Below are 106870 nucleotides of genomic sequence, written 5' to 3' on the forward strand. Positions count from 1 at the left end.
ATCTGTTGTTGGTGCTTGCTGCCACGCGGACAGCGGAGCATGAGGGCATTTCCGCCGCTGGCTCCACAGCGGCCTCCAGGCGCTACACGGCCCTGGCTGATGCGGAGCTTCTGATCCACGGGCCGTCTGGACAGCGCCGTTGGCCCCTACCGCCGCTGCCCGCTGGTGTTTCCCCCGCCCTGCTCAGCCATGTTGCGGCGCGCCGCTTGAAGCTGGCCCCGCACGTGGCGGCCCTCGGCTTAGCTCAGGAACCCGATTTCCCCCACCTGGAGATTGAAGCCATGGATCAGGGGCCGTCGGCGTGTCTGTCCAGCGGTGCTGCGATGCCATTGCCCCGGGTGCAGCACTTGTGGCGACAGGGGGAGCTCCTGGGGCGGCGTTTGCAACGCCCCTTGGTGCTCGCGGAATGTGTGCCGGGAGGGACCACAACCGCTCAAGCGGTGCTGACGGCCCTCGGCGTGGAGGTCGCCCATCTGATCAGCGGCAGTGCCCGTCAACCTCCCCAGCAGCTCAAGCAAGAGCTCGTCTCCCGAGGGCTGCAGCGGGCGTCCTTGGGGGCACATCCTGCGGCCAAGCAGATCCTGGCCGCTGTCGGCGACCCCTTTCAGGCCTTCACCGCAGGGGTGTTGCTGGGAGCGGTGTCGTCGGGACAACCGCTGTTGCTGGGTGGGGGGTGCCAGATGCTGGCTGTTCTGGCACTGGCGATGCAGGCCCTGCCCGTCAGTCAGCGGGAGCGCCTGGCGGACCAGGTGCTGATCGGCACCACCGGTTGGCTCGCTGATGAGGGTGTGGCCGCTGCGAGCCAGTCCCCCTTGGGACGCCTTGTGGATGCCACGGCAGCCCGTGTGGATACATCGCTGTCTGTCCTGGCCTGTGGCGTGCGCTTTCAGAGCAGCGCCCATCAACCGTTGCGGGACTACGAACGGGGCTATGTCAAAGAAGGGGTGGGGGCCGGTGCTCTGCTGCTGCTCGCTCAGCTGCGGGGATGCTCCTGTGCCGACCTGGTGCTGGATTGTGAGCATGCCTTGGAGCAGCTGCTCAGCCGCCCCGTAACGTCAATCCCATGAATGTCGGGAGTGAGCGGTTGGGTTCCCTGAGCCGGCGCCATGTGCTCCAGATGATCGGGGCGACGGGATCCGTGCTGCTGGCCGGCTGTCGTCAGGCGACCGCATCGCCAACGCTGATGGCCCCGGCTGGTGTGCTGCCGAAACCATGGGCTGATGCTTTGCCCAAGCCCTGGCGGCTGATGCTGGCTTCATCCCAGCAGGAGTGGAGGCCGGAGGACCGAGCGCGCGTCGATCTGCTGGTGATGGCTGATGGGTGGCTGGACGCCTATTCAGCAGACGCTCTGCAGCCCATTGCCTCTGAACCGCTCCGCAGGCAGTTGGACCGTCAGGCCCAGTCCCTGTTGGGAGAGCTCGGTGCCCTGCAGGATCGGGTGTTGCCGCTGGCCGTCAGTCCCTGGGTGATGCTGCTGCGGGATGACCCCGCCATGGCAAAGGAGGGGTGGCCCCTGTTGCTGGATTCCGCCGTGGCAGGGCGTGTGGTTCTGCCCGCCAGCCCCCGCCTGGTGATGAGCCTGGCGGACCATCTGGGCGGAAGTCAGAGCCTGAGCACCCTGCGTCGCCAGGCCCTCACCTTTGATGATCGTCAAGCCAGCAACTGGCTGCTCAAAGGTGATGCCCGGGTGGTTGTTCTCCCGCTCAACCGCTGCATCGCTCTGCTGCGGCGGGATCCGCGTCTTCGGGCTGTTTTGCCGGCATCCGGCGCGCCTTTGCACTGGACTGTTCTGCTCCGACCGGAAGCCAGTCGCGAGCCGGTGCCCCAGAGCTGGGTCGAGCAGGGCTGGCGGGATCCCCTGCGCCGCCGCCTCGTGCAGCTGGGTTGGCGGGCTCCCATCACGTCGTCAGATCCGGTGTCAGGGTCGATGGCGGATCAGAACGCCTTGTCTGTTCGTTTGCGGCCCCTGCTGTTTCCCCCCGCTGAGACCTGGTCACGCTGTTGGTCGCTGCCGCCCCTGCCGCCCCAAGGCCAGAAGGACTTGGAACGCCTCTGGCGTGATTCAGCTCCATAGCCGCCGTCGCGGTGAAGCCACCAATCGTTGGTGGGTGTCCGCCAGCAGATCAGGGATGGGCAGTTGATGCGGGCATCGGGGCAGGCATTCCCCACAGCGTTCACAGGCGGAAGCATCCTGCTCTTCCCACCAGTGGCCGGCACGGCCGATCAGGTTGTATCGCTCCTGCGCAAATGCGGTGAGCCCATGGCCAATGGCCAGATTGCGCAGCCGCAACAGCTCGGGAATCGGAACCTGTTGCGGACAGGGGAGGCACGCCTGACATTGTTTGCACTGCTCTTGCCCGAGCCGTTTCTCCTGGCGCAGCTGTGCCGTAAGCAAGGCCTGCTGCTCAGCATCGCTGAGGGGGCCATCCTCCTGCGCCAGCCTTGCAGCAAGTTGGAGGTCATCGGCAACGGCAGCACCAACAGTCAGGGTGCTGATGCCCTGCGCCAGCAGGAATCTGTAAGCCAGCTGCAGGGGGGCGAAGGGGGTGCAGTCCTCCACCAGGGTTGGGCTCGGTGCCTGCAGGCGCCCTCCTTTGTCTGCGGGAGAGATCGCCATAACTCCAATCCCATGGCTCAATGCCCAATGGGCCAAGGGCAATCGCTGAGGGTCAAGCCAATGCAAGTGCAGGCTGCAGAAGGTGAATCGCTGGCTGCGCAGCGCCCGATCGATCAGCGGATTGCTGCCATGGCTGCTGAAGCCCACCTGGGTCACGCGGCCGCTGTTGCGTGCCCAGTCGAGAAGTTTCGAACCATCTCCGACCAGGGCCCAGTCAAGGTGCTCCTCCCGGTTGATGCCATGGATGGCCAGGTTGTCGAGGTGTGAGCAGCCCAGCCGCTCAATGGTCTGGTCAAGCCGACGTTGTCCCTCCTCGAAGCTCAGCCCCGGCAGTAGTTTGCTGGTGATCACCCAGTGGTCTGAAGCTTTACGGGTGGTCTGGCGAAGAGCTTCTCCCAGAAAACGCTCGGCAGGTCCGTAGGCAGGGGCGGTTTCAAGGTGGTTGATCCCTGCTGCTGCTGCCGCGTTGAGCACCGCTGCCATCTGGGACGCCGAGTCGAGTGCTCGCATCGTTCCCAGACTGAACAGGCTGACGGGGCGGCCGCTGCCAAAGGCGCGGGTTTTCACTCCTCTGGGGGTGCTTCGTTGTCCTGGTTGCGCAGATGGCGCACCAGTGCCGCAGGGCTGAGGTCGTCGACAAAACGGCTGAAGGCACTTTGATCTTCAGCATCGGCTTCTGCATCCACCGGAATCGAGGCTTCCGCTACCACCTCCTCCAGCATCCAGATGCCGCTCCCAGTTCTGATCGCCAGCGCGATGGCGTCGCTGGGTCGGGCATCCACTTCGATCAGTTCCAGCACTTCGTCTTCGGCCAACTCCTCTTCGTCCAGATCAGGTCGCAGCTTCAAGACCGCGTGAAAGGTGCTGTCTTCGATCGCATGGACAATCACGCGTTCCAGCTCGAGCCCCCCAGCCACCAGCAGCGCGGCCATTAGGTCATGGCTGAGGGGCCGTGCTGGTGCTCCGCCCTGCAAGCCGGCCATGATGTTGTGGGCTTGCGCTTGGTCGATCCAGATCGGGACCTGACGTCGGCCGCTCGGATCTCGCAGCAGCACCATGGGGGTACGGCTGGCGGCATCGAGTGCGATTCCGGCGACGCTCATTTCGACCATGTCGGCGGCGCGGCTCTATCCGATTATGGCCAGAGAGCCGCTGCAAGCGATGTTCACGGGGCTAGTGCAGTCAGTGGGAAGGATCGAGCGTCGTGCGGGGGCGGTCGTGGTCTGGGGCTGTGCTCCCTTCACCCCCTTGGCGCTTGGTGACAGCGTGGCCGTGGATGGCGTCTGCCTTACAGCGGCTGAGCTGATTGCGGATGGTTTCCGCGCGGATGTGAGTGAGGAAACCCTGCGCCGCACCACGCTGGGACGAAAAGCGGACCGTGGTGGAGCTGTGAACCTCGAGCCGGCGCTGCGGCTGAGCGACCGGCTTGGTGGTCATCTGGTGAGTGGTCATGTGGATGCCACAGGGGAGGTCACCAGCGTGGAGACCCTCCCCCACTCCTGGTCTCTCTCGATCCGCTGGTCTGAAGCCCGATTTGGCCGTTACATCTGTGAGAAGGCCAGCATTGCTGTGGACGGCATCAGCCTCACGGTGGCGGACTGTTCAGCGGATGGAACGACGTTCTCCCTCGCGGTTATCCCCCACACCTGGGAGGCAACAACCCTGAAGAACCTTGCCGTCGGTGACACCGTGAACCTGGAAGCCGATCAACTAGCCCGTTACGCCGAGCGTCTTCTGCAGCCCGATGGTGCTGATGGCCGCAGCACCGAAGAGGGGCTGACACCCCATTGGCTTGCCACTCATGGCTGGTCCTGATCCATTTGCTGCAGAACGATCATTCCGGAGTCCCGTTGGAGCTCGATCTTGAACTCCTGGCCGGGCTCCAGGCCGAGCCGACGGGTGTAGGCGTGGCCGATCAGCAGGTTGCCGTTGCCATGAACACGGGTTCGGAATTCGGCCTGGCGACCCCGGCTGCCGCCTGAGGAACTGCTGCTGCTTTTCGGCAATTGCCATCCCTGGGCCGCCGCTTTGGCCTCCACCAGTGCGCGATAAAAACTCTTTTTCAGCAGACGTCCACTCGGGCCGACGTAACCGCAGCCGCGGGCGATGTCATCTTCAGGCCGATTGCTGAGCGATCTGGCCTTGTCGAGCAGTTCCTTGCCGACCAGCATTTCAGGAGTTGATTCAACTGAATTCTGGCCATGCTCGCCAATCAAGGCAAGGGATCAGAGCAGATAAAGGATCACGAAGAGAATCACCCAGATTCCATCAACAAAGTGCCAGTACAACTCAGCTGCTTCCAGGGGGAAGTGGTCGGCTGCAGTCACACGGCCCTGCGGCTGCCTCGCTTGCCACCAGACGATCAGAATCATCAGTGCGCCGAGGGTCACATGGAGCCCATGAAATCCCGTGGCGGCGAAAAAGGTGCTGGCGAAGAGGTTGTCGGTCAGGCCGAAGGGAAGGGTGAAATATTCGACCATCTGACTCACCAGAAAGGCCAGTCCGAGGCCTGCCGTGATCAGGAGCCAGCGTCGACAGCGCCCGTGGTCGTCCTGTCGGATCGCCTGGCCGGCACGGTGGAAGGTGGCACTGCTCACCAGCAGTAAAATGGTGTTCAGGATCGGCAGGGGCAGCTCAAGTTCATAAATCGCCCCTTCCGGTAGAGGGTTCACGGCTTTGAAGGTGAGGTAAGCGGCAAAGAAGCCGGCAAAGGTCATGGCATCCGCCACAAGGAATGTGGCGAGGCCAAACATGCGGTGATCTGGATGCTCGGCATGCTCTGCATGGCCTTGGTCCTGATCCTTGATGGGAACTGTGGTGGTCATTTGCCGCTGCTCCAGAGATCACGACCGCTTGCTGCGGTGAGGTCAAGCTCGTCCGGTGGGACGCCATAGCCGTAGGGCTCTTCCACCAGAGGTGCTTCGCCGATCCAGTTTTCAACCGGTGGCGGAGAACTGGTCAGCCATTCAGGAGTCAGCGCTCTCCAGGGGTTGTCTCCTGCCACAGGGCCGTTGAGGGCGCTGTGAATCACATTCCAAAGGAAGGGCAGGGTGCTGATGGCCATCAGCAGGGCTCCGACGGAGCTGATCTGATTGATCAGGGTGAATTGAGGGTCGTATTCAGCCACTCGTCGCGGCATTCCGTTAAGACCCAACCAGTGCTGCGGCCCAAAGCACAGATTGAAACCAATGAAGGTCAGGGCGCAATGCAGCCGACCAAGATCTTCGTTGAGCATCCTGCCGGTGAACTTGGGATACCAGTGGTAAATCGACGCGAAGATCACGAACACCGAACCTCCGAAGACGATGTAATGGAAGTGAGCGACAACGAAGTAGGTGTCGTGGACATGGATGTCGAAAGGCACTTGTGCCAAGGCAACGCCTGTGATGCCGCCAAGCACGAAGTTCACAATGAAGCCGCATGAAAACAGCATGGCGCTGTTAAGGCTGATGCGTCCGCCCCAGAGTGTTGCTAACCAATTGAAGAATTTGATGCCGGTTGGAACGGCGATGAATGCGGTGGCAATCGTGAAGAAGAGGCGCATCCAGGGAGGGGTTCCGCTGGTGAACATGTGGTGGGCCCACACGACCAGGCCCAACACAACGATGGCCATGATCGAGTACACCATGGTCACGTAGCCGAACAGAGGTTTCCGGGCATGAACCGGCAGGATCTCGCTCACCAAGCCAAAGGCCGGCAAGACCATGATGTAAACGGCTGGGTGGGAATAGAACCAGAACAGATGCTGGTAGACGACCACATTGCCCCCCAGGGTGGGATTGAAGAACCCTGTGTGCGCAACAATGTCGAAACTCAATAACACCAATGTTCCCGCGAGAACGGGTGTTGATAGAACTACAAGAATGCTTGTTCCGAGCATCGCCCAGCAATACATGGGAAGTTGCATCAACTTCAGCCCGGGTCGACGCAGCTTGAGAATCGTGGCGATGAAATTGATTCCTCCGAAGATTGAGCTTCCGCCAAGGAGAAGCACACTCAGGATCCAGATCACTTGACCAGTTGCTGGTGTGGTGATGCTGAGTGGTGGATAAGCTGTCCAGCCAGATTGAGCAGCCCCTGTTAGGAAATAGCTGGTGATCAGCATCAATCCAGCTGGAGGGATTAACCAAAAAGCAACTGCATTGAGGCGTGGGAAAGCCATATCCCGTGCCCCCACATAAAAGGGGATCAGATAGTTTCCAAAGGCACCATTTACGACTGGGACGATCCAGAGAAAGATCATCACCGTGCCGTGGAGTGTCAGCACTTGGTTGTAGACATCCCGTGCCATGAAGTCGGCAACGGGGCTGCTGAGTTCCGTGCGAATGGCGCCGGCCAGGGCGCCTCCAACGAGATAAAACACAAAGCCGCAGACGAGGTACTGCAGCCCGATCACCTTGTGATCAACGCTGAAGCTGAAATACCGCAACCAGCCGCTGGGTTGAAGTCGCGGTGGGCTGGATGTTTCCGGGGGCAAGCTGATCGTCATGTCAAGCGTTTGCGATGGTGATGGGCTCGTCTTCCGGTGCTGCTTTGGCGTTTGCCTTGTACCAGTTATCCCAGTCCTCCGGGCTTTCGACCACAACGGTGGAGCGCATTCCGCCGTGGTACGGCCCACAAAGTTCGGCGCAAACGATCGGATAGCGTCCGGTTCGGGTTGGTGTGAAGCTCAGCTGTGTGGGTTGGCCTGGAATGACATCCTGTTTCAGGCGGAATTCAGGAACCCAAAAGGCATGAATCACATCTTTGGCTTCCATGCGCAGGGTGATCGGTCGATCGGATGGAACATGAAGCTCGCCTGATGTGATGTCACCGTCTGGGTAATGAAAGAGAAAGGCGAATTGCATCGCCGTCACTTCAACAGGTAAGACATTCGTTGCGGCTGCCGATTCAATCGATCCGGAACTGATTCCTCCCCAGATCTGCTCCTCGTGGGCACCGCTCATATGGTCATGGGCCAGAGGCACCATGCCACCCATTCGGTCGTAGATGTCGTAGCTATACAGGCCTACAAACAGCACGACAACTGCTGGAACTGCTGTCCAGAAAATTTCAAGAGGAAGGTTGCCTTCAATGGCCAAGCCATCGCCGAGCTGACCACTTCGCCGTCTGAATCGAATCAAGCTGAAGACGAGAAGTCCAACAATTCCGACAAAGAGAATGCTGCCGATCGTGAACAGAACCTTAAAGAGTTCGTCGTAAATCGGTGCATTGGCACTCGCGTCGATGGGAAGGAGGTTGATGTTCTGGCCGATCCAAAGACCGCCTAGAGCAAGGACCATCCCGATCACTAACGTGAGAATGGCGGATGGGATCTGCACCCGATGAATCCCAGGTTTTCATCAGCGTATGGGGCTGGCTGCGTATCTCCATGAAGTGATTGTTAAGGCCTTGTTTCTGTCAGGAAAAGAGGATGATCTTTTCCTCTTTTGTGTTGCAGACGTCCATACAGCGTGCCGCAATGTTCTGCATCGCTACGGTCCGAGCAATCCCTTCTGGTTTGCATCGGATGGAGCTTTTTTGATGATGCTTTCCTCAATGTCGACACTCCGTCGACGTCTCGGGTTGTTGTCGGCGCATCTTGTGGTTGCCGTCATTGCTTTGGTTGTGATCGGTGGCGCGACACGGGTGATGGAGGCCGGCTTGGCCTGTCCCGACTGGCCGCTGTGCTTCGGGTCGTTTCTCCCGGGTCGGCAGATGAATGTTCAGGTTTTCCTGGAGTGGTTTCATCGTCTTGATGCTTTCGTCGTTGGCATCGCCCTGGTGGTGATGGCTGTGACGACGACGATTTGTCGGCGTCAGCTTCCTCAATGGCTGCCCTGGCTGGCAGCTGGCCTGATGGTCCTTGTGGCCATGCAGGGAGGTCTCGGTGCTTTGACGGTGACCCGGCTGCTCCCCTCAGGTGTTGTTACCGCCCATTTGGCGCTGGCCCTCACGCTGGTGGCACTCCTGAGTGGGTTGACGCAACGCCTGCTTCATCCCGCTGCGGTCACCGCTCCCCTCTGGTGGCGCATCTCGGCACTGCTTGGTCTGGTGTCGGTCTTTGTGCAATGTCTGCTGGGTGGTCGTATGGCCACCGCTTGGGCGGGGCAGCGTTGCCTCGCAGGGGGTGAGGCCTGTCACCTGGTTCTCTCCCATCGCGTCACGGCGATGCCAGTGGCCGTTGTTGTGCTGGCCTTTGCCGGGGCGGCACTTCTGACTGGTGGTTGGGCCCGCCGCCAGTGGCCCTGGCTTGGTGGGGCGGTCCTCCTGGTCCTGGTTCAGGTGGCGCTTGGTGTTCTCACCCTTCGCCTTGGTCTGTCGCAACCCGCGGTCACCATCGCGCACCAGCTCGTTGCTGCCCTGTTGATCGCCTTGATGGCGGCGCTTCTGGTCCGATCTCCGGATCGCCCTTCACCACCCCGTTCTGTCGTTCTCGACGACACCTCATTGGAGGCCTGTCATGGCTGAACTCACTGCAACCGTTCGTCCGACCCGTGAGGAGGTTGTTCCCTCCCGCAAGCGGGTCAAACTTCCCGCATGGCTGGAAGTGGCCAAACCGCGCCTCATCCCGCTTCTGCTTGCCACCACTCTGGGGGGAATGGCTCTTAGTGAGGGCTGGCCTCTGTCCTCTCCGCGGCTGGTGTGCACCCTGGGAGGAGGGGCACTGGCTTCAGCCGCCGCAGGGGTTCTGAATTGTCTGTGGGAGCAGGATCTCGATGGCCGCATGGCTCGCACCAGCGGTCGTGCGCTTCCCTCTGGTCGGCTGTCGCCCACCAGTGCGTTTATCGGTGCTATCGCCTGCACCCTTGCTGCGGCGATGTTGCTGGTGAGCGGCGTGAACTGTCTCGCTGCTGGCCTCTCCTTGCTCGGCCTTTGCAGTTATGTCCTGCTCTACACAGCCCTGCTCAAGCCGCGGACATCCCAGAACATCGTTATCGGTGGGGTCGCCGGGGCCATTCCGCCCCTTGTGGGGGCTGCTGCCGCCACTGGCCATGTCGGCCTTGGGGGCTGGTGGCTGTTTGCGCTGGTGATGGTCTGGACACCAGCCCACTTCTGGGCTTTGGCCTTGTTGTTGCGCGAGGACTACCGCGCTGTTGGGATTCCGATGCTGCCGGTGGTCAAGGGGCCTGTGGTGACGGCGCGTGCGATCAAGACCTATGGCTGGATCACCGTCCTTCTGAGTGGTTTAGGGGTCTTCGCCCTGCCCTCCGGTGGCGTCTTCTACGGAGTGATGCTGCTTCCTTACAACGGTCGATTGCTGCAGCTGGTCGATCGACTTTCTCTTGATCCCGACAGCCTTGTGAACGCCAAGGCTCTGTTTCGCTGGTCGATTCTCTACCTGTTTGGCCTGTGCCTGCTGCTCATTCTCAGTCGAACGGACCTTGCATCAAGCTTTGCCTACCAGGTGATGCAGCTTCTCTCCCTGCTCACGGGGCTTCAATGAGCACTCATTAGATTCCCTGGATTGCCCGAGCATGTCCCTGACGGTGCCTGATGGCGTTGATTGAACTGAGGAAGATTTCCAAGGCCTATGGCTCGGTAAAGGCTCTTCGCGAGCTTGATCTCACCGTTCCTGAAGGGTGTCTGTACGGGCTGCTTGGTCCGAATGGTGCCGGCAAAACAACGGCCATGCGCATCCTGGCCACTCTGCTTGCCCCGGATAGCGGTTCGGTTCGTGTCGGCGGCGTGGACGGACTGGCGCAGCCCAGAGCCCTTCGCCAGCTCATGGGATATGTGGCCCAGGAGGTGGCCATCGACAAAATCCTGAGTGGTCGAGAACTGCTGCAGCTGCAAGGAGATCTGTACCACTTGCCGCGTCAAGATCGCGACGTCCGAATCGCTGATCTGATTGAACGACTCGCCATGGGCGAGTGGATTGATCGCCGCTGCGGGACCTATTCCGGTGGCATGCGTCGGCGTCTCGACCTGGCTGCCGGCCTGTTGCACCGTCCCCGGTTACTGGTGCTCGACGAACCCACCGTCGGCTTGGACATCGAAAGTCGGAGTGCTATCTGGCAATTGCTGCGTCAGCTGGTTCAGGAGGGCACCACTGTTCTTCTGAGCAGTCACTACCTGGAAGAGGTGGAAGCCCTCGCTGACCAGATGGCAATCATCGATAACGGACGGGTGATCGCTGAAGGCGCTCCAGATCAGCTCAAACAACGACTTGGGGGGGATCGCGTCACCCTCCGGGTCCGAGAGTTCAGCACTGCAGAAGAGGCGACCCAGGTGCGCGCTCTGCTTGAACCACTGGATGGGGTGCTTGAGGTGGTGGTCAACCGATCTCAGGGTTTTTCCCTGAACCTGGTGATTGAGGGAGGGCCCGTGATTGATCAGCTTCGTCAAACCCTTGAGGGTGCAGGTCTTCCTGTTTTTGCCCTGGCCCAGAGCCGTCCAAGCCTCGATGATGTCTACCTTCAAGCAACAGGACGCACCCTGATGGACGCTGAACTAGCCATTGCAGGCCAGCGCGACGTCAAAAAGGAAAAGCGTCAATCCATGCGTTGAGTGCCGATGATGACCTCCCCAACAGCATCCCTCGCTGTCCAGCAGCAGCCATCCGGAGCCTTCGCTGAACTCAGTCAGGAGACGTGGGCCCTCACCCGGCGTTTGTTCCTCCAGTTGATGCGACGTCCCTCGACCTTGATCGCCGGGGTCCTTCAACCCCTGATCTGGTTGATTCTGTTTGGTGCGCTCTTCGCTAACGCTCCTGAGGGTCTCCTGCCAGGCGGCATGAGCTATGGCCGTTTCCTGGGTGCCGGAGTCATTGTCTTCACGGCGTTCAGTGCTGCTCTGAACGCTGGCCTCCCAGTGATGTTCGATCGCGAATTCGGCTTCCTCAATCGTTTGCTCGTGGCACCCCTGAGAAGCCGCAGTTCCATCGTGCTGGCGTCGGTGATCTACATCACCGCTCTGAGCCTGCTGCAGAGTCTGGCGATCATGGGGACGGCAGCCCTGCTGGGTTATGGATGGCCTGGTGTCAGCGGCCTGGCCTTGGTGCTCGTGACGCTGCTGCTCTTGGTCTTCGCTGTGACCGCTCTCAGCCTTGGCCTGGCATTCGCTTTGCCGGGACACATTGAGTTGATCGCCGTGATTTTTGTGGCCAACTTGCCCTTGCTCTTTGCCAGCACGGCCCTGGCTCCTCTGTCCTTCATGCCGACCTGGTTGGGGTGGCTTGCGGCCTTGAATCCTCTTACCTTCGCGATTGAACCCATTCGAGCGGCCTATCAAGGTCCCCTGGACCTGTCGGCAGTGCTGTTGGAGGCCCCCTATGGGGATGTCACCGGCACCACCTGTCTGCTGATTCTTCTGCTCCTCACCATCGGGCTGTTCCTTGCGATTCGCCCGCTGCTCAACCGCAAACTCTCCTGAATCCGTGCTTTCTTCTCCGTTTCAGCAGCCGTCGCGTCGACAGAACGGTCTGGCCCTTCAGATCCAGGAGGCCAGGGCCACAGGCGATGAGGCCTTGCTGTCACGTTTGATTAGCCAATGGGTTCATCGCTATGGCTTTGATGCGGCCGACGAGCTTGATCTGAACTTGCCTGAGCCGATGGTCTTGGATCGGGAGTTCAGCCCTCCGGCGGTTGATGTCGGCAATCCCTCCGCTGTTGACCCGGTGCTGATGTCAGTTGCTCAGGAGCCTTCATTCGCTCCTGAGATCGTGGCCGAAGAGGTGGTGTTGGTTGAGGAGGAGGCCGAGGAGGAGCAAGAAATCGTGGCCGAAGAGGAGGTTTTGGCTGAGGAAGAGGCTGAGAAGGTGGAAGAAATCGTGGCCCAGGACGAGGTGTCGGCCGAAGAAACAGTGCTGAAACAGAGCATTGCTGCTCCCCCTGTACCGGCTCCCCCCATCAGCACACCGCGTTCGCTTCGGCGCTGGCTTCCGCGACGTGACGATGACGCTTTCCCCAAGGCTTCCTGAAACGCCATGATTCCGAACCCTGAATCCCTAGATCAGGGGCTGATCGTTTCGGTGCAGGCACCTCAAGGCTCGCCGATGCGCCATCCCGATGTGATCGCCGCCATGGCTGACGCCGCTCTGCGAAATGGAGCGGTCGGCGTGCGCTTGGAAAGCCCTGAACACATTGGTGCAGTGCGTCGTCGCTGCCCGCAAGCATTGATCATTGGCTTGTGGAAGTGCACGTTTCCAGACAGCTCGGTGTACATCACCCCGGGATGGAAAGAGATCCAGGCCGTTTGGTCTGCAGGTGCCGATGTGATCGCGATCGATGCGACAGCTCGTCATCGTCCTGCTGGGCAGGACCTGGCAGCGTTGGTGCAGCGCACGCGCGATGAGCTGCGTGCTCCCCTTATGGCTGATGTGGATTCTCTTGAGAACGGGCTGCGTGCAGCCCAATTGGGCTGTGAGTGGGTGGGAACCACGCTCTACGGCTACACGGACGAAACCGCCCAGCAGCGCCCTCCTGCGTTCGCTCTTCTTCCCCAACTTCGCGCTGAACTTCCCCGCTCGGTTCGATTGATCTGTGAGGGAGGAATTGCGTCACCAGCTGAGGCACGATCGGCATTGCAGGCCGGTGCAGACACTGTGGTGGTCGGGACGGCGATCACAGGAGTGGATCTCCAGGTGATCGCCTATTGCCAGGGAATGATCAGCTGATCACATCATTCCGGGCATGCCCATGCCGCCCATACCACCCATTCCGGGCATGCCCATTCCACCCATGCCGCCCATTCCACCCATTCCACCCATGGGATCACCGTCCCCGGCGGGAGCAGGCGCTGGTGGTTCCGGCTTGTCAGCGATGACGACTTCGGTCGTGATCAGGAGAGAGGCAATCGAAATCGAATCCTGCACAGCCAGGCGCACCACCTTCGCGGCATCAACGATGCCTGCAGCCATCAGATCTTCATAAGCACCACTGAGGGCGTTGAATCCCTGGCCGCTGCTGCGCATGTTCGCGATCACAACATCACCGTTCTTCCCGGCATTGGTCGCGATCTGATGAACCGGTGCGGTCAGCGCCCGCTGCACAATTTCAACACCGGTGCGTTGGTCGCCGTTCAGGGATGCTGCCAGCGTGTCCAGGCTGTCGGCGAGTTGAAGCAAAGTGCTGCCGCCTCCAGCAACAATGCCCTCCTCGACGGCCGCACGGGTTGCATTCAGGGCATCTTCGATCCGCAGTTTGCGGTTTTTGAGTTCCGTTTCCGTCGGGGCTCCGACCTTAATTACGGCAACACCACCGGCCAGCTTGGCGATTCGCTCGCTGAGCTTCTCGCGGTCGTAATCGGATTCGGTGGCCTCCAGCTCACGTCGGATTGCACCGACCCGCTCGCTCACGGCCTGGCGATGGTCGTCGGTGGCGACGATCGTGGTGCTCTCTTTGCTGATGGTGACGCGGCGCGCTTTGCCGAGATCCTCAAGGGTCACCTTGTCGAGGGTCATCGCCTTGTCTTCGCTGATCAGCGTTCCGCCGGTGAGGATGGCGATATCGGCGAGGGCTGCCTTGCGGCGTTCCCCGAAGGAGGGTGCCCGGACAGCAGCCACCTGCAGAACCCCACGGCTCTTGTTCATTACCAGGGTGGCGAGAGCTTCGCCTTCCACTTCCTCAGAAAGGATGAGTAGGGGTGATCCACTTTTCTGAACGGTTTCCAGCACGGGAACCAGATCCGTGATTGTGCTGATTTTGCGATCCGTCAGCAGGATCAGCGGGTTTTCAAATTCACAGACCTGACGATCGGCATCGGTGACGAAGTAAGGGGAGCTGTAGCCCCGGTCGAAGGCCATTCCTTCGGTGATTTCAAGCTCCGTCGCCAGGGATTTCGATTCCTCAACCGTGATCACCCCATCGGTGCTCACCTTGTCCATCGCCTCCGCAATCATCTGACCGACTTCGTCGTCACCCCCGGAGCTCACCGTGGCCACCTGACGAATGGCATCGCCGGCGACGGCCTGACTCCGCTCGTTCAGTCCCGCAACAATCTGTGCCGCGGCTTTCTCCATGCCTCGGCGGAGTTCCACGGGGCTCGCGCCAGCAGCTGTGTTGCGGAGACCTTCCCGCACCATGGCCTGAGCCAGAACGGTTGCCGTCGTAGTGCCGTCACCGGCCTTGTCCTTGGTCTTTGAAGACACCTGCTGCATCAGCTTGGCGCCCAGGTTTTCGAACGGGTCGTCCAGTTCGATTTCGCGCGCGATCGAATCGCCGTCATTGACGATGTCAGGCGCGCCGAATTTTTTTTCGAGCACAACGTTGCGACCGCGGGGGCCGATCGTGACGCGCACTGCATCGGCAAGTGCATCAACACCGCGCTCAAGGGCGCTGCGTGATTCGTCAGAGAAAGAAAGGAGCTTGGCCATAGTCGCGGGGACGCCGTTGGTCACTGTCCCACAGCGATGTGGCCCTCGTGGAGAGGCCTTGTGGTGGGGAAAGCCGAATGGTTGGATCTCCCTGGGTGCCGCCCTTAAACGAACTGATTAGGGTCCGGTCATGGCTGAGTCAGGAGCGCTGTTTTTTGTTCTGATGGCGGTCCTGGCCGGTTCCATGGCCTTGGTTTACGTGCCCCTTCGCATTTTCCTGACAGCGACCGCACGCAGCCGCCGCCTTCGCCTGCTCCAGCGCATCCGCCGCTTGCGGGATGAGTTGGCCCAACCCCTTGATTCCTAATGCCCTGATTCAGGCCATCACCATGCCGCCATCCACCTGCAACACCTGGCCTGTGATGTAGGCGGCGGCTGGGTCGGCTGCAAGGAAGCGAACGGTGCCGGCCACCTGCTCCTGGGTGCCAAAGGTCCCCAGGGGGATGTCCTTGAGGATGGCCTCAGCATCGAGGTCCTTGGTCATGTCGGTGGCAATGAAACCTGGGGCTACCGCATTCACGGTGATGCCACGGCTGGCGAGCTCCTTAGCGGTGCTGCGGGTGAGACCGATGACACCGGCTTTGGCCGCGGCGTAGTTGGCCTGGCCAGCGTTGCCCATCAGCCCCACAACGGAAGTGATGTTGATGATCCGGCCACTTTTTTGCTTCAGCATCGGGCGAGCTACCGCTCGCGTGCATAGGAACACACCACTGAGATTGAGGTCGATGACCGCTTGCCAATCGTCGGTTTTCATCCGCATCAGCAGTCCGTCCCGGGTGATGCCGGCGTTGTTCACCAACACATCCAAACGGCCGCTTCGCTCCAGCACCTCTTTGATCAGGCCATCCACCTCGGCTTCGATGGAGACATTGGCCTGCAGGGCATAGGCCTGGCCCCCTGCTGCCGTGATCGTGGCGACCACGTCGTCTGCTGCAGTGGCGGAATTGGAGTAGTTCACAACAACTTCTGCACCCGCTTCGCCAAGAGCTAGGGCGATGGCACGGCCAATGCCGCGACCTCCTCCCGTCACCAGGGCGGTCTGACCGGCAAGAGAAGCGCTGGGAGACATGGAGGCACCTTTGATCGCAGGATCGTACGGAGCCGCCGTCGTCAACCTCAACCCGGCATCGTTTGAATCGTGTCGACAGCTTCACCCAGCAAGGCCTGAAAGGTAGCGAGTTGGGTCTTGCTTCCCAGAACGATGAGGAGTTGCCCCGGTGCCATCTGGGTGTCGCCACCTGGATTGGCGATCAACTTCCCCTTCTCCCGAATCGCTAGCACCATGGCTCCACTGCGACGGCCCAGCTCTAGTTCAGACAGGCTGCGCCCACGGATCTCCATCAGGTGGAGAGGGTCGTGACTCAGCTGGAATTCCTCGATCTCATAATCGGAGCCAGCCAGTAGTTCCATGAAGTTGAGGGCCAGGGGCCGCAGAGCCGAAGCTGCCATCACGCGACCCCCGGCCACATAGGGGCTGACCACCACAGTGGCTCCGGCCAGACGCAGCTTCGAAGCCGCTTCATCGCTGTTGGCGCGGGCAATCAAGCGGCAATCCGGCCGTAGATCCTTGGCGCTGAGGATCACATACAGATTGGAGGCATCGCTTGGCAGGGCTGCAACAAGGCTGCAGCAGCGTTCGAGTCCTGCATCCAGCAATGTTTCGTCCAAGGTTGCATCCGCCTGGAGAACCCGAATTCCCTTCATTTCAGCGACAGCCCGTCGGTTGAGATCCGTTTCGATCACCACAAGCGAGACACCATCACTCTGGAGCTGGGCCGCGATTTCCTGCCCGATCCGGCCGTAGCCGCAAAGAATGACGTGGTCGTGCAGGTTCTCCAGCATCCGATGAAAGCGGAATTCACGCAGTCTGAGGAAATATCCCGAGTCCTTCAGCCCGAGAACGCGTTGTATGGCCAGTTGAACAACCACCAATCCACCGACCACGATCAGCACGGTGACCAGTCGACCCTGGGGTGACAGGGTTTCCACCTCGCCGTAGCCGATGGTGCTGATCGTGATCAGCACCATCCAGAGGCAATCGCCCCAGTCCCAGCCCTCCGTGATCCGATAGCCCAGGGAACCGGCGAAGATCACGGCACTAAGAGCACTGATGGGGCCCCGCCATGGCGCGGTGATCAGCTTGAGGTGTCCTCTGGCTCGGCGGCGTCTCATAGGACGTCCGTCAGAAACCGAGGGCCGTCAGAACGTCACTGCCCTGCAGCGTGGCGAGTTCTTCAGGGCGGCCGAGGCAGCGGATTTCGGCACGCTCGGGAAGGTCGGTTGCCTCGGCGCCGAGGGCAACCAGGGGGATGCCGCAATAGGTCGCCAGGCGTTGCGAAACCGGGCAGCTGCTGAGCACGACATCGGCACAGGCAATCAGTGCTGCACGCTTGGCCAGGCTGAGTTCAGTCCGAAGCACCATGCTGCGCAGCGACGCCAGGCGGCCTTTGATGGTGTCAGGAAGCCTGTGCCATTCGGATGCAGGCCAATCACCATCCTGGCCTGTTGGGGACAGCAGCAGCAAGGGGCCGTCACCGCGGGGCAATGCTTCTCGGGCTTCATCGAGAGCCCCTGTTGCGAGGGGCAGTCGGAACTGATCGGCCACCAGTTCAAAACCCAGGGCTTGGACAAAAGGGCCAAGACGCTGCGCCGTCCAGCCTTGGCCGACGTTGACCTGGTCGGTGCAGGCAAACCCATCCGCTCCAAGCCGTTTGGGGATATGGCTCATCGACAACATCAGGTTGACCTGCTGACCTTCAGCAAAGTTGATGCACACCTGAAAGTCAGGTTCCCGAACACATCCGAGCAGGTTGGCCCAGTCCGCAAGGGTGGGCTTGGCCTCAAAGCTGAACGGCAACAGCTTCTCCATGCAAGGCAATAGCTTCCAAGGGGCTGCCTGTTTGGGATCACAGGCCACCTGCAATGTGGCGTTGAGCTGCTGACAAATCTCGGCCAGTGCCGGTAGACGGTCCAGCTGGTCTTCAAGCGAACCCGGGCTTAGGGCAAGAACTCGCATGCAGCGCCGCCATCCATGGTGCGAGCTGATTGTATGGAGGTTGTTTACGCCTGCCCGGGGCAGGAGTCGCTTGTGCATCTGTTGATTGCAGCCGCAGGAAGCGGTCGGCGCATGGGTGCGGATCGGAACAAGCTGCTTCTGCCATTGGCCGGACGCCCTGTCATTGCCTGGACACTTGAAGCGGCCTTGCTGGCTGAAAGGATTGAGTGGATCGGGATCGTCGGACAAGAGGTTGATCGCGAGGCCATCCTGGCTGTGCTGGAGGCACCCAGCAAGCCGGTGCAGTGGATTCAAGGTGGCAGCACGCGGCAGGAATCGGTCCTCTGTGGTCTGGCGGGGCTGCCGGAGCAGGCCCGTCATGTCCTGATTCATGACGGAGCCCGGTGTTTGGCTGAACCGGATTTGTTTGACCGTTGTGCTGCAGCCGTTGAGGCCGGCACGGCCCTGATTGCTGCAACACCGGTCAGCGACACGATCAAGCGTGTGGGATCCGATGGGTTCATTCGAGACACGCCTGACCGATCGGAGCTCTGGGCGGCGCAGACACCGCAGGGCTTTGCCGTGGATCAGCTGCGTCGCGGCCACACTGAGGCAATTGCCCAGGGCTGGTCGGTGACCGACGACGCGTCGTTATACGAGCGTCTTGGTTGGCCTGTGCAGGTCTTGGATGCTGGACCCGCCAACATCAAGGTCACAACGCCGTTTGACCTGACTGTGGCGGAAGCGGTGCTCGCCCTCAGGGCAGCAAGCTGAGCCGGCCTGTCTGGCCGTCGAGGCGTGCCATCGCTCCCATGGGAAGGGCCGCGTTGCCTGATCGGTGCCCAACGGGCAGCTCCATCACCCTGGGAATGCCGAGGTCGGCAGTGCGCTCTTCAAGAACCTGCTCGAGGTTGAAGCTTTCCGTGGCGTCTCTCGGTTCATCTCCGCACCCCTCGAACTTGCCAAAGCCAAGACCCGCCAAACCCTGCAAGCAGCCATTCAGCCTCCATTGGGTGAGCATCCGATCAATCCGGTAGGGCGCTTCCCCGACATCCTCCAGAACGAGAACGGCTCCCTCGAGAGGGGGGACGAAGCGGCTCCCCAGCAGGTGGGTGGCCACGGTCAGATTCGCGACGAGAAGAGGACCTGTCCCCACCCCTCCGCCACCACCACGGCCTTGTAGTTCGGGGACGATCTGACCAAAGAGCAGGTTGCGTAATCGGTCATGACTCCAGTCCGGCTCCTCTGCAAGCGTTGTCAGCAGAGGGCCATGGATGCCACCCGCGAAACCCGCTGCCTGGCGGGCCCAGAGCAGAGCTGTCACGTCTGAGAAGCCCAGCAGCCAGCCGCTCTGCCAGCGGATGGGCTGCTCCAGCAGCCGAGCAGCACCCCATCCACCGCGGGCACAGGCGAGCAGCGCTGCGGGTTCGGCAGGATGCAGATCGGCATGCCGCGCTTCATCGCGCCCTGCGAAGTAGCCCCAGCGTCGGGTGGCCAAGGCCTGGGGTTGAACATCGAGGCCCCAGCCCTGCAGAACCGCAATGCCCCGCTGCAGCTTGATGTCGTCCTGCAGTGCTGAACTGGCGGCCACGCAAGCCACACGGTCTCCTGCGCGAAGCGGCGGAGCTGGGGTGATGCCCGTCACGCTCCCCATCCTCTAGCCAGAACAAGTCCGAGCCAAAGCAACGTTCCCGCCTGGACCTGCCGTGAAAAGTGCCGCCCGAATGTGGCCATGGAGGCGTCCTGTTTGTTCAGGGGGTTGCAACTGATCTGCATGAAGATCCCAGCGAGCAACCAAAAGGGCCAGAACGGCGCAGGGATATGAGCAGACCACGCCGCAAAGGCAAGAGCCAGCGTTGTTACCAAATAGCAGCTCCGAACCACAGGAACGACAAGGGATCCAAGGCTCAGTGCGCTGCTGCGCAGGCCCAGTGATGCATCGTCACGACGGTCAGCCATGGCGTAAACCGTGTCGAAGCCGAAGGTCCAGACCACGGTTGCGAGCCAACTGCACACAAGGGCCGGGCTCCAGTTCAATGCTGCCGTTGCAGCGGCCCAGGGGATGAGCACCGCGAAGCCCCAGCACAGCGCAAGGATGGCCTGGGGGAAGGCGAACCAACGCTTTGCCGATGGATAGCCAAGGATCGGCAGCACGGCCAGGCAGGCCAAGGCGAGACAGAGCCTGAGGCTGGCGGCCGGAAGACTGAGCACGACAGCCAGGCTGAGGATGAGCAAGATCAGCAATAAAGCGATCGCTGGGCCTCGTTGAAGTGCGCCCCTGGCGAGAGGTCGGCCTTTCGTGCGTTCCACTTGGCCGTCGAATCGCTGGTCCCACAGGTCATTGGCGATGCAGCCCGCACCGCTCACGGCAAGGCCCCCCAGGAGGATTTGCAGGATCAGCACAACACCGGGCGGGGCCGTTGGATTCAGCCAGAGAGCCCAGCCTGCTGGGATCAGCAGGATCAGCCGTCCAGTGGGTTTGTTCCAGCGAAGCAGTTCGATCCAGGGCTGAAGTCGTGCAGAGCTGCTGATCACAATCAACGGGATTTGAAGAACCCTAGTCAGGGTCTGATGGTCCCGGCTGTCAGTGGCAGAGTGGTTTTCCTTCCCGCGCTGACGTTGATGCTGGATGCCGAGGCCCCAGCCAAGCCAACGGAACAGAACAACGGCTTGCCCCAGGCGGCGAATGCTGAACAGCGTCGAATCGCAGCCATTGATATCGGGACCAATTCCTTTCATCTTCTGGTGGCGGCGGTTGATCCGACGCTGCGCACCTTCCGCATCATTCAGGCGGAAAAGGTCACCACGCGTTTGGGGGAGCGTGATCCCGTGACCGGTGAACTGACTGCGGCGGCGATGCAACGGGGGTATGAAACCCTTCGCCAGTTCAGGGATCTTTCCGCTAGCCATCAGGTTGAGCAGATTGTTACGGCGGCGACGAGTGCCGTCCGTGAAGCGCCCAATGGTCGCGATTTTCTCCAAACCGTCCTCGATGATCTCGACATGGAGGTGGATCTGGTCAGTGGCCCTGAAGAGGCCCGTCTGATCTATCTGGGTGTGCTCTCAGGCATGCCGTTTGGAGATCGTCCCCATCTTCTGCTCGACATTGGAGGAGGCTCCACTGAACTGATCCTTGCGGATGGTCGCGATGCCCGCGCCCTGACCAGTACCCGTGTCGGGGCTGTGCGTCTCCAGCGGGACTTCGTCAAGGACGATCCGATGCCTCCCAAACGTCGAGCGTTTCTGCAGGCCTTCATTCAGGGATCGCTCGAACCCGCGGTCGACAAAGTGCGTCGCAGGATCAAACCCGGTGAACGACCTGTGTTGGTGGCCACCAGCGGTACAGCGATGGCGATTGGTTCTCTTGCGGCAAGTGAAGAGGAGCGGCCACCGCGCAAGCTGCATGGGTACCGGCTCACCAGGGAGCGCCTGGACCGGGTGGTTGATCGCCTGATCACGATGACTCCGGCTCAGCGGCGGGAGTTGGCTCCCATCAATGATCGTCGGGCCGAAATCATTGTTCCCGGTGCGCTGATCCTCCAAACCACCATGAAGATGCTTGGTGTTGAGGACTTGGTCCTCAGTGAGAGGGCTCTCAGGGAGGGCCTCATCGTCGATTGGATGCTTCGTCACGGTCTTCTGGAGGATCGTTTCAGCTTTCAGAGCAGCATTCGACAACGCACCGTGATTCACCAGGTGCAGCGGTTCGCGGTCAACCAGAGCAGGGCTGAACGGGTCGCGAACCATGCCCTCAGCTTGTTCGATGCCACGGGTGGGGTGATGCATGACGACAGTGGCGAAGGTCGCGAACTGCTTTGGGCTGCAGCAATGCTTCATTCATGTGGCCAGCACATCAACATCAGCGCGTACCACAAGCACTCCTGGTACCTGATTCGTCATGGAGAGCTGCTGGGTTATTCGGAGGCGGAGCATCTGATGGTGGCAGCCATTGCCCGTTATCACCGCCGGAGCTTGCCCAAGAAGCGCCATGAGTCATGGCAGGTCTTGGCGACCCGAGAGAACCGTCGATGCGTTCATCAGATGGCAATTTTGCTGCGCTTGGCTGCTGCTCTTGATCGCAGGCCTGAGCCGGTGATCTCTGCACTTCGCATTCACGCTGTGAAAGGAGCCCTGCATCTAGAGCTCGTTCCCGATCGGGTGAACCAGAACGTCAGCCTTGAACAGTGGAGTTTGGAGAGCTGCGCTGAGGTGGTTCGGGAGGCTGTCGGCGTGCAGCTGCGCGTCAGCGTTCAGGGTTGAGTCGGATCCAGCGGATTTCGTCCACGGTTCCAAGTGTTCTCATCCCATCGTCCGGTGATGTCAGTTGCACCAGATCAGGCCGGCCCGCGTAAATCTCAACCAGCTCTGGGTCTTCAATCCTGCGTTCACCGTTCAGAAGCCCTTCAAATTCCACAACTCCCTCACGCCGCAAGGCGATCCAGCTGGGTTCGCTGCTGCTGATCGTGAACACCGTCTTCTCTGGTGGCGGTACTGGAACGACGCTTCCTTCGATATCAACATCGTTTTCCTCTACAGGCGGCGAAGTCGGCGCGCTGTTCACAAGATTTTGACGCGCAGGTCTTAACCGTTGGGCGAAGCGCGACAGTTCGGAGGCGTTGCTCCATACAACCAATCCAAGCCCTGCCACCCCGGCGAGGGCGAGAAGAGGGAGCGGATTGAGTGTTGCCTGTTTCTGAGGGGAGATCCCCCGTGATGTTGGCCCGGGGGTCGATCGTGCGGGCTTGCCAGTGGTGAGGGGGCCGAGGGCTTGCACCATGGCGTCAGCATCCAATCCCAGATGGGAGCTGAGCCGACGCACCATGGCCTTGATGAACACGGGTTCAGGTAGTGCTTCTTGATCTCCCCGTTCCAGTGCGGCGAGTTGCTCAACTCCCATGTGCATTTGGGTGGCCAGCTGATCCTGGGTCAGGCCGGCTGCAGCCCTGGCCTCAGCCAACTGTTGCCCTGCTTGGACCAGGCTCGCGTCTTTGCCTTGGACTTCAGCAAGACTGCGCTCGTCCATGAATGAGTAAGTCGACCTAGTTCATCGAAGAACTTAATCCCAATCCACAGTTCAGTCAGCTTTTAGGGAACCCTGAGGGTTAAAGCGCATCAAAAACCATGGGCGATACTGGATTCGAACCAGTGACCCCTTCCGTGTGAAGGAAGTGCGCTACCACTGTGCTAATCGCCCGCACAGAACGATCCTAAACCACCGCCTAGTGGGCTTTCGGACGGAACAAGTGGTCGTGGTCAGGGGAGTAGAGGCGTGAGCGCTGAGGGCCACCGGCCAGAGCCGGACTCACCACGTAAAGCGTCGTTCGAATGAGATTGCGTTCCCGACTGACCTCAGCCATGTCCTTCAGAGGAACCACCGTGAGCATTTCATCGGGCCAGCTCACTCGATGTCCGATGGCCACGGGAGTATCGGCTGGGTAGTGCTCCAGAAGACTGGCTTGAACATCCTCAACATGTCTTGCACTGAGGTAGATGCAAAGGCTGGCGCGTAGTGCTGCCAACCTGCCGAGCTGTTCACGTTCCGGCACGCCTGTGCGTCCTCCGGCGCGACTGAGAACGATGGTTTGCACCACTCCTGGAAGCGTGAGTTCGCTGGCGAGTCCTGCGGCTGCAGCCTGGTAAGCACTGATCCCAGGCACCACCTCCACCGGGATCCCAGCATCACTTAAGCCACAGATTTGTTCATTGATGGCGCTGTAAAGCGCTGTATCTCCGTCATGGAGCCGCACCACGCGTTTGCCCTGGCGGTGCTGATCGATCAGCAGAGGGATGAGGTCTTCGAGTGTTGTTGTGCTGGTGCGGATCCGTTCGCAATCGGCTGGAGCCAGATCGGTAATCGCTGGACACACCAAGGAATCTGTCCAGACCAGGACGTCAGCCTTCTTGAGACGTTCAGCTGCACGAAGTGTGAGCAGGTCTGGTGCTCCTGGACCTGCGCCGACAAAACTGACAACTTGACTCAAATGCGTTGGCCTGATGGATCAGGCAGGGATCGCTTTCGTCCATATAGCCAATACAGCCCGATCATGCCGAGAGCAACCAGTGTGCAACTCATCAGTTGGGCAATGCGGATGCCTCCTTCGCAGGCTGGGGGAAGCGAGCCGATGCAGAGGGGATCGATGCGAAGGCCTTCAATCCAGACGCGCCCCAGGCTGTAACCGACCAAGTACACGCAGCTCATGGCGCCCGCTGGGAGGAGCCCGGGGGTCTTCAGACCGCGACGGAAGAGCAGCAGCAGAACTGCGAAGAGCAGCAGGTTCCACACCGATTCATAGAGAAATGTCGGGTGGAAAAATTCCGAACTGCTGTAGAGGACCGGGCGGCTTTGCATCGGAATGAACAGCTTCCAGGGCAGATCCGTTGGTACTCCAAACGCCTCTGAGTTGAAGAAGTTCCCCCAGCGCCCGATCGCTTGTCCCAAGGCCACGGATGGAACCAGGACGTCCAGCACATCCCAGAAGGGTTGACGGCGCCAGCGGCAGAACAGGATCAACGTGAGTGTTCCTGCCAGCAAAGCACCGTGGATGGCGATTCCCCCCTCCCAGATGGCCAGGGCCTTGAGCGGGTTGCCGGCATAGTTGTGCCACTCGAACGCCACGTAGTAGAGGCGTGCTCCGATCACGGAAAACAACACGAGCACGGGCAGCAGGTCGCTGATCAGGCCGTTCTCAAGATGCCTCAGTTTGGCCAGGCGACTGGAGAGGTTCAGCCCGATGAGAACTGCCGAGGCGATGAGCAGCCCGTACCAACGCAGGGGAAGGAACCAGTTTTCGGTATTTGGCAAAAATTCCCCTGGCGACTGGAAGGTCGCCAGGGGAAACAGGGCTTCAAAAGCCATAGCGATCAGACGCCCTCAGCTGCCTGAACTTTTTCGATCTGCCTCTTCTTCAGAACCAACATGATCTGAGCCAGAGCAACCGCTGCGAAGAAGGCGAGCAGTCCGTAGATCCGAACGGGGTTCTGGAGGACAATTTCAGCGTCAACCTGGCCGAAGCCACCCACGTTGGGGTCGCTGGTCAGGGCTGCACCGGCTTCGATGCTGTCACCAACACTGACCAGAACTTCGGGCCCGACCGGAATGGTTTCGCTCACGCTGTCGCCATCAGCAGTGGTGATGCTGACCACGCTGGCGCCGTTGTCACCGGGCTCGATGGAGTCGATGGTGCCGCTTGCTGGTGCCGTGAACACGGTGTTGTTGCTCTTTTCACCGGTGGGATACACCTGGCCGCGACCGCGGTTGCCACCAACGTGGATCTGGTACTTACCGAAGTGGATGTTGCTGTCGGTGGCGGGATCAGGAGAGAGAACAGGGAAGACAACTTCCTGGTGCTGGTCGCCAGGAATAGGGCCAACCAGAAGGATGTTCGGCTGGTCGTCGCTGTACTGAGTGAAGTAGACCCCTTCCGTTTCCTCCTTGATCTCATCGGTCCAGCGGTCCTGAGGGGCGAGGGTGAAGCCATCGGGGAGCATCACAACTGCACCGACCTGGAGGCCTACGTCGCTGCCGTCGGCTCCGATTTCCTGAAGACCCTGCTCATAGGGAATCTTGACGCTGGCGGTGAAGACGCTGTCAGGCAGAACCGATTGGGGAACTTCGGCCTGGGTCAGCTTTTTGGCCAGGTGGCAGTTGGCACAAACAATCTTGCCGGTGGCTTCCCGGGGGCTTTCATAGTTCTGTTGGGCCCAGAAGGGATAAGCCCAGCTGGCAGCGGGGGCAATCAGGAGAGCCAGTCCGATGACCAGCGATCCAAGGAAAAGTGAGAGGTGACGACGCATGGGACGGTGAGGGGAAGCAGGCGTAGGGGAGGGAAAGATCAGGCCCACCAGGGCTTGTCACCAGTTCGGAAGTCGGTCTCAGTCCACTGGCTCATAAACACGTTGTCGTTCTCAACGCTGACGTTGGCCAGGGCCAAGGAGAGAGGTGCAGGGCCGCGGACCACCTTCCCGGTGGCGTCGTACTGACTGCCATGGCAAGGACACATGAATTTGTTGGCACCGCTGTTCCAGGGAACGACACAGCCCAGGTGGGTGCAGATGGCATTGATGCCGTAGCTGCCGATGGCGTCTTCACCTTCAACAATCAGATATGTCGGATCTCCTTTGAGTCCCTGCACCAAGCTGCGATCACCTTCGGGGTGGCTGGAGAGCCATCCACTGGCTGTGATCGCATTGCCAAGCTCATCCTTGGCGCTGGTGCCACCACCGCTACCGGCGGCTTTGGGGGGGATGAAGTAGTTCGCCACCGGATAAAGGGCTCCAAGGGCCACACCGGTCACGGAGCCAAACGTCAGCAGATTCATGAACTGCCGACGACCCATTCCGGGCACATCGCTCGAGGAGAGTTGGGTCATGGCGGACGTTCATCCAGCTTGGATTGCCGACCATTATGGATGCTTAAGTGCCTGTCAAGCTTTGCAACGACTGGTGTCTTCCTGTCCCTGCCGCATCAGCTTCTGTGCTTGAAATCGCCAACGCCGTTCCCCAGCCGCCAATCAGCGTCGATGAGGTGATTGGCTGTCTACGCCAGCGCTGGCGGGCTACTTACGACCTTCAACTGGTGGTTCGACGCCGCCGTTTGTACCTCCAGGTGATGTGGGCCTATCTGGAGCAACAGTCGTTTCACATGGACCTCGAGGCCTATCGGCAGCATCTCGGCGAAGTGCTGGATGTTGTGAATCGTCTTGGTTTGGCAGGTGAGGTGCGGGATTGGCTCGCTTCCACCCGTGACAAACCGCGTCTGGGGAAGGCGCTGAGTCTTCCGCTGCAGGCGTCAGGACCAGAGGCGGAAACGCTGATCAAGGAGTTTCTGGTCTGAGCGATTCGGTCAGAGCCACTAGGCCAACTCCGATCAGAAACAGCGCCGTGATGGCTCCAGCGAGTAGCAACATCGTGATGGGATCTGTGGACGGCGTCAGCACGGCTCCAGCAAGGGCGGATCCCAGCACAACCCAGCGCCAGGCACCAAGCATCGGCCGCCAGCGCACCAGCCTCAGGGCACCCAGGAGCAGCTGCAGCACCGGCAGCTGAAAGGCCAGCCCGGTCGCCAGCATCAGCAGAAGAACAAAGTCCAAGTAGCGCTCGATCGACCAAAGCGGCTCAACCACATCCGCGCCATAGCTCACTAAAAAACGCAGTGCGGCCGGCACGAGGGCCCACCAGGCGAAAGCCAAGCCCGCCATGAATAGAACAGCTGACCCAGCAACGGCGGGGGCGATCAGGCGCCGTTCGCGGACTGTCAGGCCTGGCAGAACGAAAGCCAGGATTTGGAACAGCACATAGGGAAGGGCCAAGGTGAGTCCGGCATAACCGGCCACCTTGAGCGAGACGAACAGAAACTCGCCTGGAGCGAGCTGGAGGAAATGAATGCCGCTGGCTGGCGCCTCGAGCAGTCGCACCAGCGGCTTGACGCCCACGAGGCAGGCCAGCGCACCGATCACTACGGCCAACAGGCTGCGCAAGACGCGTTGACGCAGTTCTTCCAGGTGGTCCACCAGGGGCATCTCCACCTCATTCGGCAGATCAGCATCACCAGGAGCCCTCCCAATGCGAATGGGTGGTGGTGGCTGCAAGGCTGGGGGACCGTCGGGGCGCTCAGACACGGACGCGGGTCGGGCGGCGCAACAGGTCAGCCCGTTTGTGGGCTCAGGCTAGGGGCAAGGAGCCGTTGTTCCGCTCGTTGGGGATCCCCCCAACGGATTTCAGCTTGGCCATGGCGCACGGTGCCTGGGCCTGCACCGGGAATCCGCTGCAGTTGATCGGTTGGAACCATCACCACCGCCACCTGCTTGTTTCCACGTGCCCGACTGAAATAGGCGGCCAGATCCGTTGCCATGGCTAGGTCTGATTCCTCAGCAAGTCCGTTGGAGCTCTTGAGCACCACATGACTCCCTGGGCATTCCTGGGCGTGGAACCAGAGATCACCGCTACGCGCTTGGCGAAGCGAGATCCAATCGTTTTGCCGATGGTTCCGGCCCACCTGGATCGTGAGCCGACCTGGGCTGATCAGTTCCAATGGACTGGGCTGATCGCGTCGACGCTGATGACGTGCGTCGCGACGGGTCTCCTTGGGCTGCAACAACTCATCGAGTTCCTCCCGCAGATCATTCAGGGCGGAGAGTCGTGCTGGGCAGTCCTGCCAGGTTGCGCTCAGTTGATCCTCGATGAAGGTTTCGCTCTCGCTGATCAGCTCAAGACGTCGCTGATGGTGCGCCAGCCGCTGCTCGAGGATCGGGCGCGATCGCCGCAGTTTCTTGGCACGGCGATAGAGCGATTGGGCTTCATCGATCTGGTCGCGGCTTGGATTGCCAACACAGAGGAGAGCATCCGCCTGCTGTTGAAGCTCTCCATGCCCTTCGGTGGCGTCCAGACGATGGCGTTGGTCATCCTGGGCTGCCTGTTCTTTGCTGCGCCAACGCTCCAGGCGATGACGCAGGTCATGGCTGACCCGGGCCAGGGCCCGTTGCTCCAGGCACTGCTGGTGAAGCGCTCCCAACTGGAGAGCCAGGGATGGTTGGGGATGGCCCTCGTCTTTAGGAGATCCCCAGACCGTGTAACGCCCGTCGTTTTCAAGCACGAGGGCGAACTGTTCATTCTCGAGCTGATCCAACCAGAGAGACCAGCGGTCATAAAGCTTGCTCCACTGGCTGGCACCCAGGCTGTCCACGGGGGTGTTGAGGTTGTCTCCGGCGAGCTGTGCCGCCAACGCTGGACTGATGCCCTGGTAGGTCTGCTGAAAAGCCTTGCGCAGGGGGATCGGGACGAGAGAGAGCCGCTCCTGCCAGCGTTCAAAGCTCTCCGTTTGATCCGGTGCCAACCCCTGCAGCGTTGGGGGTGGGCTGTAGGAATCGCCGGTTGAGAGAGGGCGCACGCGGGACTGATGGTCCCGGACCTGACGACCCAGGGCAATGATGCGACGTTGCTCATCGAGGAGCAGCAGGTTGCTGTGCCGTCCCATCAGCTCCAGCACGAGCACCCGTTGGATCGGTTCGCCGGGGCGTTGGGCAAACTTGAATTCCACCACCCGTTCAAAGCCGCTCTGGTGAAGCTCCACAAGAGCCAGCTGGCGGAGGGTGTGTTGCAGCTGTTGCGCGAAGGTGCTGCCGCTGCCGCTGCGCGGGGGAGCGTTGACTTCCACCAACCGAGGGGCTTCGGCTTGCCAGCTCAGTTCCAGCCACACCATCCCGTTGAGGCTGCGGCAGCCAAGTTGAATTGTGGCTGGGTCGGGTTGTTGGGCTTTTTCGAAGCGGCTGGGCACCAGCCTTGGACGCAGATCCCAGAGCACCGCGCGAAGCGTGGTGAGATCCATTGGCTGCAGGCTTGTGGAGGCGATCACCTGGAGCACCGGGCGGGGCATTGGGGCTTCCTACTCTGCTGACCCACGCAGACGCCGCGATGTCCACCAGTGGAAAACTCACCTTGATCACTGGCCCGAGCGGTGTCGGCAAGGGAACGCTGGTGAACCAGCTGCTGGATCGCCATCCCAAGATCTGGCTGTCGGTGTCGGCCACCACCCGTTCTCCGCGCCAGGGGGAGCAGGACGGCATCAACTACTTCTTCCACAGCCGTGCGGGGTTTGAGTCCTTGGTGGAGCAGGAAGGTTTTCTGGAGTGGGCGGAATTCGCGGGGAATTTCTACGGCACCCCCCGACGTCCTGTTGAGGAACAGATGGCGGGGGGGCGCCCCGTGCTCTTGGAGATTGAGTTGGAAGGTGCGCGCCAGGTGCGTCGCAGTTTCCCGGACGGTTTTCAGATTTTTCTGGCTCCCCCCAGCTTTGAAGAATTGGAGCGTCGGATTCGCGGGCGCGGTACCGACTCTGAGGAAGCCATTGAGCGCCGCTTGATTCGCGCTCGAGAGGAACTCGAGGCTCAACAGGAATTCGACGCTGTCGTGATCAACGACGATCTCGAATCAGCGTTGAAACAGGTGGAGACTTTGATGGAGCTGGGGTAACGCGGAGCTGATCTTCGGAACGTGGTATGGGCACAAAAAAAAGGAACCCGAAGGTTCCTTTTGGATCTTGAAGATCATCCCCGATTCACATCGGGTGGAAGAGAAGATCAGGGAAGAAGCGGTTCCACTCGATCAGGATTCCTGCGGTGGCGGTGAACCAGATGGCTGCAACCACTGGAGCTGCGGTCAGAAACTTGTTCATTGTTGATGGAGCAATGGTTGAAGTCGTTTGAATCAGCGCGGTGAAACAGTCACCTTGCTGTCGTCTTCGAGCAGCTTGCCGCTGGTGAATTCACCGAAAGCAGCCAGAGGCCAAGTGGCTGCAGCGAGAAGGCTCTTTATGGCAATGCTGCGATCGATGAAAATTTCGTACTGGGCAGCATTCTTGCCGCGGGTTGCTTTCAGGTATTCACGACCGGCCCAGCCGATGCAACCGGTGATGTACAGGAACATGATCCCGGGATAGACAAAATCACCGGCATGGCTCCAGCGGCCGTCCACGATCAGGTGGGGAAGGCCATCCTCACCACAGGAGGCCTGGCTGTACATCTCGAAGCGAGCTTTGGCCTGAGGCGTTGTAGCTGCAGCGGCACGCTGCTGGAAGCGGGCGCTTTCAGAACAGGGTGTGAGGCCAGCCACATCCGCCTTGGCGACGGGGGCGAAGCCGAACACCAGGAGTGCTGAAAGCACGACGGCGAAGAGACGACGCATCGGAACGATTCCTCTGAACGGTGCCCCGAAAGGGCAAGATGTCACAAGTCGGAGAGTAGGAGAGGCGCATCGCTTCGATGCATGCAGTGCTTGCCCTCGAAACAAGTTGTGACGAGTCCGCTGCCGCGGTTCTTCGCCGTGACGCTGATGGCCGGATCGACGTTCTGGCCTCGCGGATTGCATCCCAGGTGGAGGAGCACGCTCGATGGGGTGGCGTTGTGCCTGAAATCGCCTCGCGTCGCCATGTGGAGGCCCTGCCGGGATTGATTGCGGCGGTTGTTGATGAGGCTGGTTTGGCTTTGGGCCAGTTGGATGCCATTGCGGCAACGATTACCCCAGGATTGGCTGGGGCCCTGATGGTGGCGTCGGTGACCGGACGAACCCTGGCGGCACTGCACCGTCGTCCGTTCCTTGGAATTCACCATTTGGAGGGCCATCTGGCCTCGGTGATGCTTGGAGAGAAGCCCCCCCAGGCGCCTTATTTGGTGTTGCTCGTCAGTGGAGGACACACCGAGCTGATCCTGGTGGCTGACGGTGGTGGGATGAAGCGTCTCGGCCGAAGCCATGACGACGCCGCTGGCGAAGCCTTCGACAAGGTGGCTCGCTTGTTGGGTCTGGGCTATCCCGGAGGTCCTGCCATTCAGGCCGTTGCCGAAACGGGTGATGCGACGCGCTTCCGCTTGCCCAAAGGGCGGATTTCGTTGCCAGGCGGTGGGTTTCATCCTTATGACTTTTCATTCAGCGGGCTGAAGACGGCCATGCTCCGGACGGTTGAGACGCTTCGGCAGACCGAGGAGCCCTTGCCTCTGGCTGATTTGGCCGCCAGTTTCGAACAGGTGGTGGCTGATGTCCTTGTGCAGCGCAGCCTCCGCTGTGCTGAAGATCACGGTGTTCGCCACGTCGTGATGGTGGGCGGTGTCGCTGCGAACCGTCGCCTGCGCCATTGCATGCTCGAACGCGGTCAGGAGCGGGGAATTGCGGTCTCTATCGCTCCCCTTGCCTTCTGCACCGACAATGCCGCGATGATCGGTGCTGCGGCCTTGTTGCGTCTGGGCCAGAACACGGCTTCGACGTCTCTTGAATCCGGAGTGGCTCCTCGTTGGCCCTTAGACCAGGCCGATGCTCTCTACAGAACAGACCCACCTTTCTAGGAAAGCCTTTTAATGTTGATTCCACTCTTCGGACTCTGAATCGTGGATCAACAGGAATTCAGATCAGATGCTCCCGAGCCAGTGGAGGGGGAAGAGCTGAATGCCTGGAAGCGCGGATTCACTCCTCAGGCAGAAATCTGGAATGGTCGCCTGGCCATGATCGGCCTGTCCGCGGGGATCGCTGTCGTTCTTTTGGTGCGTGTGTTCAGCGGAGGTTGATCAGCTCCGGCCCCTCAGGGCCTGAGCCAGTTCATTGGGTTTGAGGCTTACAGCCACCGCTTGTTCACCCTCGATGCGGTCCGCCTCCACCAGGGCCAGAAGCGATTGATTGGTGGTGATCATTCCATCGAATCCGCTGCGTTCCATGATCTCCTCCACCTCATCCAGGGCTCCCCGCTGGATGTAGTCCTTGCAGGCATCTGTGTTGATCAGAATGTCGTGATAGGCCGCCCGTTTGCCATCGGTTGTCTTGATCAGTCCCTGGGCGATCACCCCCAGAAGCGACTCGGACAACGATCGGCGCACGCTCTCCTGCTCTTCGGGCGGATACATGCCGAGGACCCGTTCAACGGTCTTCACCGCTGAATTGGTGTGAAGCGTTCCGAAGACCAAGTGACCGGTCTGTGCCGCTTCAAGTGCTGTTGAGAGCGTTTCCTGATCCCGGATTTCACCCACCAGGATCACGTCAGGGTCTTCTCGCAGTGCTGCCCTGAGGGCATTGTGGAATTTGAGAGTGTGCAACCCCACTTCCCGGTGTCGGATGAGGGACTTGCGACTTTCGTGCACGAATTCAACGGGATCCTCAATGGTGAGGATGTGACGTGCCTCGTTGCGGTTGATCCAATCGACCATGGCCGCCAAGGTTGTGCTTTTGCCGGACCCTGTCGGCCCCGTCACCAGGATCAGTCCTTTTGGGCGTGCAGCCAGACTCTGCAGCACACCGGGAAGGTTCAGCTGCTCCATGGTGAGGATCGTCTGCGGAATCAGGCGCAGCACCATCGCCGGCCCCCGCAGTGAATCCATCAGGTTGATGCGCACCCGCACGAACGGGAAGGCATGGGAGCCGTCGAATTCCTTATCTCTAAGAAAAGAATCGATCTTCTGAGGCGACAGGATTTCCTGGAGCCATCCCTGAAAGACGTCGGCTTGGGTTACAGGCCAGTCCGTGCCCTGCATGTCTCCGCGGGCGCGGTAGCGCGGGACTTCCCCAACCCCCAGGTGGACATCGGAATGGCCGGCATCATGCGCGATGCGCACAATCTCCTCGAGGCTTGGCGAACCATCTGCAGCTGGCCTGGGCGTTGGACTCTGGCCTTGGATGTCCTGTGAGCGTCCAGAGGTCCGGGCGGATGGCTCAGATGTTCGGACTGATGTTGGGCGCGGCGGGAAGCTGGGCGGGAAAACCGGCTGAGCCACGGTGATGGCGAGAGTTCAGTCTTCAGGATCGTCTCGATGCTGAAGCTGGCAACCTTTTCTCACTGTTCTCTCCGGGTTGACGCCCGTAAACTCCAGCGGACCGTCTGGATCGAATGGCTGAACAGCCCCGCGTCACGATCGTTCTGGGAACGCGTCCGGAGGCGATCAAGCTGGCTCCGGTGATCCGAATGTTCCAGGCTTGTGATGCGCTGCAGACCCGGGTCGTCTTGACCGGTCAGCATCGTGAAATGGTGGCCCAGGTGATGGATCTATTCCATCTCCAAGCGGATCAGGATCTCAACCTGATGGCGCCCCGCCAAACCCTGACGCATGTCACCTGTGCAGCGCTCCAAGGGTTGCGTGAAGACTTTCAGGCCTATCCCCCGCAGATGGTCCTGGTTCAAGGTGACACCACCACGGCGTTCGCCGCTGGTCTGGCCGCGTTCTATGAGCAGATCCCGGTGGGCCATGTGGAGGCCGGTCTGCGGACCGACAATCTTCTGGATCCCTTCCCGGAGGAAGCCAACCGTCGCCTCCTCTCCCAAATTGCGACACTGCACTTTGCACCGACGGCCCAGGCGGAAACCAACCTGAAGGCCTCCGGTGTGGTCGGGGAGATCTCCGTGACCGGAAACACCGTGATCGATGCGTTGTTGCTGATGGCGGAATCAGCGCCCGATATTCAGTTTGATGGCCTCGACTGGGCCCAGCAGAGGGTGATCCTGGCCACCGTGCATCGGCGCGAGAACTGGGGTGAGCGTCTGAACGACATCGCGGCAGGCATGCTTCAAGTGCTTGAGAAGTACCCCGATACGGCACTCCTGTTGCCCATGCATCGCAATCCCACGGTGCGTGAGCCGCTGCAGGCTCTGCTCGGGGGGCATCCCCGTGTGGTGCTGACCGAACCCTTGGATTACGACCGCCTTGTCGCGGCGATGAAAGGCTGCTGTCTTCTGCTCACTGATTCCGGTGGTCTCCAGGAGGAGGCCCCTGCGCTCGGCAAACCTGTCTTGGTGCTGCGACGCACCACGGAGCGACCGGAGGCTGTTGATGCTGGAACGGCTCGGCTGGTGGGGACCGATCCCGATGTGATTGTGGAAGAGACCTCGCGGCTGCTTGGGGATGCCACGGCCTATGAAGAGATGTCCCGCGCCGTTAATCCCTTCGGCGATGGTCATGCCAGCGAACGCATCCTTGAGCGCTGTCGCCGGCACCTCGGCGTCTGAGGCGCAGCTGAGCAGCGATGGCTGCTATCGCTGGTGGCTGCGGCGCTGCTGGGGCGCGGGGGAGGGTTGCCTGCTTTTCATTGGACTCAATCCCTCAAAGGCGGATGGACAGCGTGATGACCCAACCCTGCGTCGTTTGATCGGTTTCGCAAGGCAATGGGGATATCGGGAGTTACTGGTTCTCAATCTGTTCGCCCGTATTTCGCCGTCTCCAGCGGCGTTGCTGCGGGTGAAGGACCCCATCGGTGGGCAGAATGATCTTGTTCTGAACCGCTGCCTCAACCACTGGTCCCTGACGCCTCGGGTCGATCTTTGGTGCGGTTGGGGTGTAAACGGGGCGCGACGGGATCGGGCTCAAGTTGTCCTTGAAAAGATTCAGCGGTTGCTGCCTGAACGCAGGCGATCCGTTCCCGACTCGCCGCATCCTCTGATGCTGGGACGGACGGCCTCGGGACAGCCTCGTCATCCGCTTTACGCCCCGCGAAACGCCTGTCTTTGCCCTTTTCTCTGGGCAGACCCTGAACCGATCCGTCATCCTGAGAAGGCCTTGACGGATGTCCTTCCGAACTGATGTCCCGTACGCCTCGCCGTTATGCCGTCCATCTCCACCTTGTGGGAGGGCAGACCGAACGGGTGTTCTTCCCGAAACTCGAGACCTTCCAGGAGTGGTATCAAGGTGTGGTCAATGCCGAGAACCAGGGCGGCTTCGTCAACGTTCCGATCAGCGATCTGGAGGGTGAATATCTGGTCGTTCGGCCCCAGGCGGTGATCGGCGTGCGCGTGGAACCCCAGTTCTCCTCAGTCGATGACGCCTGAGCGTCTGGGCCTCCTCTGGGGCGTCACGGTCTTTTCGGGCGCTGCGGCAAGGCTTGTGGCGGCGAAGTCGGAATTTCCTGGAGTTGTGTTGCTGCTCCTGTCGGGGCTGCTGATTGGCCGCTCTGGTCTGGGTTGGGTGGAACCCCTCGACCTTGGCCCCGGGCTTGGGACCGTGGTGGGTCTGCTGGTCAGCCTGGTGCTGTTCGATGGCGGACTCAATCTCCGTCTGCCCGGTGACACGATCAAGGCCACGGTGCAGCGCATTGCCGCCCTGCGTCTGTTGATCTCCCTGGGAGGGGGTCTGTTGGCGGCCCATTGGCTGGCCGGCCTCAGCTGGTCGCTCGCCGCTGTCTTCAGTGCCATCGTGCTGGCCACGGGGCCAACGGTGGTTACCCCCTTGGTGCGACAGATTCGGCTCGCACCGCCTCTGGGTGAAGTTCTGGAGGCTGAAGGACTGGTGCTCGAGCCCATCGGCGCTGTTTTAGCCCTGCTGCTCTTGGAACTTGCCCTTGGCAATTTGCATGGCTGGCGTGAGGTGATGCTCGGACTGTTGTATCGATTGGGTGGTGGTGTGCTGATCGGTGCGAGCGTCGGCTGGCTGTTGTCTGAAGTCCTGCGACGGCTTAATCCCGATCAGTTGAAAGGGCTACCGCTTCAGCTCAGCCTGGGTTTGTTGTTTTTGATGTATGGCGTCAGTGAGTGGCTGCTGCCGGAATCAGCTCTTCCCGCTTCGGTGGCGGCTGGAATTGTCGTCGGTCGCCGCCCAGGACCGCACACCGCTGAATTGGATGGTCTGATTCAGGAATTGGCCCAGTTGGCGATCACGATGCTGTTTCCCCTTCTTGCGGCTGATGTGTCCTGGGCTGAACTCAGTCCGCTCGGTTGGGGCGGCATTCTCTGCGTGATGTCGTTGATGCTTGTGGTGCGTCCGATCGGCGTGGGTGTGGCCACGATGGGGCTGCCCTTCAACGTTGAGCAACGCCTGTTTCTGGGTTGGCTCGCTCCTCGAGGAATCGTCACTGCATCAGTGGCTTCTCTGTTCGCCATTCGTCTGGAGCAGGCCGGCATTCTGGGGGCTGGACGCCTTCAGGGGCTGGTGTTTCTGACCATCCTGATGACCGTTGGTTTGCAGGGCCTGACAGCCCAACCGTTGGCTCAGGCGCTCGGTCTGGTCAAAACCGACGATGACGAACCTGCCTCAGCCGAGGCAGCGGCGCAGCCGCGGCAGGTCCTCACCGATTCGGGACAGCAGTGACCATGTGGTGATCAGGTCGGGTCCCTGAAGTCGCCCCAGCAGAGCGGCACGCAGAGATTTCATCACAACTCCCTTTTTCACACCGGCGGCTTTGGCGGCATCCCCCAACCAGCCTTTGGCCCGATCGCTGTCGCTTCCATCCCATGCTTCGGTCTCGAGCCGCTGAATGAGATCGGCAAGGGCCGCTTTGGCCCCGTCTATAGCGAGTTGCTCAAGAGCATCCTCCTGAAGTTCCGGACATTCAAAGAATGGTGCCGCCTGATCGACTCCGTCGTTCAGCAGTGTGAGTGATGGGCCGAGTAAGGCACAGAGGTCGAGGCACCAGCTGGAATCGCTGGGTGGAACCCAACCACGCTCAGCCCATCGAGGGGTCAGTTCTCCCAGGAGATGTTCCGCCGTCCAGCCATGCAGAACCTGGGCATTGAGCCAGTTGAGCTTGTCCCAGTCGAAGCGTGCCCCGGCTTTGTTGACACGATCGAAGTCAAAGACGGCAGCGGCCTCGCTCAAGCTGAACCGTTCTTCCATGCCCTCCGGCACGGACCAGCCCAACAGGGTCATGTAATTAGCAATGGCGTCAGGGGTGTAACCCATGGCGCGGAAGTCATTGATGGAGGTCACCCCATCCCGTTTGGACAGCTTCCGTCCTTCGGCGTTGAGGATGAGAGGGGCGTGGGCAAAGGTCGGCAAGGGCAGGCCCAGCGCTTCGTAGAGGAGCAGTTGCTTGGCCGTGTTGGCGATGTGGTCTTCACCACGGATCACGTGGGTGATGTTCATCGCGGCGTCATCCACAACCACCACAAGGTTGTAGAGAGGGTCTCCGATCTGATCCGCCGGTGCGCGTCGGGCGATAACCATGTCTCCGCCGAGGTCAGAGCCACGCCAACTCATGGCTCCACGCACCAGGTCGCGCCAGCGGATCTCGGCAGCATCATCAATGCGAAAGCGGATCACTGCCTCGCGGCCTTCCGCCTGAAATGCCTGTTCCTGATCCGGCGTCAGATTCCTGTGACGGTTGTCGTAGCGGGGCGCTTGATTGGCAGCTTTCTGCGCATCGCGCATGGCCGTGAGTTCCGATTCGCTGGCGTAGCAGCGGTAGGCCAATCCCCGTTCGAGAAGGATCTGAATCGCTTCTCGATGCTGTGTCACCCGTTCGCTCTGGATGACGGGCTCTTCATCCCAGTTGAGGCCGAGCCATTGCAAGCCCTCGAGGATGTTCTGGGTGAACTCCGGTTTGGACCGCTCTTTGTCCGTGTCTTCAATGCGCAACACGAATGTTCCCTGTTCGTGCTTGGCGTAAAGCCAATTGAAGACAGCGGTACGTGCCGTTCCAATATGCAGCGTCCCCGTTGGACTGGGGGCCAATCGAACGCGCACCATTGTGGCTTTTGGTGTTGAAAACGGGACCGACGGGATTCGAACCCGCAACTTCCGCCGTGACAGGGCGGTGCTCTAACCGGTTGAACTACGGTCCCAGATCCGATTCAGAACTCGCGAGACGCGCTCCGAGGAATCTGATCTGCGTCGCTTGAAGCGACCCCACCAGTATCAACTGTTGCCCTGCCCTCCGTCAACAACTGACGTGTTGAACTCCGTCACTTTGTCATCAGCGACTGGGCATAAAAAAATTCCCGACGACTTTGTCGTCGGGAAAAGCAGCGCTACATCGATGGTTGATCGATGGAAAGACTGTTTAGGGACGGAATCCTGCAGGTTCGATGAGCCGAACCTGATTGCCGCGGGCGGTGAATTCACGACCTTGATCACTTTGGACGACCACACGGCCGCCGGATTTGACGCGTATCACTCGGGCACGGACCCAGCCGAGGGCGGCTGATTCCAACACCTTCACAACATCACCAGGTTGAAGATCCAACTCCATGCTCAGAACCGGGAAACTGCACGAGGGGGACATCGGACGCGCCGTGGAGGACTCGAACCCCCGACATCAGGTTTTGGAGACCTGCGTTCTACCAACTGAACTAACGGCGCAAGGCGATGAACCCCTCAGCCAACGTTGTTGTTGGCAACTGAATTGAACGAGGTAGATACCTCAGCGATCGAAGCGCTGCTTCACGCGGGTGGCCTTGCCCACCCGTTCCCGCAGATAGAAAAGCTTCGCCCTGCGTACTTTACCGCGCCGCTCCACCTTGACGGAAGCCACTTGTGGGCTGTGCAGCATGAATACCCGTTCGACGCCAATTCCTTGGAAAATCCTGCGGACCGTGATGGTCTGATTGAGGCCTCCATGGCGCTTGGAAATCACCACGCCTTCGTAGGGCTGCACTCGTTCCTTGTTGCCTTCGCTGATACGAACGCCAACGCGTACGGTGTCGCCCACGTAGATCTCAGGAAGATCATCCTTCTGCTGAGCAGTCTCGAACGCCCGTATCAGTGATTCGGGGCTCAGTTTTTTGGCAGGAGCGCTGACCTTCGCCGCTTTGGGCTCAGGTGCTGTGTCCACAGCCGTTTCGGTGTTCTCGTCGGTCACCGCTGTGTCCTTCGAATCGGCTGCCATCCCAGCTCCGCGTTGAATCGCCAAACTATGAGTGTACCTTCCGACGCCATCGTTCGATCAGGAGTCCTGCCCCCGTGATCAGCATCCACAGCAGGCCGACGGCGTTGAGAAGCACAACGAATGGCTCAAGTGTGGAGCCAAGCCATTCCCCTTCGTGCACCACCATGAGCCAGTGCACTTGCTCGCGGCTTGCTCCGAACCAATCTCGGGCCAACCGATAACTGACTCCGGAGAACACAGTCACCAGCAACGGAGCCAGAACGAACGGTGCAATGCTTCGGTGCAGTTCGCGCAAGCGCACAAGCAGCGGCATGACCGGCATCAATTCGGTTGCTGTTGATAGCGTGACGGATATTGGGCTGAGTCATGAATCTCTTTGCTGATCTTCTGGCATCCACCCAGGCGGCGCCGGGGCAGGTCACAGCAACGGGGCCGCGGATTCAGAAGCGTCGGGGCGTTGAGATCAAGTCGGCGCGCGAAGTGAAGATCATGCGCCAGGCCAGTCACATTGTCGCCACCGTGCTGCGGGAAGTGATGGGGATGGTGGAGCCCGGTCAAACCACTGGGGATATTGACGCCTTTGCTGAAAAACGCATCCGGGAGATGGGCGCGACCCCGAGTTTCAAGGGCTACCACGGTTTTCCTGCAAGCATCTGCGCCAGCATTAACAACGAAGTGGTGCATGGCATCCCCAGCCCAAAGCGAATGATTCGGCGGGGTGATCTGCTGAAGGTTGACACCGGCGCCTACTTCGAGGGATATCACGGCGATAGCTGCATCACGATCTGCGTGGGGGATGCCCCCCCGGAAGCTCAGACCTTGAGCCGCGTTGCTAAAGAGGCCTTGATGGCTGGTCTCAGCCAAGTAAAAGCGGGCAATACCCTGCTCGATATCGCTGGAGCCGTCGAGGACCACGTCAAGGCGAACGGTTTCAGCGTTGTGGAGGATTACACAGGCCATGGTGTGGGTCGGAACCTGCACGAAGAACCCTCTGTGTTCAACTTCCGCACCGATGAGCTCCCCAACGTCACCTTGCGCCCTGGCATGACGTTGGCCATTGAGCCCATCCTCAATGCCGGTAGCAAGGCATGCCGCACGCTGCGGGATCAGTGGACTGTTGTGACCCGCGATGGGTCTCTTTCCGCGCAGTGGGAACACACCGTCCTCGTCACCAGTGACGGTTGCGAGATCCTCACGGATCGGGGCGACTGAGAACCTGGCTGTAGATCCTCCGTCCAAGCTCGGTCAGGGGCATCAGGACATAAGTCAGTGGGTTGGGGGTCACGATCACGAGTCGCAACCCCCAGCCGGCCTGGCGGAGCACCTGGGCGGCGACAAAATCGGCTCCCATCACCCCAATGGGATTGAGCGACGAGCGGAAGGGGCCGAGTACAAGTTTGCGCAGGATGAGGGCTTCGCGTCCTGATCCATCGAGCACGGCACCGCGGATGCTCACCAATTGGCCCAACATCCGCTTGGTGAGTTCGTACACCGGACTGACAGCAGGCTGAATTTCCGCTTCCGAGGTGTTGATCCACATTTCTTTCGGACAACCCTGAGGCGAGGCTCTGCTGATGGCTTCAAAACGCTGCATCAGCCGCCAGCTGCTTAGGGCATTGATCTCCAGGGCTTGATTGATCACGTCAGGGCTTTGGTTGCCCTGGGGATTGATGCCATGGTTCAGGATCAGAACATCGATTTTTTCAAGATCGGCATCCAGGCTGGCTTCTTCACCGCAGCGCCATGTCACCCAACGGTTGGGCCCATCGGGTTGAAGTGGAGGGGCAGAACTGTGTGTGAATCCAATCACCTCGGCGCCTGCTGCCCGGAAGCAACGGGCCAGGGCTGCTCCCAGTGCTCCGCGTGCACCTGTGATGCCGATGCGTCGGCCTTGGAAGGGGGACTGGGCCATGGGGTCAGCTTGGGGCATCCTTGAAGCGATTGAATCAAGGACCAAGCACCAGCTTTGTCAGATGCTGCCCAACTGGTTCTGTTCGCTCCCTATTGCGGTGGTGTCAGTCGTGAGCAGGATCTAGCCGCAGCCCTGCAGATCCTGCGTCGCGGTGAACTGGAGGGGCGGCGTCCCGTTGCCGGAATGGATGGATACCCCTATCAACTCCGCTGGAACGGGGTCGCTGCGCCCCTGGAGAGGCTGGAATGCGAACTCCGTTTTCCTGGTCATACCGAGGGGGACGTTGATTTCTCTCTGGTGACTCATCAACTGGTGGCCTGGCTGATGGATCGCTCTCATCCGCAGCGATCGGAGCCAGACCTCCCTGATGGGTTCTGGCAGTGGTTGTTGATGGAGCGCAGTGATGCTCCTGAGCAGGCCTAGATTCATCGATGACAGGCATCACCTCTATGGGAACGACACTGTTGATCGGATCGTGTGAGCCGTTCAGTGGGAAGTCAGCCCTAGTCCTGGGAATTGCCCAGCAGCTTGCGCGAGCCGGACAGCAGATCCGCTTCGGAAAGCCCTTGGCCACCAGCCTGGATTGGGATCCAAACCAGGGGCCGTTGCCGGAACCCCTCATCGATGATGACGTTCGCTTTGTTGGTGAAACGCTGAATCTGCCGCCTGAGCGTCTGATTCCATCGATGCATCTGCTGTCTCCGACAACAGCTGCCCAGCGCCTTGGCCTGGGCGAGCTGGATGCAGGCGAAGGTTTCGATGAACTGCGGCAGCAAATACAGTCCGGCGAAGGACTCACCCTTTTGGAGTGCGCCGGAAGCCTGCAGGAGGGGCTGCTGTATGGCCTCAGCCTGCCGCAATTGGCGACAGGTCTTGATGCCAAGGTCGTGCTGGTGCACCTTTGGCAAGACAGCCGCAGCGTGGATGCTCTTCTGGCGGCCAAGCAGACCCTTGGAGATCGCCTGGTCGGTGTCGTCCTGAATGCTGTCACCCCCGAGGAGGTCGAGAGCTTGGAGCGTCAGGTGGTGCCTGCTCTGCAGGGCCTGGGCTTGCAGGTGTTCGGGGTCATGCCGCGTTCCCCATTGCTGCGCAGCGTCACCGTCGGTGAGTTGGTAAGACGGCTGAATGCGCGGGTGATTTGCTGCCCAGAACGGCAAGAACTGCTGGTGGAAACCCTGAGTATTGGCGCGATGAATGTGAATTCAGCCATGGAGTTCTTCCGCAAACGACGCAACATGGCTGTCGTCACGGGTGCGGATCGCACTGATATCCAGTTGGCTGCTCTGGAGGCTTCAACCCAGTGCCTGATCCTGACTGGAGCGGGGGAACCTCTCCCTCAATTGATCAACCGCGCGGAAGAGCTGGATGTTCCCCTCCTCAAGGTGGAGCACGACACGCTCGCCACGGTAGAGGTCATTGAGCAGGCCTTCGGTCATGTGCGGCTGCATGAAGCCGTGAAGGCGACCTATGCCTTCCGTCTTGTGGAAGAGCACTGCCACCTCGATCAGCTCTTCGAAGCATTGAACCTCACGGTTCAGCACGCCTGATGGTTGCTAACTTCCGATGAAATCAGGCGGCGGGTTTTCCTTGGGTCAGTCACTGGATCTGCCAGCCCTTGATCGGGTTGACACGCTTGCGCAGGAACTCGCACTGTTACAGGACAAAAGTCAGCGACGAATCGCCATCCTTGGCAGTCGGCATGTGCCTGTTGTGGCGGTTCATCTGATCGAATTGGTTGCACGCTCTCTCGTGCAGGAAGGTCATTCCCTGGTGACATCGGGATCTCAGGGCGTGAATGCTGCCGTGATTCGAGGGTGTCTTGAAGTGGATCCTTCGAAGCTCACCGTGTTGTTGCCCCAGAGCCTCGATCGACAGGTTCCTGAAATCCGAGATCTTCTGGATCGGGTGCTGCACCTTGTGGACAAGCCCGAGCAGGATGATCTCCCCTTGCCAATGGCCAGCAGTTTGTGCAACCAAGAGATCATTAACCGGTGTGATCAGTTGATCTGCCTCGCGTTTCATGACAGCGAGACATTGTTGGCAAGTGCCCGAACAGCTGAAGATATGGGAAAAGTAGTGAGCCTTTTGTATTTTGACTAAGTCTTGATTTGAGGTTCAAGGCTCGATAAAATTTGTTTTTGAATCACTGAACATATGGTTTGAGTAGAAGAAGCTTTTGTCTAATTGTTATCATTTTGACCATTTCCTTGCGGTATTGATGGTTTTAAGGCTGCTTTTGATGAAGTGGTACTGAGGGATGTCTGTCGCCAGCCATGGGTTCGGTGCTTTGTTGATAAGGAAGACAGCTCCATTGGCCCCATCCAAGCTGATGATCGAAAGGCTTAAGTATCCATTGCCAGAGCCTGAGTGGAATAAGTATCTTCCTTGAGTCGCCGTGTCAGCGTCTCGGTTGCCGATAAAAAATCCAAGGCTGCGGCTTGGGCTGGAACTGGGAATGCTGAGTTGTTCGGCCAGGTCCTTGCTGATGAGCTTGTGCTTAGCGATGAGCGCCTGGGTGAAGGCAATGTTGAAGCGTGCCAGGTCGCTTGCTGTGCTCCACATCAAGCCGGTGGAAAGGATGGGATGCCGCATTGGTGCACGGTGATGGGGCTGATCATCCACGTCGTAGGGGATGGCAATTGTGCTGGTGTCGTTCAGAAAAAAGCGGTTGTTGAAAGTGCTCCGGTCCATGCCAGCTGGTGTCAGCACCAACTCCTGCATGAGAGCGGGGAAGGATTGTTGGCTGATCGATTCCAAGGCCGGCTGCAGCACCGAGTAGCAGCCGTTGCAGTAGTCGAAGCTGCTGCCGGGGATCCGCACAACGGTGAGTGGTTGGTTGTTGGCAGGGGGCATTCCACGCAACACCTGCTGCAATGTCGGCAGTGTTTCCTTGGGCCCGCAGCAACCGTCGGGATAGGGATTGCTTAGGGCTCCGGTGTGGTTCAGCAGCATGCGAAAACTCACCGCTACCTTTGCTGTGTAACGATTTTCAGGGATCGTCCAACCTGTTAAATAGCGGTTGACAGGCTCATCAACTGCAATCTGTTTGGATGCCAAAAGTTTCACCGTGGCTAAGGCGGTGAGCGTTTTGGTGATCGATTGAGCCTGAAACAAGGTGTCTGCAGTCACCGGCCGCCCGCTGGCCAGGTCTGCCACGCCAAAGCCCCGCGCCCAAGCAATCCGGCTGTTTTCGATTACGGCGATGGAAGCACCAGGAATGTTGTGCTCCTGACGCAACTCTTCAATCCGCTGTTGCACTGGGCTGAACTGGACCTGCGCCAGACCTGGTTTGGACAGGAGCCCTGTTGAGAGGGTTGCCAATGTTGCCAGGCAGCCCCAGCCCAAGAGTCTGAAGGGCATCGCTGGTGCAGTCAGCTAAGCCACAAACCTAGGCCGAAGGCTTGTGGTCAACCATTCAGGAGTGCTTTCAGCCCTTCGCTGTACAGAATGCCGCTGCAAAGCAGACCAGTGGCCCAACACAGGCCCCGAGCGGGGGGGGTGTTGGCCACATAGGCGGCGATGTAGGCGAGGCGCAACGCTGGATGGGCAAATGCGGCCACCACGGCTGCCGAAGGCAATGCGCCGGTATGTAGTGCAGCGGTTAGGGCCAACAAAGCTGCCGGGGCATGCAGCGTGAAGGCCTCAAAGCTGTTTTGGTGGGCCCAGCTGGCGCGCTTGCCCCAGGCCGGATAGCGGTCGAACATGGCCCGGGGTGCGGCCATGTCTTTCATTTCGAAGTTTGCGGCTGACCGCGCGGCGCCCAACGGAAGAATGCTGGCCACGACTGAGCCACCGGAGAGCACTAGCGACCAGGCGTAAGGAGCCGCATCTGTGGCGGTGAACAGCTGCAGCAGCGACATTGTTGGGGAATCAGACCGCGCCTTTCTAAGCTGAGCTCAGGTAAGAGCGCGAGTCATGGCCAGCACCTATTCCTTTGACGTTGTCTCCGATTTCGATCGGCAGGAGCTGGTCAACACCCTGGATCAGGTGCGTCGGGATGTGGGCAATCGTTATGACCTCAAGGATTCCAACACGGAGATTGAGCTGGAGGAGACGGAGTTGGTGATCACCACGGCCAGTGATATGACGCTCCAGGCAGTTGAGGATGTGCTTCGAACCAAAGCGACCAAACGCAACCTTTCACTCAAGATTTTTGATTTTCAAACCCCTGAAACAGCGGGGGGTAATAGGGTGAAGCAGGTGGTGAAGTTACGCAAGGGTCTCAGTCAGGAGATCGCAAAGAAACTGAGCAAGATGGTTCGCGATGAACTCAAGAAAGTGACCGTTGCAATCCAGGGCGAAAGTGTGCGGATTACTGGTAAAAACAAGGATGATCTTCAGGCTGCTATCCAGCTGGTGAAGAGCAAAGAGGATGAACTTGATGTTCCCCTGCAGTTTGAGAACTATCGCTGATCAAAGGGAGCAGGGTCTGACATTGCGTTGAGGTCCATCCTTGGAATCGCTTGGACTGCATTGCAATGACGATGCCAGCCAGGGATGTCCTGCACTTGTGGTGGGATGCCCTCAGCTCGCGCAGGCCTGGTTGGATTGCCTTGGCTTGCGGGCACAACAACGCTGATCTGATTATCTCGAGGGGGCAGGCTTGGTTGGAGAGGCGTGCCACGGGGATCTCCAGATGGATGGATTCAGGGATGCTCGGTTTGCCCGAAGCAGATCCCTAGATACAGAATGTTTTTTAGGGACATTGTGTGGTAATTTAAACCAAATTCAATTTTTTTGGTGAGCAGTTACGCCATCGTTGTGCGCGCTTTTGATGGTGAAGCTCCTTACCTCCAGTCTTTCATTGACTATCATCGTCGCCTTGGTGTTGAGGCCTTTTATCCAGTGCTTGCTCCAGGGGCAGCGCCATTGTGTAGAGACATATTCGCAAAAAATCAGATTCGCTTCCATGAGTCCGAAGGTCAGAGAATTGGCAGTGTTCAGGATCTAATTCGAGAGGATTATGTTGCCGTTATCGATGCAGATGAATACTTGCATCCTGATTTATTTCGATTCCTTGACGAAGAAAGTGTTGAATCTCTCCTGATGCCATGGAGGCTGACAGCATCGCTGGATGATGATTTTTTTGAGTCTGCTCAAAAGAAGTTTTTTGTTTTTCCCCAGGTCAAATCGATCGTTCAAACCTCCGCGCTCAAGCGGCTGCGTCTCCATGCTTCCAACACCAGTGGCTCCGGTCGCTGTCTTGGGATTGCCCAAGGTCAACAATTCCCTGTTCAGCACTACTACCTTCGCGGTCTTGATGATCTGCTGTTGAAGGAGGGTGGTGTGGTCAGGCGAACCCTGGCTCAGAGCTCAGGCCGGAAGCAGGTGAATTTGAATGCGGATGCGGATGCGGATTCGCTGGATTTTCCCAGCCGCCATGCCCGAGTGGCGTTTTTATTGAACGTTCTGGAGACCAGGCCTGAGCAGCTCGATCCCTACAGCATGACGTTGGATCGATCCATGTTGGATTATCTCCGGAACAGTGTTCATGGTGATCCTGATGCTGCCAAGCAAGCTCTTCGTGACAGCGTTGCAAGGATCCAAAGGGTGTATCGAAAGCGCACGATCCATCGAGAAATTAGAGCGACGCAGCAACTGCTTGCTTCAGATCCACACAAGGTCAGTTATCAGAAACGGGTTTTGAAGTTGCTACGGCGTGATTTTGAATTTCGTCAATCTTGGTTGGGGCTTTTTGAAAATGCTCGGGATTCCTTGTTGATGAACAGGGGGCGCTTGTAAGTCTGCGATGTTGGCTTGTTATGTCGCATCTCGTCGACCGTCAATGATTCGAGCCAGTTCCAGGAAGTAGCCAGCGGTGCACCAACGTCCGTGGCTGCGGGAGCGGTTCTCCGTGTCCGAGCGGATTTCGCCGGTTTCGGCCATCAGCAAATCGAGTTCCCCCTGCGGCAAGTCATAGAGCTCCTGCAGTTCCAGCTCCCGGTTCAGCAGATGGCTGCGGAACCATTTGCGGGTTTGTTCCTGGGGTGGGACGTCGCTGTTCACGGTGCATCTTGGCCTGAATGTGTCATTCTCCGGCCATGCGGGTTCTCAGCTGGGCTCAATTTGATCAGGCTGTGGCCCAGCTCGCAGCGCGCTTTGCAGATGCAGAGCTGACGGGGGTCTATGGGGTCCCCAGAGGTGGGCTGTGCCTTGCGGTTGCACTCAGCCATGCCATGGAGCGGCCGCTGCTGTCGGTCCCCAACCGATCGGCGTTGATTGTGGACGATGTTTATGAAACCGGTCGCACGTTGAAGGCAGTGCATGATCAGGTTCCGCAGGCCTCATTCGCGGTGTGGGTAAGCAAAGGCACGCCAGATTGGTGGACGGCAGCGCTGGTTGCCGACTCCTCGGAATGGGTGGTGTTCCCCTGGGAAAACGTTGAGCGGGCCCGTGCGGATGAGCAGGCCTATCGCGCCTCTCGTGGTTTGTGATGAATAACACCTCACGCACGATTTATCTGGCGTCTCCCTATGGCTTCTCGGCCCAGTGGAAGCGACTGTTGTTGCCGGAGTTCGTGCGTGCGTTGGAAGCGCTGAACCTGGAGGTGTGGGAGCCCTTCGCTCGTAATGGCCAGGTGAACCTGGCGGAACCGGGTTGGGCGTATCGCGTCGCGCAGCGCGACCTGCAGGATGTGCGCGATGCCGATGCACTGTTGGCGATCGTCAATGGAACCCCACCGGATGAAGGGGTGATGGTGGAACTTGGGGCTGCCATCGCTTTGGGAAAACCGACGTTTCTGTTTCGAGATGATTTCCGCAGGTGCACCGATTCCGAGCAGTATCCGCTCAATTTGATGTTGTTTGCCGGTCTGCCGGAGCAGGGCTGGAACGATTACGTCTACACCGATCTTGCGGAGCTCGGGGATCCCCGAAAGGCCATGGCACGCTGGGCGCTCTCCTGAGTTGAGGTCATGCCGGCGACGCTCTATCTGATCACGCCACTGATTGCTCTGCTGGCCTCCGGGCTGGTCATTGCAGTGATCCGTTTCCTTGATGTGTTGGAGCGCGAGTCGTGGTGGGCAATCGGCCTCTGCTTTGTCATCGGCCTGATGACTGTGATCCCGGCCATCGTGATCTGCAGTATCTCCACCATCTATTGGGCGGCCCTCTTGGGTGAATCGGCTCCGTTGGAGATGCTGCAGGTCACGGTTGATGCCCCATTGTTTGAAGAGATTGTCAAGGGGATCGGTGTTGCAGTGGCATTACTGCTGATTCGTCGTCAGATCGATTCGCTCACGGACTACATCGTTTACTCCGCTGTTGTTGCGATTGCCTTTGAGTTTTGCGAAAACATCCTTTATTTGTGGTCTCGTCTTTCCATGCCAGACGGCGCACTGTTGGCATGGATTGGTGAAATTAATGCTCGCACGATTGGCTCGGCGGGCATGCATGCTCTCTTTACGGTTTGGATCGGATTTGCATTGTGGTGTCTGATCGAAGGGCGGGGATACCTTCGCTGGGTTGGTGGTTTGTTCGGTGTTGTTTTGGCGGTGCTTTTGCATGCCATCAACAACATCGGAGCTTATTTCAGCAATGTGGGTGATCCCGCAACAATTAGCGCGGTGAACCAGGCGGGTTTCACCGTCGGAGTGATTGGAAACACGATTCAAATGGCTTTGTTCTTGGCCTTGATCGGATCCGCGATTCTTCAGGATTTGCACCTGCTTTCCAAATATGGATTGGCTCTTCAGCAGCGTCTGCTGGCTCTCCCTGATGATCAACAGGAGGTTGCTATGGCCAGGCTTCAGGCTTTCCTCAATCCCTTCCATCACCTTGTGGCTCACTCCCAGAGCACCTGGTTGCTCACACCACTTTCCAGAACGTCACCGGTCGCTCGGGCGGAGTACGGCCGGTTCGCGAAGGCGGCTCTTCAAGCCAGCAAGCAACTAAAAGCCAGCAAACAAGGTCGCGAGATGGCATCGGCTTTATCGGACGCGGGCCTTGGCCTTCTTCTTATGAACTGTGATCCAGCTCAAACGGATGGGGAAGCAGCTCGCTGAGGTGTTGGTGCCCCACGCCATCAATGTGAATCTTGGCGTCTGCAGGTAATAACTCTTGCATCACCTGACGGCACGCGCCGCATGGCATGCGGGAGCCAGGAGCGGCATCGGTCTGGGCATCGACGCAGCTCACGGCCAGTTCCAGTGGTCGTTTGCCCTGGGTAATCGCTGCAAACAACGCAACGCGCTCTGCACAGATGCTGAGCCCATAACTCGCGTTTTCCACGTTGCAGCCGTCGATCACGCTGCCGTCGTCACACCGCACGGCGGCACCCACATGGAAGTTGGAATAAGGGCAATGGGCACGGGTTGCAGCCTGTCGTGCGACTACTAGCAGCGACTCAGCGTTGTTGTCGGCAGAAGCCATGGGCCGTTTCAAGAAGGCTGGTCAGGGTTTGGGTCCCACCGGATTGGGTCAGGCGTGATTGTTGGCTGAGTTTGAAGCCGTGCTGTGCATCAATCATCAGATCGCCGTTCACAGCGACACGACTTTCGCTGGCTGGCTGTGTGGAGCCATCGGCACCGCTGAATTGCAGCGGGCCCAATGGAGCTTCGTAGGACCAGTGATAGCTCGTTTTTGAGCCTTCACTCTGTTCAAGACCGGAGCTGCTGAAGCGTTCGACCAGGGGTGTGAGTCTGCTCTCGATCACCGTCGCCGGTTCAATGCTGGGCTTGCCACCTCGGCGAACCAGAAATTGTTGCTGTTCAAGCTGGCGAATGCCATCAATGGGCTGGCCTGACCAATGGCTCTCCACGGTCTGGATGGTGCAGACCAGTGGAGGTGGAGGAGGTGCTGAGGCCAGCACAATCAGGATCAGGCCACGGCCGCGAAGCTTTCGCGGAAGGCATTGATCGTGGCCTCAATGTCTGCGTCGGAGTGGGCCAGCGACGTGAAACCCGCTTCGAAGGCGGAAGGCGCGAGGTAAACGCCACGCTCGAGCATGGCGCGGTGCAGCTTGCCGAAACGTTCCGAATCCGTGGTCTTGGCGTCCTCGAAGTTGCGAACGGGGCCTTCGCAGAGGAAGAAGCCGAACATGGCACTCACGCTGCCAGTTGTGATCGGCAGGCCGGCGGCCTGTGCTGCGTCCTTGATGCCCGCCACCAGCTTCTGGGTTGTGGCCGTCAGCTTGTCGTAGGTGCCGGGCTGCTTGAGCAATTCAAGGGTCTTGATGCCAGCAGTCATCGCCAGGGGGTTACCGCTGAGGGTTCCGGCCTGATACATGGGGCCTGCAGGGGCCACCATTCCCATGATGTCGGCCCGGCCGCCGTAGGCACCCACGGGCAGACCGCCACCAATCACTTTGCCCATGGTTGTGAGGTCTGGGGTGACACCGAAATGGGCTTGGGCGCCGCCGTAGCTGATCCGGAATCCGGTCATCACTTCGTCGAACACCAGCAGAGCTCCGTTCTCTTTGGTGAGCTCGCGTAGCCCCTCGAGGAAGCCTGGTTCCGGCTGAATGAAACCAGCGTTGCCGACGATCGGCTCGAGAATTACACCCGCAATGGCGTCCGGGTTCTCGGCAAACAGAGCCTTAACGGCCTCTAGATCGTTGTAAGGAGCCGTCAGTGTGTTGGCGGTGGTGCTGCGGGGCACGCCAGGGGAATCGGGCAGTCCAAGGGTTGCCACTCCGGAACCAGCCTTCACAAGGAACATGTCCGCATGGCCGTGGTAGCAGCCCTCGAACTTGATCACCTTGTCGCGGCTGGTGTAGGCACGGATCAGGCGCAGCACAGCCATGCAGGCTTCCGTGCCGCTGTTCACGAAACGCACCATCTCAACGCTGGGGACAGCGTCGATCACCATCTCGGCCAGGGTGTTCTCTAGGGCACAAGGTGCTCCGAAGCTGGTGCCCTTCTCGATCGCCTCCTGCAGTGCTGCGATCACCTCGGGGTGGGCGTGGCCGCAGATTGCAGGCCCCCAGCTGCCGATGTAGTCAATGTATTTATTCCCATCCACGTCCCAGGCGTAGGGACCCTTGACCCGATCGAACACGATCGGCTGACCGCCGACCGACTTGAACGCCCGCACAGGGGAGCTGACACCTCCGGGCATCAGGGCCTGTGCTGCTCCGAAGATGGCTTCGGAATTGCTGGTGTTCAACGCGGGAGCTGTCACTGGAACCGACGCCAAAGGGCTGATGCAAACCGTGCAACATCCTGACTCAGGAACGTCCAGTTCTGTTTGCTGTGTTTCTTAATTGCCCACTTCGCAAGCTTTTTGATGCGTAGTCTTGGGTCAGATCGAGATCGCTGTGAGCCACGACTGGTCAGTTCTGGAGAGGGATCTGCGCCGCTGTCTGCCCCCTCGGGCCATCGTGGCGAAGCGTCAGGAACTGCTGAGTTACGACTGTGACGGACTGACCCTCGAGCGCCATTGCCCGCCCCTTGCGGTGCTGCCAGAAACCACTGAACAGGTCGCCGCGGTTCTGCAGTGCTGTCATCAACGCGGTGTGCCTTTCGTGGCCCGCGGTAGCGGCACTGGCCTCTCGGGGGGAGCGCTGGTGGATCAGCAGGCGCTCCTCGTTGTGACCAGTCGGATGCGTCGCGTGCTCGAGCTTGATCTGGCCAATCAACGGGTCACGGTCCAGCCCGGGGTCATCAACAGCTGGGTGACACGGGCCGTGGCGGGTGACGGCTTCTATTACGCCCCGGACCCGTCCAGTCAAGTGGTCTGCAGCATCGGCGGCAATGTGGCGGAAAATTCAGGCGGGGTGCATTGCCTCAAGTACGGCGTGACCAGCAATCACGTGCTGGGGCTTGAGGTGGTGTTGCCCGATGGAACCACCACGCAGCTGGGGAACGGCCTGGCGGAATCGTGCGAGTTGGATCTTCGTGGTGCGTTCATCGGCAGTGAAGGCACCCTGGGCATCGCGACCGCCATCACCCTGCGACTGCTCCGTGCGCCGGAGTGCGTGAACGTGCTGTTGGCTGATTTCGCCACGATGGAAGCGGCAGGGGAAGCGGTGCGATCCGTGACCGCCAGCGGCCTGCTGCCGGCGGGGATGGAAATCATGGACAACGTCACCATCAACGCTGTGAATGATTTCTTCGGCTACGACGAATACCCCCGCGATGCGGCGGCGGTGCTTTTGATCGAGCTGGATGGGCAGGATGCCGAAGTTCAGGCATCCGCAGAACGGGCCGATGTGTTGTGTCGTGCCGCAGGGGCCCGTGGCCTGCGTCGGGCCCAAGACCCCACGGAGTGCGCGGTGCTCTGGAAAGGACGTAAATCTGCGTTTTCAGCGGTGGGCAAAATCACGCCGACCTATTACGTGCAAGACGGTGTAGTGCCCCGGAGCAGCCTTCCCTCGGTGCTGGCCGCGATTGAACGGCTCAGTCAGGAGCACGGCCTGCCCGTGGCCAATGTGTTTCATGCCGGCGATGGCAACCTTCATCCGCTGATCCTCTATTCCTTGGACCAGCCGGATGTGGAGCGGAGCGTCAAGGAGCTTGGCGCCGCCATCCTGCGGGTGTGTCTCGATGCCGGTGGCAGCATCAGCGGTGAGCATGGTGTCGGGGCGGACAAGCGTTGCTATCTCGACTGGATGTTCGGCCCGGATGATCTGGAAACGATGGGTTTGTTGCGGTCTGCTTTCGACCCCCACAACCGCGCCAATCCGGGCAAAGTGCTGCCCACGCCTCGCACCTGCGGTGAATCGGCCAAACGCATCGTGACGCTGCCTGCCGGAGTTGAGGTCTACTGAACAGGATCAGAACAACGGTTCATCGCCTTCGTCGTCCTCGGCTGGAGGCCAGTCGAGATCAACGCTGACCGGGGCATGGTCGCTGGGTTGCTGGTTGCCGCGCATGCCTTTGTGGATGACGCAGCTCCGGGCGAGCCCTAGGAGTTCCTCACACAGATAGATGTGATCGATTCTCCAACCGCGGTCCCGATCCCAGGCGCCGCTGCGGTAGTCCCACCAGCTCCAGTGGCCGGAATCGGGCTCGAACACTCGGAACACGTCCTGAAGCTGCTCGCCAAGCGCCGCACGGAGAGCACTCCGTTCAGCATCGCTGGCCATGATTCCGCCGGTCTGTCGGTCGGGGGCGGGAAGATCTCGTGCCTCAAGGCCGATGTTGAAGTCGCCGACCATGCACAGCGGTTCACCGCGCTCCTGCTGGGCTGCGATGTAACGCTTCAGGCAGCCAAGCCAGGCCAGTTTGTAGGGGTATTTCTCTGACTTCAGGCTTGAGCCATTCGGGACGTAGAGGTTGAGCACGCGGACGCCATTCAGCAATCCGCTGATCACGCGCTTCTGTTCGCTGAGATCCGCAGCTTCAGCGTCATCAGGAAGCTCCCCAACGAATCCGCAGCGCACATCCTCAAGGGGGTCGCGGCTGATCAGGGCGACTCCGTTGTAGGCCTTCTGGCCATGGATGTGGATGTGCCATCCAGCAGATTTGAAGGGCTGCAACGGGAACAGGGGGTCATCAACCTTGGTTTCCTGCAGACAGAGCAGATCCGGTTGCTCGTTCTCCAGCCAACTGAGCACCTGATCCAGTCGCGTGCGAACGGAATTCACGTTCCAGGTGGCGATCTGCACGGTTGATCCGATGGTGAGAAAGACCCTTAGCATCAGCCCACCTCGAAATCCGCTGATGTCCTTCCGTCTTGCGGCCGTCGCACAACTTGTTTTTCCCTGCCTGATCGCAGCGACCATTCCTGTTGATGCACGTGCCCAGATGGATGCGCCTTATCAGAACCGCGAAGAACGCGAGATTTACGGAGATACGAATGACAACGGCTCAGTTCTCGATGCCGCCAACCCCATGGATCTGCTGAACAGGATCAGACGTTCGACGGCCATGAATGACGCCACGCCACCCTCCGATGCCATTGATGCGGCGCTCAAGGCCTTACAGAACCAGCCCCAATCGCCATAGAGCTTGGCTGCTCAGAGGTGGCGTGCAGCGTTCAATCCGAGCTGTCCTGCCAGAACATCGATCAAAGGATTGATGCGTCCGTTTGAATCCGGCCGTTGACGGGCCTGCTTCAGTGTCGCCTGAACGGCCAGCGTATGGCCTTGCTCCTGCTGCAACAGGGCTAGGGCCAGCAAAGGTCTTGCATTTGTCGGCTCCTCTTCAGCCAGCAGGCGATACATGTTGACCGCTGCTTGGTCGGATTCGCCCTGGCGCAGAAGATCGGCCAAGAGCAGCCCGATTTCTAGACGCTGGCCAGGCTCGAGCTCCTTGAACCGGGATGTCAGATCTTTGACAGCCTGTCTCTGGCGGCCCTGCTGTTGATCCAGCAGCACCAGCAATTGCAGACCCTGCGGATCATTCGGATGCAGGCGCATCAGGTGCTGGAGGCTGCTCCGTGCTGATTCGGGTTGGCCATTGCGGCGCTGCAGCTCCGCTTTGAACAGGCTGAGTTCGCGCGGGGTGGAACGGCCAGACAACCACGGTTGCAGCACCACTTCGGCTTCTTGCAGGCGTTCCTGGGCAACAAGACGTTCCAGCAGCATCACCCGTTCGGCCTCGCTCAGCTCGTCTTGCCCCTGAAGTTGCTTCATCAGCGTTTCGACCTGCTGATCTTCAGCCGGACGGCTCCCCCGCGCACGGGTCTCTGGAGCCATGGAGGCTGCAGTGATCCACCCGACCAGTACCGCCCCAACCATGGACATCAGTAGCAACAGAATCCGGCGAGGGCTCTGCATCCGATCTCGAATCAGCCACTTCAGTCTGAGGGGATTGCGGTGGGCTGGCTACAGTCTTCACAAGGGCTTTTGACTCCGCCCGGATCTGCATCAATGCGCGCCCATCCGATTCCCCCGGTCACAGAGCCGTTGCAGTACCGGGCCATCGGGATTGTTCGGGGTACCTATGCCCCAACCGATCCCGAGCAACTCACCCGCGGAACGTTGACCGATGCCCAGGGTGTCCCCCTGGAAACCGTTGTGCTCGGTCGAGTTCTCACCCTGATCCGGCGGCATCTGCCCTTGGATCAGCCCCACCTCTGGGTGGTGTATCCCAGAAGTCGTGAGAGCGACCATCTGCATCTTCAGATCGCTGGGGTCTGGGAACCCAGCACGCTGGCACCAGAGCAGGTTGATGCCTCTGACTCCTTGCCGGAGGGAGACGACTACTTCTCAGTTCGGGGGGAGTTGATCTTCACCAAACCCGAGACCGGCGAAATGGTGGTGAAGGTGCGGCAGCAGGCCCGGGCCGACGGCCACCGGCCCCTCCCCTTCAAGCTCCAGATCAAGGGCGAGCTCCCCCTGGAACATCTGCGCCACTTCGTCAGCCTCGACCTGCGCCGCCAGGGCCAGGAACTTCACTTGGAACAGCACGAGGTAATCGCCCCGATGCCGACGCGTGGAGGCAAATCCAAGGGAGGCCGCGGTCGTTCCACCTCCCGCGTTCGGAGCTGATGGCGGAGGAGGGGCAGGGCTCCACGGGGGTATTGCGCGCTGGTATTGCTGTTGCCGGCATCACTGTTCTCGGTGCCTTTGGGCCCGCTCTGGGGTTGTCTTCAGCTTGGATTGTGGTGGCTGTTGGGGGTGCTCTGGTCACCCTCAGCGTTGATGCCGCCACGTGGCAGGGCATGGGTGGTCACATCCTTGCCGAAGCCTTGCCCGGTGGTCAGGAGCGTCTACGTCGGATTGCAGTGCATGAGGCGGGCCATGTCTTGATCGCTGAAGAAGAGCAACTTCCGGTTCAGCAGGTGCTTGTTGGAACCTTGGCCTGTGTACGTGCGGGGCTGCGTAGCAGCGGCGCGACGGAGTTCACGGTTCCTGACAGCGTCCGCATGCCCCTAGAAGATCTACGGCGTTGGAGCAGGGTGCTCCAGGCCGGCATCGCTGCGGAGACCGTGGTCTTCGGTCAGGCCCGCGGTGGGGCCGATGACCGCGCTTTGCTCGGGCGGCTCTGGGGACTGTCGGGCCATGACGTGGCCACTGCCCAGCGGGAGCAGCGTCGAGCCCGTCGGGAGATCGAGCAGCAACTGCGTCAGCAGCGTCAGGCGCTTGACCGTGAGGCGGTTGCGCTGTTGGAGGCGGCCCCGCGTTTGGGGCGATGAGCGCGCTCTGGATTGATGCGCCAACGGGTTTGGCGGGGGACATGCTCCTTGCCGCCCTGTTGGATCTCGGTGTGGACCAGGCGGTGGTGGAGTCGCCCCTGGCGGCCCTCGGTTTGGCAGGGCGCTACCGCCTCACCCAGCACGAGGCGCGCAGCGGCGGACTGCGGGGGATCCGCGTTGATGTGCAGGGGCTCGAGGATCAGCCCCCCCACCGCCACTGGTCGGAGATCCGCGTTCAAATCAATGAAGCCGACTTGGCGCCAGCGCTGAAGCAGAGGGTTCTTGCCGTGTTCACCCGTTTGGCTGAAGCCGAAGCCACGGTGCATGGAAGCTCGGCTGAGGCCGTTCACTTCCATGAAGTTGGGGCCATCGATGCTCTCGTGGATGTCGTGGGGGTCTGTGCCGCGATGGAAGCCCTTAAGCCTGCCGAAATTGTTTGTTCCCCATTGCCTGCGGGGAGTGGGACGGTGTCGACGGCCCATGGTCTGTTGCCCGTGCCCGTTCCAGCGGTGCTTGAACTGGCGCGTCGTCACCGCATTCCGTTGATTCAAGGCAGGGGCCTGCCCACAGGGGAATTGGTGACGCCCACGGGCCTGGCCCTGGTGTCGGTGCTGGCGGATCGCTTTGTCGCCCCTGACGTGCTGGTGGCCGAAAAGATCGGGATCGGCCTTGGCCATCGCCAGCTGGATCGCCCCAACCTGGTGCGCTTGGTTCTGCTTACCCCGTCGGCAGCTGCGGGTGCGGCTCCCCGCTGGGAGTCACTGGTCGTGCAGGAAGCCTGGATTGATGACGCCACCCCTGAGGAGGTTGCGGCATTGGCGAACCGGTTGCGTGATGCAGGGGCGCTCGATGTGGCGGTACAGCCGTTGTTGATGAAAAAGGGCCGCAGTGGGCAGTCGGTGACCGCGCTGGTGCGGGATGGGGATGCGGATGAGATTCGCGGGCTTTGGCTCAGTGCTGGCAGCAGCATCGGTTTGCGGGAGCGGCGCCAGGGCCGCTGGGTCTTGCCAAGGCGCCATGGCGTGCTCGATACACCCTGGGGGCCCCTCGCAGCCAAACAGGTGCGTCGTCCGGATGGCCGTTGCACCGTCAAAGCAGAAGCGGATGCCCTGGAGGCTCTTCAGGCCAGCACTGGGTGTGGTCTTGATGAGCTGAGGGCCGCCGCAGCTGCTGCACCGTTTGTCAGCACGGAAGATTGGGCCTGATGGGCAAAATCCTTCGCCAACCCAAACTCTGGATCACGCTGGCCAGCTTGGTGTTCATCGCTGTTGCGCTGTCCCAGCAGGCGGGCCAGCTTCGCCAGCTGAGCCTGGTGGCCCATGGTTGGTGGTGGCTGTCGCTGGGTCTGGGCCTGACTTGGCTCAGCATTTTGATTAACGGTCTGGCCTGGCGCGACGTGCTGGTCTGGTTGAGACACCCTCCCCGGGGCCTTGAGGTGGTGCCGCTGTTTGTGCGCAGCAACCTGCTCAAGTACCTGCCGGGTGGGGTCTGGCATCTGGTGGAGCGGGTCCGGGTGCTGCGCCCGCTAATTGGCGGTGGACCGGCCCTGGCCGGTGTGATTCTTGATCCGCTGCTGATCGTGGCGGCGTCCGTTCTTGTTGTGGTTGCTGGTGGTTGGCAGCAGGGCTTCGCACTGGTCGCTCCCTTGCCAGCGCTCCTGATGATTCCGCGGTGGCGGGAGCCGCTCCTGCGTCGGCTGGAGCGTTCGAAGGCGGCGCAGTTGCAGTCGGTTAGCGGTGGGCCACTGGAGAGTGAGGGGTGCGGCCGCGGCGGCTACCCCTGGCGGCCCCTCGCCCTGCAGCTGTTGTTTGTGCTCTGCCGCTTTGCCGGGTTCTGGTGCAGCGTGCAGGCCTTCGGCATCCGCAGCCCGGCTCCATTCACCTGGCTCGCGGCCTTCGGCCTGGCCTATGCCGTTGGGCTGGTGGTCCCCGGTGCCCCCGGGGGACTGGGGGTCTTTGAAGCCACGTTGTTGCTTCGTTTGGGTGCTGCCTTACCGGAGGCGCAGTTGCTGGCCGTCGTGCTGAGTTACAGGCTCCTGTCCACCTTGGCGGATGTTGCTGCCAGCGCTGCTTTGGTTGCTGATCAGATCGTGGCGCAACGGTTAAAACGTTCATGCTGACCCCCGTGCCCTTGTGGAGCTGAGTCGTCGCCGGCTGCTGCAGCTGATGCTTGGAACCGGCTGTAGTGCTGCGCTTCTACCGATAAGGGCTGCCAACCGGTCTGCGCTGCGGGTCGGGCTGATCAGTGACCTCAACAGCAGCTATGGCTCCACCAGCTACATCCCTTCCGTTCATCAGGGGGTGGAGCGACTGATTGCCCTTCAGCCCGATCTGGTGGTGTGTGCTGGCGACATGGTCGCGGGCCAGATGCGAGGGCTCAGTGGCCAGCAGCTCGATGCGATGTGGCGGGGGTTCGAGGCTGCTGTGCTGCAGCCGCTTCAGATGGCAGGTATCCCTCTGCTGCCCGCGATCGGGAACCATGACGGTTCGCCGGGGTTTGCGGCTGATCGAGCCGCTGTGTCCCGGTTCTGGCCCCCAATCCGTTCACGCATGGGATTGGGGTTCGTGGATGCCTTGCAATTCCCCTTCCGTTACACAGTGCTTCAGGAGGGGATCTTCTGGCTGGTCTGGGATGCCAGCTCGGCCCGGATCCCTGAGGACCAACTGGTCTGGGCACAACAGCAGTTGGCCAGCACCAAGGCACAAGCGGCGCGCGCACGGTTCGTGGTTGGCCATCTGCCCTTGGTTGGTGTTGGTCAGGGCAAGGATCGCCCCGGTGAAGTGTTGGACCGAGGAAGCGAGCTTCAGGCTCTGATGGAGAACACCCGCGTTCAGGCCTACATCAGTGGTCATCATCACGTTTGGTTCTCCGGTCGTCGTGGCCAGCTCGATCTCATCCAGCTCGGCGCGCTGGGCAGTGGCCCCCGGCGTCTGCTTGATGTTGATGCTTCCCCTCAGCAGACCTTCACGTTGCTGGAGATGGATGGGGTGCGGGACGCCATCAGGGAGACCACCTATGCCGTTTCCTCTGGAGAGCCGCTTGCCTGGTCCACACTCCCTGCTCGCCTCAAGACCCGTGCTGGGCTGCTCCAGCGCAATTCCTCAGAGAGGTTGCTGCGGTGATGATGAGACCTCACCGCTGGAGCCATGATCCAGCGTCGGCACCAGAGCCATAGCGGCAATCAGTCCCAGAACGAGGATCATCAGCGCCGGCAACAGCGCTTCGGCCAACCGTTCATCGCCGGCGTACTGGAACACCCGCACTGAGAGGGTGTCGAAGTCGAAAGGTCGCAGAGCAAACGTGAGTGGAAGCTCTTTCACCGTGTCGACAAAGACCAGCAGAAGACCGACGGTGATGGGCCCTCGCAACAAGGGCAAGTGCACGCGTTTGAGCACGCTCTGCCACGGGGAACCCATTCCGGTGGCGGCCTCATCGAGGGTTGGACTGATCCGCTCGAGGGCAGCGTCCAAACCGCCTTTCGCCACGGCCAGGAACCGATCGCTGTATCCCCACAGCAGCAGGAGCAACGGAGCGACTTGCCAGGGGGCTCCTGTCAGCAGCAGGGCCAGAGCCAGAACGGTTCCTGGGATCGCGTAACCCGTTCCCGCCAGGAAGGTGAGGCTTTTCAGCCATCGGGCATCAGACCAGCGTTTGGCGATGGCAAGCACCAGAGCTGCCGCAACCGCCAAAACGGCGGCAGCAAGGGCCAGCAGAAGACTGCGCCCACACAGGCTGATGAGATCGTCGTTCCAGCCGTTCTGGAGCTGATCCAGGTTGGTGGCAGCCCACAGCAGAGGGGTTCCCAGGCTCAACACAGGAGGGATGATCGCCAGCAGTTGAGCCACCAGTGCACGGATTCCATGAAGGGGCCAGGCCGTTGAATCCCCACCGGCCACCCCATCGCACCAGCGCCGACTGCGGCTGCGAAGGCTGCGTTCACAGATCACCAAACCCAGCACGATCACCAACGTGATTAAGGCCAAGTAGATGGCTCCAGAGGGATTGCCGTCGGATTGCCAGGTTTCGAGGATGCCTGCTGAGAGGCTTGGTATGCCGAGGAGTTGAACAGCACCGAGTTCATTCACAACTTCCATTCCCATCAGGGCGACACCGGCCCCGATCGCGGGAAGAGCGATCGGCAAGGCAACGCGACGGAAGGCCGACCAGGGGCCGACCCCCAGGCTGCGACATGCCTCCAGCTGACGCCGACCGCTGACGGAGAAATTCTCTGTGCTCAGCAGAAACACGTAGGGGTAGGTCGTCAAGCCCATGACAGTGATCCCCCAACCCATGCCATGAATCGTCCAGCTGTGGCGACTCCCCAGATCGATCAGTGTTGCTGAGAGCAGATAGGCCGGTGTTGCTAGCGGAATTAGCTGAGCAATCCGCAGCCCTTGCCGACCGGGAAAACGGCAGTTGCACAGCAGCCATCCATTGGCCGTGCCCAGCACGGTGCCCAATGTGGCTGTTCCGAGCAGCAGCTTGATTGTGCCCACCACTTGGCGCACCCCATCAGGCCCAAGATCGGTGAAGCCGCTCTGCAGGGTTTGGATCGCCTCCCGCACCAACGTCAGCACCGGCCAGATGGCAATCAGGGCTGTGATCGAAGCGAGCAGAAAGAGGGCCAGCCGGCTCGAGCTTGGAACAATCCGGTTGGTCAGCAACGTCAATTGAGCGATGGGCCGGACACCGTCGTTGCGACATTGCCCTGGAATGAGTCTGGCGATAAGGGGGGTGGGTCAGGCAGACGATCAGCAAATCATTCATCCCAGCGATCTGTGCGTCCGATGGCGGACAAGGCGTTGATGGTTGCGCGGCTCAAGACGTGCAAAACGCACGCCAGCATCGATCATTTGACACACTCTTAAGGTCTGTCCGTTCCCAAGCTGCTTTGATCTGTGGAACAGCAGCTCCCGATGGAGCCAACGGTTGAGTTGAACGGGGTTTGGCATTGCTACGGCAATGCTTCCGAGGGCTGGACCCTTCAGGGGGTGGATCTTCAACTGGCGCAAGGGGAGCTGCTGGGTTTGCTTGGCCCCTCCGGTTGCGGCAAAACCACCCTGCTGCGCTTGATTGCTGGCTTCGAACGTCCCCAGCGGGGAACGGTGAAGCTGGCCCAGCGCAGCGTGGCTGGTGAAGGGGCCTGGATGGAGCCAGAACGCAGGGGTGTTGGCATGGTCTTTCAGGACTATGCGCTGTTTCCTCATCTGAATGCTTGGCAAAACGCCAGTTTTGGCCTGCCTCAGCGGCACCCCAATCCTGAGCGGGTGGCCTGGCTGTTTGAGTTGCTGGGGTTGCATGGACTGGAGCAGCGCTACCCACACCAGCTGTCCGGTGGTCAGCGTCAACGGCTGGCTTTGGCGCGGGCCCTGGCCCCAGCTCCAAGGGTTGTGCTCTTGGATGAGCCCTTTTCCAGCCTGGATGTGGAGGTGAGGCTGCGACTGCGAAGTGAGCTTGCTTCTGTGCTGGACGCTTGTGGAGCCAGCGGCGTGATCGTCACCCATGACCCGGGAGAAGCCTTGGCGATCTGCGATCGCGTCGCTGTCATGAGGGATGGCATTTTGCATCAATGTGCCTCCCCCCAAGACATCGTGCGATCACCAGCGACGCCGTTTGTTGGATCCTTCGTGCTTCAACGCAACTTGATTCCCGTGCAGTCGCGGGAGCGAGGGCAGTTGTCTTGTCTGCTGGGCGATCTGGATGAATCGAAGCCCATGGTGTTGGCTGACCGCCGAGCATCCGGCGATTGTTGTGTGTTGGTCGACCCGCACGACATCAATGTCGTTGCTGACAGCGAAGGAAATGCCAGTGTTCTGGGGCGTGAATTTCTGGGTGACGCGTGGGAATACCGAATCCGTGTCGGAGATGTGATGGTGCGGGCCAACTGCCCGATTGATCAGGAGCATCCTCCACAAACCCGTTGCCGCCTCATGTTTAGGGATGGGGCCAGAGTCACGCTGCTGCCGCATGCCGACGTGAGCTGAGCCGAGGAGCGGCCGTCCCGGTGGCCACGCATTGCCATAAAAAATCCCCCACCTCAGTGGGGGATTAAGTAGGAGCTTTCGACGTGTTCAGCGCTGTTGATGGCGGACAGGAATGGGCACTAGAGCCGGCTGCCGCAGACCACCGCCACCGTTGTCATCATCGGAATCAGCCAGGAGCCACAGGAGCAAACTGGCGAGAACAAAAACTGTTCCAAGCAGCAGCGGTTCGACCATTGAGGTGTCTTCCATGGCACGCACAATAAGCAGCATTCATGGGTTCTGCTGAATCAGCTGAAACCTTTTCCAGCATCAGGTGCAACACAAGCCTGGAGTTGCTCCCGCAGGGTCTTGTGGTCGATGTCACGGCCAATCAGCACCAATTGGTTCTTGCGATCACCGGTCCAGTCGGTGTCGTCGATGGAAAAGCGTTTGCCTGCCAGATGGAACACGTGGCGGCGTTCGCTTTCGTTGAACCAAAGCACTCCCTTGGCACGGAACACCTCCTGGGGCATTTGGTTGTCGAGGAAGTTCTGGAACTTGCGCAGTGAGAAGGGTCCATCACTCTGGAAGGACACGGAGGTGAATCCTTCGATCGCCTGATGATCCGCGTGATCACCATGGCTGTGGTCATGGTGATGGCTGTGGTCATGGTGATGATTGTGGCCATGACCGTGGCCATGACCGTGGTCGTGGTCGTGGTCGTGGCTGTGATCGTGGTCGCTGTGATCCAGGCTCTGATCGTCGGCGGGGGCACTCACCTTGTCGGATTCGAACAGGCCGACACTGAGCAGTAAGGCTAGGGGGACATCCCCTTTCACCGATCGCAGGATGCGGGCATCGTTCTTGACGTCTCTGAGTTTCTGCTCAACGGCCTCAAGCCGCTCCTTGGAGACGAGATCACACTTGTTCAGCAGCAAGATGTCGCCATAAATCACCTGGGCTCGGCCGACTTCCGTCTCGAGCACGACTTCATCGAAGTTTTCTGCATCGATCAGCGTGATGATCGAATCAAGGCGGGTCTGATCGCGCAGCTCACTACCCAAGAAGGTCATGGCAACGGGCAGGGGATCGGCCAGACCGGTGGTTTCGACAACGATGTAGTCGAGAGGTTCAGGCCGTTCAATGACCCGCTCCACTGCCTGCATCAGTTCGTCGTTGATCGAGCAGCAGATGCAACCGTTGCTCAGCTCCACCATGTCTTCATCGGTGGTGACGATCAGATCGTTGTCGATGCCGATTTCGCCGAACTCGTTCACCAGCACCGCAGTCTTCACACCCTGCTGATTGGTAAGGATGTGGTTCAGCAGCGTGGTCTTCCCTGCTCCGAGGAAGCCGCTGAGAATGGTGACCGGGACGCCTGAAGCGACTGGTGCAGTGGTCATGCGCAAGGTCCCTCAGCACTCATGCTGGCAACAGGGCGTCGATTTCGGTAGCCAGTTCCACATCGAGACTGCTGAGGCCACCGAGATCATGAGTGGTTAGGTCGATCGACACGCGGTTATAAACATTGCTCCAGTTCGGATGGTGATTTTTGGATTCGGCCAAGAGGGCCACCTGTGCCATGAATCCAAACGCCTCAACGAAACTGTTGAACTGCAGATCGCGGTGCAATCGTTCCTCCTGAACGCTCCAGTGGGGCAAACGTGTAGCGAGCGCCGACTTCTGGGTGGCGTCGAGAAGTTCAACCGGCATCAGCTCGCAAATTCACCCAACCATTCTGGCGGGAGGGAGAGACATGCCAAGCGTTGTGAACTCCCTTGACGACCAGTCCTTCACCATTTTTAAGGCCTCTTTGGCAGACGAGGCTCTTGGAGAGCCTGGTGGATGGTGCGAGGCAGGTACAGCCCCACGCTGCTTGGAATGTTCGGTGATGAGTGGTTGTTTGGGGATCGATTTGGCTTGTTCGTATTGAATGCAGAAAGGTTTGAATTTAAGACTTGAACTAGAATTGGCTCTTAAAGTTTTGGAGGATGTTGGTTGCTATTGAAGATAATTATTAAGCATTTGTATGTAATTAGTTCAATTGATTCTTGCGCTACTTCTCTCCCTGTGCAGGTCAAGGCCATGGCGTTTTAGCTGGCAAGTGCGGCGATAGCATGGTGTTGCTGTACAGGTTGTAACTATCAGTGTTAAGTGCTGGTGGTAGCTTTGGTTGTTGCAGAAAAGTGAATGCTCGACGCGCCTGGTAGGAGCTCTGAACCATCCCGTGAAAATTTTGAGAAAGCAGTAGTGATGATGACCGCATCCATTGCTGAATGGGTTGATCACCAGAAACGTGAAGATCCTTCGGCTGCTGAGGATGATGAGTCCCTGAAGAAATCGCAACTTCTATTGCAGGCAACAGATCATTTGCGTCAATACGGAATCATGGGTGCACGAACAGCAGGCTTCGTTGGCCTAACGGTTGCAGCTTTATGGGCGCAAAGCCAGTTCAGGATTGGCTGCTGTGAAGAGTCAGAGCTGAAAAGTCAGATGTTATGGGTGATGCAGTCTCCAGCAGTGCAGGCTGCTATCCAGGAGACGTTCAAGCCTCTTGATGATGAAAGTAAGCGTGATGCTCAGAACTTCGCAAGAGGTTCGGAGGATACTATTATTTTGTTTGTGAGCACTGCTCTGGAGAAATACTCTTCAATGTTGAAAGGTAAAGGTGATCATTTTATTGAAAATAATTTAGCTGATCTCAAAGAATTGAGTGGATTCTTTGCCGCCATCGACGAGGGTGGTTTGAGTTATCTTGCCAAGGTGTTGGAGCTTGCAGTGGTAACAACCATGAATTGTGCTCTGTTCGGCAGTGAGTTTCGCGCTGAAAATTCGTTTTATTTTTCCGGGACTATTGAGCTGATCGGAGAGGTTTTGGGGCTGGAGGCTTCTGTGTAGGGATTGCTTCTTTTCGGGAGAGGTCGCTGCGGCCTGAATTCATCTCGGCTGGGTAGCGTCGAGATCGAACGAGTACTTTTGCAGTGGTCATGAAACTTCATTGCGATTCAAGTCATGATCGCCTGTGATGTGTTGAAGTGTGCTAGGGACATAGTCTTTTATGGGACGGCGTGTAGAAGCTAAAGAGCTACTAGCAAGGCAGCAAACTGAAGCAGCTTTGCTGCATCGACGGGTGCAATTAATCTATTTTCGTCAAAGCACGGCCGCAAAGTATTTAATCTCCATTTGTGTTGGAATTGTTGCCGCTCAGAACTACTGCCTTGCTTGTGAGAATGACTGATTCATCCAAATGAATTGTTTGTTTCTTGACTTGTTTTGATGCTGGTCGAGATGTGGATGTGGCTTCGGACCTGGAAGACTTTGATCGGTACCAATGCTTCATCCGAATATTATCTTGCCCATGACTCCCAAGCCAAAGTGATTGTGGATGACGCGTAGGAATGTGTTGTGCATCCGATGGCTTGATCCACGTCATCTGTTGCTGGTCACTGCACTGACTCCCTTCCCCTTCACGGGGAGTCAGTGCAGCGTTATCCAGTCTGTGATGCATGGAGCCACCAGCCATGATTAAGGGAAGCGTTGTTATCAAGGGCTCCTCACCAGATTTGAATTTGTAAGGCGTTAAGGAAGCTCCCTGTCGTGCTGACCACGCTCAATGCAATAAGCCCAAAATTTTTGGATCCAACGAGGCTTGGGATGGCGGTTGGCAACACTCAGAACCCCCATCGAAATGATCCCGAGGACGACTGCAAAAGCGGGATCGATCCAAACCCAGAACAGGACGATCAAACCGCTGACAACAACAATCCGTAGAACCTGCCCAAGGGTCATGGAACCGACATGAAGACAACCACTAAATCATCCATTTCGCATCCTCCAGGCTTAGTCGCTCAGATCATGCAATCGATCAATCATCAGATCGGTGTCTGTATCGATGCCATTGTCTGTTTCCCAGGCATTGGGGTCGTGTCTCGCCTGAATGGCTTGATTGATCCGTTCCGCATTGCGAAGACTCAACAGGGTTTGAGGCTTGGCTGAGGCGTTCTGCGTCGTGGAACGAGGTGCCGTGACGCTGGATGGTTCGCCGAAAAGGTGGCAGGCGATCGTTCTGGTGTGAGCAGCGCTGCGGTGCTCCCAGAGGTACACGGCTTGCCAGGTGCCCAGCAGCAGCTGTCCTCCACTGACGCTCAGGCTGAGGGTTTGGCTGGTGAGTGCTGTTCGGATATGGGACGGCATGTCATCCGCTCCTTCGTCGTCATGGAGATAGCGGCGGTGTTCCGGAACGGCATCGGCCATCCACGCATCAAGGTCTTGCAGCACCCGTGGATCAGCGTTCTCGTTGATCGTGAGGCTTGCACTGGTGTGCAGACAGGTGAGGTGCAGAACGGCTTGGTCCAGGCCCGTGCTGCGGATCCAGGCATTCAACCGACCGTCCAGACGGGTGAACCCTTTCCCAGGGGTTTGGACCGAAATCTGATGCAGGATCTGCTGCACTCCCACCACTCTCGAGCGTTCTCTCCTTACTTTGCGTGTTGCAGCACCGCCTGAGTCCATGGCCAGTCCCTCTGCCCCCGAACTGACCCTGCTTTTCGACGGGGGCTGTCCGTTGTGTGTGCGGGAAGTTCGCTTTCTGCAGCGGCGTGACCGTCGGGGCCGGCTTGAGTTTGTTGATATCGATGCTGCGGGGTACGACCCTGAGGCCCATGAAGGCATCAGCTACCGCGCTGCCATGGGCCGCATTCATGCCATTGCGGGCTCCGGTGAGGTGCTGCGGGATGTGGCCGTCTTTCGTGAGGCGTACCGCCTGATTGGTCTGGGGTGGCTGTACGCACCGACCCGCTGGCCAGTCATCGGTGGCGTGGTCGATTGGGTATATGGGATTTGGGCGGCCCGGCGGCTTCAAATGACGGGGCGAGCGGATTTGGAGACCCTGTGCCGAGGCCGATGTGAGTTGCACTGACCGGCGTCACTGGATGGTCGACGGCTGTCGGTAGATCAGTTTGAGCGGCCAAAGAGCCATGGGAAGGGCGAGCCCAAAGGCTGCGCGCAGCATCAGTCGGCGCATCGATGCAGGAAGACCGAACTGCTTCACCATGCCCTGCATCGCAGCTTCGATGCCACCCCCAGAGTCGTTAAATTGATTGAAAGGAGAGCGAGATGGCTTCTGCCGCAATGGCTTGGGGGCAGCTGGGAGCCCATTTGCGTGAAACACAGCTGCTCGGTTCGATCCAGAGCACGCTGTATTGGGATCAGAACACCCGCATGCCCTCTGGTGGTGCACCCTGGCGAGGTGAGCAGCTCACGCTTCTGGCGACCCAGCTTCATGCACGTCAGAGCTCCGCGGCCTACGCGGATGTGCTGGCTGCAGCTCGTGAGCATTGGAATTCCGGTGAACGATGCCCCGAGCAGGGCCGCAATTTGGATTTACTGGAGCAGGACCTGTGCAGGCAGCAGGCTCTCGACCCAGCCCTGGTCGCCGCCTTGGCGACGGCCAAGGCTGAGGGCTACAACCTGTGGCAGCAGGCTCGAACGGCGTCTGATTTCAGCCTCTTTGCACCCGCACTGCAGACGTTGATTGACCTGCGCCAGGAGCAGGCCAAACAGCTGAACGAGCTCCGCTCGTGCTGGGAGACCCTGGCGCAACCCTTTGAACCGGACCTTCGGCTTGAACGTCTCGAGGCCCTGTTTGCTCCCTTGCGGGAACGGTTGCCGCACTTGGTCGCTCAGGCATCCACCCATCCACGCCCACGATCAGCGGACTGGGATCTCGATGAGTCCAGCCAGCAACATCTCTGTGATGGGCTCCTGCAGGCCTGGGGCCGTAACCCCGCCATCACCTGCATGGCGCGCTCCCCACACCCTTTCTCCATCACGGTGGGACCGGCGGATTACCGGATCACCACGCGTGTGGTGCCTGGACAGCCGTTGTCGTGCTTCCTGGCCACCGCCCATGAGTGGGGACACTCCCTGTACGAACAAGGTTTGCCAGACCAAAGCCACCAGTGGTTTGCCTGGCCGCTGGGTCAGGCCACCTCGATGGCCGTTCATGAAAGTCAGTCGTTGTTCTGGGAGAACCGCGTTGCCCGGAGTCGTCCGTTTGCGGAGCAGTGGTGGCCCCGTTTTGCTCAGGCTGGAGCTCCCTTCAGCTGTGCCCAGGAGATGTGGCAGGCCATGAACCCCATCTCGCCAGGCTTGAACCGCGTTGAGGCGGATGAACTCAGCTACGGCCTCCACATCCTGATTCGCACCGACCTCGAGATCGCCTTGTTAGAGAACGGGTTGGCGGTGAAGGATCTGCCCGGCGAATGGAACCGGCGTTACGGGGAGCTCCTGGGAGTCCGTCCCATGAACGATGCGGAGGGATGTCTTCAGGATGTGCACTGGAGTGAAGGGCTGTTTGGCTATTTCCCGTCTTATCTGTTGGGGCACCTGATCAGTGCGCAGTTAAGCGAAGCGATGGCGGAGGCGATCGGTGCTCCGGAAGAGCATGTTGAGCGTGGCAATGTCACGCCGCTTCTGGATTGGCTCCGTGAGCATGTGCACCCCCTCGGTCGCAGTGTGAATGCGGAGCAATTGGTGGAAAAGGTCAGCGGTCGTGCCTTGAGCACCGAAGCCTTTCTTGGCTATCTGGAGAACAAGCTTGATCGGTTGCACCAAGCGTCCTAGCTGTTTCAGGCCTGGGTGGATGAGGTGCCCGTAGGATGCGCCGCGCTGTTCATCGCCGTTTATGGCCAACCTCGATCAGGCACCCAGCCGCAGCATGCCCAATTTGCTGCATGTGCTGCCGGCCTTCGCTGATGAAGCCGAACTTCGTCTCAACACGATCGTGGAGCTCAACTCCAACACGATCAACAAGTACGAGCTGATCACGGAAACCGGCCATCTCAAGCTGGACCGCGTCGGTTACTCCTCCCTGGCTTACCCCTTCGCCTACGGATGCATCCCCCGCACCTGGGATGAAGACGGTGATCCTCTCGACATTGAAATTGTTGGTGTCACTGAGCCTTTGATTCCGGGTTCGATTGTGGAAGCCCGCATCATCGGGATCATGACCTTCGACGACGGTGGCGAAGTTGACGACAAGGTGATCGCGGTGCTTGCCGATGACAAGCGTATGGATCACATCAAGAGCTGGGAAGATCTCGGTGATCACTGGAAGAAAGAGACCACCTACTACTGGGAGCACTACAAGGATCTGAAGAAGCCCGGCACCTGCACGGTGAACGGTTTCTTTGGAACCGAAAAAGCCATTGAGATCATCAAGAGCTGTGAGGCTCGCTACATGGCTGAGATCGATCCCAAGCTGGTGGACTGAACAATCCAGTCGTTGGCTGGTGATCAGGCGGGGAATGTCCCCGCCTTTTTTATGGCTCAGCGCTGGAACATGTTCACCAGGACGGCACGGCGTGCTTGAGGGTGTTGCGGGTGACCGCAGTGGGCGCCGCGCTGCGATGAGAGCACCATGTCTCCTGCCTTGGCAAACAAAGCGATGGCTTCAGCCCCTTGCAGCTGACTGAATTCAAACGGTCCCAGACCGTGCCGTTTGTTGTAGCGGGCATTGCGCCACCAGAGCCGTCGTCGGCGTTGGGACCTGGGCACAAAGCAATAGGGCCCATCGGCCAGCGATTGAACATCGCTGAGGTAAACGAAGGATTTGAACTTCAGGGAGCGTCCATCGCAGTGGTAGCTGCGCGTGTCCTGAACCCCGCGGTTGAGGTAAAGATTGCGGCATTTCACCCGCAGACGATTGAAGCTGCTCGCCAGAAGCAAGCGCTGAATCAAGGTTTCCTGAAGACACTCTCGGATGCTGGAGTTCAGGCTTTCTGAGAGGCGCTCTGGATGAAAGATGTCGATCATTCCCGCATCGCTGCCGCTGCGGCCATCGGGGCGTTTAACCCGGTAGTTGATGACGGCCCGATCCGCATCGCGGAACTGGTTGTAGCCCTTCAGCACACGGTGATCGGGAAGATTGAGATAGGCCAGGGAAGCGAGTCGACCGTGATCTCCTGATTCGATTTCCTCGAGCAGCTGGGCGACATCGCTGTTGATCGACGCGATTAGGTCAGCAGGTGCCGCTTCCCGCAGGCAAATGATCCCCCGTCGCCGCAGCGTCCAGGCAGCGGCAAGGAAGGTTCTGCGGTTGCTGACGACGTCGGAGAAGCGAAAACTGATCGATTGAACCTCCTGACTGAGGGCATTGCCGTGGAGCAGGGTTGGCCGCGCCGTTGCGATCGCCGTGGAGGTCAACACGCAGAAAAGAGAGTTGGTGAAGGGTACCGCTGGATTGTCAGTCTCATGCTTGAGAACAAAAAGAATCTGAAGAGTTCAAATTGGCAGCCCAGGTCTGCGGTTTTTTCGCGCAGCGATGAATACGTTGAGACCAATGGGTCTTGTGCGTCTCATGAAGTGGCCATTGCTTTCAGTGCTCTTGGGCGGTGTGTTGGCGGGATCTTTGCTGCCGTCGCTTTCCGCTCATTCCGCTGAGGTGGCGTTGCAGCGTGTTCCGCGGGAGTCGCGCATCGTTCTCGACCTGAGCAAGCGACAGATCTCTCTTGTTCGCGGTGGCCAGCGGCTTGGATCGTGGCCGGTGGCGATCGGTGATCCGAAGACGCCCACCCCTAAGGGGGAGTTCGCCATTCTCACCAAGAAAGTCGATCCCATCTATGTGACGAACAAGGCGGGGCAGCGGCGGGAGTTGCGCGGACCCAGCAGCCCCATCGGCGATCGCTACATGGCCTTTCACCGCAATGGCCGCGGCGAATTTGGCATTCATGGAACGGCGTGGCCGCACTGGGTTCAGATTCGTGCTGCCGTCAGTCTTGGCTGCGTGCGCATGCTCAACAGCCACATCCGGCAGCTGTTTGAAGCCGTGGATGTTGGTACGCGCCTTGAGATTCGCAGTTGATCAGGCTTCAGGGCGAACGGTGTCGAAGATCTCTTTGAGGATCTCTCCTGCACCCTGATCTTTGAGGGTGTGGGCGAGGGAGAGGCCGATGGCTTCGGGGTCGCTGGCAGGGCCGCTGGCCTGGTCGCGGATCAAGCGTTTGCCATCGAGGCTGGCCACCATGCCCACGAGGATCAGTTGATCGCCTTCGAAGTGGGTGTTCACTCCGATGGGAACCTGACAGCCGCCTTCCAGTTCCCGCAGAAAAGCGCGTTCGGCCAGGCAGCGCTGGGAGGTGGGACTGTGCTCCAGCACTTTGATTGCCTCCAGCACTTCGGGCTTGCCCTCCACGCATTCGATGCCCAGTGCTCCCTGGCCAACGGCGTGCAGGGAGATATCGCCGGGGATCAGTTGGTGGATCCGATCGGCAAAGCCCAGGCGGCCAAGACCGGCTGCAGCCAGGATCAGGCAGTCGTAATCGCCGCTGTCCAACTTCTCCAGCCGAGTGATCACATTCCCTCGAACGTCCTTGAAAATCAGGTGGGGGTAGTGGTGACGCAGCTGGGCCAGGCGGCGTAGGGAGCTGGTTCCCACCACAGATCCTTCAGGGAGTGTGTCGAGTTTGTAGGCCTGGTTTTTGGCATTCACGACAAGTGCGTCAGCCGGATCTTCCCGCTCGGTGATGACACCGAGCATCAGCCCCTCAGGAAGGTTGGTCGGCAGGTCTTTCAGGGAGTGGACGGCGATGTCCGCACGATCCACCAGCATCTGGGCTTCCAGTTCTTTGGTGAACAGGCCTTTGTCGCCGATTTTGGCCAGGGCGACATCCAGGATTTTGTCGCCCTGGGTGGCCATGGCCTCCACGGTGATTTTCAAGCCTGGATGGGCCTTTTCGAGTTCCGCTTTGACCCAATTGGTCTGCACCATGGCCAGCTGGCTGCGTCGTGAGGCGATGCGCAGTTCGGTGAGGGCCATGAAGAGGGCGAATCAGCCGCCCAGCCTACGCTTTTGGGCAGGTCTCCATGGATTGACACCCTTGAGGTTGTGAAGCTTCGAAAGAGAAGATCGTCTTTGTGAAGAACGCTTAACATTCCCAATCAACGCAGGAGAGTCATGCCGGGACCCGTCGTTAATGGCGTTCGTCAGGCGGGAGCGATTGGCTCGGTTGCCCCTGAAACCCAGGAGCAGGAGACCATGATTCCGTTGATGGCAGAAGGGTGCATTCGTCTTGTCCTGTTGTGCAGTGGCGATGTCTTGCTGGCGCGGCTCCGGCACACAACGGATCGCGATGGTGACCATGCCTATCAGTTGCTGCGGCCGCGTCTGGTTCGCCCCGTCGTGGAGCCGTCGAGCGATGCTCAGCCCAGTTGGGTGCTTCAGCCTTACCTGCTGGGGCTGACGTCCCAGCCCAATCTGGTGCTGTTCAAGGCTGCAGTGGCCTCTGTGCTTGAGCCCGATGCCCTTCTGCTTCAGGCCTATGCCCAGGAAACGCGCCAAGAGTGCCCTCTTGAAGAAACTCCCGTGGAGCGCCTGAAGCGCGCTTTCCAGGAATTTACGGAGACCTTCGAAGGCTCCCAGTGAAGTGTGGAGCTGAACCTGAATTTCTAAAAAGGAAAACCCCAGTCTCAGACTGGGGTTTGATCTCTTCCGTGTGAGGAGGGCGTCTCAATTCCCTCTGGCTCTTTATAGGAGCCCATCGGTGCTTTGAGCCAGGGGGAATGTACTTATGTATTACTCCCGAGACTGTTTGGAGGCAGCCTCGGGCCGGACGATCTATTTGATGTATTCCTTGAGTACCCCATTGCGGTTGGGATGGCGCAGCTTGCGCAGGGCCTTGGCCTCGATCTGACGGATCCGCTCGCGGGTCACATCGAAAATCTGGCCAATTTCCTCAAGGGTTTTCATGCGACCGTCGTCGAGGCCATAGCGGAGGCGAAGCACATCCCGCTCACGGGGGCTGAGCGTTGCCAAGACTCCCTCGAGGTCTTCACGGAGAAGGTTTTTGGCGACGTCCTGTTCGGGGTTCTCAATGTCGGCTTCGATGAAATCGCCGAGACGGGAATCTTCCTCTTTGCCGATGGGGGTCTCCAGGGAGATCGGCAGCTGGGCACTCTTGGCGATGAACCGCAGTTTTTCGATGGTCATTTCCATCGATTCAGCGATTTCTTCCTCGGTGGGCTTCCTGCCGAATTCCTGGGAAAGAACCTTGGTGGTCTTTTTGATCCTGGAGATGGTTTCGTAAAGGTGCACCGGTAGGCGAATGGTGCGGCTCTGGTCGGCGATGGCTCGGGTGATGGCCTGACGAATCCACCAGGTGGCGTAGGTGGAGAACTTGTAGCCCTTTTCGTGATCGAACTTTTCCGCTGCACGAATCAAGCCAAGGCTGCCTTCCTGAATCAGATCCTGGAAGCTCAGGCCCCGATTCATGTACTTCTTGGCAATCGAGACAACGAGGCGCAAGTTGGATTGCACCATTTTTTCCTTGGCCCGTCGGCCCAACATCAAGCGACGGCGGAAGCGGATGAGTGGCATTTCCACCAACGCAGCCCACTCTTTTTTGTCGGGCTCCCGACCGTTGTCGCTTTCAAATTGAGACGCCAGTTCCTCGAGATAGAGAAGGTCAGCGATTTTGCGGGCCAGTTCGATCTCTTCATCGGGACGCAGCAGGCGGATCCGTCCGATTTCCTGCAGGTAAACCCGGATGGAGTCTTCGGTGTAAACGCCTTTGGGGCCGATTTTGATGCTGGCCAGGGCTTTGGCCTTGGCTTCCTTCTCGGCAGCGGCTGTTTTGGCCTTCTCTTCAGCTGTTGGTTGAGCTGTAGCTGCCTTGGCTGTGGTTGCTTTCTTGGTGGCTGCCTTCTTGGTGGTGGTTTTTGCCTTTGTTGCCTTCTTGGCGGTGGCTGCTTTCTTGGTGGTGCCCGAAGCCTTGGCTTGATCGGCCGCGGCCAAGAGCTCATCGGCCGCAGCGTTCAGGTCCTTCGCGCTTGTCTTGCTGGTGCGTCGGCGTGCGGGAGCTTTTTTGGTTTCTTTGCTGGAGCTCGAAGAGACTTCCTTCACCGTGCCATCAGCATTGGCCAAAAGAACGATGTCCGGCTTGGCAGCTTTGGTGGCAGCAGGGGTCATGGTGAGTCGAAGTCGGATGAAGGGGGACGCAAATGCGGAAACACCTCAACCACGGCAGAAGCCGTGATGGCCTTGATCTCCTGTCTGAACGAAAGGACACGACGCAGCTGACGCTGAGACGGAGATCATGGGCTGATGGTGGTGTCCGCGAGTCAACGAAACGCTTGGACTGATTGTCTGTGCTGTCCGGGGTGGTCTCAGACCGGTCAAAGTGGCAAGGACAAGGCCTTGACTTCAGACTCTGTGTCTTCCCTCTGGATCGAGCGCAGGGTTGGCATAAAACGTCCAACCTCCTCACGTTAATGAAGTCTTCCGAAGTTTGCAAGGTCCTGTCGCATCCGAGGCGCTGCGTTGATGTCTGGCTTGAGGCCGGCAGGGAGGGGCGGTCCTTCAGTTACTCCGCTGATCCGGCCATGGGATTGATGCCAGGGGACCTTGTTCAGGTGCGCCTTCGGGGTCGCGCCATGCATGGGCTGGTGGTCGCGGAGCGGGAGTGGGGAGCGGAGGAGCCCCCAGGACTGCAACCTGTTGAATCACTCCTGCAGCGGGCTGCTGTCGATCCGGATTGGTACAGCTGGTTGGAGCGGGTCGCCGACCGTTGTCATCTCAGTGCCTTTCGCACGTTGAAGGCAGCTCTGCCGGCGGGCTGGATTGGTCAGGCGGGCCAACGCTCGCTGGCGGGGGGACGTCAGATGTGGTGGATCCAGGGTTGTGATCCCCCCGATCATGCGGACCAGCCCACCACCCGCCAGCGGGAGCTTCTGGTTTGGTTGGAGGGCCAGGGTGGAGGCAGCTGGCAAAAGGACCTGCTGGCCAGTGGGTTTGGTGCCCAGTTGCTGACCACCCTTGTCGAGCAGGGCTACTTGGTGCGTGAGCGCCGGCGGGCTGAGCACAAGGGGGCCGTTGACGATGCACCCCAGGAGCCTCCCCAGGCCTTGACCGCTGAACAGCAGGCCGTGGTTGATGCCTACCAGCAGCTTTCGCCGGGGCGTGGCCTATTGCTGTGGGGAATCACCGGTTCAGGTAAGACCGAGGTCTATCTCCAACTGGCTGCCCAGGAGTTGGAGCGGGGCCGCCATGTGCTGCTGCTCACCCCTGAGATCGGTTTGATCCCCCAACTCATCGATCGCTGCCGCAGACGCTTTGGCTCGCGCGTCGTGGAATATCACAGCGGTTGTGGTGACGCCGAACGGGTTCGGAGCTGGCGCCGCTGTCTCGCCGCGGATCAACCGTTGGTGGTGGTTGGGACACGCTCCGCCGTGTTTGTTCCTCTGAAGCCTCTGGGATTAATCGTTCTGGATGAGGAGCACGACAGCTCTTACAAGCAAGACGCACCGATGCCTTGCTATCACGCCCGCGACGTGGCCTTGGATCGGGTTGTGATGCAACAGGCACGGCTTGTGCTGGGCAGTGCCACACCGTCGCTCGAGAGCTGGATTCAATCGGGCTCCGATGGCCCCTTGACCCTGGTGCGCCTGACGGAACGGATTTCCCGGCAGGCTCTCCCTCCTGTGCATGTGATCGACATGCGCCATGAGTTGGCTGAAGGACACAAGCGCCTGGTGAGCCGTGCCTTGATGGATCGTCTTGCGGCGTTGCCCGAGCAAGGCGAACAGGCGGTGGTTCTGGTGCCTCGCCGGGGATACAGCCCTTTTTTGAGTTGTCGCAGTTGCGGCGAAGTGGTGATGTGCCCCCACTGCGATGTGGCTCTCACCGTCCACCGCGGCCAGGGGGGACGCCAGTGGCTGCGATGCCATTGGTGTGACCATCGTGAGGACTTAGAGAACCGTTGCAGTCACTGTGGTTCCACGGCGTTCAAACCTTTTGGCGCAGGCACGCAGAAGGTGTTGGAACTTCTTTCCAAGGAGCTTGAAGGGCTTCGCTTGCTCCGCTTCGATCGGGATTCCACAGGGGGGCGGGATGGTCATCGCCGCCTGTTGGATCGCTTTGCGTCTGGAGAAGCAGATGTCTTGATCGGCACCCAGATGTTGGCCAAGGGGATGGATCTGCCGCGGGTCACCCTGGCGGCGGTGCTCGCGGCGGATGGGCTTCTGCACCGCCCCGATCTACGCGCAGGAGAGCAGGCACTGCAGTTGTTGTTGCAGTTGGCGGGCCGTGCTGGCCGGGGCGAGCGACCGGGGCAAGTGTTGGTGCAGACCTACACCCCAGAGCATCCGGTGATCCAACACCTGGTGGATGGTCGCTATGAAGCGTTTCTGGCCCAGGAGGTGGCCCTTCGCAAGGAGGCTGGCCTGGTGCCCTTCAGTCGCGCTTGTCTGTTGCGTCTCTCGGGAGACTCCCCGAGCAAAACAGCAACGGCGGCAGCAGTGCTTGCGGAGCGGATTCGGCCGATCTGTCAGAGCCAGAGCTGGTGGTTGTTGGGGCCTGCCCCTGCCCCGGTGGCCAGAGTGGCCGGACGGAGCCGATGGCAGCTGCTGCTGCATGGGCCAGCGGGCTCCTCTCTCCCGTTGCCTTCGGGGCAGGAGCTCTGGGATGGCTTGCCTCGTGGTGTGGCGCTCACCGTGGATCCCGATCCGCAGCAGCTTTGATCAGGAGGGCAGTTCTGGGAAGCCAAAGCCCAGTTTTCGCCGCACGACCTGCAGCAGCAGGCTGCTCGACAGCAGGATCAAAATCACCAGCCCCCCGAGGCCGAGCGGATTCCAGCGCCAACCCTGCCAACTGAGCTCGGTGGTTGTGCCGGAATGAGCCGTGCTCTCCATTCGTCCATGGTTGAGGCTCAGATGCACGTCGAGCCCTGGAATCTCGGGAAGATTGCTGAGGTCGACGATCAGTTGCACGTGCTGCTGCACCCCCAGGAGCCAGTTGCGTTCCTCGAGCTTGAGCACCGGTGCTGGGAGTGAGACTCCCGCCGCGTGACCCGCCACTTCCACCACGGAGGCCATCTGTTGCGCCAGATCGTGCGATGACACAACGCGACTGCTGATGCGTTGGTGTCCAGGACCCACCTGCTCGATCCTTAGCCCCGACACCTCCCGTTTCAGGTCCCGCTCAAATTGGTCTTGCCAGGGCAGCTGTCGTTCCTGGGTGCTCTGCACGTCCCAGGTGACGGCCAGTCGATCCGGGCCACGAAGCTCAAGATCGGCCTGGATCCGCACGCAGCCACTCAAAAGCAGAGTGATCCCCAGCAAAACCGCCAGGACGAACACGGCGAACCCTGCCGCCGGTGGGCGCGTCGGTCCCGTCGGTGGTGGTGGTGGTGGTTCGGGGCGCCGGGAGCGCCGCCGTCGCATGGGGCTCGTCTGCCCGCTGCCGGAGGCATTCAGCTCCAGCTGCGGCATTGTCATTGACCAGCGTTCCGGACGATCCAGGCTGGGGGCTTCGAGAATTCCGAGCAGTTGTTGCGCTTGCTGGCGCAGCTTGGGATCTCGGCATCGACTCAGCAGACGGCAGGTGGCGATGGCCTTGTCGTCCTGCCCTTGCCCCATCCAGGCGGTGATCATCAGGAAACGCAGGCGGGGCCCCTCAGGACTATTGGGCGGGTGGGTTTCAGCTAGGGGGAGGAGCAGCTCCAGGCATAGTCCGTAGTCCCCGCGATCAAGGGCCGCCTCCGCTTCGGACAGGTCCAGTGCTGAGTTCTGCTCGCTCACCCTTCAGCTGCGTCCCACAACCATGGTGCCGATGCCGGCATCGGTGAAGACCTCGAGCAACAGGGCATGGGGAACCCGGCCATCAATGATGTGGGCAGCAGCTACTCCTTGCGCCAAGGCGCGGATGCAGCATTCCGTTTTTGGGGTCATGCCCCCTGCGACAACACCGTCTTCAATCAACTGTCTCGCTTCCGACAGGCGAAGTTTGCGGATCAAGGAGTCGGCATCGTCCCGGTCTTTGAGGATGCCGGGGGTGTCGGTCAACAGGATGAGTTTTTCGGCCTCCAGGGCCGCTGCCAGTTCCCCGGCCACCGTATCGGCGTTGATGTTGTGAGCACGGCCGTCATCGGGGGTCGCCGCCACGCTGGAAATGACCGGCACATAGCCCTTGTTGAGCAGGGGTTCCAGCACGTCGGGATTCACGCGGGCGACATCCCCCACCAGTCCATGGCTGCCATCTCCCCAGGGGCGCGCCTCCACAAGGCTTCCATCACTGCCACTCAAGCCAACGGCACGGGTGCCGAGCTGATTGAGCCCATTCACGATTTGTTTGTTGACGCGACCCACCAGCACCATCTCCACCACATCCATGGTGTCGGCGTCGGTGACGCGAAGTCCATCGCGGAATTCGGCCGGAATCTCCAGCCGCTCCAGCCATTGGTTGATTTCGGGGCCACCGCCATGAACCACAACGGGTTGGACCCCCACGCATGCCAGCAACGCCAGATCGCGGAAGACCGCAGAACGCAGCTCGGCGTGGGCCATAGCGGCTCCGCCGTACTTGATCACAATGCGTCGTCCAGAGAAGCGCTGGATGTAGGGGAGCGCTTCACTCAGCACCGACACCCGTAAGGCGTCATCGTTGTTCTGGGCGGGTTGGGCCATGGGTTAGGCCTCTCCCGCTGGAAGCAGAACAAGATCGAGCCGCTGCTGATCCAATTCCCGTAGTTCCGCCCGCATCCCCTTGGCGAAGAAACGACCAAGCCGCTCCTGTCGCTCCTGCCAGCGTTCGATGGGGACGGCTCCCAAAACAAAGCGGAGCCGCAGGCCATAGCCGGTGTCGAAATGCAGCTCTTCGATTTCCTCCAATTGCGGCGGGGTGTCCTCGTCCCAGAGCTTGAGAGCCTCGAGCGAGGTTTCCAAATGGGCTTTCTGGCCGTAGCGCCAGCGCGTGACGTCACCCAGCAATTTGCCTAATTCAGGGGCCGCTTCGCGCTCTTTTTGGAAGGTTTTGATGGGTGTCACCCGGATTGCGGGTGGCAGTTCCGACGACTTCAGAGCCAGCCCCCCCAACAGGATGGGGATGCCATAGAAAATTGTGGGCAGGCTGAGGTTGGCGCTTCCCGTGGCGTAGGCGGTGGCACCGACCACCGTCAGGACGCCTCCAGCGATGGTGATGAGGCTGCCGGGGGAGAGGAAATCCTTCATGAAGGCCTTGGCTTGATCGCCATTTTGACCTCTGGCCCATCAGGATGGAGATCCGCAGCCTGAGCTTGATGCCTGATCCTTCGTCGACTGGCATGGACGATCTCTTGCAGCAGCTCGATCGCGATCGCAGCTGGTTGCTGCAGCAGATTGACGGCGGGCGTTGGCCCGAACTCAGGCTTGACCTTGCAGCTTTGGAGCGAGAGCTCGGGCAACTGATCACCCGAGCCTCAGAGCTGCAGGATGCAGGCGATCGGTAAAACGCTCCGAAGGTGGAGCATCCCCTGATTCAGAACGGAATGTCGTCGGTGTCGGGAACCAGGGGAGCGGCATTCCAGCTGGCCGGTTCGGGCTCTTTGGCGACAGGTGTTGGCGCTGCTGCTGGGGCCTGGCGACCTGCGGCTGGGGCTGGTGCTGGTGGTCGGCCCGCGGGGGATGAACCCGTGGATGCCGCACCGATCGGATGCAGCCGAGCCAGGGTGAATTCAGCCCGTTTTTCCTTCATGCCATCGCCCCGGGGCATGGTGTTCATCCGCAACCGGCCTTCAATCAGAAGGCGCTGTCCCGTCTGCACCCGGTTCTGCAGCTCCTGGGCAAGGTTGCCCCAGCCCACCACCTTCAATTCTCCTGGCGGATCACCCTCCCGCAGGGCGTCAAAGCGCACGGCCATCTCGGCAATGGGAGTCTGGTTGTCCTGGGTGTATCGAACCGTCGGTGCGTCGATCACCTCCACTTCGAGCACGCAATGGTTCATGGCTTGATCTGGAGTTGGGGCACATCCTGATGCAAGGGCTCGCGAATGACCAGCGTCGTGTGCTGCTGCTGGCTGGAACTGGTGAGGGGCCGCAGTTGGTGCGAGATCTCACCCGCCGCCACTGGCGGGTGAGCGTGAGCGTGGTGACCCCGAGTGCGGCGAATGCCTATGCGGGGCTCGCGTTGGAGGGGATCTCGGTCGGTGCTTTGCAGGGCATTGGCGGGATCACGGACGCCTTGCGCCAGGCGGGACCCTTCCGCTGGGTGTTGGATGCCACGCACCCATTCGCATCACAGATCAGCCATGCCTTGGTCAGGGCCTGTGCGGAGGTTGGTCAACCGTTGGTGCGTTATGAGCGTCGCCTTGAACCACTGGGTGGTGCATCCCTGGTGACTGATGCCCAGGCGTTGGCTGCGCTGCCGCTGCAGGGCCAGCGCCTGCTTCTGGCCATCGGTGGTCGTCACCTGCCTGTGATGGCTGCTGCTGTGCGCCGCGCCGGTGCCATCCCCTATGGCCGCGCCCTTCCGTCTCCTGACGGATTATGTGCAGCATTGCGGGCGGGTCTGCCCCCGGATCACCTTGCGGTGGTGCGCCCCCTGCAGGGGGATGTGGCGGGGGCGATCGAGCGGGCCCTCTGCCGTCGATGGGGCATCAGTGCGGTGCTGTGCCGACAGTCCGGTGGAGTGACCGAACAGCTCTGGCATCGCCTGACCCGAGAGCTTGAGCTCAGCTTGTTGCTCTTGCGTCGGCCGGCACCCCCCGATCGCATGGTTTGTGTCGAGGATGTGAGCACCTTGTTGGAGTGGCTTGAGCGTGACTGATGCGAGCGGGCTTGTGTTGGCCCTCACCACGGAAGCGAGCCCTGAATGTGCCCAACACCTCGCCGATGCCTTGCTGGAGCGCCGTCTCGTGGCCTGTGTGTCCATCCACCCCGTTCAGTCCTTCTACCGCTGGGAGGGGGCCCTGCAGCAGTCCCATGAGGTGCAACTGCTGATGAAGACCTCGACCCAACATTTGGAGGCGCTTCGCTCGGTTGTCTCACAGCTGCACAGCTATGACACCCCTGAGTGGTTGAGCTGGCCGGTGATGTCCTCACCGGCCTATGGGGCCTGGGCCCTGGCGGAGCTCAGTTCAGATGTGTCGTCGCCAGCTGCTTGAGCGAGACCTGGGATCTTGCCCCCAGTTGGGTCACGATCTGGCCGGCGCAAAGAGCACCGAGCTGACCACAGCGCTCGAGGGATTCGCCCTGCGTGAAGCCATGGAGGAATCCCCCTGCGTAGAGGTCGCCTGCTCCTGTGGTGTCCACCAGGTCGCCTAGGCCGAAGATGCCGATATCCCAGCGTTGATCTCCACTCAGCACGACGGATCCCTGGGCTCCACGGGTGATTGCGATCACCGAGCAGCAGCCTCGGACACGCTCCAGTGCCTGGTTGAAGTCCTCGGTTTCATAAAGCGACTGAATCTCAACATCGTTGGCAAACAGCACATCGACGTGGCCATTCACCAGCTCGAGGAAACTTTCCCTGTGCCGATCCACGCAAAAGCCATCCGAGAGGGACAGGGCGACCTTGCCACCCGCTTCACGGCAGGCTTCAGCGGCGGCGATGAAGGCCCGCTTGGCCGCTGGACTGTCCCAGAGATAGCCCTCCAGATAGAGCACCTTGGCCTGCTGGACCATCGATAGATCGAGATCCTCCGGCTCCAGCTGGGTGGAGGCCCCCAGGAAGGTGCACATGGTCCGCTCCGCATCGGGCGTGACGTAAATCAGGCAGCGCGCTGTTGTGGCTCCGCTGGTGGCTGCCGGGGTCTCAAACCTTGCACCCACGGCGCGGATGTCGTGGCTGAAAATGCTGCCGAGCTGGTCATTTCGGACACGACCGATGAAACCGGCGCGACCCCCCAGCTGGGCGATGCCAACCATGGTGTTCGCGACAGAACCACCGGAGGTCTCAAGGCCTGGGCCGCTCGCCTTGTAGAGGGTCTCCGCTTGTCCCTCGTCGATGAGGGCCATGCCTCCTTTCTGGAGGCCTTGCTCACTAATGAAGCTGTCGTCGGTTTGAACCAGAACGTCAACAATGGCGTTGCCGATGCCCACGACATCGAGACTGCAGGCGCTGGGGAAACGGGTCTCAGATGACATCGGTGCTGTGAAGGCAGCACCGAAGTATGAACCTCAGCGGCTCAGGCGCTCAATAACGCGCGCTTGGGGCCGTGGATTGGATCTTCGACAACGATGGTCTGATCACGGCTGGCGCCAAGGGAGACGATCGCGATCGGCACCTCCATCAAATCGGCCAGGAAGCGCAGGTAATCCATGGCCGGCTTGGGGAGATCCTCAAGACTGCGGCATTCTTCGGTGGAACACTGCCAGCCAGGAAGCGTTTCGAAAATAGGTTTGCACTGCGCGAAGTCATCGGCACTGCTCGGGAAGTGCTCGATCCGCTCGCCGTTGAGTTCATAGGCCACGCAGACCTGGATCTCGTCGAGCTCATCGAGAACATCGAGCTTGGTCACAGCCAGACAGTCCAAGCCATTCACCTGAACCGCATAACGACCGATCACCCCGTCAAACCAGCCGCAACGCCTTCGCCGGCCGGTGGTGGTCCCGAATTCCCCACCCCGTTCGGTGAGTTGGTCATTCAGGCTTCCGCTCAATTCCGTGGGGAATGGGCCTTCTCCCACGCGGGTGGTGTAGGCCTTGGCGACACCGATGACACGGTCAATCAAGGTCGGACCGACGCCAGCACCGATGCAGGCCCCGCCGGAGACAGGGTTGGACGACGTGACGTAGGGGTAGGTGCCATGGTCCAGGTCCAACAGCGTGCCCTGGGCTCCTTCAAAAAGGATGTTCTTACGTTCCCTGGCGGCTTGATGAATGGTCTGGGTGCACTCGACGACATGGGGCGCGAGGCGCTTCCCGTACTCGAGGTATTCCTGGATGACATCCCCGGCGTTCAGAGGCGCCACGCCATAAATGGTTTCAAGAAGTTCGTTCTTCTCTTGAAGAGGACCCTCAAGCCGTTCGCTCAGTCGCTGTTCGTCCAGCAGGTCGATGACGCGGATGCCACTGCGCTGGGACTTGTCTGCATAAGTGGGGCCGATCCCGCGGCCTGTGGTCCCGATGCGGCGCGCTCCGCGTTGCTTCTCCATGGCCTGATCCAGCAGGCGGTGGTAAGGCATCGTCACGTGGGCCGTTGATGCCAGACGCAGGCCGGAAATATCGATGTCGTTGGCGATGAGCATGTCCAGCTCGCCGAGCATCACTTTGGGATCCACGACGGTGCCGGATCCGATCAGGCAGATCGTGTCGGGGTAGAGGATTCCGGAGGGAATGAGGTGCAGTTTGAGGACACGCTCGTCAACGACGATCGTGTGGCCTGCATTCACACCACCCTGATACCGCACCACCACATCGGCGGAACGGCTGAGGAGATCGGTGATCTTTCCTTTTCCCTCGTCACCCCACTGCGCTCCGATGACGACAACGTTGGCCAAGAACACGGCGGCCCGAAGCCGCAGATCTGCACAATCCGCGAGTATCTCAGATCTCGGGTGGCCTCGTCAAAGCTTGTGTGTCCAGGGGCTCAACTGCCCCGGACCACAGACTTCTCGGCTTTGTTGAGTTCTTTGGCGATACGGTCATGCAGTGCCTCCGGCAGGGGACGGTTGGCGTAGGAGGCGTAGTGACCGGCCAGAGAGTTCACGGCGGTCTGCATGGTGGTGAAGGAGCTCAGGCCATTCACGCGCGGTTGGGGCCTGTAGCGGGACATGTAGTCGTTGATCAGCGCCCGAGCGTCCGCTTCAGCTTCAGCGTGGGTCGGATCGTCTTGGGGCAAGTCGATCACAGTCCTCAACTGGCGAGAGACCGCCACCGTGTCTTCCACGTAGTTTCCACTCAGGCGCGCTTCAGCATCACCACTGCATGCCGTTAAAAGGAGGCATAAGCCCAGGCCAAGAGCCACGGCAGCCCGGCTCAAGGGGCGAAGCAGGCCTGTCAGTGCTGAAAGCATGAAACCCTTAAGAATCCACTGACTTTAGGGGTGGAGTGCCTTGATCAGGCATGACACGGCCTCTGCTTGGGGAAGTTTTTGCACCTCACGGTTGCTGCGGCACACCAGCTCAACGTTGCCATCGGCGGCGTCGCGTCCCACCACGATCCGCCAGGGGATGCCGATCAGATCAGCATCCTTGAACTTGACGCCTGCACGCTCCTTGCGGTCGTCGATCAGCACATCGACCCCAGCGTGTTGAAGCTCCGTGTAGAGCGCCTCCCCCAGCTGGGCTTGGGTCTCGTCCTGAATATTGGCGACAACCACGATGGCTTCGAAGGGGGCGATGGCCGTCGGCCAGCAGATGCCGCCGTCATCGTGGTGCTGTTCGACGGCAGCCTGCGCCAGCCTGGAAACGCCGATCCCGTAGCAACCCATCCAGAACGGTTCGGTCTTGCCGTTTTCATTGGTGAAGCGACTCTCCATGGCTTCGGAATATTTCCGACCCAGCTGAAAAATGTGGCCAACTTCGATGCCGCGTTTTTCGGTGAGCCGTGATTCCGCGTTGTGTTGGCAGGTGTCGCCTGCCCGTGCATTGCGCAGATCCAGGCTGGTCGGCTTCTGCCCGATGGCGGCCCAGCTGGTGTTGAAACGGTGCTGATCGGGAGTATTCGCACCACACACAAAACGGGCGAGCTCAGTGGCTGTTTCGTCTGCTAGACGCAGGAAGCGTGGCTCCCAGGTCTTGGCACCCTGCAGGACGTCATCGGACAGGTCTGGTCCAATGGATCCGAAGGGGATCGGGTCGATTTTCTGACGGTTTTGGTCGTCTGGTGTGATCGGACGGCAATCGAGGACGCCCTTCTCCAGGATTCGGCTGACGGCGTTCACGACTTTGGTCGGGTTCACCTCTTGGTCACCACGCAGGCTGACCAGCAACGGTTGCAGGGTCTCATCGTCCAGTGTCGCCACGAACAGCAGCACTTTCACCACTTGGCTCGGATCCCAGCCTTTGGCGTCGCAGAGACTCTCGATGCTGCCCAAGCCAGGGGTTGGAATCGATGCTTCCGGGCCATCAGGGAGAGGAGATGCGGCGGATGGGATCGAAACAGCCTTTTCTTGATTGGCGGCGTATTGGCCGTCATCGCTGATCAGGATCAGGTCTTCCCCGGCATCCGCCGTCACCATGAATTCCTGGGAGGCGGCGCCGCCGATCGCTCCGCTGTCGGCATCGACGGGTACAGCATCGAGGCCACACCGTTCAAAGATGCGGCGGTAGGCCTGATCCATGTCGCCGTAGGTCTCGCGGAGGTCCGCTTCGCTGGCATGGAAGGAGTAGGCGTCCTTCATGATGAATTCGCGGCCTCGCATCAGACCGAAGCGGGGACGAATCTCGTCTCGGAATTTGGTCTGGATCTGATACAGGTTCACCGGAAGCTGCCGGTATGACTTCAACAACTCACCAGCCAGGTTGGTGACGACTTCTTCGTGGGTCGGCCCAAGCCCCAGCTCTCTGCCTTGCCGGTCTTCGAGGTGAAACATGATCCCTTCACCAGCGGTGTAGCCCTGCCAGCGGCCGCTTTTCTGCCAAAGCTCTGCAGGATGCAGCTGTGGGAGGAGGGTCTCTTGAGCACCGGCGCGGTTCATCTCTTCGCGCACCACGGCTGTGATCTTTTGAAGCACCCTCCACATGAGAGGCAGGTAGGCGTAGATCCCAGACCCGACGCGGCGGATGTATCCACCGCGCAGGAGCAGCTGATGCGAGGTGATCTCCGCTTCGGCGGGAACATCCCGCAGCGTCACCAGCAGCAGGCGGGAGACGCGCATCGATCGGAAGAAAATGGAATTCGGAAGCTATCACCGCTTCGGAAGCATGCCGATCGTAGAAGTGTCTGTTTTGCTGGAATTCCCCTGTGCGCCCTGAGTCTCGGCTGCTACCGTCCAGCTCAATCCAGCCTGTCCTAGGCACGTCTCATGTTTCCTCGGTCTGTTGAATCTGTGACGTCACACCTTCAACAGCAGGCAGAGCTTTCCATGGATTCAGCCCAGGCGTCCGCGCAGGCTGAAGCCTTGGTGGGGATTGACGACGTTCAGAAGTCTCTTAATCGTTCTCGCGCATCGGTCTATCGCTACACGAACACAGACCCTCGCAACCTCAATCCCCCCTTCAATCCCCGCAAGCTGAATCCGGAATATCGCAGCGATCAAAAAGATCCGCTGATGTTCCATCCCAATGAAGTGGCGCGCTTCGCCAAGGATGTTCTCCGGATTAAGGAAGTCACGGTTGAGGTGTTGAACTCTCCTTCAACAGCAACCCAGCAAATGTTGGGCTCAATTTTGGAAGAGCTCCGCCTGATCCGTACCCACCTCGAAGGCAGTGGGCAGGCACCCTCTGATCTGAGCGCACGCCTCGACCACCAGGATCGTCCCGCTGCTTAACGATCGCTGCGCCAGGCTTTCAGCAGTGACAGAATGAAGAAATCAACGTTGTGATGAGAAGAGGGAGCTGCTGAAGCTTCCCGTTCTATGGCCTCAGATGCTTTCCTCCCGTCCGGCGATGACGCCATCGCGTCATCCGAGACGGATGAGCCGTTCAGTCGTCACGCTTCTGTGACGGCCATCACTGGGCTTCTGATTGCTGTTGTCAGCTTCAGCGCCCCAGTGGTGGTTGTGATCACTGATCGAACGTTCCCTTCTCCGCGATTGATCCCAACCGCTTCTGCACGGAATGGATCTCCATCAGCTCCCCCCGTCTCCTTCGCCAGGATTGGTGAATCTCATCGTGGAGATACCGGCGGGAAGCCGAAATAAGTATGAATACCTGGCCGAGGCTGGTGTGATGGTTCTTGACCGGGTGATGCACTCCTCGGTCCGTTATCCCTTCGATTACGGCTTCATCCCCAACACGCAGGCGGAGGATGGATCTCCCCTCGATGCCATGGTGATCATGGCTGAACCCACCTTCGCGGGCTGTTTGATCAAGGCCCGCCCCATCGGTGTTTTGGATCTGCACGACTTGGATGTTTACGACGGGAAGATCCTGTGTGTTCCCGATGCGGACCCCCGTCAAGACGAGATCCGCAGCATTCGGCAAATTGCGGCATCCCAGCTGGAGGAGGTTGCTGAATTTTTCAGGACTTACCGCACGCTCCAAGGAGGAGTTGTGACGATTGACGGTTGGCGCGACCTTGATGCGGTTCAGCCGTTGCTTGATTCCTGTATCAATGCAGCCAACTGATCTCAGAGAAGGTCCCCTTCTTCTGGCCAGATGCTTGTAAGTTGGTGCGCACTGAGATTCGCCGAAACTGTGCCCACCATCCGATTCGAGCAGGAAGACCAGCAGGTTGGCTGCATCGAGGGCGCGAATCTGCGAAAAGCTGCACTTGATGCAGGCATCAACCCCTACAAGAGCCTCAACAACCTCAACAACTGCAGTGGCGTTGGTCAGTGCGGCACCTGTGTGATGGAGGTGATCGAAGGTCAGGGCAATCTTTCGCCCCGCAGCGACGTCGAAGAGGTGTACCTGGCTGACCGGCCTGCGAACTTCCGCTTGAGCTGCCGCACCACCGTGAACGGTGATGTGACGGTTCGCACCCGTCCAGCCGAAGGTGTTGGCCGTGGCTCCAACAGCCTCGTTGGTGCGATCAAATCCCTGTTTGGCCGCTGAATCTTGGCGGGGATTCTCCAGGTCTACAGCTACAACCGCTGCAGCACCTGTCGGAAGGCGTTGGCATGGCTTTCTGAGCGAGGAATCGCCCATGACGTGCACGACATCACCCTGAACCCACCCTCCAGGGAGCTGCTCTCGGCGGCTTATCAATTTTTTGGTGAGCGGAAGCTGTTGTTCAACACCAGCGGTCAGAGCTATCGAGCCATGGGTGCAGCAGCCGTTAAAGCCCTCTCCGATGACGAGGCTCTCAATGCCTTGGCCGCGGACGGAAAATTGATCAAGCGTCCGTTTGTGGTGGTGGATTCCTCCGCGTTCCTGACCGGCTTTAAGCCTGATCTCTGGGAGTCGACCTTCCAGGGCTGAAATTCAAGCCATCCAATTCGCTGATCAGGGCGTCCACATCGCCTTGGTCACGGATCTGCCGGAAGCTGGAGCGCTTGATCTCTTCCAGGAGGGCGACGAGTAAATCCTGACTTCTGGTCAGGACAGGCCCTTGTTCCAGCATGTGGGCTAGCTCCTCCCAAAGTCGATCGAGGGCTTCGGATCCAAGGGATTCGAGAACTGGGTCACGCTGACCGATGCGGTTGCCGGCCCCTTTTGACAGGTCGAGGACAGAGGTCACCATGCTGTCCGCAAGCTGGCGGCTGAATTCCGATTCAGCGTTTTGCAGTCCGGGCAGGCGACGCAGGGCGTCCGGCACCACGTTGCGGTCCAAACTCTGCTGCACCAGATGGCTGATCAAGGCTTGCAGTTGCGGTCGCATGGCTGGGCCAACACGGGTGAGCAGCAGTGGCAGCCACAACCGCAGCAGCTCGACCACCTCCCGTTCATCGTTCAGATCACTGCTTTGGTAACTGCAGAGTCCGCGAACCCTCTCCGGCAGCTGAGGGGAGCGGATCAATTGCTGGAGGGCATCGACGACTCGGATGGCGATCACTTCAAACAGCTCCACAGCCAACAGGGCCACCACGCCACGGCTGATGACGGCACGGAGAGGCTCCAGTTGCAGCAGCCCTGCTCCGCAGAGACGCTCTGTGACTGGGATCACCCTGAGCCAGCGTGCAAAAGGCAGCAGCAGTGGCAGGTCGATCCAGCGGCGTAACAGGGCGTCACGCCAGCGGATTGCCGGATAGCGCTGTTTCAGGCGCCATGCGCGCAGAAGTATGTCGAGCAGGAACAGAAGTTGAAACGGGGTGTCGATGCGCCAGCTCAGATCGCTGGGACGTCCGTTTTCATCGATGCTTCGCCAGTAATTGCTTTCCACCAGCGGCAGGATCTGCTGGCTCCAGAACTGACGTTCCTGGCTCCACGGGGAACGTTTCAGATGCTCGGGACTCAGCAAAAGGTTGGCCGAATCACGGGCCGATTCCAGCCCGGTGCGGGCTCGGAGTCGGTTCTTGACTTTCTCCAGCGCGCCGGCCTGGCCTGAGCTGATGAACGGGTTGTTGTCCATCAGTGCCGTGGTTCGTGCCGCCTGCTGCTCCAGTAGATCGATGCTCTTTGGCGTGCTTGAGCCGTTCTCCTGGAGTGCTCGATCGAGGGCCGTATAGGCCTTGAGATAAGCCTTCGTGTCGCGATGGGGTTCGATGCCTTTTAAGGGGTCGAGCAGTGGGGTGATGTCTGGCAGCCATGGCAGGGGGACCACCAGAGGCAGTGATGGAACCGGATAAAGATTGCGTTGCAGCCAGAAATTGCGTAGGGGGATGTAGGTGAGGTCAATGGCGACCCAGGTGAGATTGACTGCGGCGATGACGGCAATGGCCTGGTCCCACCGGCGCCAGCTCAGCAGGCCTCGATGCGGCTTGAGTGCTTGCCAGCGTGGACGGATCATGGTGCCTGCGGGCTCCCCCTATCGTGGGTCGAAAGATTGAGCCTGCCCACATTGAACGCGGAGAAAGGGCCTTCCGATGTGAAGGGCAGAGTGAGCGCGATTTGGGAGTTTTGGGCCCCGTTTCTGTTCACGGTCTCGCTTTATCTCCTGCTCCGGCAGTTCGCCTTCGAAGCTCGCTATATCCCTTCTGGTTCGATGCTCCCTGGGCTGCAGGTGGGCGACAAGTTAATCGTGGAGAAGCTGTCGTACCGCTCCCGTGCTCCCCAGCGTGGGGAGATCGTTGTCTTCAATTCCCCCAGTGCATTCGATCCCGTCTGGAAGTTGGAGTCGGGAGAACCGAATCCACTGAAGTGCGGCTTTGTGACGTTCCCAGGCATTAGCTGGGTTGTCGATCGCGTCTTAGTGCAGCGCTACCCCGAATGTGAGGCCTGGATTAAACGGGTGGTCGGTGTTCCTGGCGATGTTGTGGAGGTCAACACCCGCGGCGCCGTGAGCATCAACGGCACAGCCTTCAAGGAGTCTTATGTCACCAACTTCTGTTCGGATCGCGATGGAATGATCGGCTGCAAAGGCCTGTATGCCGTCGTTCCGAAAGGCAACGTTGTCGTTTTGGGTGACAACCGTCGCAACAGCCAGGACGCACGCCGTTGGCCCGGTGGTCCATTCCTGCCCGACGATCAGATCATCGGGCGTGCTGTTTTCCGCTTCTGGCCCCCCTCGCGGATTGGTCCGCTCAGCAACTGAGTCCACAGGCCACAACACGGCCTTGAAGCTCCCGTCCAAGCCAGGGAATGTTGGCAGCGCGTGGCGCTCCAGGCGTGCTTCTCTCGACCGACCAGCGTTGCTCGGGATTGAACAGCAGCCAGCGCCTGCTGCCTTCCTCGAGCTGTTCGGGGGGCTGATCGATCAGGGCTGATGGCCCAAAGCTGAGGGCCTGCCAAAGATCGACCGCAGTCCAGCGGCCCGATCGCACCAGAGCATTCCACAGCGCTGGCAGCACCAGATGGTGGCCGCTGAGTCCTGCGGGACGCTGGTCACCGGGCAGTGCCATGTCTTCGGCATCCAGAGGGACGGCGTGAACAGCCACGGCGGTAATGGTTCGTTCTTGAACGGCCTGGATCAACTGGTCGCGATCCTCCGGACCACCGAGGGACGGGCACACACGCCAGCCAGGGTCGCTGCTGGCCAGCATGCTGCGGTCGGTGAGGAGATGCCACCAGCTCACGCTGCTCAGGGGAGGGGGCCCGCAGCTGGCGAGTTGAACTACCGCTGCTGCTGTGGAGAGATTCATCAGCCGAAGTTGTCGCTCTGGATGGCGTTGATGCAGCAGCAGCAACTGACTGAGGGGCAGGGTTTCGCTGGTGATCGGATCCGCTGGCCACCCGGCCCGCAGCGTCTCCACGCCCTCCCTCACCAGACCCTCCCCCTGCAGCCCGGGATCACGAGGTGCCACCAGGACCGGGCATCCCCCCATCTCTCCCAGCAGCAGACCCTGTTCCAGCAACGGAGTTGGAACCATGGCGTCGTCGTCGGCCAGGCCGATGGCGCCGTGTTCGAGCAGATCGCCATGGGGCGCTAATTCGTCCGCCTTGCCGCCGCGGCTGAAGCCTCCCCAGAGGTGCAGACGAACCGTTGCCGTCTGATCTTGATCGAGGCTGAATCCCTGCAGCCGTTCAGGTCGATCGCGCCAGGTGGTGCTGCGTGGAAGCAGGGCAATCTGTCCGTAACCCGCCGCCGCGGCGCAGTGACGCAGGCTCACGGCTGTTTCCTGATCCCCGCTGAAGGGGGTTTCAAGGATCGAATGGGGATCGACCAGGCAGGGAGCAACAAGCTGATCCGGGGCAGCGGTGGCGTTGATGCCCAGGGCAAGGGCCTGCTGCCTGGCGTTGTCGTCAAAGCCGACCAGCACCCCCTGATCGATCAGAACGGCACCGAGCTGCACCGGTTGTCCGGGGCCACGCAGGACGCGCACCGGGTCCAGCAGCAAGGTGTCGTTCATGACGTCAGAGAGCGCCTGTTGCCGTGCGGTCAATCACGCTCCCGAAATGGGACGTGAGGTTCAGACAGGTCACCACCGCAGGCTGGCCCGGATCGGCCGCGATGTCGACCACCGTGACACCACCGTTGCCCTGTTTGACGGCCCAGATGTCGGCCGGCGTCAGGCCTAACAGGTCGCACAGAATCGTTTTGTTCACGGCATCGTGGGCGACCACCAGAACCGTTTCATCAGCCTTCAGCTCAGCGGCGATCTCGCCCCAGCTCCGGACGGAACGGGCCCACACGTCCTGGATGGTTTCACCTTCAGGCATCTGCACGGTTTCTGGGGCACGTTTCCAGGTGTCCAGCAGCTCCGACCAATCCTCTCTGATCTCGGATTCGAGCTTGCCCTCCCACAGGCCGTGACCGATCTCCACCAGGCCATCGATCTGGGTTAGGGGAACGTCGGGGTGGGCTTCAAGAATGATCTGGGCCGTTTCGGTTGGGCGTGAGAGGGTGCTGCTCCAGGCCCGATCGATGGGGATGTCTTTGAGGAAATCGCGGGCTGCTGCAGCTTGAGCGCGACCGTTGCTGTTGAGCGGAATATCGATTTGCCCCTGGAAGCGGCCTGCCTTGTTCCAGTCGGTCTCGCCGTGTCGCACCAGGATCAACCTGGCGCTCTTGCCCTTCTCCGGTAGAGGTCGCAGGTGTGTGGTGCTGTTCAGGCATTCGATCTGCACCTGGGGGCGATCAACGCCGGGATGAAGATTGAAGATCGACAAGGAGGTGTTGTCGACACGGAGCCGCCGGAAGCCGTTGTCGGGTTCACCCAGTAACACCAGCATCAGGCAGCGCAAAATGGCGTTGTGAGCCACCACCAGCACCGTGTCGTTGCCATCGACGGGATGACGCTGCAGCAGGTTGCTGACGAACCCCCGCGCCTGTTCCATCAGCTCAGGCAGAGGCTTGTAGGTCGAGCCATCACGACGTTGGAGCTCCAGCTCCATGGGGCGGTGTTTCCAGAGGGTGTAGGTCTCCGGCGAATTCTTGATGAGGTCGTTGATGGTCTGTCCCGACCAGGGCTCGAGATCCACCTCCAGCAACCCGTCATCGAACGTGGCATCCGCTGCCTCACCGGCGTGGGCTTCCAGCAGGCTGGCCGTTGTGGCAGCTGCCCGTTGCAAAGGTGAGCTGTAAACGGCCTGGAAGCTCACCTCCTGCAGAGAGCGGCCCAGGGCCTTCGCCTGCTCATGCCCCTCATCACTGAGGTTCGAGAGATCATCCCGTCCCTGGATGCGTCGCTCTTTGTTGAAACTGCTGAGACCGTGGCGGACCAGAAGAAGACGAAGGGGCACGGTTCAGCGTCAAGGCGCGGCCATCGTATGGAAGCGGCCTTTCGGGGGGACAATCGTGGGCAGTTGACGCCAGCTGGTGCCCAGTTCCCCACGACCGGTTGTCCCGCGCTGGAAGGGGCTTTTGGCGGCCCTCTCGCTGGCTTTGGCAGGCTTTATCTGGCTTTCGGGCTTGGTGGACAGCTTGTCCAGGCCATCGGTGGCGCCGTCCCTGAGCCTGCAGCAGCAGGAATTGACGCTTCTGGCCGAGCCAGCAGTGCCATCTCAGTGGCGTGATGCCCTTCTCGGGGAGTCCCCGCGCCGTGCACTGCTCAAAGCCCTTGAGGGGGTTTCATCGGAGGATCGCAGTGAGCGCCAGCAGCAGATGCTCGAGCTGCTGCAAGGCAAGACACCGGCCTCTGCAGACTCTGAGCTTGCACCCGACGATCCCCTGCTGCAGCGACTCCGTTGCGAGGTCGAGAGGTCCGATGCTGCGGTCTGTGTCGATGGCACGGCAGCGGACAGGGCGGCCTTGCGTTTGGTGTTCAGCACGGTTCTGCCCCTGGTGACCGCCCTGCTCGGTGGTTTGCTGCTGATTGGCCAGACCTGGCGGCTGCTGCGGGGCCGATTGATGGCTTGGCCAGCGGTTCAGGGCCCGGACTTGACCCTGATCGATATGACCCTGCTGGTGGCGGGTGGTTTCGTTGTGATCAGTGCCGTAGGCGTCCCATTGGTGGCGTTTCCCCTGGTCGGTGCACTCACGGCCGGACTTGGCAGTCCCCGTCGCGAAGCCGTGGGTGTGGTGATCAACTACGCCGTGATGGCCCTGCCAAGCCTGCTGATCCTCTGGCGGCAGTTGCGGGCTCTGCCGAAGGAGAACGCGCCGCAAGGCGGCTGGATGCAGTGGCGGGTGCGGCCGCTGCCCTCCGCTCTGCGGGACGCGCTGGCGGGCTGGTTGATGGTGACGCCCCTGGTGATGCTTACGGGCTGGTTGCTCGTCCGCCTTGTGGGGGATCCAGGGGGGAGCAATCCGTTGCTGGAGTTGGTGCTCGGCAGCCATGACCCGATCGCCCTGGGATTGCTTGCCTTGACGGCCGTTGTGCTGGCACCGCTGTTCGAGGAGACGATCTTTCGCGGTGCTTTGTTGCCGGTGTTGGCGGCAAAGCTGGGTCCGCTGGTCGGCGTTCTGGTTAGTGGCCTGTTGTTCGCCATGGCCCACATCAGTGTCGGCGAGTTGGCACCCCTCACCGTGCTGGGGATTGGGCTGGGGTTGGTTCGGCTCCGCAGCGGACGGTTGTGGCCCTCAGTGCTGATGCATGGGCTTTGGAATGCAGTGACATTCCTCAATCTGCTGTTGCTCTGAGCCTTGCCCCGCCTTTCCGCAGGTGGTTCACTGGCCTATTCGCCTGTGCCCCCGGTGGTTGCCGCTCCGGAACAGCGTGCATCGACCTCAGCTTTTGAGCTGATTCAAGGGTCCCTGTCTTCTGGACGGATTGCACGACGATCCCCCCTCCTGGGGGGACTCCATCGGTTGATGGACGGCACTCTGTTGGGGGTTATTGCGGCGGTGGCTGTGCTGGCAGGCCTCACGCTGCACTGGCAGCATCGCTGGACGCTTGCCTTTCGTGTTTTGGAAGCGACACGCACCCAGGCCCATCGCTTGACGGAATCCACTGCCGTGATGGAACAGCATCTGCTGCAACGGTCCCAACAGCCAAACAGCCTCGTGCCCACGCAGGTGGCCAACCTGGTGCATCTCGATCGCCCTGTTCTGGGTTCGCCCCAGCCCCCTGCACCCTCCCCGATGGCCACGCTCCAGGCGCTGGGTGATCAGCCCATCCGCGGCGGCTATTGATGACCCGCCTGTCAGGGCATAGGCCGGTGAGGTCACGCTCCCGTGCACGGGTGGTTCCCCTGACGCAGGTTCCGCCGAAGCGGCTGTGGATCATTTTTTGGATCCTGGCAGCAGGCCTGCTGGGTTTGGTCGGTCGCATGGCCTGGCTGCAGTTGGTGCAAGCTCCAGCTCTGGAGCAGCGCGCCCGTCAGTTGCAGACGCAGCGCACCCAGCCCCTGGGGCAACGGCGTCCGATCGTCGATCGCACCGGCCGCCTGGTCGCCATGGATGAAAAGCGGTTTCGGCTTTGGGCCCATCCCCGCTATTTCAATCTGCCGGGGGATCAGCCGAACGTGGTTCGCCCCGCCAAAGATGTTGCGGAGGTGTTGGCGGATCCGTTGGCTCGTCCCGCGTCCGAGCTTCTCGATGCCATGGGAACGCAGGCCTCGGGGATCAAGCTGGCTGAAGCACTGGATCCCGAGACGGCCGATCGCATCCGTGCGTTAGGCGTCAGTGGCTTGGATCTGGAGGCTTATCCCCAGCGGGTGTATCCCCAGGCGTCGTTGTTCGCCAACGTGGTGGGCTTTCTCAATGCCGAGCGGCAACCCCAAGCGGGTCTCGAGCAGAGCCGTGATGGGGATTTGGCCCGCCATGAGCAGACCCGACACCTCCGCCGCGGCGCCGATGGCACTCCGTTGCCGGCCAACCTGGCTCCAGGGGCCTTTTACGGCGACGACTTGCGTCTGCAGTTGACGCTGGATTCCAGGCTTCAGCAGGTGGCCATGACCGCTCTGGCTGCGCAGGTCAGCAAGTGGAAGGCGCAGAAAGGCGCCGCGATCGTGATGGATGCCACCAACGGTGAGCTGTTGGTTCTGGCATCAACACCCACCTACGACCCCAACCGCTACTGGGATTTCCCGACAGGGCGATTCCGGGAATGGTCTGTTCAGGATCTCTATGAACCGGGGTCGACGTTCAAGCCGATCAACCTGGCTTTGGCGCTTCAAGCCGGCGCCATCCAAGCGACGGATCGGGTGAATGATGTGGGGCAACTCAGCATTGGAGGTTGGCCGATCTTCAACCACGACAAACGGGCCAATGGCCTGGTTGATTTCGCCACGGTGCTGCAGGTGTCGAGCAATGTCGGCATGGTCCAGGCCATGCGTCGCCTCGATGACAGTGCCTACTGGAACTGGATGCAGCGTCTCGGTATCAATCAGCGCCCCGACACTGACCTCCCCGGAGCGGTGGCTGGACAACTCAAGAGCAAGGAGCAGTTCACCAGCCAGCCGATTGAGCCTGCCACCACGGCATTTGGTCAGGGGTTTTCACTCACACCGCTCAAACTGGTGCAGCTCCACGCCATGCTGGCGAATGGCGGCAAGTTGATCAGTCCCCACATCACCCGCGGATTCCGCTCGGGTGATGCGTTGGCTCCGGCGGCAGCGCCCAACGGTCAGCAGCTGCTGAAGCCTGAAGTCACCAAGACGGTGCTGCAGTGGATGGAGTCGGTGGTGGACCAGGGCAGTGGCAAGGGTGTGAAAACACCGGGGTACCGGATCGGCGGCAAAACAGGAACGGCGCAGAAGGCCCTGAATGGGATTTATCTCCCAGGCGCGAAAATCTGCAGCTTCGTGGCGACCTTGCCGATTGAAGATCCCCGCTACGTGGTGTTTGTGGTGGTAGATGAGCCCCAAGGTGACAACGCCTATGGATCAACCGTGGCGGTTCCCGTCGCCAAACAAATCATTGATGCCCTGCTGGTTGTGGAGCGCATTGCGCCTTCAAAACCTGCTGAATTGAACAAGCTTTTGAGCAGCTGACGCACGAAAAAGCGTCGCTACGTTACGGGTAAAGAGCCGTCGTACATCATGGCCAGCCTGCTCGATCAGCTTTCAGAAATGACCGTGGTCGTTGCCGACACGGGTGATCTGGAGGCGATCCGTAAGTTCACCCCTCGGGATGCCACCACCAACCCGTCATTAATCCTTGCTGCCGCTCAGATTCCGGCGTATCAGAGCCTGATTGATGAGGCCCTGCGGTCATCGCGCAAGTTGATGGGCAGCGATGCACCGGTGGAAGACGTGGTGCGGGAAGCCCTGGATGAAATCAGTGTGATCTTCGGCAAGGAGATTCTCAAAATCGTTCCCCGTCGTGTGTCGACGGAGGTGGATGCTCGCTTGAGTTTCGATACCGACGCCACGATTGAAAAAGGCCGAAAGCTGATTCGTCTGTACAACGATGCCGGCATCAGCAACGATCGCGTTCTGATCAAAATCGCCTCCACCTGGGAGGGCATCAAAGCCGCTGAGGTGCTGGAGAAAGAGGGGATTCACTGCAATCTCACCTTGCTGTTTGGTTTCGGTCAGGCGGTCGCCTGCGCCGAAGCCGGCGTCACCCTGATCTCCCCCTTCGTGGGGCGCATCCTCGATTGGTACAAGGCTGAGACGGGGCGCGATTCCTACCCCGGGCCGGAGGACCCTGGCGTCATTTCCGTGACCCAGATTTTCAACTACTACAAAACCCACGGCTACAGCACGGAGGTGATGGGGGCGAGCTTCCGCAACATCGATGAGATCACCGAGCTGGCCGGTTGTGATCTGCTCACGATTTCACCCAAGCTGTTGGATCAGCTCCGAGATAGTGATGCGATCTTGACCCGAAAATTGGATGCAAACCATCCCAGCAGCAGTGAGGCCAAGATTCACGTTGATCGCGTCCGTTTCGATGCGCTGATGCAAGACGACCGGATGGCTACCGACAAGCTGACGGAAGGCATCAAAGGCTTCAGCAAGGCGATTGAAACGCTGGAGCATCAACTGGCTCATCGCCTTGCAGAGTTGGAGGGCGGTTCCGCCTTCCGCCACGCCGTCTCTGAGATCTTCATGCTCAACGACATGAACGGCGATGGATCGATCACCCGTGATGAATGGCTCGGCAGTGATGCGATCTTTGATGCCTTGGATCAAGACCACGATGGTCTGATTTCCCAGGAGGATGTGCGCCAAGGTTTCGGTGCTGCCCTGGCTCTGACGTCTGTTTGAGCCCGTCTGAGTTGCCAGTGGGGGAGAAGTGTGTGGTGCTTCTCCTTGCATCCATCACGTGATTTTCACGCTCAACGATTCAGTTTCTTTCGATGCATGCGCTTGACACCATGCGTGCCTTGGGCAGCAAGGGCGAAGTGATCCGTTTGAAGCAGGGGGAAATTCTGTTTCACACAGGGGAAACCGGAACCTGCATGTATGGCCTTCTGGAAGGATCGGTGCGTCTCACCTGGATCGATTCAGCAGGCAATGAAGGGCATGAGGACATCCCGGTGGGTCATGTGTTCGGGGCAGGTGCCCTCGTCATGGAGAACCATGAGCGTCTGAGCACAGCCACGGCCACCCGTGATTGCCGGCTGATTGCCATGAACCGCGACAAATTTCTTTTTGCGGTTCAGGAGACGCCGATGTTTGCGGTGCAGCTTCTCGCGTCGATCGATGCCCGTTTGCGGGACATCAAGTTGGCCGAGGCCTAAGGTCCTGGCCGATTTTTTATGCGAAAAGGGCATAATCCGGCAAGTTTTTGTATCGCTCGTTGCAAAGCCATCCCCTACGTTTGGCTCTGCAACTGGGACTGTTCCAGCTCAGTCTTGGGATTCTTGGTGTTCTGATCCTTGGCCTGCTGAACCGTCTGCTGATTCAAGACATTCAGTTGCCGGCGGTGCTGGCGGCCTTGGCTATCGGGGGGCAGCAGTTGATGGGGTTCACCCGTGCCTGGTTCGGGCATCGCTCTGATCGGATCCCCCCCAGCCGGCTGCGGCGCACGCCCTTCATCGTCATCAGCTCGTTGGCGATTGCCCTGTTGTTCGGAGTGGCCTGCCAGCTGGTGCTGCGGTTAGCCACCAACATGGAGGCCAGCGGTGGTGAGCTCAATGTGCTGCTGATTGGCCTGTTGATCCTTGTCTTTGTGGCGATTGGCACGGCCATTGCCGCTGGTGGAACAGCGTTTTCGGCCTTGATCGCTGATCGCACCACGGAAGCCGAGCGGCCGCGGGTGCTGTCGGTGGTGTGGGGGATGCGTCTTATGGGGGTGTTGCTGGGCAGTGTTCTGGTGAATCAGGTGTTCGGCAGTGCCTGCGCGGCCGATGCCAGCCGCACCGCTGTTCTGGCCGGACTGCAGCGTCTGTCATTGGTGACGCCTTTGGTGCTGCTGGGGCTGGGGGTGGCGTCGGTGTTCGGCGTTGAACGCCGCATCACAGGATTGATGGCGCCTGTGGGGTCGGCTCCCACCGATGTTCCCCAGCGGTTGGCCTTGCCCCAATTGCTCTTGAAACTGCGGTCCATCCCCCAGGCCGGTCGTTTCCTCGGAGTGCTCTGCCTGTTCACCTTCAGCATGTTCCTCAACGATGCGGTGCTTGAGCCCTACGGCGCCGCCGTCTTTGGCATGAGTGTCTGCGCCACCACATCGCTGAATGTGTTGATCGCCCTGGGCTTCTTCTGTGGCTTGGGACTCAGTGGTTTTTGGTTGATTGAGCGCGTCGGCAACATCCGCACCGCCCGGGTGGGTGCGGTGCTGGCCGCACTGGCTTTGATGCTGATGTTGTGGGCCGGGGCTGAGCAGTCGATCCCCCTGTTGCGGGCTGCTGTTGGCTTGTTTGGTTTGTCGCTTGGGGTGTGCATGAATGCCTGCCTCACCTTGATGTTCAGTTTTGTGCAACCCGGGCGCACGGGCTTTCTTCTTGGCATCTGGGGTGCGGGTTATGCCTATTCCTGCGGTCTGGCCACCATCAGTGGCGGTGGGCTGCTCACCCTGTTTCAAGCCTGGAACGGCGGGGATTTGTTCGGTGCTTACAGAGGTGTGTTCGCTCTGCAGATGGCCTGTTTCGTGGGCGCCGCGTTGATGACGCGCCGTTTGGATGTGGTCGTTTTCCGCAACACCGTGAAAACCCGTTTCGGGGAGGTCATGGAGATGGCGGTTGATTGAGAACTGGGTTGAGCCTCGGATCCACTAGAACCGGATTCCTTGGATGGCAGTGAATGGCAGCGCTGCAGATCATCTGGTTCAAGCGTGATCTGCGCATCGTTGATCACAGGCCCTTGCTGGTTGCTGCGGAGCGGGGTCCGGTGCTGCCGCTTTACGTGGTGGAGCCGGAGTTATGGCAACAGCCCGATGCCTCCGAGCGGCAGTGGCTCTTCTGCCGGGAGTCGCTCGTGGAGTTGCGCCAAGCGTTAGTGGATTTGGGCCAACCGCTGGTTGTCCGCAGTGGCGATGTGGTGCAGGTGCTGGAGCGGGCCCGGCGCCAGTTCGGTATCGATGGGCTGTGGAGCCATGAGGAAACCGGCAACGGCTGGACGTATCAGCGCGACAAGCGCGTGGGGGCCTGGGCGCGAGCGAATGGCATTCAGTGGAGTGAAATCCCGCAGTTCGGCGTGACGCGCCGGATGCGCAGCCGCAATGGCTGGGCCAAGCGCTGGGAGGCGCAGATGGCGGAGACCATCACGCCGCCCCCCGCTGGACTGCCCGCTCTGGTCGGTATTGATCCCGGCGTGATCCCCGAGCGCCCCTGTTCAGACCTGCTTTCGGATCGGTGCCCGCAGCGCCAGACCGGTGGGCGTTCGATTGGCCTGGGGGAATTGCGCGATTTTCTGCAGCACCGAGCGCCGCGCTATCAACGGGCGATGTCGAGCCCCAACACGGCGTTCACGGGTTGTTCTCGCCTGTCGACGTATCTCACCTGGGGTTGTCTCTCGATGCGGGAGGTGTTGCAGACCAGCCGCAGCCATAGCGGTCGCGGCGTCAGCAGTTTCGAATCACGGCTGCATTGGCACTGCCATTTCATTCAGAAGCTGGAGGATCAGCCGGCGATTGAATTCATTGATTTCCATCCGTTCATGCGGGGCATTCGCGAGGCGGACGCCGAGCGTTTGACGGCCTGGAGGGAAGGCCGCACCGGTGTTCCTTTTGTCGATGCCTGCATGCGCGCTTTACAGGCCCATGGCTGGATCAACTTCCGCATGCGGGCGATGTTGATGTCGTTCGCCAGCTACAACCTCTGGCTTCCCTGGCGGGACAGTGGCCTGCATCTGGCGCGCCAGTTTGTGGATTACGAGCCCGGCATCCACTGGAGTCAGTGTCAGATGCAGTCGGGCAGCACCTCGATCAACACGATCCGGATCTACAACCCGATCAAGCAGGGCATGGACCACGACCCTCAGGGGCTGTTCATCCGGCAGTGGTGCCCGGAACTGAAGGACGTGCCCACGATTCACATCCATGAGCCCTGGATGCTTGGGGGCGGCAGGCCGGCTCCGATTGTTGATGTGACTGAATCGATGCAGCAGGCCAAAGACCGGATCTGGGAGATTCGTCGATCGGCCGGTTTTGAGCGCCATGCCGATGCGATTCAGCGCAAGCATGGCTCCCGCAAGGCCGGCTTAAAACCGGTGACCACCCGACGACGGCGCAGATCTCAGCAGCCCGACAACGGCAGTCAGCAGCTCAGCCTGGAGTTTTAGTTGCGCTGCAGCAGCAGTCGTTTGATCACCCGCTGGGCGATGTCGCCGTAGCCCATCTCGCCAGACAAGATCTGGGCGATGCGCCGTGGTGCTGTCGGTCGTTTGATCCCCAGCTGATACCCCACACGAGGGAAGCGATAAAACACCTGCGAAATGCGCCGCCCCCAGGCCATCGATTCGCCCCAGCGCCCTCGCATGGCGCGGCTGTAGCCCCGTAGGTCGTTGCTCTCCCCTTTGAGCCATTGGCTGAGATGCCGTGCGGCTTCGCAACCACTCATCAGGGCGGGCCGAAGCCCTTCGGCCAGAAATGGGTCACAGAGCGAGGCCGCATCGCCCACCACCACAATGCCGTTGCCATCCAGACGGTGATGGCCGTTCCACACCCGCAGTTGGCCGCGTTGACGGATGCCTGCATCGGCGGCAAACCCCAGATCCGGCAGCAGCTGCGCCAACACCTGCTCTGGGTCGGCGTCCTGCTTGCCGATGAAGCTGCCCACGCCGATGTTCACGCCACCGGCAATTGGGAAGGCCCAGGCAAAGCCCTGCTTCACCAGGCCGAATTCAAAGCGGGTGGTGCCATCGGTCAGGTTGCCCTGGCCCTCCAGTCGCACCGACATGGTGGTGGCCATCTGGGGCTGTTTTGCGCCAAGACCAAGCCGTTGCGGCCACGGTGATCCCGAACCATCGGCGATCACCACGGCCCGAGCGTTCCAACGGCGACCATCGGTTGCCGTTACCTGCCAGAGGTCTCCGTTGCGGAGGATGCCGTCGACATTGACCCCCTCGAGGCGTTCTGCGCCAGCTTGCTTGGCCTGATCCGCGAGCAGCTGATCGAGTCTTTCCCTACGGACGATCCAGAACGGTGCATCGCCCGGCAGGTCGGCCACCACCGGATCCTCCAGGCACCAGCTGAAATCCACCCGGCGGATCACCTGCTCCACAGCCGGCTCCAGCGAAAAAGGGAACCACTGCTGCACGGAAGCGGCCATGCCACCGCCGCAGGGTTTGATCCTTGGCTCGGCGTCGCGTTCCAGCACCAGCACGTCGTGGCCGGCTAGCGCCAGATGAACCGCCGCGGCACCACCGGCGGCCCCGGACCCGACGATCAGCACATCGCGGGTCGCTTCAACTCCGCTGCTCACACCTTGAGGATGTCGGCTTCCTTGGTGGCCAGGTGCTTCTCAAGTTCGCTGATGAACTTGTCGAGCGTTTTCTGAACGCTGTCTTGTTCATCGCGGCTCTGATCTTCCGAGAAGTCGCCCTCTTTTTCCTGCTTTTTGATCTTGTCGATCGCGTCGCGGCGCAGGTTGCGCAGGGCCACCTTGCCCTCTTCTGCGTACTTCGACGCCAGCTTGCAGAACTCTTTGCGGCGCTCCTCGGTGAGGGGCGGCACGTTGATCCGGATGATTTTGCCGTCGTTGTTGGGGGTGAAGCCCAGCTCGCTCATGGCGATTGCCTTTTCGATCGAAGCGAGAGCACTGATGTCGAAGGGTTGAATTTGGATCGTTTGCGAATCCGGGGTCGACAGGGTGGCCAGCGATTTCAGCGGTGTTTCGGCGCCGTAGTACTCGACGCTGATCCGATCCAGAAGGGAGGAATTGGCCCGACCGGTGCGAATGGTGTTGAAGTTGCGCTGGGTGGCCTCCACCGACTTGCGCATGCTGGCTTCGAGGTCCTGGGTCGACATGGTTGCTGAGGGAGGAGGCGTGCGGGCTTGGCTGCGTTGTCAGGCAGGGTCGCCGATGCGGGATCCGATCGGTTCGCCGGCCACGGCTTTGCCGATGTTGCCAGGTTCAAACAGGTTGAAAACAACAATTGGGATGTTGTTGTCTTTGCAGAGGGCGATGGCGGTGCTGTCCATGACGCCCAATTCACCACTCAGCACATCCTGATAGCTGAGATGAGGATGCTTGACGGCATCGGCGTGCTTGGCCGGATCCTTGTCGTAGACCCCATCCACCTTGGTGGCCTTGAACACCACGTCGGCATTGATCTCAGCCGCCCGGAGGGCGGCGGTGGTGTCGGTGGTGAAGAAGGGATTGCCGCAACCGGCCCCGAACACCACCACCCGGTTTTTCTCCAGATGCCGGATGGCTTTGCGGCGGATGTAGGGCTCCGCCACTTCCTGCATGGCGATAGCGGTTTGCACCCGTGTGGGCACGCCGGCCCTCTCGAGCCCGTCCTGGAGGGTGATGGCATTCATCACTGTGGCCAGCATGCCGACGTAGTCGGCTGTGGCCCGTTCCATGCCTGCTGCAGAGCCCTTCAGGCCGCGGAAAATGTTGCCGCCGCCCACAACGATGGCCAGTTGCGTGCCACTGGCCACAACTTTGGCCACATCGGAGGCAATCGACTGAACAATGGCGGGATCGATGCCGTAGCCCTGAGATCCCATCAGAGCTTCGCCGCTGAGCTTCAGCAGGACGCGTGTGTAGGTCATCAACGGTCCAGATCCGTTTGACAGTAGCAAGCACTGGCACAGGGCTCTGTTCGCCGCTTGGATGGGGAAACCGCGGCTGTTTGATGCCTGAGACCGATGCCAGCCAAAGCGGTGTGATGGCCCGTCTCACCCTCTCGGCATTGGAGCGGGCCAGCCAAGACCCGGACTGCTGGCGTGAACCCGTGGTCCATCGCGCTCTGCTGGTGAGTGGACTCTCGGTGCTCACGGCGGCCACCCGTCAGCTCCAGGACGATCTCGAGGCCTCTGAAGCGGCTTGAAGCAGTCGTCATCAACGTTTTAAAACTCGATGCCGGCCTGGGCCTTCACCCCCTGCTCACGGAAAGGGTGGTGCACCAGGGTCATCTCCGTCACCAGATCAGCTCGCTCCATCAGGGCTGCAGGGGCGCCACGGCCTGTGACCGCCACGTGGGTGAGTTCCGGTCGTTCGTTCAATCCGGCAATCACGGTGCCGGCTTCGATGTAACCCAGCTTCAGGGCCACATTCAGCTCATCGAGTAGCACCAGCTTCACGCTGGCATCGCGGAGGTAGCCCAGGGCGGTCTGCCAGGCCGCCTCCACCAGCTGTTGATCCCGCTCGCGATCCTGGGTTTCCCAGGTGAAGCCCTCCCCAAGGGCATGCCAGCTCACCTGGTCGCCGAAGGCCTTGAGCGCCCGTGCTTCGCCGGGTTCCCAGCCCCCTTTGATGAATTGCACAATCGCCACCCGTTCGCCATGACCGAGGGTGCGCAACACCAGCCCCAGACCGGCGGTGGTTTTGCCCTTGCCCTGGCCGGTGAACACCAGAACAAGGCCCTTCTCCTTGTTGCGTTCATCCACCCGTTGCTTCTGCACCTGCTGCCGCCGCTCCATCCGTTTGCGGTAACCGGCGTCATCTGCTTCGGGGGCGAGCTTGCCGCCCATGCCCAGCTCCGCGGCGGATTGATCGAGATCGTTGCTGCTCATTGCGGTTCGCTTGATTAGGGGCGCTTGGCGGTGATGCGCTGCAGGGCCCGTCCCGCCAGCAGCTCCTGGGTCACACCGCTGAACCCGAGCTGCTCCAATTGGGCGGGGAGGTCGTCCTCCAGCATGGCGGTGGCCGTGTCGGTTTCAAACAGGGCGCAGAAGAGTTGTTGGGGGAGCTGCAGCCAGGGGCCGGCAGGGTGCAAATCCACCAGCACCAACCAGCCGCCGGGTTCCAGCAGCCTTAGGGCACTGCGCAGCACCCGCTCCCTGTCGCTGCGGGGGAATTCGTGCAGAGCCACGCTCATCTGGATGGCGCTGAAGCTGGCGTCGGCCAGCGGTGGATCTTCCGCCAGACCCTCCACCAGCTGCAGGGCGGGGTGCCGCTTGGCGGCGAGATCCAGGGCGCGGGGGGCGACATCCAAACCGGTCACGCTGTATCCCGCTACCAGCCAGGGGGCTGCTGCCTCGCCGCTGCCGCAACAGAGATCCAGCACCGCGGCCCCCGGCTTGAGATGGGGCTTCAACACCTCAAGCCCAAGGCCCCGCAGGCGTTCCACCCCTCCCACACTCAGCGATGACACCGCTGTGACCGTGTCGTAGATCCAGCGGTAGCGGTAGGCCAGTGGCCTCAGAAACGACGTCATCGTCAGGTGGTTGCAGAGGAAGACAGGCCGGTTGAAGTCAGGCCGGTTGACGGGCCAGGGCTGCATCCACCGCCTGCTGCTGGTCACGTCGGGTGATCCAGTGGTGATAAGTGCGGGTGTGGATCGCCACCGAGTGGCCCATCATCCTGGCGGCAACGGTGTCCGGCAGGCCGACATGGATGGTGCGCACGGCCCAGGCATGGCGCAGGTCATAGGGGGTGATCGGCAGCTCATAGCGGCGAAACTGTTCACTCACCCGCCGTCCCACCTGCTGCAGGGTGGTCCGACGCAGATCGGTTTGGATCGCTGGTAGGGCGGCCGGGTTCTCTGCCAGCTCCTGCAGGCCGAAGCGCTGGACCCAGTCGGGATGGAACGGCCAACTCTGGTGTTCACCGGTTTTGGTGGTGGGCAGCACCCGCAACACCTGATCGCCCCCCGCTGCCAAGGAGGCGCAATCGCAGAAGAAGACTTCGTGGTTGCGCAGGCCGTAGGTGGCCATCAGGGCAAAAGCCAGGCGCCACTGAGGATTGGGAATGCGGCCAGCGGCGTCGAGGATCTGCGGGTCGGTGGGCAGTTGGCGGAAGCGGGCCCGGTGCAGGCCATAGCCGCCGGCCTCCTGGCGCCAGTCGTCCGGCAAGGGCAGCTCCAGGTGCCGGGCCAGGGCCGCCAGGGCTGTGGCGCACTGCTGGCGGCTGCGGCTGCCGTCCTCGTAGCTGGTGAGCGTCTGCATCAGCAGCGGCGGCTCCAGGGGCTGATCACCGTTTTGTTGGGCCAGGCGCCGCAGGTAGGGCAGATAGGCACTCGTCCAGGTGGTGCGGCTGCTCGCCAGGGAACGGCGGCGACGCGGGTCGGTAAAAAATGCCGTTTCGAAGCTCTCGAGGGCGGCCTTGATACCGATGGAGCGCCCCTTGGCTTTGGATGGCGCATCAGGCGCTGACCAGAGCACCCAATCAAAACTGCGCTGCTCCAGTTGCAGCTGCACCAGGGAAGCGGTGCTCAGCGCTTGACTGATTCCGGTGGGATCTGCCATCAGCCCGAGGCTGATCCGTTGCAAGCCGCTGCGGCCTGGATCACCGCGTAGGGGAAGCGGCCCGCGCAGGTTCAGCCGTCGACCCCGCTGTTCGATGCGCAGGCGTGATCCCTGTGCCGCCAACTGGGAATTGGCGGTGTTCAGCGCACTTTTGAGCTCCATAAATGTGTCGTCGACGCCAAGGATCGCGTCCATGGCAGCTACGCTCAACCCCCGAAAACCGTTCTGCTCGGTATGTCTCGCGTCGGTGTCGTCCTGCTGAACTTGGGTGGCCCGGAGCGGATCCAAGACGTTGGCCCATTTCTCTACAACCTGTTTGCCGATCCGGAGATCATCCGGCTCCCCAGCCCGGCTCTCCAGAAGCCGCTGGCCTGGCTGATCAGCACCTTGCGCAGTGGCAAGTCGCAGGAGGCCTATCGCTCGATCGGCGGCGGATCACCGCTGCGACGGATTACTGAGCAGCAGGCCCGTGAACTGCAGAGCCTGCTGCGCCAGCGCGGCATCGATGCCACTAGCTATGTCGCCATGCGCTACTGGCACCCCTTCACCGAATCCGCGGTGGCGGACATCAAGGCCGACGGCATGGATGAGGTGGTGGTGCTCCCCCTCTACCCCCATTTCTCGATCAGCACCAGCGGCTCCAGCTTCCGTGAGCTGCAGCGCCTGCGTCAGTCAGATCCATCGTTTGAAAAGCTGCCGATCCGCTGCATTCGCAGTTGGTTCGACCACCCGGGATATGTGAAGGCGATGGCCGAGCTGATTGCTCAAGAGGTGCGCAACAGCGACGATCCCAGCAAGGCTCACGTGTTCTTCAGTGCCCATGGGGTGCCCAAGAGCTATGTGGAGGAAGCGGGCGATCCCTATCAGAAGGAAATTGAATCCTGCACGGATTTGATCATGAAGGAACTGGCCGTTCAGATGGGCCACGAGAACCCCTTCACCCTGGCTTACCAAAGCCGTGTCGGCCCGGTGGAGTGGCTCAAGCCTTACACCGAGGAGGCCCTCGAGGAGCTGGGACAGGCCAAAACCAATGATCTGGTGGTGGTGCCG

123 protein-coding genes and 3 tRNA genes (2 of these 126 cut by a window edge) are annotated in these 106870 nt (G+C 60.3%); 61 read left to right on the top strand and 65 right to left on the bottom strand.

Translation table 11 applies throughout. The annotated features are described in order from the left end of the window. Both SynPROSU1_RS03435 and SynPROSU1_RS03440 read left to right on the top strand, forming a co-directional pair. Positions 1 to 1067, top strand: the 3' portion of a protein-coding gene (locus SynPROSU1_RS03435; RefSeq protein ID WP_186571516.1) for a nicotinate-nucleotide--dimethylbenzimidazole phosphoribosyltransferase. Its footprint begins 133 nt before the window's first position; 1067 of the gene's 1200 nt are visible here — the last part of the coding sequence; its start codon lies off the left edge, out of view; it ends in the stop codon at positions 1065 to 1067. Further along, complete coding sequence (locus tag SynPROSU1_RS03440; RefSeq protein WP_186571517.1) at positions 1064 to 2074, top strand: ABC transporter substrate-binding protein; 1011 nt, start codon at positions 1064 to 1066, stop codon at positions 2072 to 2074. Before SynPROSU1_RS03435 ends, SynPROSU1_RS03440 begins: the two co-directional genes overlap by 4 nt. Here SynPROSU1_RS03440 and SynPROSU1_RS03445 read toward each other — a convergent pair. Together SynPROSU1_RS03445 and SynPROSU1_RS03450 are read right to left on the bottom strand one after the other, a co-directional pair. After that, positions 2063 to 3184 carry an aldo/keto reductase gene (locus SynPROSU1_RS03445; protein ID WP_186571518.1) on the bottom strand — a complete coding sequence of 374 codons (1122 nt, stop codon included), beginning with the start codon at positions 3182 to 3184 and terminating at the stop codon, positions 2063 to 2065. The two genes, SynPROSU1_RS03440 and SynPROSU1_RS03445, sit on opposite strands and share 12 nt — an antisense overlap. Then, on the bottom strand, positions 3181 to 3729 hold the full coding sequence (locus SynPROSU1_RS03450) for a bifunctional nuclease family protein (protein WP_186571519.1): 549 nt from the start codon (positions 3727 to 3729) through the stop codon (positions 3181 to 3183). Before SynPROSU1_RS03450 ends, SynPROSU1_RS03445 begins: the two co-directional genes overlap by 4 nt. A gap of 49 nt (positions 3730 to 3778) precedes the next feature. Here SynPROSU1_RS03450 and SynPROSU1_RS03455 point away from each other — a divergent pair, with 49 nt between their 5' ends. Then, positions 3779 to 4432 (top strand): riboflavin synthase, encoded by a 654-nt coding sequence (locus SynPROSU1_RS03455; RefSeq protein ID WP_186572206.1) that lies wholly within the window; start codon positions 3779 to 3781, stop codon positions 4430 to 4432. On the opposite strand, the gene SynPROSU1_RS03460 is transcribed toward SynPROSU1_RS03455, so the two are convergent. Genes SynPROSU1_RS03460 through SynPROSU1_RS03475 form a run of 4 tightly spaced genes read right to left on the bottom strand, consistent with a single transcriptional unit; the run spans position 4417 to position 7938 of the window. Beyond that, on the bottom strand, positions 4417 to 4788 hold the full coding sequence (locus tag SynPROSU1_RS03460) for an AbrB-like transcriptional regulator (protein WP_011363609.1): 372 nt from the start codon (positions 4786 to 4788) through the stop codon (positions 4417 to 4419). The two genes, SynPROSU1_RS03455 and SynPROSU1_RS03460, sit on opposite strands and share 16 nt — an antisense overlap. Positions 4789 to 4842: 54 nt before the next feature. Beyond that, positions 4843 to 5442, bottom strand: a complete 600-nt coding sequence (locus tag SynPROSU1_RS03465) for a cytochrome c oxidase subunit 3 (RefSeq protein WP_186571520.1) — start codon at positions 5440 to 5442, stop codon at positions 4843 to 4845. Next, the gene (ctaD, locus tag SynPROSU1_RS03470) at positions 5439 to 7106 is read right to left on the bottom strand and encodes a cytochrome c oxidase subunit I (RefSeq protein ID WP_186571521.1); all 1668 of its coding nucleotides are present in this window, start codon (positions 7104 to 7106) and stop codon (positions 5439 to 5441) included. Before ctaD ends, SynPROSU1_RS03465 begins: the two co-directional genes overlap by 4 nt. Before the next feature lies 1 nt (position 7107). Then, on the bottom strand, positions 7108 to 7938 hold the full coding sequence (locus tag SynPROSU1_RS03475; protein ID WP_186571522.1) for a cytochrome c oxidase subunit II: 831 nt from the start codon (positions 7936 to 7938) through the stop codon (positions 7108 to 7110). A 202-nt stretch (positions 7939 to 8140) separates the two neighbouring features. On the opposite strand from SynPROSU1_RS03475, the gene SynPROSU1_RS03480 reads away from it, so the two are divergent. Genes SynPROSU1_RS03480 through SynPROSU1_RS03505 form a run of 6 tightly spaced genes read left to right on the top strand, consistent with a single transcriptional unit; the run spans position 8141 to position 13214 of the window. Beyond that, on the top strand, positions 8141 to 9067 hold the full coding sequence (locus SynPROSU1_RS03480) for a heme A synthase (RefSeq protein WP_370586243.1): 927 nt from the start codon (positions 8141 to 8143) through the stop codon (positions 9065 to 9067). Further along, entirely contained in the window at positions 9060 to 10043 is a 984-nt protein-coding gene (locus SynPROSU1_RS03485; protein WP_186571523.1) for a heme o synthase, read from the top strand. Before SynPROSU1_RS03480 ends, SynPROSU1_RS03485 begins: the two co-directional genes overlap by 8 nt. A gap of 50 nt (positions 10044 to 10093) precedes the next feature. After that, on the top strand, positions 10094 to 11107 hold the full coding sequence (locus SynPROSU1_RS03490; RefSeq protein WP_186571524.1) for an ATP-binding cassette domain-containing protein: 1014 nt from the start codon (positions 10094 to 10096) through the stop codon (positions 11105 to 11107). Positions 11108 to 11116: 9 nt separating this feature from the next. After that, the gene (locus SynPROSU1_RS03495; RefSeq protein WP_186572208.1) at positions 11117 to 11971 is read left to right on the top strand and encodes an ABC transporter permease; all 855 of its coding nucleotides are present in this window, start codon (positions 11117 to 11119) and stop codon (positions 11969 to 11971) included. A gap of 4 nt (positions 11972 to 11975) precedes the next feature. Then, complete coding sequence (locus SynPROSU1_RS03500) at positions 11976 to 12518, top strand: hypothetical protein (RefSeq protein ID WP_186571525.1); 543 nt, start codon at positions 11976 to 11978, stop codon at positions 12516 to 12518. Between the two features lie 6 nt (positions 12519 to 12524). Continuing rightward, the gene (locus tag SynPROSU1_RS03505; protein ID WP_186571526.1) at positions 12525 to 13214 is read left to right on the top strand and encodes an N-acetylmannosamine-6-phosphate 2-epimerase; all 690 of its coding nucleotides are present in this window, start codon (positions 12525 to 12527) and stop codon (positions 13212 to 13214) included. On the opposite strand, the gene groL is transcribed toward SynPROSU1_RS03505, so the two are convergent. Beyond that, positions 13215 to 14912: a chaperonin GroEL gene (groL, locus tag SynPROSU1_RS03510; protein WP_186571527.1), complete on the bottom strand. Its 1698-nt coding sequence runs from the start codon at positions 14910 to 14912 to the stop codon at positions 13215 to 13217. It lies immediately after the preceding gene. 130 nt (positions 14913 to 15042) lie between these two features. Here groL and SynPROSU1_RS03515 point away from each other — a divergent pair, with 130 nt between their 5' ends. After that, positions 15043 to 15219: a hypothetical protein gene (locus SynPROSU1_RS03515; RefSeq protein ID WP_186571528.1), complete on the top strand. Its 177-nt coding sequence runs from the start codon at positions 15043 to 15045 to the stop codon at positions 15217 to 15219. A gap of 9 nt (positions 15220 to 15228) precedes the next feature. On the opposite strand, the gene fabG is transcribed toward SynPROSU1_RS03515, so the two are convergent. The 3 genes from fabG to SynPROSU1_RS03530 are packed head-to-tail and all read right to left on the bottom strand — an operon-like array spanning position 15229 to position 17928. Further along, positions 15229 to 15981, bottom strand: a complete 753-nt coding sequence (fabG, locus tag SynPROSU1_RS03520) for a 3-oxoacyl-[acyl-carrier-protein] reductase (RefSeq protein ID WP_186571529.1) — start codon at positions 15979 to 15981, stop codon at positions 15229 to 15231. Between the two features lie 47 nt (positions 15982 to 16028). Then, on the bottom strand, positions 16029 to 17084 hold the full coding sequence (locus tag SynPROSU1_RS03525) for a TrkA family potassium uptake protein (protein ID WP_186571530.1): 1056 nt from the start codon (positions 17082 to 17084) through the stop codon (positions 16029 to 16031). 10 nt (positions 17085 to 17094) lie between these two features. After that, positions 17095 to 17928: a glycosyltransferase family 9 protein gene (locus SynPROSU1_RS03530; RefSeq protein ID WP_186571531.1), complete on the bottom strand. Its 834-nt coding sequence runs from the start codon at positions 17926 to 17928 to the stop codon at positions 17095 to 17097. Between the two features lie 72 nt (positions 17929 to 18000). Here SynPROSU1_RS03530 and ispD point away from each other — a divergent pair, with 72 nt between their 5' ends. Beyond that, complete coding sequence (gene ispD, locus SynPROSU1_RS03535) at positions 18001 to 18681, top strand: 2-C-methyl-D-erythritol 4-phosphate cytidylyltransferase (protein ID WP_186572209.1); 681 nt, start codon at positions 18001 to 18003, stop codon at positions 18679 to 18681. Here ispD and SynPROSU1_RS03540 read toward each other — a convergent pair. Both SynPROSU1_RS03540 and SynPROSU1_RS03545 read right to left on the bottom strand, forming a co-directional pair. Beyond that, on the bottom strand, positions 18665 to 19561 hold the full coding sequence (locus SynPROSU1_RS03540; protein ID WP_186571532.1) for an LD-carboxypeptidase: 897 nt from the start codon (positions 19559 to 19561) through the stop codon (positions 18665 to 18667). The genes ispD and SynPROSU1_RS03540 overlap by 17 nt on opposite strands. After that, positions 19549 to 20442, bottom strand: coding sequence for a 4-hydroxybenzoate polyprenyltransferase (locus SynPROSU1_RS03545; protein WP_255444764.1), 894 nt, complete (start codon positions 20440 to 20442; stop codon positions 19549 to 19551). Before SynPROSU1_RS03545 ends, SynPROSU1_RS03540 begins: the two co-directional genes overlap by 13 nt. 36 nt (positions 20443 to 20478) lie before the next feature. Between SynPROSU1_RS03545 and SynPROSU1_RS03550 the strand changes: the two genes are divergently transcribed. Then, entirely contained in the window at positions 20479 to 22167 is a 1689-nt protein-coding gene (locus tag SynPROSU1_RS03550) for a Ppx/GppA phosphatase family protein (RefSeq protein WP_370586244.1), read from the top strand. On the opposite strand, the gene SynPROSU1_RS03555 is transcribed toward SynPROSU1_RS03550, so the two are convergent. The 6 genes from SynPROSU1_RS03555 to petC all read right to left on the bottom strand — a co-directional run bounded on the left by SynPROSU1_RS03555 (position 22151) and on the right by petC (position 26276). After that, positions 22151 to 22930 (bottom strand): RodZ family helix-turn-helix domain-containing protein, encoded by a 780-nt coding sequence (locus SynPROSU1_RS03555; RefSeq protein ID WP_186571534.1) that lies wholly within the window; start codon positions 22928 to 22930, stop codon positions 22151 to 22153. The genes SynPROSU1_RS03550 and SynPROSU1_RS03555 overlap by 17 nt on opposite strands. Before the next feature lie 99 nt (positions 22931 to 23029). After that, a tRNA-Val gene (locus SynPROSU1_RS03560) sits at positions 23030 to 23101 on the bottom strand. Positions 23102 to 23126: 25 nt separating this feature from the next. Beyond that, positions 23127 to 23888, bottom strand: coding sequence for a precorrin-4 C(11)-methyltransferase (gene cobM / locus SynPROSU1_RS03565; RefSeq protein ID WP_186571535.1), 762 nt, complete (start codon positions 23886 to 23888; stop codon positions 23127 to 23129). Further along, positions 23885 to 24763, bottom strand: a complete 879-nt coding sequence (lgt, locus tag SynPROSU1_RS03570) for a prolipoprotein diacylglyceryl transferase (RefSeq protein ID WP_255444765.1) — start codon at positions 24761 to 24763, stop codon at positions 23885 to 23887. The genes cobM and lgt overlap by 4 nt, the downstream gene beginning before the upstream one ends. Positions 24764 to 24768: 5 nt before the next feature. Continuing rightward, positions 24769 to 25701: a cytochrome f gene (gene petA / locus SynPROSU1_RS03575; RefSeq protein ID WP_186571536.1), complete on the bottom strand. Its 933-nt coding sequence runs from the start codon at positions 25699 to 25701 to the stop codon at positions 24769 to 24771. Positions 25702 to 25739: 38 nt separating this feature from the next. Next, positions 25740 to 26276, bottom strand: coding sequence for a cytochrome b6-f complex iron-sulfur subunit (gene petC, locus SynPROSU1_RS03580; RefSeq protein ID WP_186571537.1), 537 nt, complete (start codon positions 26274 to 26276; stop codon positions 25740 to 25742). Positions 26277 to 26323: 47 nt separating this feature from the next. Between petC and SynPROSU1_RS03585 the strand changes: the two genes are divergently transcribed. Then, positions 26324 to 26740, top strand: coding sequence for a DUF3067 family protein (locus tag SynPROSU1_RS03585; RefSeq protein ID WP_186571538.1), 417 nt, complete (start codon positions 26324 to 26326; stop codon positions 26738 to 26740). Here the strand turns inward: SynPROSU1_RS03585 and tatC are convergent. Both tatC and SynPROSU1_RS03595 read right to left on the bottom strand, forming a co-directional pair. Then, entirely contained in the window at positions 26721 to 27425 is a 705-nt protein-coding gene (gene tatC, locus SynPROSU1_RS03590) for a twin-arginine translocase subunit TatC (protein WP_186572212.1), read from the bottom strand. The genes SynPROSU1_RS03585 and tatC overlap by 20 nt on opposite strands. Before the next feature lie 125 nt (positions 27426 to 27550). Then, complete coding sequence (locus SynPROSU1_RS03595) at positions 27551 to 29278, bottom strand: NFACT family protein (protein ID WP_255444767.1); 1728 nt, start codon at positions 29276 to 29278, stop codon at positions 27551 to 27553. 38 nt (positions 29279 to 29316) lie between these two features. Here SynPROSU1_RS03595 and gmk point away from each other — a divergent pair, with 38 nt between their 5' ends. Continuing rightward, positions 29317 to 29874 (top strand): guanylate kinase, encoded by a 558-nt coding sequence (gmk, locus tag SynPROSU1_RS03600; RefSeq protein ID WP_186571539.1) that lies wholly within the window; start codon positions 29317 to 29319, stop codon positions 29872 to 29874. 85 nt (positions 29875 to 29959) lie between these two features. Here the strand turns inward: gmk and psaJ are convergent, their stop codons facing one another. Beyond that, entirely contained in the window at positions 29960 to 30076 is a 117-nt protein-coding gene (gene psaJ / locus SynPROSU1_RS03605; RefSeq protein WP_006850741.1) for a photosystem I reaction center subunit IX, read from the bottom strand. Between the two features lie 32 nt (positions 30077 to 30108). Then, positions 30109 to 30585 carry a photosystem I reaction center subunit III gene (locus SynPROSU1_RS03610; RefSeq protein WP_038556398.1) on the bottom strand — a complete coding sequence of 159 codons (477 nt, stop codon included), beginning with the start codon at positions 30583 to 30585 and terminating at the stop codon, positions 30109 to 30111. A gap of 77 nt (positions 30586 to 30662) precedes the next feature. Here SynPROSU1_RS03610 and tsaD point away from each other — a divergent pair, with 77 nt between their 5' ends. Both tsaD and SynPROSU1_RS03620 read left to right on the top strand, forming a co-directional pair. Beyond that, positions 30663 to 31736 (top strand): tRNA (adenosine(37)-N6)-threonylcarbamoyltransferase complex transferase subunit TsaD, encoded by a 1074-nt coding sequence (gene tsaD / locus SynPROSU1_RS03615; protein WP_186571540.1) that lies wholly within the window; start codon positions 30663 to 30665, stop codon positions 31734 to 31736. A gap of 39 nt (positions 31737 to 31775) precedes the next feature. After that, positions 31776 to 31955 (top strand): high light inducible protein, encoded by a 180-nt coding sequence (locus tag SynPROSU1_RS03620; protein WP_186572214.1) that lies wholly within the window; start codon positions 31776 to 31778, stop codon positions 31953 to 31955. Here SynPROSU1_RS03620 and SynPROSU1_RS03625 read toward each other — a convergent pair whose 3' ends face one another. Continuing rightward, a complete protein-coding gene (locus tag SynPROSU1_RS03625; RefSeq protein WP_370586276.1) occupies positions 31956 to 33056 on the bottom strand; it encodes a type IV pilus twitching motility protein PilT in 1101 nt (366 codons plus the stop codon). A gap of 209 nt (positions 33057 to 33265) precedes the next feature. On the opposite strand from SynPROSU1_RS03625, the gene wecB reads away from it, so the two are divergent. The 4 genes from wecB to SynPROSU1_RS03645 are packed head-to-tail and all read left to right on the top strand — an operon-like array spanning position 33266 to position 36449. Continuing rightward, positions 33266 to 34378, top strand: coding sequence for a non-hydrolyzing UDP-N-acetylglucosamine 2-epimerase (gene wecB, locus SynPROSU1_RS03630; RefSeq protein WP_186571542.1), 1113 nt, complete (start codon positions 33266 to 33268; stop codon positions 34376 to 34378). Then, positions 34347 to 34949: a DUF1643 domain-containing protein gene (locus SynPROSU1_RS03635; RefSeq protein WP_186571543.1), complete on the top strand. Its 603-nt coding sequence runs from the start codon at positions 34347 to 34349 to the stop codon at positions 34947 to 34949. Before wecB ends, SynPROSU1_RS03635 begins: the two co-directional genes overlap by 32 nt. Beyond that, positions 34949 to 35194: a hypothetical protein gene (locus SynPROSU1_RS03640; protein ID WP_186571544.1), complete on the top strand. Its 246-nt coding sequence runs from the start codon at positions 34949 to 34951 to the stop codon at positions 35192 to 35194. Before SynPROSU1_RS03635 ends, SynPROSU1_RS03640 begins: the two co-directional genes overlap by 1 nt. Then, on the top strand, positions 35184 to 36449 hold the full coding sequence (locus SynPROSU1_RS03645) for a sodium:proton antiporter (RefSeq protein WP_186571545.1): 1266 nt from the start codon (positions 35184 to 35186) through the stop codon (positions 36447 to 36449). The genes SynPROSU1_RS03640 and SynPROSU1_RS03645 overlap by 11 nt, the downstream gene beginning before the upstream one ends. On the opposite strand, the gene gltX is transcribed toward SynPROSU1_RS03645, so the two are convergent. The 6 genes from gltX to SynPROSU1_RS03675 all read right to left on the bottom strand — a co-directional run bounded on the left by gltX (position 36393) and on the right by SynPROSU1_RS03675 (position 39277). Continuing rightward, on the bottom strand, positions 36393 to 37826 hold the full coding sequence (gene gltX / locus SynPROSU1_RS03650) for a glutamate--tRNA ligase (RefSeq protein ID WP_186571546.1): 1434 nt from the start codon (positions 37824 to 37826) through the stop codon (positions 36393 to 36395). The genes SynPROSU1_RS03645 and gltX overlap by 57 nt on opposite strands. Before the next feature lie 21 nt (positions 37827 to 37847). After that, positions 37848 to 37921: transfer RNA gene (locus tag SynPROSU1_RS03655), tRNA-Asp, on the bottom strand. Positions 37922 to 38139: 218 nt separating this feature from the next. Continuing rightward, positions 38140 to 38328, bottom strand: a complete 189-nt coding sequence (locus SynPROSU1_RS03660) for a hyperconserved protein Hcp (protein WP_006043540.1) — start codon at positions 38326 to 38328, stop codon at positions 38140 to 38142. A gap of 37 nt (positions 38329 to 38365) precedes the next feature. Beyond that, positions 38366 to 38438: transfer RNA gene (locus tag SynPROSU1_RS03665), tRNA-Trp, on the bottom strand. Positions 38439 to 38499: 61 nt separating this feature from the next. Continuing rightward, positions 38500 to 38964 carry a 50S ribosomal protein L19 gene (gene rplS / locus SynPROSU1_RS03670; RefSeq protein ID WP_186571547.1) on the bottom strand — a complete coding sequence of 155 codons (465 nt, stop codon included), beginning with the start codon at positions 38962 to 38964 and terminating at the stop codon, positions 38500 to 38502. A gap of 25 nt (positions 38965 to 38989) precedes the next feature. Beyond that, entirely contained in the window at positions 38990 to 39277 is a 288-nt protein-coding gene (locus SynPROSU1_RS03675; protein ID WP_186572215.1) for a PepSY domain-containing protein, read from the bottom strand. 53 nt (positions 39278 to 39330) lie between these two features. Between SynPROSU1_RS03675 and map the strand changes: the two genes are divergently transcribed. Then, positions 39331 to 40176, top strand: coding sequence for a type I methionyl aminopeptidase (gene map / locus SynPROSU1_RS03680; protein ID WP_186571548.1), 846 nt, complete (start codon positions 39331 to 39333; stop codon positions 40174 to 40176). Here map and SynPROSU1_RS03685 read toward each other — a convergent pair. After that, positions 40157 to 40894, bottom strand: a complete 738-nt coding sequence (locus SynPROSU1_RS03685; protein WP_186571549.1) for an SDR family oxidoreductase — start codon at positions 40892 to 40894, stop codon at positions 40157 to 40159. The two genes, map and SynPROSU1_RS03685, sit on opposite strands and share 20 nt — an antisense overlap. Before the next feature lie 36 nt (positions 40895 to 40930). Between SynPROSU1_RS03685 and ebsA the strand changes: the two genes are divergently transcribed. From ebsA to SynPROSU1_RS03700, 3 genes are read left to right on the top strand one after another with little or no spacing between them, the layout of a single operon-like run. Beyond that, complete coding sequence (ebsA, locus tag SynPROSU1_RS03690) at positions 40931 to 41299, top strand: type IV pilus biogenesis protein EbsA (RefSeq protein ID WP_186571550.1); 369 nt, start codon at positions 40931 to 40933, stop codon at positions 41297 to 41299. Between the two features lie 26 nt (positions 41300 to 41325). Next, complete coding sequence (locus tag SynPROSU1_RS03695; protein WP_186571551.1) at positions 41326 to 42423, top strand: phosphotransacetylase family protein; 1098 nt, start codon at positions 41326 to 41328, stop codon at positions 42421 to 42423. Between the two features lie 16 nt (positions 42424 to 42439). Continuing rightward, complete coding sequence (locus tag SynPROSU1_RS03700) at positions 42440 to 42976, top strand: DNA recombination-mediator protein A (RefSeq protein ID WP_038556374.1); 537 nt, start codon at positions 42440 to 42442, stop codon at positions 42974 to 42976. 90 nt (positions 42977 to 43066) lie between these two features. On the opposite strand, the gene SynPROSU1_RS03705 is transcribed toward SynPROSU1_RS03700, so the two are convergent. Together SynPROSU1_RS03705 and SynPROSU1_RS03710 are read right to left on the bottom strand one after the other, a co-directional pair. Next, positions 43067 to 44236 carry a serine hydrolase gene (locus SynPROSU1_RS03705; RefSeq protein WP_186571552.1) on the bottom strand — a complete coding sequence of 390 codons (1170 nt, stop codon included), beginning with the start codon at positions 44234 to 44236 and terminating at the stop codon, positions 43067 to 43069. 47 nt (positions 44237 to 44283) lie between these two features. Further along, complete coding sequence (locus tag SynPROSU1_RS03710) at positions 44284 to 44736, bottom strand: MAPEG family protein (RefSeq protein ID WP_186571553.1); 453 nt, start codon at positions 44734 to 44736, stop codon at positions 44284 to 44286. 55 nt (positions 44737 to 44791) lie between these two features. Between SynPROSU1_RS03710 and SynPROSU1_RS03715 the strand changes: the two genes are divergently transcribed. Both SynPROSU1_RS03715 and SynPROSU1_RS03720 read left to right on the top strand, forming a co-directional pair. Next, positions 44792 to 45289 (top strand): YajQ family cyclic di-GMP-binding protein, encoded by a 498-nt coding sequence (locus tag SynPROSU1_RS03715; RefSeq protein ID WP_186571554.1) that lies wholly within the window; start codon positions 44792 to 44794, stop codon positions 45287 to 45289. Between the two features lie 327 nt (positions 45290 to 45616). Next, positions 45617 to 46618 carry a glycosyl transferase family 2 gene (locus tag SynPROSU1_RS03720; protein WP_186571555.1) on the top strand — a complete coding sequence of 334 codons (1002 nt, stop codon included), beginning with the start codon at positions 45617 to 45619 and terminating at the stop codon, positions 46616 to 46618. A gap of 18 nt (positions 46619 to 46636) precedes the next feature. Here the strand turns inward: SynPROSU1_RS03720 and SynPROSU1_RS03725 are convergent, their stop codons facing one another. Continuing rightward, entirely contained in the window at positions 46637 to 46882 is a 246-nt protein-coding gene (locus SynPROSU1_RS03725) for a hypothetical protein (RefSeq protein ID WP_186571556.1), read from the bottom strand. Between the two features lie 35 nt (positions 46883 to 46917). On the opposite strand from SynPROSU1_RS03725, the gene SynPROSU1_RS03730 reads away from it, so the two are divergent. Genes SynPROSU1_RS03730 through SynPROSU1_RS03740 form a run of 3 tightly spaced genes read left to right on the top strand, consistent with a single transcriptional unit; the run spans position 46918 to position 48878 of the window. Next, a complete protein-coding gene (locus SynPROSU1_RS03730) occupies positions 46918 to 47310 on the top strand; it encodes a phosphoribosyltransferase (RefSeq protein WP_186571557.1) in 393 nt (130 codons plus the stop codon). Beyond that, complete coding sequence (locus SynPROSU1_RS03735; protein ID WP_186571558.1) at positions 47310 to 47780, top strand: nucleoside 2-deoxyribosyltransferase; 471 nt, start codon at positions 47310 to 47312, stop codon at positions 47778 to 47780. The genes SynPROSU1_RS03730 and SynPROSU1_RS03735 overlap by 1 nt, the downstream gene beginning before the upstream one ends. A 9-nt stretch (positions 47781 to 47789) precedes the next feature. Next, on the top strand, positions 47790 to 48878 hold the full coding sequence (locus tag SynPROSU1_RS03740; protein WP_186571559.1) for a PrsW family intramembrane metalloprotease: 1089 nt from the start codon (positions 47790 to 47792) through the stop codon (positions 48876 to 48878). On the opposite strand, the gene SynPROSU1_RS03745 is transcribed toward SynPROSU1_RS03740, so the two are convergent. Genes SynPROSU1_RS03745 through hemL form a run of 3 tightly spaced genes read right to left on the bottom strand, consistent with a single transcriptional unit; the run spans position 48832 to position 50994 of the window. Continuing rightward, a complete protein-coding gene (locus SynPROSU1_RS03745) occupies positions 48832 to 49245 on the bottom strand; it encodes a cytidine deaminase (RefSeq protein ID WP_255444770.1) in 414 nt (137 codons plus the stop codon). The two genes, SynPROSU1_RS03740 and SynPROSU1_RS03745, sit on opposite strands and share 47 nt — an antisense overlap. Next, positions 49220 to 49684: a hypothetical protein gene (locus tag SynPROSU1_RS03750; RefSeq protein WP_255444771.1), complete on the bottom strand. Its 465-nt coding sequence runs from the start codon at positions 49682 to 49684 to the stop codon at positions 49220 to 49222. The genes SynPROSU1_RS03745 and SynPROSU1_RS03750 overlap by 26 nt, the downstream gene beginning before the upstream one ends. An 8-nt stretch (positions 49685 to 49692) precedes the next feature. Then, complete coding sequence (gene hemL / locus SynPROSU1_RS03755) at positions 49693 to 50994, bottom strand: glutamate-1-semialdehyde 2,1-aminomutase (RefSeq protein ID WP_186571561.1); 1302 nt, start codon at positions 50992 to 50994, stop codon at positions 49693 to 49695. A gap of 136 nt (positions 50995 to 51130) precedes the next feature. Between hemL and SynPROSU1_RS03760 the strand changes: the two genes are divergently transcribed. Next, on the top strand, positions 51131 to 52582 hold the full coding sequence (locus SynPROSU1_RS03760) for an FAD-linked oxidase C-terminal domain-containing protein (protein WP_186572217.1): 1452 nt from the start codon (positions 51131 to 51133) through the stop codon (positions 52580 to 52582). 6 nt (positions 52583 to 52588) lie between these two features. On the opposite strand, the gene xth is transcribed toward SynPROSU1_RS03760, so the two are convergent. Continuing rightward, the gene (gene xth, locus SynPROSU1_RS03765) at positions 52589 to 53455 is read right to left on the bottom strand and encodes an exodeoxyribonuclease III (protein ID WP_255444772.1); all 867 of its coding nucleotides are present in this window, start codon (positions 53453 to 53455) and stop codon (positions 52589 to 52591) included. Positions 53456 to 53477: 22 nt separating this feature from the next. On the opposite strand from xth, the gene SynPROSU1_RS03770 reads away from it, so the two are divergent. Then, entirely contained in the window at positions 53478 to 53762 is a 285-nt protein-coding gene (locus tag SynPROSU1_RS03770) for a hypothetical protein (RefSeq protein WP_186571562.1), read from the top strand. An 11-nt stretch (positions 53763 to 53773) separates the two neighbouring features. Here the strand turns inward: SynPROSU1_RS03770 and SynPROSU1_RS03775 are convergent, their stop codons facing one another. Beyond that, the gene (locus tag SynPROSU1_RS03775) at positions 53774 to 54535 is read right to left on the bottom strand and encodes a hypothetical protein (RefSeq protein WP_255444773.1); all 762 of its coding nucleotides are present in this window, start codon (positions 54533 to 54535) and stop codon (positions 53774 to 53776) included. A 93-nt stretch (positions 54536 to 54628) separates the two neighbouring features. Between SynPROSU1_RS03775 and SynPROSU1_RS03780 the strand changes: the two genes are divergently transcribed. Genes SynPROSU1_RS03780 through SynPROSU1_RS03800 form a run of 5 tightly spaced genes read left to right on the top strand, consistent with a single transcriptional unit; the run spans position 54629 to position 59018 of the window. Beyond that, a complete protein-coding gene (locus SynPROSU1_RS03780; RefSeq protein ID WP_186571563.1) occupies positions 54629 to 55249 on the top strand; it encodes a hypothetical protein in 621 nt (206 codons plus the stop codon). Beyond that, positions 55249 to 55896 (top strand): hypothetical protein, encoded by a 648-nt coding sequence (locus SynPROSU1_RS03785; protein WP_186571564.1) that lies wholly within the window; start codon positions 55249 to 55251, stop codon positions 55894 to 55896. Before SynPROSU1_RS03780 ends, SynPROSU1_RS03785 begins: the two co-directional genes overlap by 1 nt. Further along, positions 55893 to 57101: a nickel pincer cofactor biosynthesis protein LarC gene (larC, locus tag SynPROSU1_RS03790; protein WP_186571565.1), complete on the top strand. Its 1209-nt coding sequence runs from the start codon at positions 55893 to 55895 to the stop codon at positions 57099 to 57101. The genes SynPROSU1_RS03785 and larC overlap by 4 nt, the downstream gene beginning before the upstream one ends. Continuing rightward, the gene (locus tag SynPROSU1_RS03795) at positions 57101 to 58015 is read left to right on the top strand and encodes a lysylphosphatidylglycerol synthase domain-containing protein (protein WP_186571566.1); all 915 of its coding nucleotides are present in this window, start codon (positions 57101 to 57103) and stop codon (positions 58013 to 58015) included. Before larC ends, SynPROSU1_RS03795 begins: the two co-directional genes overlap by 1 nt. Before the next feature lie 34 nt (positions 58016 to 58049). Then, a complete protein-coding gene (locus SynPROSU1_RS03800) occupies positions 58050 to 59018 on the top strand; it encodes a metallophosphoesterase (RefSeq protein WP_186572220.1) in 969 nt (322 codons plus the stop codon). Here the strand turns inward: SynPROSU1_RS03800 and SynPROSU1_RS03805 are convergent. Then, complete coding sequence (locus tag SynPROSU1_RS03805; protein WP_186571567.1) at positions 58998 to 60566, bottom strand: iron ABC transporter permease; 1569 nt, start codon at positions 60564 to 60566, stop codon at positions 58998 to 59000. The two genes, SynPROSU1_RS03800 and SynPROSU1_RS03805, sit on opposite strands and share 21 nt — an antisense overlap. A 246-nt stretch (positions 60567 to 60812) precedes the next feature. Here SynPROSU1_RS03805 and SynPROSU1_RS03810 point away from each other — a divergent pair, with 246 nt between their 5' ends. Continuing rightward, positions 60813 to 61880, top strand: coding sequence for an ABC transporter ATP-binding protein (locus SynPROSU1_RS03810; RefSeq protein ID WP_186571568.1), 1068 nt, complete (start codon positions 60813 to 60815; stop codon positions 61878 to 61880). Positions 61881 to 61967: 87 nt separating this feature from the next. Here SynPROSU1_RS03810 and SynPROSU1_RS03815 read toward each other — a convergent pair whose 3' ends face one another. Genes SynPROSU1_RS03815 through SynPROSU1_RS03825 form a run of 3 tightly spaced genes read right to left on the bottom strand, consistent with a single transcriptional unit; the run spans position 61968 to position 63572 of the window. Beyond that, positions 61968 to 62150 carry a hypothetical protein gene (locus SynPROSU1_RS03815; protein WP_186572439.1) on the bottom strand — a complete coding sequence of 61 codons (183 nt, stop codon included), beginning with the start codon at positions 62148 to 62150 and terminating at the stop codon, positions 61968 to 61970. A 17-nt stretch (positions 62151 to 62167) separates the two neighbouring features. Further along, positions 62168 to 63262, bottom strand: a complete 1095-nt coding sequence (locus SynPROSU1_RS03820) for a GTP-binding protein (protein WP_186571569.1) — start codon at positions 63260 to 63262, stop codon at positions 62168 to 62170. 19 nt (positions 63263 to 63281) lie between these two features. Then, complete coding sequence (locus SynPROSU1_RS03825) at positions 63282 to 63572, bottom strand: 4a-hydroxytetrahydrobiopterin dehydratase (RefSeq protein WP_186571570.1); 291 nt, start codon at positions 63570 to 63572, stop codon at positions 63282 to 63284. 477 nt (positions 63573 to 64049) lie between these two features. Here SynPROSU1_RS03825 and SynPROSU1_RS03830 point away from each other — a divergent pair, with 477 nt between their 5' ends. Then, the gene (locus tag SynPROSU1_RS03830; protein WP_186571571.1) at positions 64050 to 64757 is read left to right on the top strand and encodes a hypothetical protein; all 708 of its coding nucleotides are present in this window, start codon (positions 64050 to 64052) and stop codon (positions 64755 to 64757) included. Between the two features lie 681 nt (positions 64758 to 65438). Here SynPROSU1_RS03830 and SynPROSU1_RS03835 read toward each other — a convergent pair. Beyond that, a complete protein-coding gene (locus SynPROSU1_RS03835) occupies positions 65439 to 65648 on the bottom strand; it encodes a hypothetical protein (RefSeq protein ID WP_186571572.1) in 210 nt (69 codons plus the stop codon). Between the two features lie 51 nt (positions 65649 to 65699). Continuing rightward, a complete protein-coding gene (locus tag SynPROSU1_RS03840) occupies positions 65700 to 66371 on the bottom strand; it encodes a secondary thiamine-phosphate synthase enzyme YjbQ (protein ID WP_370586245.1) in 672 nt (223 codons plus the stop codon). On the opposite strand from SynPROSU1_RS03840, the gene SynPROSU1_RS03845 reads away from it, so the two are divergent. After that, complete coding sequence (locus SynPROSU1_RS03845; protein ID WP_186571573.1) at positions 66370 to 66777, top strand: thiol-disulfide oxidoreductase DCC family protein; 408 nt, start codon at positions 66370 to 66372, stop codon at positions 66775 to 66777. The genes SynPROSU1_RS03840 and SynPROSU1_RS03845 overlap by 2 nt on opposite strands. 6 nt (positions 66778 to 66783) lie before the next feature. Here the strand turns inward: SynPROSU1_RS03845 and SynPROSU1_RS13880 are convergent, their stop codons facing one another. Then, positions 66784 to 66912 carry a hypothetical protein gene (locus tag SynPROSU1_RS13880; RefSeq protein ID WP_255444775.1) on the bottom strand — a complete coding sequence of 43 codons (129 nt, stop codon included), beginning with the start codon at positions 66910 to 66912 and terminating at the stop codon, positions 66784 to 66786. Positions 66913 to 66974: 62 nt separating this feature from the next. Here SynPROSU1_RS13880 and SynPROSU1_RS03850 point away from each other — a divergent pair, with 62 nt between their 5' ends. Together SynPROSU1_RS03850 and SynPROSU1_RS03855 are read left to right on the top strand one after the other, a co-directional pair. Then, positions 66975 to 68483, top strand: coding sequence for a carboxypeptidase M32 (locus tag SynPROSU1_RS03850; protein ID WP_186571574.1), 1509 nt, complete (start codon positions 66975 to 66977; stop codon positions 68481 to 68483). Positions 68484 to 68544: 61 nt separating this feature from the next. Next, a complete protein-coding gene (locus SynPROSU1_RS03855; protein WP_115023992.1) occupies positions 68545 to 69132 on the top strand; it encodes an inorganic diphosphatase in 588 nt (195 codons plus the stop codon). Between the two features lie 56 nt (positions 69133 to 69188). Here the strand turns inward: SynPROSU1_RS03855 and SynPROSU1_RS03860 are convergent, their stop codons facing one another. After that, positions 69189 to 70067 carry a hypothetical protein gene (locus tag SynPROSU1_RS03860; protein WP_186571575.1) on the bottom strand — a complete coding sequence of 293 codons (879 nt, stop codon included), beginning with the start codon at positions 70065 to 70067 and terminating at the stop codon, positions 69189 to 69191. A gap of 151 nt (positions 70068 to 70218) precedes the next feature. Here SynPROSU1_RS03860 and SynPROSU1_RS03865 point away from each other — a divergent pair, with 151 nt between their 5' ends. Further along, a complete protein-coding gene (locus SynPROSU1_RS03865) occupies positions 70219 to 70722 on the top strand; it encodes a L,D-transpeptidase (protein WP_255444776.1) in 504 nt (167 codons plus the stop codon). Here the strand turns inward: SynPROSU1_RS03865 and hemC are convergent, their stop codons facing one another. Then, entirely contained in the window at positions 70723 to 71676 is a 954-nt protein-coding gene (gene hemC / locus SynPROSU1_RS03870; protein WP_186571577.1) for a hydroxymethylbilane synthase, read from the bottom strand. Between the two features lie 138 nt (positions 71677 to 71814). On the opposite strand from hemC, the gene SynPROSU1_RS03875 reads away from it, so the two are divergent. After that, positions 71815 to 72282, top strand: a complete 468-nt coding sequence (locus SynPROSU1_RS03875) for a hypothetical protein (RefSeq protein ID WP_186571578.1) — start codon at positions 71815 to 71817, stop codon at positions 72280 to 72282. 192 nt (positions 72283 to 72474) lie between these two features. Here SynPROSU1_RS03875 and rpoD read toward each other — a convergent pair whose 3' ends face one another. Then, on the bottom strand, positions 72475 to 73824 hold the full coding sequence (rpoD, locus tag SynPROSU1_RS03880; RefSeq protein ID WP_186571579.1) for an RNA polymerase sigma factor RpoD: 1350 nt from the start codon (positions 73822 to 73824) through the stop codon (positions 72475 to 72477). A 302-nt stretch (positions 73825 to 74126) separates the two neighbouring features. Here rpoD and priA point away from each other — a divergent pair, with 302 nt between their 5' ends. Continuing rightward, entirely contained in the window at positions 74127 to 76373 is a 2247-nt protein-coding gene (gene priA, locus SynPROSU1_RS03885) for a primosomal protein N' (protein ID WP_186571580.1), read from the top strand. On the opposite strand, the gene SynPROSU1_RS03890 is transcribed toward priA, so the two are convergent. Genes SynPROSU1_RS03890 through SynPROSU1_RS03900 form a run of 3 tightly spaced genes read right to left on the bottom strand, consistent with a single transcriptional unit; the run spans position 76374 to position 78860 of the window. After that, positions 76374 to 77432, bottom strand: a complete 1059-nt coding sequence (locus tag SynPROSU1_RS03890) for a DUF3153 domain-containing protein (RefSeq protein WP_186571581.1) — start codon at positions 77430 to 77432, stop codon at positions 76374 to 76376. A 3-nt stretch (positions 77433 to 77435) separates the two neighbouring features. After that, a complete protein-coding gene (gene argB / locus SynPROSU1_RS03895) occupies positions 77436 to 78317 on the bottom strand; it encodes an acetylglutamate kinase (protein WP_186571582.1) in 882 nt (293 codons plus the stop codon). A 3-nt stretch (positions 78318 to 78320) separates the two neighbouring features. Further along, on the bottom strand, positions 78321 to 78860 hold the full coding sequence (locus SynPROSU1_RS03900; RefSeq protein ID WP_186571583.1) for a DUF2854 domain-containing protein: 540 nt from the start codon (positions 78858 to 78860) through the stop codon (positions 78321 to 78323). Between the two features lie 68 nt (positions 78861 to 78928). Between SynPROSU1_RS03900 and SynPROSU1_RS03905 the strand changes: the two genes are divergently transcribed. Next, positions 78929 to 79117, top strand: coding sequence for a hypothetical protein (locus tag SynPROSU1_RS03905; protein WP_186572222.1), 189 nt, complete (start codon positions 78929 to 78931; stop codon positions 79115 to 79117). Between the two features lie 29 nt (positions 79118 to 79146). On the opposite strand, the gene SynPROSU1_RS03910 is transcribed toward SynPROSU1_RS03905, so the two are convergent. Beyond that, entirely contained in the window at positions 79147 to 79611 is a 465-nt protein-coding gene (locus tag SynPROSU1_RS03910) for a single-stranded DNA-binding protein (RefSeq protein ID WP_186571584.1), read from the bottom strand. 29 nt (positions 79612 to 79640) lie between these two features. On the opposite strand from SynPROSU1_RS03910, the gene SynPROSU1_RS03915 reads away from it, so the two are divergent. Together SynPROSU1_RS03915 and cutA are read left to right on the top strand one after the other, a co-directional pair. After that, the gene (locus SynPROSU1_RS03915) at positions 79641 to 80432 is read left to right on the top strand and encodes a precorrin-6A/cobalt-precorrin-6A reductase (RefSeq protein ID WP_186571585.1); all 792 of its coding nucleotides are present in this window, start codon (positions 79641 to 79643) and stop codon (positions 80430 to 80432) included. Continuing rightward, positions 80425 to 80769 (top strand): divalent-cation tolerance protein CutA, encoded by a 345-nt coding sequence (gene cutA / locus SynPROSU1_RS03920; RefSeq protein ID WP_186571586.1) that lies wholly within the window; start codon positions 80425 to 80427, stop codon positions 80767 to 80769. The genes SynPROSU1_RS03915 and cutA overlap by 8 nt, the downstream gene beginning before the upstream one ends. Here cutA and SynPROSU1_RS03925 read toward each other — a convergent pair. From SynPROSU1_RS03925 to SynPROSU1_RS03940, 4 genes are all read right to left on the bottom strand, one after another. Next, positions 80738 to 81751 (bottom strand): adenosine kinase, encoded by a 1014-nt coding sequence (locus tag SynPROSU1_RS03925; protein WP_186571587.1) that lies wholly within the window; start codon positions 81749 to 81751, stop codon positions 80738 to 80740. The two genes, cutA and SynPROSU1_RS03925, sit on opposite strands and share 32 nt — an antisense overlap. 41 nt (positions 81752 to 81792) lie before the next feature. Continuing rightward, positions 81793 to 83112 (bottom strand): adenylosuccinate synthase, encoded by a 1320-nt coding sequence (locus SynPROSU1_RS03930; RefSeq protein ID WP_186571588.1) that lies wholly within the window; start codon positions 83110 to 83112, stop codon positions 81793 to 81795. A gap of 83 nt (positions 83113 to 83195) precedes the next feature. Further along, the gene (psb27, locus tag SynPROSU1_RS03935) at positions 83196 to 83621 is read right to left on the bottom strand and encodes a photosystem II protein Psb27 (RefSeq protein WP_186571589.1); all 426 of its coding nucleotides are present in this window, start codon (positions 83619 to 83621) and stop codon (positions 83196 to 83198) included. A 24-nt stretch (positions 83622 to 83645) separates the two neighbouring features. Continuing rightward, positions 83646 to 85427 (bottom strand): proline--tRNA ligase, encoded by a 1782-nt coding sequence (locus tag SynPROSU1_RS03940; RefSeq protein ID WP_186571590.1) that lies wholly within the window; start codon positions 85425 to 85427, stop codon positions 83646 to 83648. Positions 85428 to 85634: 207 nt separating this feature from the next. On the opposite strand from SynPROSU1_RS03940, the gene SynPROSU1_RS03945 reads away from it, so the two are divergent. The 4 genes from SynPROSU1_RS03945 (at position 85635) to SynPROSU1_RS03960 (ending at position 87633) form a co-directional block, all read left to right on the top strand. Continuing rightward, positions 85635 to 86039, top strand: coding sequence for a resolvase (locus SynPROSU1_RS03945; protein ID WP_255444779.1), 405 nt, complete (start codon positions 85635 to 85637; stop codon positions 86037 to 86039). 289 nt (positions 86040 to 86328) lie between these two features. Further along, complete coding sequence (locus tag SynPROSU1_RS03950; RefSeq protein ID WP_186571592.1) at positions 86329 to 86838, top strand: inorganic diphosphatase; 510 nt, start codon at positions 86329 to 86331, stop codon at positions 86836 to 86838. A 69-nt stretch (positions 86839 to 86907) separates the two neighbouring features. Next, the gene (locus tag SynPROSU1_RS03955) at positions 86908 to 87267 is read left to right on the top strand and encodes a 2Fe-2S iron-sulfur cluster-binding protein (protein ID WP_115095124.1); all 360 of its coding nucleotides are present in this window, start codon (positions 86908 to 86910) and stop codon (positions 87265 to 87267) included. Between the two features lie 3 nt (positions 87268 to 87270). After that, entirely contained in the window at positions 87271 to 87633 is a 363-nt protein-coding gene (locus SynPROSU1_RS03960) for an arsenate reductase family protein (protein WP_186571593.1), read from the top strand. Here the strand turns inward: SynPROSU1_RS03960 and SynPROSU1_RS03965 are convergent. Continuing rightward, entirely contained in the window at positions 87596 to 89101 is a 1506-nt protein-coding gene (locus SynPROSU1_RS03965; protein WP_186571594.1) for a hypothetical protein, read from the bottom strand. The genes SynPROSU1_RS03960 and SynPROSU1_RS03965 overlap by 38 nt on opposite strands. 78 nt (positions 89102 to 89179) lie before the next feature. Here SynPROSU1_RS03965 and lepB point away from each other — a divergent pair, with 78 nt between their 5' ends. After that, on the top strand, positions 89180 to 89845 hold the full coding sequence (gene lepB, locus SynPROSU1_RS03970) for a signal peptidase I (RefSeq protein ID WP_186572223.1): 666 nt from the start codon (positions 89180 to 89182) through the stop codon (positions 89843 to 89845). On the opposite strand, the gene SynPROSU1_RS03975 is transcribed toward lepB, so the two are convergent. Further along, positions 89835 to 91100, bottom strand: coding sequence for a dihydroorotase (locus SynPROSU1_RS03975; protein ID WP_186571595.1), 1266 nt, complete (start codon positions 91098 to 91100; stop codon positions 89835 to 89837). The genes lepB and SynPROSU1_RS03975 overlap by 11 nt on opposite strands. Positions 91101 to 91104: 4 nt before the next feature. Beyond that, entirely contained in the window at positions 91105 to 92433 is a 1329-nt protein-coding gene (locus SynPROSU1_RS03980; protein WP_186571596.1) for a histidine phosphatase family protein, read from the bottom strand. A 76-nt stretch (positions 92434 to 92509) separates the two neighbouring features. On the opposite strand from SynPROSU1_RS03980, the gene SynPROSU1_RS03985 reads away from it, so the two are divergent. From SynPROSU1_RS03985 to SynPROSU1_RS04015, 7 genes are all read left to right on the top strand, one after another. Next, on the top strand, positions 92510 to 93772 hold the full coding sequence (locus SynPROSU1_RS03985) for a CPBP family intramembrane glutamic endopeptidase (protein WP_186571597.1): 1263 nt from the start codon (positions 92510 to 92512) through the stop codon (positions 93770 to 93772). A gap of 3 nt (positions 93773 to 93775) precedes the next feature. Then, positions 93776 to 94264: a hypothetical protein gene (locus SynPROSU1_RS03990; protein ID WP_370586246.1), complete on the top strand. Its 489-nt coding sequence runs from the start codon at positions 93776 to 93778 to the stop codon at positions 94262 to 94264. Beyond that, on the top strand, positions 94264 to 96066 hold the full coding sequence (locus SynPROSU1_RS03995; protein ID WP_186571598.1) for a penicillin-binding protein 2: 1803 nt from the start codon (positions 94264 to 94266) through the stop codon (positions 96064 to 96066). The genes SynPROSU1_RS03990 and SynPROSU1_RS03995 overlap by 1 nt, the downstream gene beginning before the upstream one ends. Before the next feature lie 48 nt (positions 96067 to 96114). Beyond that, a complete protein-coding gene (locus SynPROSU1_RS04000) occupies positions 96115 to 97287 on the top strand; it encodes a transaldolase (protein WP_186571599.1) in 1173 nt (390 codons plus the stop codon). Between the two features lie 92 nt (positions 97288 to 97379). Beyond that, positions 97380 to 97763, top strand: coding sequence for a Crp/Fnr family transcriptional regulator (locus SynPROSU1_RS04005; RefSeq protein ID WP_186571600.1), 384 nt, complete (start codon positions 97380 to 97382; stop codon positions 97761 to 97763). A gap of 59 nt (positions 97764 to 97822) precedes the next feature. Beyond that, a complete protein-coding gene (locus SynPROSU1_RS04010; RefSeq protein ID WP_186571601.1) occupies positions 97823 to 99211 on the top strand; it encodes an MFS transporter in 1389 nt (462 codons plus the stop codon). 53 nt (positions 99212 to 99264) lie between these two features. Continuing rightward, positions 99265 to 100743: a deoxyribodipyrimidine photo-lyase gene (locus SynPROSU1_RS04015; protein WP_186571602.1), complete on the top strand. Its 1479-nt coding sequence runs from the start codon at positions 99265 to 99267 to the stop codon at positions 100741 to 100743. Here SynPROSU1_RS04015 and SynPROSU1_RS04020 read toward each other — a convergent pair. From SynPROSU1_RS04020 to pyrH, 3 genes are read right to left on the bottom strand one after another with little or no spacing between them, the layout of a single operon-like run. Continuing rightward, on the bottom strand, positions 100740 to 101885 hold the full coding sequence (locus SynPROSU1_RS04020; protein WP_186571603.1) for an NAD(P)/FAD-dependent oxidoreductase: 1146 nt from the start codon (positions 101883 to 101885) through the stop codon (positions 100740 to 100742). The two genes, SynPROSU1_RS04015 and SynPROSU1_RS04020, sit on opposite strands and share 4 nt — an antisense overlap. Beyond that, complete coding sequence (gene frr / locus SynPROSU1_RS04025) at positions 101882 to 102430, bottom strand: ribosome recycling factor (protein WP_186571604.1); 549 nt, start codon at positions 102428 to 102430, stop codon at positions 101882 to 101884. The genes SynPROSU1_RS04020 and frr overlap by 4 nt, the downstream gene beginning before the upstream one ends. Positions 102431 to 102469: 39 nt before the next feature. Next, positions 102470 to 103183: a UMP kinase gene (gene pyrH / locus SynPROSU1_RS04030; protein WP_186571605.1), complete on the bottom strand. Its 714-nt coding sequence runs from the start codon at positions 103181 to 103183 to the stop codon at positions 102470 to 102472. Between the two features lie 83 nt (positions 103184 to 103266). Here pyrH and SynPROSU1_RS04035 point away from each other — a divergent pair, with 83 nt between their 5' ends. Then, a complete protein-coding gene (locus tag SynPROSU1_RS04035; protein ID WP_186571606.1) occupies positions 103267 to 103461 on the top strand; it encodes a hypothetical protein in 195 nt (64 codons plus the stop codon). Between the two features lie 19 nt (positions 103462 to 103480). On the opposite strand, the gene cobO is transcribed toward SynPROSU1_RS04035, so the two are convergent. The 3 genes from cobO to SynPROSU1_RS04050 are packed head-to-tail and all read right to left on the bottom strand — an operon-like array spanning position 103481 to position 105982. Further along, complete coding sequence (cobO, locus tag SynPROSU1_RS04040; RefSeq protein ID WP_186571607.1) at positions 103481 to 104146, bottom strand: cob(I)yrinic acid a,c-diamide adenosyltransferase; 666 nt, start codon at positions 104144 to 104146, stop codon at positions 103481 to 103483. Between the two features lie 14 nt (positions 104147 to 104160). Then, positions 104161 to 104790, bottom strand: coding sequence for a class I SAM-dependent methyltransferase (locus SynPROSU1_RS04045; protein ID WP_186572225.1), 630 nt, complete (start codon positions 104788 to 104790; stop codon positions 104161 to 104163). 37 nt (positions 104791 to 104827) lie between these two features. Continuing rightward, positions 104828 to 105982 carry a site-specific integrase gene (locus SynPROSU1_RS04050; RefSeq protein WP_186572226.1) on the bottom strand — a complete coding sequence of 385 codons (1155 nt, stop codon included), beginning with the start codon at positions 105980 to 105982 and terminating at the stop codon, positions 104828 to 104830. A gap of 72 nt (positions 105983 to 106054) precedes the next feature. On the opposite strand from SynPROSU1_RS04050, the gene hemH reads away from it, so the two are divergent. Continuing rightward, positions 106055 to 106870: the 5' portion of a ferrochelatase gene (gene hemH, locus SynPROSU1_RS04055; RefSeq protein WP_186571608.1), read on the top strand. It continues 360 nt past the right edge of the window; 816 of the gene's 1176 nt are visible here — the first part of the coding sequence; its start codon is at positions 106055 to 106057; its stop codon lies off the right edge, out of view.

This window comes from Synechococcus sp. PROS-U-1, assembly GCF_014279755.1.
Lineage (GTDB): Bacteria > Cyanobacteriota > Cyanobacteriia > PCC-6307 > Cyanobiaceae > Parasynechococcus.

What these genes read in the sequence shown, in the direction of transcription:
- cobO (WP_186571607.1), bottom strand. Translation starts at nt 104,146, where the DNA reads ATGAGCAGCAACGATCTCGATCAATCCGCCGCGGAGCTGGGCATGGGC.
- SynPROSU1_RS03995 (WP_186571598.1), top strand. Translation starts at nt 94,264, where the DNA reads ATGACCCGCCTGTCAGGGCATAGGCCGGTGAGGTCACGCTCCCGTGCA.
- SynPROSU1_RS03525 (WP_186571530.1), bottom strand. Translation starts at nt 17,084, where the DNA reads ATGAGACGCCGCCGAGCCAGAGGACACCTCAAGCTGATCACCGCGCCA.
- pyrH (WP_186571605.1), bottom strand. Translation starts at nt 103,183, where the DNA reads ATGACCTACACACGCGTCCTGCTGAAGCTCAGCGGCGAAGCTCTGATG.
- SynPROSU1_RS13880 (WP_255444775.1), bottom strand. Translation starts at nt 66,912, where the DNA reads ATGGTGAAGCAGTTCGGTCTTCCTGCATCGATGCGCCGACTGATGCTG.
- SynPROSU1_RS03820 (WP_186571569.1), bottom strand. Translation starts at nt 63,262, where the DNA reads ATGACCACTGCACCAGTCGCTTCAGGCGTCCCGGTCACCATTCTCAGC.
- SynPROSU1_RS03975 (WP_186571595.1), bottom strand. Translation starts at nt 91,100, where the DNA reads ATGAACGACACCTTGCTGCTGGACCCGGTGCGCGTCCTGCGTGGCCCC.
- SynPROSU1_RS03705 (WP_186571552.1), bottom strand. Translation starts at nt 44,236, where the DNA reads ATGCCCTTCAGACTCTTGGGCTGGGGCTGCCTGGCAACATTGGCAACC.
- argB (WP_186571582.1), bottom strand. Translation starts at nt 78,317, where the DNA reads ATGGCCCAACCCGCCCAGAACAACGATGACGCCTTACGGGTGTCGGTG.
- gmk (WP_186571539.1), top strand. Translation starts at nt 29,317, where the DNA reads ATGTCCACCAGTGGAAAACTCACCTTGATCACTGGCCCGAGCGGTGTC.
- SynPROSU1_RS03915 (WP_186571585.1), top strand. Translation starts at nt 79,641, where the DNA reads ATGCAAGGGCTCGCGAATGACCAGCGTCGTGTGCTGCTGCTGGCTGGA.
- wecB (WP_186571542.1), top strand. Translation starts at nt 33,266, where the DNA reads ATGGCTGAACAGCCCCGCGTCACGATCGTTCTGGGAACGCGTCCGGAG.
- SynPROSU1_RS03785 (WP_186571564.1), top strand. Translation starts at nt 55,249, where the DNA reads ATGGCGGAGGAGGGGCAGGGCTCCACGGGGGTATTGCGCGCTGGTATT.
- priA (WP_186571580.1), top strand. Translation starts at nt 74,127, where the DNA reads ATGAAGTCTTCCGAAGTTTGCAAGGTCCTGTCGCATCCGAGGCGCTGC.
- SynPROSU1_RS03450 (WP_186571519.1), bottom strand. Translation starts at nt 3,729, where the DNA reads ATGGTCGAAATGAGCGTCGCCGGAATCGCACTCGATGCCGCCAGCCGT.
- larC (WP_186571565.1), top strand. Translation starts at nt 55,893, where the DNA reads ATGAGCGCGCTCTGGATTGATGCGCCAACGGGTTTGGCGGGGGACATG.
- SynPROSU1_RS04005 (WP_186571600.1), top strand. Translation starts at nt 97,380, where the DNA reads ATGCATGCGCTTGACACCATGCGTGCCTTGGGCAGCAAGGGCGAAGTG.
- tsaD (WP_186571540.1), top strand. Translation starts at nt 30,663, where the DNA reads ATGCATGCAGTGCTTGCCCTCGAAACAAGTTGTGACGAGTCCGCTGCC.
- SynPROSU1_RS03900 (WP_186571583.1), bottom strand. Translation starts at nt 78,860, where the DNA reads ATGAAGGATTTCCTCTCCCCCGGCAGCCTCATCACCATCGCTGGAGGC.
- SynPROSU1_RS03825 (WP_186571570.1), bottom strand. Translation starts at nt 63,572, where the DNA reads ATGCCGGTTGAACTTCTCGACGCCACCCAGAAGTCGGCGCTCGCTACA.
- SynPROSU1_RS03965 (WP_186571594.1), bottom strand. Translation starts at nt 89,101, where the DNA reads ATGATCCGTCCACGCTGGCAAGCACTCAAGCCGCATCGAGGCCTGCTG.
- rpoD (WP_186571579.1), bottom strand. Translation starts at nt 73,824, where the DNA reads ATGACCCCTGCTGCCACCAAAGCTGCCAAGCCGGACATCGTTCTTTTG.
- hemC (WP_186571577.1), bottom strand. Translation starts at nt 71,676, where the DNA reads ATGGCCCTCACCGAACTGCGCATCGCCTCACGACGCAGCCAGCTGGCC.
- frr (WP_186571604.1), bottom strand. Translation starts at nt 102,430, where the DNA reads ATGTCGACCCAGGACCTCGAAGCCAGCATGCGCAAGTCGGTGGAGGCC.
- SynPROSU1_RS03745 (WP_255444770.1), bottom strand. Translation starts at nt 49,245, where the DNA reads ATGGCTTCTGCCGACAACAACGCTGAGTCGCTGCTAGTAGTCGCACGA.
- SynPROSU1_RS03595 (WP_255444767.1), bottom strand. Translation starts at nt 29,278, where the DNA reads ATGCCCCGCCCGGTGCTCCAGGTGATCGCCTCCACAAGCCTGCAGCCA.
- SynPROSU1_RS03925 (WP_186571587.1), bottom strand. Translation starts at nt 81,751, where the DNA reads ATGTCATCTGAGACCCGTTTCCCCAGCGCCTGCAGTCTCGATGTCGTG.
- SynPROSU1_RS03675 (WP_186572215.1), bottom strand. Translation starts at nt 39,277, where the DNA reads ATGCCGCTGCTTGTGCGCTTGCGCGAACTGCACCGAAGCATTGCACCG.
- ctaD (WP_186571521.1), bottom strand. Translation starts at nt 7,106, where the DNA reads ATGACGATCAGCTTGCCCCCGGAAACATCCAGCCCACCGCGACTTCAA.
- SynPROSU1_RS03700 (WP_038556374.1), top strand. Translation starts at nt 42,440, where the DNA reads ATGAAATCAGGCGGCGGGTTTTCCTTGGGTCAGTCACTGGATCTGCCA.
- SynPROSU1_RS03775 (WP_255444773.1), bottom strand. Translation starts at nt 54,535, where the DNA reads ATGCAGAGCCCTCGCCGGATTCTGTTGCTACTGATGTCCATGGTTGGG.
- SynPROSU1_RS03770 (WP_186571562.1), top strand. Translation starts at nt 53,478, where the DNA reads ATGTCCTTCCGTCTTGCGGCCGTCGCACAACTTGTTTTTCCCTGCCTG.
- map (WP_186571548.1), top strand. Translation starts at nt 39,331, where the DNA reads ATGAATCTCTTTGCTGATCTTCTGGCATCCACCCAGGCGGCGCCGGGG.
- SynPROSU1_RS03815 (WP_186572439.1), bottom strand. Translation starts at nt 62,150, where the DNA reads ATGCTGCTTATTGTGCGTGCCATGGAAGACACCTCAATGGTCGAACCG.
- SynPROSU1_RS03515 (WP_186571528.1), top strand. Translation starts at nt 15,043, where the DNA reads ATGGCTGAGTCAGGAGCGCTGTTTTTTGTTCTGATGGCGGTCCTGGCC.
- SynPROSU1_RS03465 (WP_186571520.1), bottom strand. Translation starts at nt 5,442, where the DNA reads ATGACCACCACAGTTCCCATCAAGGATCAGGACCAAGGCCATGCAGAG.
- lgt (WP_255444765.1), bottom strand. Translation starts at nt 24,763, where the DNA reads ATGGCTTTTGAAGCCCTGTTTCCCCTGGCGACCTTCCAGTCGCCAGGG.
- SynPROSU1_RS03940 (WP_186571590.1), bottom strand. Translation starts at nt 85,427, where the DNA reads ATGCGCGTCTCCCGCCTGCTGCTGGTGACGCTGCGGGATGTTCCCGCC.
- gltX (WP_186571546.1), bottom strand. Translation starts at nt 37,826, where the DNA reads ATGGTGCGCGTTCGATTGGCCCCCAGTCCAACGGGGACGCTGCATATT.
- SynPROSU1_RS03875 (WP_186571578.1), top strand. Translation starts at nt 71,815, where the DNA reads ATGCCGGGACCCGTCGTTAATGGCGTTCGTCAGGCGGGAGCGATTGGC.
- SynPROSU1_RS03730 (WP_186571557.1), top strand. Translation starts at nt 46,918, where the DNA reads ATGCGGGTTCTCAGCTGGGCTCAATTTGATCAGGCTGTGGCCCAGCTC.
- SynPROSU1_RS03850 (WP_186571574.1), top strand. Translation starts at nt 66,975, where the DNA reads ATGGCTTCTGCCGCAATGGCTTGGGGGCAGCTGGGAGCCCATTTGCGT.
- SynPROSU1_RS03610 (WP_038556398.1), bottom strand. Translation starts at nt 30,585, where the DNA reads ATGCGTCGTCTCTTCGCCGTCGTGCTTTCAGCACTCCTGGTGTTCGGC.
- SynPROSU1_RS04015 (WP_186571602.1), top strand. Translation starts at nt 99,265, where the DNA reads ATGGCAGCGCTGCAGATCATCTGGTTCAAGCGTGATCTGCGCATCGTT.
- SynPROSU1_RS03795 (WP_186571566.1), top strand. Translation starts at nt 57,101, where the DNA reads ATGGGCAAAATCCTTCGCCAACCCAAACTCTGGATCACGCTGGCCAGC.
- SynPROSU1_RS03710 (WP_186571553.1), bottom strand. Translation starts at nt 44,736, where the DNA reads ATGTCGCTGCTGCAGCTGTTCACCGCCACAGATGCGGCTCCTTACGCC.
- SynPROSU1_RS03695 (WP_186571551.1), top strand. Translation starts at nt 41,326, where the DNA reads ATGGGAACGACACTGTTGATCGGATCGTGTGAGCCGTTCAGTGGGAAG.
- petC (WP_186571537.1), bottom strand. Translation starts at nt 26,276, where the DNA reads ATGACCCAACTCTCCTCGAGCGATGTGCCCGGAATGGGTCGTCGGCAG.
- SynPROSU1_RS03905 (WP_186572222.1), top strand. Translation starts at nt 78,929, where the DNA reads ATGCCTGATCCTTCGTCGACTGGCATGGACGATCTCTTGCAGCAGCTC.
- SynPROSU1_RS03490 (WP_186571524.1), top strand. Translation starts at nt 10,094, where the DNA reads ATGGCGTTGATTGAACTGAGGAAGATTTCCAAGGCCTATGGCTCGGTA.
- SynPROSU1_RS03460 (WP_011363609.1), bottom strand. Translation starts at nt 4,788, where the DNA reads ATGCTGGTCGGCAAGGAACTGCTCGACAAGGCCAGATCGCTCAGCAAT.
- psaJ (WP_006850741.1), bottom strand. Translation starts at nt 30,076, where the DNA reads ATGAACAAGTTTCTGACCGCAGCTCCAGTGGTTGCAGCCATCTGGTTC.
- groL (WP_186571527.1), bottom strand. Translation starts at nt 14,912, where the DNA reads ATGGCCAAGCTCCTTTCTTTCTCTGACGAATCACGCAGCGCCCTTGAG.
- SynPROSU1_RS03830 (WP_186571571.1), top strand. Translation starts at nt 64,050, where the DNA reads ATGCTCGACGCGCCTGGTAGGAGCTCTGAACCATCCCGTGAAAATTTT.
- SynPROSU1_RS03945 (WP_255444779.1), top strand. Translation starts at nt 85,635, where the DNA reads ATGGATTCAGCCCAGGCGTCCGCGCAGGCTGAAGCCTTGGTGGGGATT.
- fabG (WP_186571529.1), bottom strand. Translation starts at nt 15,981, where the DNA reads ATGTCTCCCAGCGCTTCTCTTGCCGGTCAGACCGCCCTGGTGACGGGA.
- psb27 (WP_186571589.1), bottom strand. Translation starts at nt 83,621, where the DNA reads ATGCTTTCAGCACTGACAGGCCTGCTTCGCCCCTTGAGCCGGGCTGCC.
- SynPROSU1_RS03550 (WP_370586244.1), top strand. Translation starts at nt 20,479, where the DNA reads ATGGTCCCGGCTGTCAGTGGCAGAGTGGTTTTCCTTCCCGCGCTGACG.
- SynPROSU1_RS03660 (WP_006043540.1), bottom strand. Translation starts at nt 38,328, where the DNA reads ATGGAGTTGGATCTTCAACCTGGTGATGTTGTGAAGGTGTTGGAATCA.
- SynPROSU1_RS03640 (WP_186571544.1), top strand. Translation starts at nt 34,949, where the DNA reads ATGTCCCGTACGCCTCGCCGTTATGCCGTCCATCTCCACCTTGTGGGA.
- SynPROSU1_RS03740 (WP_186571559.1), top strand. Translation starts at nt 47,790, where the DNA reads ATGCCGGCGACGCTCTATCTGATCACGCCACTGATTGCTCTGCTGGCC.
- petA (WP_186571536.1), bottom strand. Translation starts at nt 25,701, where the DNA reads ATGCGTCGTCACCTCTCACTTTTCCTTGGATCGCTGGTCATCGGACTG.
- tatC (WP_186572212.1), bottom strand. Translation starts at nt 27,425, where the DNA reads ATGCCCCTGGTGGACCACCTGGAAGAACTGCGTCAACGCGTCTTGCGC.
- SynPROSU1_RS03845 (WP_186571573.1), top strand. Translation starts at nt 66,370, where the DNA reads ATGGCCAGTCCCTCTGCCCCCGAACTGACCCTGCTTTTCGACGGGGGC.
- SynPROSU1_RS03480 (WP_370586243.1), top strand. Translation starts at nt 8,141, where the DNA reads ATGATGCTTTCCTCAATGTCGACACTCCGTCGACGTCTCGGGTTGTTG.
- SynPROSU1_RS03910 (WP_186571584.1), bottom strand. Translation starts at nt 79,611, where the DNA reads ATGAACCATTGCGTGCTCGAAGTGGAGGTGATCGACGCACCGACGGTT.
- SynPROSU1_RS03735 (WP_186571558.1), top strand. Translation starts at nt 47,310, where the DNA reads ATGAATAACACCTCACGCACGATTTATCTGGCGTCTCCCTATGGCTTC.
- SynPROSU1_RS03810 (WP_186571568.1), top strand. Translation starts at nt 60,813, where the DNA reads ATGGAGCCAACGGTTGAGTTGAACGGGGTTTGGCATTGCTACGGCAAT.
- SynPROSU1_RS04045 (WP_186572225.1), bottom strand. Translation starts at nt 104,790, where the DNA reads ATGACGTCGTTTCTGAGGCCACTGGCCTACCGCTACCGCTGGATCTAC.
- SynPROSU1_RS03530 (WP_186571531.1), bottom strand. Translation starts at nt 17,928, where the DNA reads ATGCGAGTTCTTGCCCTAAGCCCGGGTTCGCTTGAAGACCAGCTGGAC.
- rplS (WP_186571547.1), bottom strand. Translation starts at nt 38,964, where the DNA reads ATGGCAGCCGATTCGAAGGACACAGCGGTGACCGACGAGAACACCGAA.
- SynPROSU1_RS04000 (WP_186571599.1), top strand. Translation starts at nt 96,115, where the DNA reads ATGGCCAGCCTGCTCGATCAGCTTTCAGAAATGACCGTGGTCGTTGCC.
- SynPROSU1_RS03780 (WP_186571563.1), top strand. Translation starts at nt 54,629, where the DNA reads ATGCGCGCCCATCCGATTCCCCCGGTCACAGAGCCGTTGCAGTACCGG.
- SynPROSU1_RS03495 (WP_186572208.1), top strand. Translation starts at nt 11,117, where the DNA reads ATGACCTCCCCAACAGCATCCCTCGCTGTCCAGCAGCAGCCATCCGGA.
- SynPROSU1_RS03555 (WP_186571534.1), bottom strand. Translation starts at nt 22,930, where the DNA reads ATGGACGAGCGCAGTCTTGCTGAAGTCCAAGGCAAAGACGCGAGCCTG.
- SynPROSU1_RS03855 (WP_115023992.1), top strand. Translation starts at nt 68,545, where the DNA reads ATGGCCAACCTCGATCAGGCACCCAGCCGCAGCATGCCCAATTTGCTG.
- SynPROSU1_RS04035 (WP_186571606.1), top strand. Translation starts at nt 103,267, where the DNA reads ATGCCTGAGACCGATGCCAGCCAAAGCGGTGTGATGGCCCGTCTCACC.
- xth (WP_255444772.1), bottom strand. Translation starts at nt 53,455, where the DNA reads ATGCTAAGGGTCTTTCTCACCATCGGATCAACCGTGCAGATCGCCACC.
- SynPROSU1_RS03865 (WP_255444776.1), top strand. Translation starts at nt 70,219, where the DNA reads ATGAAGTGGCCATTGCTTTCAGTGCTCTTGGGCGGTGTGTTGGCGGGA.
- SynPROSU1_RS03505 (WP_186571526.1), top strand. Translation starts at nt 12,525, where the DNA reads ATGATTCCGAACCCTGAATCCCTAGATCAGGGGCTGATCGTTTCGGTG.
- SynPROSU1_RS03950 (WP_186571592.1), top strand. Translation starts at nt 86,329, where the DNA reads ATGGATCTCCATCAGCTCCCCCCGTCTCCTTCGCCAGGATTGGTGAAT.
- SynPROSU1_RS03840 (WP_370586245.1), bottom strand. Translation starts at nt 66,371, where the DNA reads ATGGACTCAGGCGGTGCTGCAACACGCAAAGTAAGGAGAGAACGCTCG.
- SynPROSU1_RS03715 (WP_186571554.1), top strand. Translation starts at nt 44,792, where the DNA reads ATGGCCAGCACCTATTCCTTTGACGTTGTCTCCGATTTCGATCGGCAG.
- SynPROSU1_RS03835 (WP_186571572.1), bottom strand. Translation starts at nt 65,648, where the DNA reads ATGACCCTTGGGCAGGTTCTACGGATTGTTGTTGTCAGCGGTTTGATC.
- SynPROSU1_RS04050 (WP_186572226.1), bottom strand. Translation starts at nt 105,982, where the DNA reads ATGGAGCTCAAAAGTGCGCTGAACACCGCCAATTCCCAGTTGGCGGCA.
- SynPROSU1_RS03645 (WP_186571545.1), top strand. Translation starts at nt 35,184, where the DNA reads ATGACGCCTGAGCGTCTGGGCCTCCTCTGGGGCGTCACGGTCTTTTCG.
- SynPROSU1_RS03440 (WP_186571517.1), top strand. Translation starts at nt 1,064, where the DNA reads ATGAATGTCGGGAGTGAGCGGTTGGGTTCCCTGAGCCGGCGCCATGTG.
- SynPROSU1_RS03540 (WP_186571532.1), bottom strand. Translation starts at nt 19,561, where the DNA reads ATGGGGAGCGTGACGGGCATCACCCCAGCTCCGCCGCTTCGCGCAGGA.
- SynPROSU1_RS03455 (WP_186572206.1), top strand. Translation starts at nt 3,779, where the DNA reads ATGTTCACGGGGCTAGTGCAGTCAGTGGGAAGGATCGAGCGTCGTGCG.
- SynPROSU1_RS03485 (WP_186571523.1), top strand. Translation starts at nt 9,060, where the DNA reads ATGGCTGAACTCACTGCAACCGTTCGTCCGACCCGTGAGGAGGTTGTT.
- SynPROSU1_RS03685 (WP_186571549.1), bottom strand. Translation starts at nt 40,894, where the DNA reads ATGCCCCAAGCTGACCCCATGGCCCAGTCCCCCTTCCAAGGCCGACGC.